The 109,633-nt window shown below is 71.0% G+C and carries 111 protein-coding genes, 1 tRNA gene, 1 pseudogene and 1 riboswitch (2 of these 114 running past the window's edge); of the genes and pseudogenes, 65 read left to right on the forward strand and 48 right to left on the reverse strand.

Translation table 11 applies throughout. The annotated features are described in order from the left end of the window. The 4 genes from ACZ67T_RS11090 to ygfZ form a co-directional block, all read left to right on the forward strand. Positions 1-7, forward strand: partial view of a hypothetical protein gene (locus ACZ67T_RS11090; protein ID WP_469983181.1) — the 3' end only. 935 nt of this gene lie to the left of the window's left edge; the window shows 7 of its 942 coding nt (coding positions 936-942); the start codon falls outside the window, past its left edge; the stop codon is at positions 5-7. Between the two features lie 233 nt (positions 8-240). Beyond that, complete coding sequence (locus ACZ67T_RS11095; RefSeq protein ID WP_227295665.1) at positions 241-813, forward strand: heme-binding beta-barrel domain-containing protein; 573 nt, start codon at positions 241-243, stop codon at positions 811-813. A 122-nt stretch (positions 814-935) separates the two neighbouring features. Further along, positions 936-1,403 (forward strand): Fur family transcriptional regulator, encoded by a 468-nt coding sequence (locus tag ACZ67T_RS11100; protein ID WP_469983183.1) that lies wholly within the window; start codon positions 936-938, stop codon positions 1,401-1,403. A 34-nt stretch (positions 1,404-1,437) separates the two neighbouring features. Continuing rightward, complete coding sequence (gene ygfZ, locus ACZ67T_RS11105) at positions 1,438-2,403, forward strand: CAF17-like 4Fe-4S cluster assembly/insertion protein YgfZ (RefSeq protein ID WP_469983184.1); 966 nt, start codon at positions 1,438-1,440, stop codon at positions 2,401-2,403. Positions 2,404-2,421: 18 nt separating this feature from the next. Here the strand turns inward: ygfZ and dtd are convergent, their stop codons facing one another. Beyond that, positions 2,422-2,847 (reverse strand): D-aminoacyl-tRNA deacylase, encoded by a 426-nt coding sequence (dtd, locus tag ACZ67T_RS11110; RefSeq protein ID WP_326775119.1) that lies wholly within the window; start codon positions 2,845-2,847, stop codon positions 2,422-2,424. Positions 2,848-2,987: 140 nt separating this feature from the next. Between dtd and ACZ67T_RS11115 the strand changes: the two genes are divergently transcribed. The 3 genes from ACZ67T_RS11115 to ACZ67T_RS11125 all read left to right on the forward strand — a co-directional run bounded on the left by ACZ67T_RS11115 (position 2,988) and on the right by ACZ67T_RS11125 (position 5,986). Then, entirely contained in the window at positions 2,988-3,608 is a 621-nt protein-coding gene (locus tag ACZ67T_RS11115) for an RsiG family protein (RefSeq protein ID WP_329572573.1), read from the forward strand. Positions 3,609-3,692: 84 nt separating this feature from the next. Then, positions 3,693-4,691, forward strand: coding sequence for an asparaginase (locus tag ACZ67T_RS11120; protein WP_469983185.1), 999 nt, complete (start codon positions 3,693-3,695; stop codon positions 4,689-4,691). 41 nt (positions 4,692-4,732) lie between these two features. Continuing rightward, the gene (locus ACZ67T_RS11125) at positions 4,733-5,986 is read left to right on the forward strand and encodes a GNAT family N-acetyltransferase (protein WP_469983186.1); all 1,254 of its coding nucleotides are present in this window, start codon (positions 4,733-4,735) and stop codon (positions 5,984-5,986) included. Between the two features lie 120 nt (positions 5,987-6,106). Here ACZ67T_RS11125 and ACZ67T_RS11130 read toward each other — a convergent pair whose 3' ends face one another. After that, the gene (locus tag ACZ67T_RS11130) at positions 6,107-6,292 is read right to left on the reverse strand and encodes a hypothetical protein (RefSeq protein ID WP_100595631.1); all 186 of its coding nucleotides are present in this window, start codon (positions 6,290-6,292) and stop codon (positions 6,107-6,109) included. A gap of 175 nt (positions 6,293-6,467) precedes the next feature. Here ACZ67T_RS11130 and ACZ67T_RS11135 point away from each other — a divergent pair, with 175 nt between their 5' ends. Next, a complete protein-coding gene (locus tag ACZ67T_RS11135; RefSeq protein ID WP_469983187.1) occupies positions 6,468-7,364 on the forward strand; it encodes a winged helix-turn-helix domain-containing protein in 897 nt (298 codons plus the stop codon). Between the two features lie 27 nt (positions 7,365-7,391). On the opposite strand, the gene ACZ67T_RS11140 is transcribed toward ACZ67T_RS11135, so the two are convergent. After that, on the reverse strand, positions 7,392-7,580 hold the full coding sequence (locus tag ACZ67T_RS11140; protein WP_406105647.1) for a hypothetical protein: 189 nt from the start codon (positions 7,578-7,580) through the stop codon (positions 7,392-7,394). A gap of 126 nt (positions 7,581-7,706) precedes the next feature. Here ACZ67T_RS11140 and ACZ67T_RS11145 point away from each other — a divergent pair, with 126 nt between their 5' ends. Together ACZ67T_RS11145 and ACZ67T_RS11150 are read left to right on the forward strand one after the other, a co-directional pair. After that, on the forward strand, positions 7,707-8,591 hold the full coding sequence (locus ACZ67T_RS11145; RefSeq protein ID WP_469983189.1) for a GntR family transcriptional regulator: 885 nt from the start codon (positions 7,707-7,709) through the stop codon (positions 8,589-8,591). Beyond that, positions 8,591-9,331 (forward strand): HAD family hydrolase, encoded by a 741-nt coding sequence (locus tag ACZ67T_RS11150; protein WP_469983191.1) that lies wholly within the window; start codon positions 8,591-8,593, stop codon positions 9,329-9,331. The genes ACZ67T_RS11145 and ACZ67T_RS11150 overlap by 1 nt, the downstream gene beginning before the upstream one ends. A 15-nt stretch (positions 9,332-9,346) precedes the next feature. On the opposite strand, the gene ACZ67T_RS11155 is transcribed toward ACZ67T_RS11150, so the two are convergent. Then, entirely contained in the window at positions 9,347-9,529 is a 183-nt protein-coding gene (locus ACZ67T_RS11155; protein ID WP_469983193.1) for a hypothetical protein, read from the reverse strand. Positions 9,530-9,701: 172 nt separating this feature from the next. Here ACZ67T_RS11155 and ACZ67T_RS11160 point away from each other — a divergent pair, with 172 nt between their 5' ends. The 5 genes from ACZ67T_RS11160 (at position 9,702) to ACZ67T_RS11180 (ending at position 16,784) form a co-directional block, all read left to right on the forward strand. Then, the gene (locus ACZ67T_RS11160) at positions 9,702-10,577 is read left to right on the forward strand and encodes a GntR family transcriptional regulator (protein ID WP_469983195.1); all 876 of its coding nucleotides are present in this window, start codon (positions 9,702-9,704) and stop codon (positions 10,575-10,577) included. 140 nt (positions 10,578-10,717) lie between these two features. Next, complete coding sequence (locus tag ACZ67T_RS11165; RefSeq protein ID WP_469983197.1) at positions 10,718-12,946, forward strand: aminoglycoside phosphotransferase family protein; 2,229 nt, start codon at positions 10,718-10,720, stop codon at positions 12,944-12,946. A gap of 123 nt (positions 12,947-13,069) precedes the next feature. Then, entirely contained in the window at positions 13,070-13,873 is an 804-nt protein-coding gene (locus tag ACZ67T_RS11170) for a hypothetical protein (RefSeq protein WP_469983198.1), read from the forward strand. Between the two features lie 26 nt (positions 13,874-13,899). Then, positions 13,900-14,547, forward strand: a complete 648-nt coding sequence (locus tag ACZ67T_RS11175; protein WP_469983200.1) for a TetR/AcrR family transcriptional regulator — start codon at positions 13,900-13,902, stop codon at positions 14,545-14,547. 131 nt (positions 14,548-14,678) lie between these two features. After that, entirely contained in the window at positions 14,679-16,784 is a 2,106-nt protein-coding gene (locus ACZ67T_RS11180) for a HelD family protein (RefSeq protein WP_469983201.1), read from the forward strand. Between the two features lie 9 nt (positions 16,785-16,793). Here the strand turns inward: ACZ67T_RS11180 and ACZ67T_RS11185 are convergent, their stop codons facing one another. The 3 genes from ACZ67T_RS11185 to ACZ67T_RS11195 all read right to left on the reverse strand — a co-directional run bounded on the left by ACZ67T_RS11185 (position 16,794) and on the right by ACZ67T_RS11195 (position 19,381). Then, positions 16,794-17,258 carry a TIGR03618 family F420-dependent PPOX class oxidoreductase gene (locus ACZ67T_RS11185; RefSeq protein ID WP_469983203.1) on the reverse strand — a complete coding sequence of 155 codons (465 nt, stop codon included), beginning with the start codon at positions 17,256-17,258 and terminating at the stop codon, positions 16,794-16,796. Positions 17,259-17,304: 46 nt separating this feature from the next. Next, a complete protein-coding gene (locus ACZ67T_RS11190) occupies positions 17,305-18,750 on the reverse strand; it encodes an MFS transporter (RefSeq protein ID WP_469983204.1) in 1,446 nt (481 codons plus the stop codon). 145 nt (positions 18,751-18,895) lie between these two features. Then, positions 18,896-19,381, reverse strand: coding sequence for a MarR family winged helix-turn-helix transcriptional regulator (locus ACZ67T_RS11195; RefSeq protein ID WP_469983206.1), 486 nt, complete (start codon positions 19,379-19,381; stop codon positions 18,896-18,898). Between the two features lie 123 nt (positions 19,382-19,504). Here ACZ67T_RS11195 and ACZ67T_RS11200 point away from each other — a divergent pair, with 123 nt between their 5' ends. The 4 genes from ACZ67T_RS11200 (at position 19,505) to ACZ67T_RS11215 (ending at position 21,609) form a co-directional block, all read left to right on the forward strand. Further along, positions 19,505-19,954, forward strand: a complete 450-nt coding sequence (locus tag ACZ67T_RS11200) for a helix-turn-helix transcriptional regulator (RefSeq protein ID WP_469983207.1) — start codon at positions 19,505-19,507, stop codon at positions 19,952-19,954. A gap of 131 nt (positions 19,955-20,085) precedes the next feature. Beyond that, a complete protein-coding gene (locus tag ACZ67T_RS11205) occupies positions 20,086-20,514 on the forward strand; it encodes a helix-turn-helix domain-containing protein (protein WP_469983209.1) in 429 nt (142 codons plus the stop codon). Positions 20,515-20,542: 28 nt separating this feature from the next. Beyond that, positions 20,543-21,139 (forward strand): hypothetical protein, encoded by a 597-nt coding sequence (locus tag ACZ67T_RS11210; protein WP_469983211.1) that lies wholly within the window; start codon positions 20,543-20,545, stop codon positions 21,137-21,139. 128 nt (positions 21,140-21,267) lie between these two features. Beyond that, entirely contained in the window at positions 21,268-21,609 is a 342-nt protein-coding gene (locus ACZ67T_RS11215) for a DUF2516 family protein (protein WP_100595782.1), read from the forward strand. Between the two features lie 44 nt (positions 21,610-21,653). Here the strand turns inward: ACZ67T_RS11215 and ACZ67T_RS11220 are convergent, their stop codons facing one another. The 3 genes from ACZ67T_RS11220 to ACZ67T_RS11230 form a co-directional block, all read right to left on the reverse strand. After that, a complete protein-coding gene (locus ACZ67T_RS11220) occupies positions 21,654-22,991 on the reverse strand; it encodes a PP2C family protein-serine/threonine phosphatase (protein ID WP_469983213.1) in 1,338 nt (445 codons plus the stop codon). 274 nt (positions 22,992-23,265) lie between these two features. After that, positions 23,266-24,327 carry a C40 family peptidase gene (locus tag ACZ67T_RS11225; protein ID WP_469983215.1) on the reverse strand — a complete coding sequence of 354 codons (1,062 nt, stop codon included), beginning with the start codon at positions 24,325-24,327 and terminating at the stop codon, positions 23,266-23,268. A 222-nt stretch (positions 24,328-24,549) separates the two neighbouring features. Further along, positions 24,550-25,344 (reverse strand): class I SAM-dependent methyltransferase, encoded by a 795-nt coding sequence (locus ACZ67T_RS11230; protein ID WP_469983216.1) that lies wholly within the window; start codon positions 25,342-25,344, stop codon positions 24,550-24,552. A gap of 185 nt (positions 25,345-25,529) precedes the next feature. On the opposite strand from ACZ67T_RS11230, the gene mshA reads away from it, so the two are divergent. Both mshA and ACZ67T_RS11240 read left to right on the forward strand, forming a co-directional pair. Further along, positions 25,530-26,879, forward strand: a complete 1,350-nt coding sequence (gene mshA, locus ACZ67T_RS11235; RefSeq protein WP_469983218.1) for a D-inositol-3-phosphate glycosyltransferase — start codon at positions 25,530-25,532, stop codon at positions 26,877-26,879. 7 nt (positions 26,880-26,886) lie between these two features. Next, positions 26,887-27,381: a type III secretion system chaperone family protein gene (locus tag ACZ67T_RS11240; protein ID WP_469983764.1), complete on the forward strand. Its 495-nt coding sequence runs from the start codon at positions 26,887-26,889 to the stop codon at positions 27,379-27,381. Positions 27,382-27,399: 18 nt separating this feature from the next. Here ACZ67T_RS11240 and ACZ67T_RS11245 read toward each other — a convergent pair whose 3' ends face one another. After that, entirely contained in the window at positions 27,400-27,570 is a 171-nt protein-coding gene (locus ACZ67T_RS11245) for a hypothetical protein (protein WP_469983219.1), read from the reverse strand. On the opposite strand from ACZ67T_RS11245, the gene ACZ67T_RS11250 reads away from it, so the two are divergent. Further along, complete coding sequence (locus ACZ67T_RS11250; protein ID WP_469983220.1) at positions 27,569-29,188, forward strand: glycosyl hydrolase family 28-related protein; 1,620 nt, start codon at positions 27,569-27,571, stop codon at positions 29,186-29,188. The two genes, ACZ67T_RS11245 and ACZ67T_RS11250, sit on opposite strands and share 2 nt — an antisense overlap. 17 nt (positions 29,189-29,205) lie before the next feature. Here ACZ67T_RS11250 and ACZ67T_RS11255 read toward each other — a convergent pair whose 3' ends face one another. Next, the gene (locus tag ACZ67T_RS11255; RefSeq protein ID WP_469983222.1) at positions 29,206-30,480 is read right to left on the reverse strand and encodes an MDR family MFS transporter; all 1,275 of its coding nucleotides are present in this window, start codon (positions 30,478-30,480) and stop codon (positions 29,206-29,208) included. Between the two features lie 198 nt (positions 30,481-30,678). Here ACZ67T_RS11255 and ACZ67T_RS11260 point away from each other — a divergent pair, with 198 nt between their 5' ends. Further along, on the forward strand, positions 30,679-31,440 hold the full coding sequence (locus ACZ67T_RS11260; protein ID WP_469983224.1) for a phosphoglyceromutase: 762 nt from the start codon (positions 30,679-30,681) through the stop codon (positions 31,438-31,440). Positions 31,441-31,660: 220 nt separating this feature from the next. On the opposite strand, the gene ACZ67T_RS11265 is transcribed toward ACZ67T_RS11260, so the two are convergent. The 4 genes from ACZ67T_RS11265 to ACZ67T_RS11280 form a co-directional block, all read right to left on the reverse strand. Further along, entirely contained in the window at positions 31,661-31,861 is a 201-nt protein-coding gene (locus ACZ67T_RS11265) for a hypothetical protein (protein ID WP_469983226.1), read from the reverse strand. Between the two features lie 245 nt (positions 31,862-32,106). Next, complete coding sequence (locus tag ACZ67T_RS11270) at positions 32,107-33,390, reverse strand: serine hydrolase domain-containing protein (protein ID WP_469983228.1); 1,284 nt, start codon at positions 33,388-33,390, stop codon at positions 32,107-32,109. Positions 33,391-33,579: 189 nt separating this feature from the next. Next, on the reverse strand, positions 33,580-33,957 hold the full coding sequence (locus ACZ67T_RS11275) for a hypothetical protein (protein WP_469983229.1): 378 nt from the start codon (positions 33,955-33,957) through the stop codon (positions 33,580-33,582). A 90-nt stretch (positions 33,958-34,047) separates the two neighbouring features. Next, the gene (locus tag ACZ67T_RS11280; RefSeq protein ID WP_469983230.1) at positions 34,048-35,529 is read right to left on the reverse strand and encodes a purine-cytosine permease family protein; all 1,482 of its coding nucleotides are present in this window, start codon (positions 35,527-35,529) and stop codon (positions 34,048-34,050) included. 162 nt (positions 35,530-35,691) lie between these two features. Here ACZ67T_RS11280 and ACZ67T_RS11285 point away from each other — a divergent pair, with 162 nt between their 5' ends. The 6 genes from ACZ67T_RS11285 to ACZ67T_RS11310 all read left to right on the forward strand — a co-directional run bounded on the left by ACZ67T_RS11285 (position 35,692) and on the right by ACZ67T_RS11310 (position 40,979). Beyond that, positions 35,692-36,600, forward strand: coding sequence for a LysR family transcriptional regulator (locus tag ACZ67T_RS11285; RefSeq protein ID WP_469983231.1), 909 nt, complete (start codon positions 35,692-35,694; stop codon positions 36,598-36,600). Positions 36,601-36,801: 201 nt separating this feature from the next. Beyond that, positions 36,802-37,263, forward strand: coding sequence for a flavin reductase family protein (locus tag ACZ67T_RS11290; RefSeq protein ID WP_469983232.1), 462 nt, complete (start codon positions 36,802-36,804; stop codon positions 37,261-37,263). Next, a complete protein-coding gene (locus ACZ67T_RS11295; protein WP_469983233.1) occupies positions 37,260-38,732 on the forward strand; it encodes a 4-hydroxyphenylacetate 3-hydroxylase family protein in 1,473 nt (490 codons plus the stop codon). The genes ACZ67T_RS11290 and ACZ67T_RS11295 overlap by 4 nt, the downstream gene beginning before the upstream one ends. Further along, positions 38,729-39,151: a RidA family protein gene (locus tag ACZ67T_RS11300; protein WP_469983235.1), complete on the forward strand. Its 423-nt coding sequence runs from the start codon at positions 38,729-38,731 to the stop codon at positions 39,149-39,151. The genes ACZ67T_RS11295 and ACZ67T_RS11300 overlap by 4 nt, the downstream gene beginning before the upstream one ends. Continuing rightward, the gene (locus ACZ67T_RS11305) at positions 39,148-39,825 is read left to right on the forward strand and encodes a DUF1028 domain-containing protein (protein WP_469983236.1); all 678 of its coding nucleotides are present in this window, start codon (positions 39,148-39,150) and stop codon (positions 39,823-39,825) included. Before ACZ67T_RS11300 ends, ACZ67T_RS11305 begins: the two co-directional genes overlap by 4 nt. Continuing rightward, positions 39,822-40,979, forward strand: coding sequence for a M20 family metallopeptidase (locus ACZ67T_RS11310; RefSeq protein WP_469983237.1), 1,158 nt, complete (start codon positions 39,822-39,824; stop codon positions 40,977-40,979). Before ACZ67T_RS11305 ends, ACZ67T_RS11310 begins: the two co-directional genes overlap by 4 nt. On the opposite strand, the gene ACZ67T_RS11315 is transcribed toward ACZ67T_RS11310, so the two are convergent. Further along, entirely contained in the window at positions 40,957-41,571 is a 615-nt protein-coding gene (locus ACZ67T_RS11315) for a TetR/AcrR family transcriptional regulator (protein ID WP_469983239.1), read from the reverse strand. The genes ACZ67T_RS11310 and ACZ67T_RS11315 overlap by 23 nt on opposite strands. A 116-nt stretch (positions 41,572-41,687) precedes the next feature. Here ACZ67T_RS11315 and ACZ67T_RS11320 point away from each other — a divergent pair, with 116 nt between their 5' ends. From ACZ67T_RS11320 to ACZ67T_RS11335, 4 genes are all read left to right on the forward strand, one after another. After that, complete coding sequence (locus ACZ67T_RS11320; RefSeq protein WP_469983240.1) at positions 41,688-43,151, forward strand: aldehyde dehydrogenase; 1,464 nt, start codon at positions 41,688-41,690, stop codon at positions 43,149-43,151. Between the two features lie 59 nt (positions 43,152-43,210). After that, positions 43,211-44,563 carry an aminotransferase family protein gene (locus tag ACZ67T_RS11325; protein ID WP_469983241.1) on the forward strand — a complete coding sequence of 451 codons (1,353 nt, stop codon included), beginning with the start codon at positions 43,211-43,213 and terminating at the stop codon, positions 44,561-44,563. 85 nt (positions 44,564-44,648) lie between these two features. Then, the gene (locus tag ACZ67T_RS11330) at positions 44,649-46,208 is read left to right on the forward strand and encodes an APC family permease (protein WP_469983242.1); all 1,560 of its coding nucleotides are present in this window, start codon (positions 44,649-44,651) and stop codon (positions 46,206-46,208) included. Positions 46,209-46,269: 61 nt separating this feature from the next. Then, on the forward strand, positions 46,270-46,419 hold the full coding sequence (locus tag ACZ67T_RS11335) for a hypothetical protein (RefSeq protein ID WP_199841884.1): 150 nt from the start codon (positions 46,270-46,272) through the stop codon (positions 46,417-46,419). 83 nt (positions 46,420-46,502) lie between these two features. On the opposite strand, the gene phoU is transcribed toward ACZ67T_RS11335, so the two are convergent. Further along, complete coding sequence (phoU, locus tag ACZ67T_RS11340) at positions 46,503-47,186, reverse strand: phosphate signaling complex protein PhoU (protein WP_469983244.1); 684 nt, start codon at positions 47,184-47,186, stop codon at positions 46,503-46,505. 189 nt (positions 47,187-47,375) lie between these two features. On the opposite strand from phoU, the gene phoR reads away from it, so the two are divergent. Together phoR and phoP are read left to right on the forward strand one after the other, a co-directional pair. Further along, positions 47,376-48,653 carry a two-component system sensor histidine kinase PhoR gene (phoR, locus tag ACZ67T_RS11345; protein WP_469983246.1) on the forward strand — a complete coding sequence of 426 codons (1,278 nt, stop codon included), beginning with the start codon at positions 47,376-47,378 and terminating at the stop codon, positions 48,651-48,653. Positions 48,654-48,658: 5 nt separating this feature from the next. Then, on the forward strand, positions 48,659-49,330 hold the full coding sequence (phoP, locus tag ACZ67T_RS11350; protein WP_468975769.1) for a two-component system response regulator PhoP: 672 nt from the start codon (positions 48,659-48,661) through the stop codon (positions 49,328-49,330). Positions 49,331-49,421: 91 nt separating this feature from the next. Here the strand turns inward: phoP and ACZ67T_RS11355 are convergent, their stop codons facing one another. Further along, entirely contained in the window at positions 49,422-50,075 is a 654-nt protein-coding gene (locus tag ACZ67T_RS11355) for a DUF461 domain-containing protein (protein WP_469983247.1), read from the reverse strand. Positions 50,076-50,785: 710 nt separating this feature from the next. Here ACZ67T_RS11355 and ACZ67T_RS11360 point away from each other — a divergent pair. The 7 genes from ACZ67T_RS11360 (at position 50,786) to ACZ67T_RS11390 (ending at position 57,536) form a co-directional block, all read left to right on the forward strand. After that, the gene (locus tag ACZ67T_RS11360) at positions 50,786-51,268 is read left to right on the forward strand and encodes a CarD family transcriptional regulator (protein ID WP_003953493.1); all 483 of its coding nucleotides are present in this window, start codon (positions 50,786-50,788) and stop codon (positions 51,266-51,268) included. A 291-nt stretch (positions 51,269-51,559) separates the two neighbouring features. Further along, positions 51,560-52,303, forward strand: a complete 744-nt coding sequence (gene ispD, locus ACZ67T_RS11365) for a 2-C-methyl-D-erythritol 4-phosphate cytidylyltransferase (RefSeq protein WP_469983249.1) — start codon at positions 51,560-51,562, stop codon at positions 52,301-52,303. Beyond that, positions 52,293-52,787: a 2-C-methyl-D-erythritol 2,4-cyclodiphosphate synthase gene (ispF, locus tag ACZ67T_RS11370; protein ID WP_469983250.1), complete on the forward strand. Its 495-nt coding sequence runs from the start codon at positions 52,293-52,295 to the stop codon at positions 52,785-52,787. The genes ispD and ispF overlap by 11 nt, the downstream gene beginning before the upstream one ends. 74 nt (positions 52,788-52,861) lie before the next feature. Further along, positions 52,862-53,266, forward strand: coding sequence for a PPOX class F420-dependent oxidoreductase (locus ACZ67T_RS11375; protein ID WP_469983252.1), 405 nt, complete (start codon positions 52,862-52,864; stop codon positions 53,264-53,266). 93 nt (positions 53,267-53,359) lie between these two features. Next, positions 53,360-54,760, forward strand: a complete 1,401-nt coding sequence (cysS, locus tag ACZ67T_RS11380; RefSeq protein WP_469983253.1) for a cysteine--tRNA ligase — start codon at positions 53,360-53,362, stop codon at positions 54,758-54,760. A gap of 84 nt (positions 54,761-54,844) precedes the next feature. Further along, positions 54,845-55,789: a 23S rRNA (guanosine(2251)-2'-O)-methyltransferase RlmB gene (gene rlmB, locus ACZ67T_RS11385; protein ID WP_227295563.1), complete on the forward strand. Its 945-nt coding sequence runs from the start codon at positions 54,845-54,847 to the stop codon at positions 55,787-55,789. 91 nt (positions 55,790-55,880) lie between these two features. After that, positions 55,881-57,536 carry a DoxX family membrane protein gene (locus tag ACZ67T_RS11390; RefSeq protein WP_469983766.1) on the forward strand — a complete coding sequence of 552 codons (1,656 nt, stop codon included), beginning with the start codon at positions 55,881-55,883 and terminating at the stop codon, positions 57,534-57,536. Between the two features lie 83 nt (positions 57,537-57,619). Here the strand turns inward: ACZ67T_RS11390 and ACZ67T_RS11395 are convergent, their stop codons facing one another. From ACZ67T_RS11395 to ACZ67T_RS11405, 3 genes are all read right to left on the reverse strand, one after another. Further along, on the reverse strand, positions 57,620-58,366 hold the full coding sequence (locus ACZ67T_RS11395; protein WP_469983254.1) for a nucleotidyltransferase family protein: 747 nt from the start codon (positions 58,364-58,366) through the stop codon (positions 57,620-57,622). Positions 58,367-58,410: 44 nt separating this feature from the next. Then, positions 58,411-58,866, reverse strand: a complete 456-nt coding sequence (locus tag ACZ67T_RS11400) for a hypothetical protein (protein WP_469983256.1) — start codon at positions 58,864-58,866, stop codon at positions 58,411-58,413. A 223-nt stretch (positions 58,867-59,089) separates the two neighbouring features. After that, positions 59,090-60,229: an ABC transporter ATP-binding protein gene (locus tag ACZ67T_RS11405; protein ID WP_454401804.1), complete on the reverse strand. Its 1,140-nt coding sequence runs from the start codon at positions 60,227-60,229 to the stop codon at positions 59,090-59,092. Positions 60,230-60,448: 219 nt separating this feature from the next. On the opposite strand from ACZ67T_RS11405, the gene ACZ67T_RS11410 reads away from it, so the two are divergent. Continuing rightward, positions 60,449-60,526: transfer RNA gene (locus tag ACZ67T_RS11410), tRNA-Thr, on the forward strand. A gap of 45 nt (positions 60,527-60,571) precedes the next feature. On the opposite strand, the pseudogene ACZ67T_RS11415 reads toward ACZ67T_RS11410, so the two are convergent. Next, positions 60,572-61,201: pseudogene (locus ACZ67T_RS11415) on the reverse strand (tyrosine-type recombinase/integrase); the annotation flags it as partial. A 120-nt stretch (positions 61,202-61,321) separates the two neighbouring features. Between ACZ67T_RS11415 and ACZ67T_RS11420 the strand changes: the two are divergent. The 3 genes from ACZ67T_RS11420 (at position 61,322) to ACZ67T_RS11430 (ending at position 63,420) form a co-directional block, all read left to right on the forward strand. Then, a complete protein-coding gene (locus ACZ67T_RS11420) occupies positions 61,322-61,855 on the forward strand; it encodes a GNAT family N-acetyltransferase (protein ID WP_469983258.1) in 534 nt (177 codons plus the stop codon). 435 nt (positions 61,856-62,290) lie between these two features. Next, positions 62,291-62,929, forward strand: a complete 639-nt coding sequence (locus ACZ67T_RS11425) for a hypothetical protein (protein WP_469983259.1) — start codon at positions 62,291-62,293, stop codon at positions 62,927-62,929. Then, complete coding sequence (locus tag ACZ67T_RS11430) at positions 62,926-63,420, forward strand: hypothetical protein (RefSeq protein ID WP_469983261.1); 495 nt, start codon at positions 62,926-62,928, stop codon at positions 63,418-63,420. Before ACZ67T_RS11425 ends, ACZ67T_RS11430 begins: the two co-directional genes overlap by 4 nt. 267 nt (positions 63,421-63,687) lie before the next feature. Here the strand turns inward: ACZ67T_RS11430 and ACZ67T_RS11435 are convergent, their stop codons facing one another. Together ACZ67T_RS11435 and ACZ67T_RS11440 are read right to left on the reverse strand one after the other, a co-directional pair. Beyond that, positions 63,688-65,109 carry an NAD(P)/FAD-dependent oxidoreductase gene (locus tag ACZ67T_RS11435; protein ID WP_469983262.1) on the reverse strand — a complete coding sequence of 474 codons (1,422 nt, stop codon included), beginning with the start codon at positions 65,107-65,109 and terminating at the stop codon, positions 63,688-63,690. Between the two features lie 11 nt (positions 65,110-65,120). After that, positions 65,121-65,849 (reverse strand): rhomboid-like protein, encoded by a 729-nt coding sequence (locus ACZ67T_RS11440; protein ID WP_469983264.1) that lies wholly within the window; start codon positions 65,847-65,849, stop codon positions 65,121-65,123. Positions 65,850-65,875: 26 nt separating this feature from the next. On the opposite strand from ACZ67T_RS11440, the gene ACZ67T_RS11445 reads away from it, so the two are divergent. Then, complete coding sequence (locus ACZ67T_RS11445) at positions 65,876-66,757, forward strand: aminoglycoside phosphotransferase family protein (protein ID WP_469983265.1); 882 nt, start codon at positions 65,876-65,878, stop codon at positions 66,755-66,757. A 50-nt stretch (positions 66,758-66,807) separates the two neighbouring features. Next, a complete protein-coding gene (locus tag ACZ67T_RS11450) occupies positions 66,808-67,281 on the forward strand; it encodes a GNAT family N-acetyltransferase (RefSeq protein WP_469983267.1) in 474 nt (157 codons plus the stop codon). A gap of 42 nt (positions 67,282-67,323) precedes the next feature. Here ACZ67T_RS11450 and ACZ67T_RS11455 read toward each other — a convergent pair whose 3' ends face one another. Both ACZ67T_RS11455 and ACZ67T_RS11460 read right to left on the reverse strand, forming a co-directional pair. After that, a complete protein-coding gene (locus ACZ67T_RS11455) occupies positions 67,324-68,328 on the reverse strand; it encodes a zinc-binding dehydrogenase (RefSeq protein ID WP_469983268.1) in 1,005 nt (334 codons plus the stop codon). Positions 68,329-68,415: 87 nt separating this feature from the next. Next, positions 68,416-69,591 carry an FAD-dependent oxidoreductase gene (locus ACZ67T_RS11460; protein WP_469983269.1) on the reverse strand — a complete coding sequence of 392 codons (1,176 nt, stop codon included), beginning with the start codon at positions 69,589-69,591 and terminating at the stop codon, positions 68,416-68,418. A gap of 118 nt (positions 69,592-69,709) precedes the next feature. On the opposite strand from ACZ67T_RS11460, the gene ACZ67T_RS11465 reads away from it, so the two are divergent. Then, positions 69,710-70,411: a pentapeptide repeat-containing protein gene (locus ACZ67T_RS11465; RefSeq protein ID WP_469983271.1), complete on the forward strand. Its 702-nt coding sequence runs from the start codon at positions 69,710-69,712 to the stop codon at positions 70,409-70,411. Between the two features lie 24 nt (positions 70,412-70,435). Here ACZ67T_RS11465 and ACZ67T_RS11470 read toward each other — a convergent pair whose 3' ends face one another. The 3 genes from ACZ67T_RS11470 to ACZ67T_RS11480 form a co-directional block, all read right to left on the reverse strand. Beyond that, on the reverse strand, positions 70,436-70,945 hold the full coding sequence (locus ACZ67T_RS11470) for a hypothetical protein (RefSeq protein ID WP_469983272.1): 510 nt from the start codon (positions 70,943-70,945) through the stop codon (positions 70,436-70,438). A 136-nt stretch (positions 70,946-71,081) separates the two neighbouring features. After that, on the reverse strand, positions 71,082-71,723 hold the full coding sequence (locus ACZ67T_RS11475; protein ID WP_328542519.1) for a response regulator transcription factor: 642 nt from the start codon (positions 71,721-71,723) through the stop codon (positions 71,082-71,084). Then, a complete protein-coding gene (locus tag ACZ67T_RS11480; protein ID WP_469983767.1) occupies positions 71,720-72,853 on the reverse strand; it encodes a sensor histidine kinase in 1,134 nt (377 codons plus the stop codon). Before ACZ67T_RS11480 ends, ACZ67T_RS11475 begins: the two co-directional genes overlap by 4 nt. Positions 72,854-73,183: 330 nt before the next feature. Here ACZ67T_RS11480 and ACZ67T_RS11485 point away from each other — a divergent pair, with 330 nt between their 5' ends. Together ACZ67T_RS11485 and ACZ67T_RS11490 are read left to right on the forward strand one after the other, a co-directional pair. After that, positions 73,184-73,738 (forward strand): GlcG/HbpS family heme-binding protein, encoded by a 555-nt coding sequence (locus tag ACZ67T_RS11485; protein WP_469983274.1) that lies wholly within the window; start codon positions 73,184-73,186, stop codon positions 73,736-73,738. Between the two features lie 75 nt (positions 73,739-73,813). After that, on the forward strand, positions 73,814-75,199 hold the full coding sequence (locus ACZ67T_RS11490) for a M1 family metallopeptidase (RefSeq protein WP_469983276.1): 1,386 nt from the start codon (positions 73,814-73,816) through the stop codon (positions 75,197-75,199). Between the two features lie 85 nt (positions 75,200-75,284). Here the strand turns inward: ACZ67T_RS11490 and ACZ67T_RS11495 are convergent, their stop codons facing one another. Beyond that, on the reverse strand, positions 75,285-75,860 hold the full coding sequence (locus tag ACZ67T_RS11495; protein ID WP_469983278.1) for a TerD family protein: 576 nt from the start codon (positions 75,858-75,860) through the stop codon (positions 75,285-75,287). A 180-nt stretch (positions 75,861-76,040) separates the two neighbouring features. Between ACZ67T_RS11495 and arfB the strand changes: the two genes are divergently transcribed. Continuing rightward, positions 76,041-76,478 carry an alternative ribosome rescue aminoacyl-tRNA hydrolase ArfB gene (gene arfB / locus ACZ67T_RS11500; protein ID WP_469983280.1) on the forward strand — a complete coding sequence of 146 codons (438 nt, stop codon included), beginning with the start codon at positions 76,041-76,043 and terminating at the stop codon, positions 76,476-76,478. A gap of 62 nt (positions 76,479-76,540) precedes the next feature. On the opposite strand, the gene ACZ67T_RS11505 is transcribed toward arfB, so the two are convergent. Continuing rightward, entirely contained in the window at positions 76,541-77,158 is a 618-nt protein-coding gene (locus ACZ67T_RS11505) for a flavin reductase family protein (RefSeq protein WP_469983768.1), read from the reverse strand. A 354-nt stretch (positions 77,159-77,512) separates the two neighbouring features. Between ACZ67T_RS11505 and cdgB the strand changes: the two genes are divergently transcribed. Together cdgB and ACZ67T_RS11515 are read left to right on the forward strand one after the other, a co-directional pair. After that, the gene (cdgB, locus tag ACZ67T_RS11510; RefSeq protein ID WP_469983282.1) at positions 77,513-79,213 is read left to right on the forward strand and encodes a diguanylate cyclase CdgB; all 1,701 of its coding nucleotides are present in this window, start codon (positions 77,513-77,515) and stop codon (positions 79,211-79,213) included. A gap of 98 nt (positions 79,214-79,311) precedes the next feature. Then, entirely contained in the window at positions 79,312-80,274 is a 963-nt protein-coding gene (locus ACZ67T_RS11515) for a carbohydrate-binding protein (RefSeq protein WP_469983284.1), read from the forward strand. Between the two features lie 37 nt (positions 80,275-80,311). Here ACZ67T_RS11515 and ACZ67T_RS11520 read toward each other — a convergent pair whose 3' ends face one another. The 3 genes from ACZ67T_RS11520 to ACZ67T_RS11530 all read right to left on the reverse strand — a co-directional run bounded on the left by ACZ67T_RS11520 (position 80,312) and on the right by ACZ67T_RS11530 (position 83,421). Next, a complete protein-coding gene (locus tag ACZ67T_RS11520; protein ID WP_469983286.1) occupies positions 80,312-81,244 on the reverse strand; it encodes a 1-phosphofructokinase family hexose kinase in 933 nt (310 codons plus the stop codon). 84 nt (positions 81,245-81,328) lie between these two features. Beyond that, the gene (nagA, locus tag ACZ67T_RS11525) at positions 81,329-82,474 is read right to left on the reverse strand and encodes an N-acetylglucosamine-6-phosphate deacetylase (RefSeq protein ID WP_469983288.1); all 1,146 of its coding nucleotides are present in this window, start codon (positions 82,472-82,474) and stop codon (positions 81,329-81,331) included. Beyond that, entirely contained in the window at positions 82,474-83,421 is a 948-nt protein-coding gene (locus ACZ67T_RS11530; RefSeq protein ID WP_469983290.1) for an ROK family protein, read from the reverse strand. Before ACZ67T_RS11530 ends, nagA begins: the two co-directional genes overlap by 1 nt. 208 nt (positions 83,422-83,629) lie before the next feature. Between ACZ67T_RS11530 and ACZ67T_RS11535 the strand changes: the two genes are divergently transcribed. From ACZ67T_RS11535 to otsB, 3 genes are all read left to right on the forward strand, one after another. Next, complete coding sequence (locus tag ACZ67T_RS11535) at positions 83,630-84,892, forward strand: ABC transporter substrate-binding protein (RefSeq protein WP_469983292.1); 1,263 nt, start codon at positions 83,630-83,632, stop codon at positions 84,890-84,892. Between the two features lie 115 nt (positions 84,893-85,007). After that, on the forward strand, positions 85,008-85,226 hold the full coding sequence (locus ACZ67T_RS11540; protein WP_469983769.1) for a DUF3263 domain-containing protein: 219 nt from the start codon (positions 85,008-85,010) through the stop codon (positions 85,224-85,226). A gap of 52 nt (positions 85,227-85,278) precedes the next feature. Beyond that, positions 85,279-86,133: a trehalose-phosphatase gene (otsB, locus tag ACZ67T_RS11545; RefSeq protein ID WP_469983294.1), complete on the forward strand. Its 855-nt coding sequence runs from the start codon at positions 85,279-85,281 to the stop codon at positions 86,131-86,133. Positions 86,134-86,184: 51 nt separating this feature from the next. Here otsB and ACZ67T_RS11550 read toward each other — a convergent pair whose 3' ends face one another. The 3 genes from ACZ67T_RS11550 to ACZ67T_RS11560 all read right to left on the reverse strand — a co-directional run bounded on the left by ACZ67T_RS11550 (position 86,185) and on the right by ACZ67T_RS11560 (position 90,804). Further along, on the reverse strand, positions 86,185-87,600 hold the full coding sequence (locus ACZ67T_RS11550; RefSeq protein WP_469983296.1) for an alpha,alpha-trehalose-phosphate synthase (UDP-forming): 1,416 nt from the start codon (positions 87,598-87,600) through the stop codon (positions 86,185-86,187). Between the two features lie 110 nt (positions 87,601-87,710). Then, positions 87,711-89,819 carry a DUF7927 domain-containing protein gene (locus ACZ67T_RS11555; RefSeq protein ID WP_469983298.1) on the reverse strand — a complete coding sequence of 703 codons (2,109 nt, stop codon included), beginning with the start codon at positions 89,817-89,819 and terminating at the stop codon, positions 87,711-87,713. 37 nt (positions 89,820-89,856) lie between these two features. Continuing rightward, complete coding sequence (locus ACZ67T_RS11560; protein WP_469983300.1) at positions 89,857-90,804, reverse strand: glucosyl-3-phosphoglycerate synthase; 948 nt, start codon at positions 90,802-90,804, stop codon at positions 89,857-89,859. 180 nt (positions 90,805-90,984) lie between these two features. After that, positions 90,985-91,116: riboswitch (SAM riboswitch) on the forward strand. Between ACZ67T_RS11560 and thrC the strand changes: the two genes are divergently transcribed. The 4 genes from thrC (at position 91,110) to groL (ending at position 95,355) form a co-directional block, all read left to right on the forward strand. Then, the gene (gene thrC, locus ACZ67T_RS11565; protein ID WP_469983302.1) at positions 91,110-92,420 is read left to right on the forward strand and encodes a threonine synthase; all 1,311 of its coding nucleotides are present in this window, start codon (positions 91,110-91,112) and stop codon (positions 92,418-92,420) included. Its footprint overlaps the riboswitch before it by 7 nt. A 59-nt stretch (positions 92,421-92,479) precedes the next feature. Then, complete coding sequence (locus tag ACZ67T_RS11570) at positions 92,480-92,755, forward strand: MoaD/ThiS family protein (RefSeq protein WP_469983304.1); 276 nt, start codon at positions 92,480-92,482, stop codon at positions 92,753-92,755. Positions 92,756-93,206: 451 nt separating this feature from the next. Then, entirely contained in the window at positions 93,207-93,410 is a 204-nt protein-coding gene (locus tag ACZ67T_RS11575) for a cold-shock protein (protein ID WP_005315736.1), read from the forward strand. A gap of 319 nt (positions 93,411-93,729) precedes the next feature. Then, positions 93,730-95,355, forward strand: coding sequence for a chaperonin GroEL (groL, locus tag ACZ67T_RS11580; RefSeq protein WP_469983306.1), 1,626 nt, complete (start codon positions 93,730-93,732; stop codon positions 95,353-95,355). Positions 95,356-95,426: 71 nt separating this feature from the next. On the opposite strand, the gene ACZ67T_RS11585 is transcribed toward groL, so the two are convergent. The 4 genes from ACZ67T_RS11585 to ACZ67T_RS11600 all read right to left on the reverse strand — a co-directional run bounded on the left by ACZ67T_RS11585 (position 95,427) and on the right by ACZ67T_RS11600 (position 99,677). Then, positions 95,427-95,702, reverse strand: a complete 276-nt coding sequence (locus tag ACZ67T_RS11585; RefSeq protein ID WP_469983308.1) for a hypothetical protein — start codon at positions 95,700-95,702, stop codon at positions 95,427-95,429. Between the two features lie 450 nt (positions 95,703-96,152). Continuing rightward, on the reverse strand, positions 96,153-97,673 hold the full coding sequence (locus ACZ67T_RS11590) for a PTS transporter subunit EIIC (protein WP_469983310.1): 1,521 nt from the start codon (positions 97,671-97,673) through the stop codon (positions 96,153-96,155). A 51-nt stretch (positions 97,674-97,724) separates the two neighbouring features. Next, positions 97,725-98,678 (reverse strand): N-acetylmuramic acid 6-phosphate etherase, encoded by a 954-nt coding sequence (gene murQ / locus ACZ67T_RS11595; RefSeq protein WP_469983312.1) that lies wholly within the window; start codon positions 98,676-98,678, stop codon positions 97,725-97,727. Positions 98,679-98,756: 78 nt separating this feature from the next. Beyond that, on the reverse strand, positions 98,757-99,677 hold the full coding sequence (locus ACZ67T_RS11600; protein ID WP_469983313.1) for a MurR/RpiR family transcriptional regulator: 921 nt from the start codon (positions 99,675-99,677) through the stop codon (positions 98,757-98,759). Between the two features lie 131 nt (positions 99,678-99,808). Between ACZ67T_RS11600 and ACZ67T_RS11605 the strand changes: the two genes are divergently transcribed. Both ACZ67T_RS11605 and ACZ67T_RS11610 read left to right on the forward strand, forming a co-directional pair. Beyond that, a complete protein-coding gene (locus ACZ67T_RS11605; RefSeq protein WP_469983315.1) occupies positions 99,809-100,174 on the forward strand; it encodes a hypothetical protein in 366 nt (121 codons plus the stop codon). Next, a complete protein-coding gene (locus tag ACZ67T_RS11610) occupies positions 100,171-100,446 on the forward strand; it encodes a DUF4031 domain-containing protein (protein ID WP_469983317.1) in 276 nt (91 codons plus the stop codon). Before ACZ67T_RS11605 ends, ACZ67T_RS11610 begins: the two co-directional genes overlap by 4 nt. Here the strand turns inward: ACZ67T_RS11610 and ACZ67T_RS11615 are convergent. From ACZ67T_RS11615 to ACZ67T_RS11630, 4 genes are all read right to left on the reverse strand, one after another. Further along, positions 100,394-101,626: a Cmx/CmrA family chloramphenicol efflux MFS transporter gene (locus ACZ67T_RS11615; protein ID WP_469983770.1), complete on the reverse strand. Its 1,233-nt coding sequence runs from the start codon at positions 101,624-101,626 to the stop codon at positions 100,394-100,396. The genes ACZ67T_RS11610 and ACZ67T_RS11615 overlap by 53 nt on opposite strands. 115 nt (positions 101,627-101,741) lie before the next feature. Beyond that, positions 101,742-102,242, reverse strand: coding sequence for a GNAT family N-acetyltransferase (locus ACZ67T_RS11620; protein ID WP_469983319.1), 501 nt, complete (start codon positions 102,240-102,242; stop codon positions 101,742-101,744). 31 nt (positions 102,243-102,273) lie between these two features. Beyond that, positions 102,274-102,924 carry an HD domain-containing protein gene (locus ACZ67T_RS11625; protein WP_469983321.1) on the reverse strand — a complete coding sequence of 217 codons (651 nt, stop codon included), beginning with the start codon at positions 102,922-102,924 and terminating at the stop codon, positions 102,274-102,276. A gap of 9 nt (positions 102,925-102,933) precedes the next feature. Next, the gene (locus ACZ67T_RS11630) at positions 102,934-103,158 is read right to left on the reverse strand and encodes a hypothetical protein (RefSeq protein WP_469983322.1); all 225 of its coding nucleotides are present in this window, start codon (positions 103,156-103,158) and stop codon (positions 102,934-102,936) included. A gap of 265 nt (positions 103,159-103,423) precedes the next feature. Between ACZ67T_RS11630 and ACZ67T_RS11635 the strand changes: the two genes are divergently transcribed. Continuing rightward, entirely contained in the window at positions 103,424-105,463 is a 2,040-nt protein-coding gene (locus tag ACZ67T_RS11635) for a HelD family protein (protein ID WP_469983324.1), read from the forward strand. A gap of 4 nt (positions 105,464-105,467) precedes the next feature. On the opposite strand, the gene ACZ67T_RS11640 is transcribed toward ACZ67T_RS11635, so the two are convergent. Both ACZ67T_RS11640 and ACZ67T_RS11645 read right to left on the reverse strand, forming a co-directional pair. After that, complete coding sequence (locus tag ACZ67T_RS11640; RefSeq protein WP_469983326.1) at positions 105,468-106,163, reverse strand: copper homeostasis protein CutC; 696 nt, start codon at positions 106,161-106,163, stop codon at positions 105,468-105,470. A 135-nt stretch (positions 106,164-106,298) separates the two neighbouring features. After that, complete coding sequence (locus ACZ67T_RS11645) at positions 106,299-107,240, reverse strand: hypothetical protein (RefSeq protein WP_469983327.1); 942 nt, start codon at positions 107,238-107,240, stop codon at positions 106,299-106,301. A gap of 191 nt (positions 107,241-107,431) precedes the next feature. Here ACZ67T_RS11645 and ACZ67T_RS11650 point away from each other — a divergent pair, with 191 nt between their 5' ends. Further along, positions 107,432-109,633, forward strand: partial view of a heavy metal translocating P-type ATPase gene (locus ACZ67T_RS11650; RefSeq protein ID WP_469983328.1) — the 5' portion only. 84 nt of this gene lie beyond the right edge of the window; 2,202 of the gene's 2,286 nt are visible here — the first part of the coding sequence; the start codon lies at positions 107,432-107,434; its stop codon lies beyond the right edge, outside the window.

Genomic DNA, 109,633 nt, shown 5'->3' on the forward strand with positions numbered 1-109,633 from the left:
GAGCTGACCGTCCGCACCCCGCTTGGGTGACCTCATCGAGAGAGCCGGGCCCCACCCGACTAAAGTGGGGCCCGGCTCTGTACCGACCACCGCTCACCGAGGAGCACCCCGTGCTTGAGGCCTTCTTCTCCGCTCTCCTTGTCCTGGTCTGCGTCGGCGTTCTCGCGTTCGCCGGGCTGACCGTGAAGAAGCTGTACCAGGGCCAGCGCTGACCCCCACCAGAGAGACGCTTCGCAGACCATGATCGAGATCCCGTCCGACCTGCACCCCGACCTCGTCCCCCTGGTGTTCCTCCTCGGTAACTGGGCGGGCGCGGGCGTCACCGACTTCCCTGGCGCCGAGAAGGCGAACTTCGGGCAGGAGGCGTCCTTCACCCACGACGGGCGGGACTTCCTCGAGTACCACTCGCACACCTGGATCCTCGACTCCGAGGGAAACAAGGTGAAGCCCCTGGAGTCCGAGTCCGGGTACTGGCGGATCGACAAGGACCGCAAGGTCGAGGTCGTCATGGTCCGTGACGACGGCGTCGTCGAGGTCTGGTACGGCGAGCTCGCCGACAAGAAGCCGCAGATCGACCTGGTCACGGACGCCGTCGCGCGCACCGCGGCCTCGGGCCCGTACACGGGCGGCAAGCGGCTCTACGGCTATGTGAAGAGCGACCTGATGTGGGTCGGCGAGAAGCAGACCCCCGAGGTCGAGCTGCGCCCCTACATGTCGGCTCAGCTGAAGAAGGTCGTCTCCCCGGACGACGTGGCCGAGATGGCCCGCAACCTGCCGGACCTGCCCGACGACGGCATCGCCTTCTTCAAGTAGTCCAGCCGGCCCCGCGGTCCCGTGGTCCAGCGGTCCAGCAGTCGCGTGGTCCAACGGTCCCGTGGTCCAGAAGTCCCGCGGTCCAGAAGTCGTTCGCGGCAAGTGGACCTACACTCGGCGGTGTGGTGAGCACCGACTGGAAGAGCGACCTGCGGCAGCGCGGCTACCGGCTGACGCCTCAGCGTCAGCTGGTCCTCGAGGCCGTCGACACCCTCGAGCACGCGACCCCCGACGACATCCTCTGCGAAGTGCGCAAGACGGCGTCGGGGATCAACATCTCGACCGTCTACCGCACCCTCGAGCTGCTCGAGGAGCTGGACCTCGTCAGCCATGCCCACCTCGGGCACGGCGCGCCGACGTACCACCTCGCCGACCGGCACCACCACATCCACCTGGTGTGCCGGGACTGCACGAACGTGATCGAGGCCGACATCGAGGTCGCCGCCGAGTTCACGGCGAAGCTGCGCGACACCTTCGGGTTCGACACCGATCTCAAGCACTTCGCGATCTTCGGCCGCTGCGCCGACTGCTCCGAGCGGGACGGCAAGGAGATCAAGCGCGACGACGGATCGGACGCCCCTCAGGAATAAGCGCGTCCGTGTGCTCGTCGTAGTGTCTGTGAACATGAAGAGCCCCCTCCTGTCCCTGCCCGGCGCCGTTCCCGCCGAGGGCGTGGACGAAGGCGTCGCCGCGCACTACGGCGACCTGTTCCGCGAGCAGCGCACCCTCGCCGACGGCAACGGCCTCGTCGACCTCTCCCACCGCGGCGTCATCACCGTCACCGGCGACGACCGGCTCGCGTGGCTGCATCTGCTTCTCACGCAGCACGTCAGCGACCTCCCGGCCGGCCAGGCCACCGAGGCGCTCGTCCTCTCCGCGCACGGCCACATCGAGCACGCCCTGTACATCGTCGACGACGGCACCACCACCTGGGCGCACGTCGAGCCCGGCTCCCAGGAGGCGCTGATCGCCTACCTGGAGTCGATGAAGTTCTTCTACCGGGTCGAAGTCGCCGACCGCACCGAGGAGTTCGCCCTCGTCCAGCTGCCGGCCGGTTCGATCGTGCCGGTCCCGGACGGCGTCGCGGTGCGCGAGACGGCGTACGGCCGCGACGTGTTCCTGCCGCGCGCCGACCTGGAGGCGTACGCGGAGCAGAACGGGCCCGCGATCGGGCTCCTCGCCCACGAGGCGCTGCGCGTGGAGAACCACCGGCCGCGCCTCGGCTTCGAGACCGACCACCGCACCATCCCGCACGAGCTCGGCTGGATCGGCACCGCCGTCCACCTCCAGAAGGGCTGCTACCGCGGCCAGGAGACCGTCGCCCGCGTGCAGAACCTCGGCAAGCCCCCGCGCCGCCTCGTCTTCCTGCACCTGGACGGCAGCGATGTGCACCTGCCCCCGCACGGCGCCCCGGTCCGTCTCGCGTCCGACGGCCCCGAGAGCCGCCAGCTGGGGTTCGTGACGACGTCCGTACGCCACCACGAACTCGGCCCGATCGCGCTCGCCCTGGTGAAGCGGAACGTGCCGGTGGACGCGGACCTCATCGTGGACACGACCGCGGCCGCGCAGGAAGTCGTCGTCGAGCCCTGACACCCCTCAGGGGTCGGGCTACATCTCCAGAAGCACCGTGAACGGGCCGTCGTTCGTCAGGGACACCCGCATCTGCGCCCCGAACCGGCCCGTCGCCACGGTCGCCCCAAGGGCCCGCAGCTGCGCCACGACCTCGTCGACCAGCGGCTCGGCCACCGGTCCGGGCGCCGCCGCGTTCCAGGTGGGGCGGCGGCCCTTACGGGCATCCCCGTAGAGCGTGAACTGGCTGATCACCAGGAGCGGGGCGTCGATGTCGCTGCACGACTTCTCGTCGGCGAGCATCCGTACGGACCAGAGTTTGCGGGCCAGTTGGGCCGCCTTCTCCTTGGTGTCCTCGTGGGTGACCCCCACGAGGACGCACAGCCCCTCGCCCTTGATCTCGCCCACGACTTCGTCTTCCACGACGACGCTCGCGCCGTCCACTCTCTGCACCACTGCACGCATACGAACCATCATGCCGTGCGCCCGAACCGCCCATCCGGGGCGGATTAGGGGCACTCATGCACAGAGCGGCCACTCGGAGTGGCACGATGCTTCCACGCGGTGCACCGCGTCGGTCCGGTCGAGGGGACGGTAGGGACGCAATGAGCCACACATCGAGCATCGGGCAGCCTCCAGGGGCCCCCGTTTCGTTGACGCACGCCAGTCGCATCACCGGTACGAACCGCCTCAGCACGGCGCGCCCACCGAAGCAGCGGGTCGCCGGCCCCGACCTTCCGGAGCCACCCGGGCACGACCTGTCCGCGCTCCGGCTTCCCGAGCTGCGCACACTGCGCCGCGACGCCCAGCAGGACGAGGCCGACCTGAGCTACGTGCGACGGCTGCTCCAGGGCCGTATCGACATCCTGCGGGCCGAGGTCGCCCGCCGCAGGGACCCCGAGGCGCCGGTCGTGGACCGGCTCTCCGAGATCCTCACCGACAAGGCCGCCGGGCACCGCTCCTCCGCCCGCCACGTCACCCTCGGCACGCCCCGCAGCGAGGAGTACCGGGGCCTGGCCGCCGAGATGCTCGCCGAGGTCGAGCTGTCGGACCTGGACGCCCGAACGGACGATGAGCTGCACACGGCGATGGGCCGTCTCGTGCGCTACGAGCAGCAGGTCTCGCGCCGCCGTCAGCTGCTCCAGTCGACGGCCGACGATTGCAGCGCCGAGATCGCCCGCAGGTACCGTGAAGGCGAAGCACAAGTAGACGACCTGCTCGCGTGACGCGGCCGTACCGGTGACCCCGGTGGCCCGCTGCGGGGCGGGTCTGTCCATGGCCCGCCATGGACCCGCCCCGGAAGGCCACCGATGTCCCCCTCCTCCGCCGCCGCCATACCCCCGGTCCTCGCCGAGGTCGTCCGTTCCGGCTTCGTCGAGGGCCATCACCGAGGCAGCCTGGTCGTGCTCGCCGCGGACGGGACCGTGGAGCTCGCCCTGGGGGACGTGACCGCTCCCGTATTCCCCCGCTCGTCGAACAAGCCGATGCAGGCGGCGGGCGTGCTGCGCGCGGGCCTCGACCTGTCCGGCGAGCGGCTCGCGCTCGCCGCCGCGAGCCACTCCGGTGAGACCTTCCACCGCGATCTCGTCCAGAAGATGCTCTCCGAGCGCGAGCTGACCCCGGCCGACCTCCAGTGCCCGCCCGACCTGCCGCTCGACCCGGTCGAGACCGAGACGTACCTGGCGGCGGGCGCGGTACGGGACCGGGTCACGATGAACTGCTCCGGCAAGCACGCGGCGATGCTGGCCGCCTGCGACCTGAACGGCTGGCCCAAGGACTCCTACCTGGACCCCGGCCACCCGCTCCAGAAGCTCATCCACGAGGTCGTGGAGGAGGCCGCGGGCGAGCCCGTCGCCGCGGTCGGTACGGACGGCTGCGGGGCGCCCCTGATGGCGATCAGCCTCACCGGCCTCGCCCGCGCCTTCCGTCACTTCGTGCTCGCCCCCGAGGGCTCGGCGGAGCGCCGGGTCGCCGACGCGATGCGCGCGCACCCCGAGTACGTCGCCGGTACGCGCCGCCCCGACACGTGGCTGATGCGCGAGGTGCCGGGCACCCTGTCGAAGATGGGCGCCGAGGCGGTCCAGGCCGTGGCGCTCCCGGACGGGCGGGCCCTCGCCTTCAAGATCGACGACGGCTCGACGCGTGCCCTCGGCCCGGTCCTGGCCCGCGCGCTGCGGATGCTGGGCGTGGACGGCGAGGTCGTGGCCCGTATCGGCGCGGCGCCGCTGCACGGCGGCGGGGCCGTCGTGGGGGAGATCCGGGCGGTCTTCCCGGCCGCGCTGCCGGACGGGACGGGGTCCGCGCGGTAAACGGGTGGCCTCACCCCGCGGACGCCGCTTAGCGTGACGGGATGACCCGCGACGACATCGGCGTACGGCCGATCACCGATGACGAGTTTGCCGACTGGTCCCGGGCGCTGAACACCGGCTTCCTGCGAAGTACCCCCGACTCGCGGGAAACCCTCGACAAACGCAGGGAACAGGCGCGCGGCTCCCGGATCCTGGGCGCGTTCGACGGCGGGCGCTGCGTCGCCACCTTCCGCTCGTTCCCGCAGGAGCTCACCGTGCCGGGCGGCGCGGCCGTCCCCGCCGACGCGATCTCGAACGTCACGGTCAGCGCGACCCACCGCCGGCGCGGCCTGCTGAGCCGGATGATGGCGGCCGACCTGGCCGACGCCAGGACCCGCGGCGACGTCGTCGCGACGCTCATCGCCGCCGAGTACCCGATCTACGGCCGGTTCGGCTTCGGGCCCGCCACGTCGCTCACCGAGTGGGCGGTGGACGTGCCGCGCGCCGGTCTCGACCCGCGCCGGCCGGTGCCGGACGACGGGGGCCGTATCGATCTCGTCGACGGCGAGGACGTCCGCAAGACGGGTCCGGAGCTGCACGAGCGGCTGCGCGCGAGCCGGCCCGGCGTCATCGACCGCGACGGATTCTGGTGGCGCCGCACCACGGGACTCCTCGAAACCCCGGAAGAGCCCTGGAAGCAGCCCTTCTACGCAATCTACCGCGCGCCGAACGGCGAGGCCGAGGGCCTGATCGTCTACACCGTCGACGACAACTGGGGCGACGCCAAGCAGCCGCACAACACGGCGACCGTGCGCGACCTGATCGCCGTCACCCCGGCCGCCGAGCGTGCCCTGTGGCACTACGTCTGCTCCGTCGACTGGATCGCGACCGTCCGCACGGGCTACCGGCCCCCGGACGACCTGCTGCCGCATCTGCTGCCCGACCCGCGCGCGGCCCGCGTCGTCACGCACGCGGACTGGCTGTGGGTGCGGATCCTGGATGTCGTCAGGGCGCTTGAGGCGCGTACGTACGCGGGGACGGGATCGCTGGTCCTCGAGGTCGGCGACGCGGCCGGCCTCTCCGGGGGCCGCTACCGGCTGGACGCGGAGCCCGGGGGTGCGGTGTGCGCACCGACCTCGGAGGAACCCGAACTCACGCTGGACGTGAGCGAGTTGGGGACGCTGTGGCTGGGCGACGAGTCCGCGGTGCGGCTCGCCGCGCTCGGCCGCGTCAGGGAGGAGGGGGCGGGCGCCGCCGCCGTTGCCGACGCCCTGCTGCGTACGTCCAGGCGCCCGTGGTGCCCGGACGTCTTCTGAGGCGCATGTGCTGAGGCACGTCTTCTGAGGCGCATGTGCAGAGGCGTGCTGTGGTGCTCCGGCGCGCTGCGACGCCGTGGCGTGACCGGGCTCCCGGCTCCCCTCCGGGAGGGAGCCCGGTCAGCCGCTCTGGGCCAGCAGCATCACGAGGATCACGGCCCCGATGCCGCTGATGAGGTTGTTCTTGGCCTTGAGGCCGATGGAGAGCGCGACGAACGCGATGATGCCCATCGGCCCGTACTTCCACTGGATCAGCTGCTCGAACCCGATGGCGAGGGCTGCTACGGCGATGGCGATGAACGGCATGTCTGGTCCCCCTTCAGTTCGGGAGTGATGACCAACCGGGCCAACCCTTGAGGATGTCCGACCATATGGTTCAAGTTGGCAACCAACTCCACTGAACTTATCTCCGCCCAACGCCGACTCATAACCACCTTTCCCTCAACTCCCCAAAGATGGCGGGAAGTTGTAGGGTTCGTCTGTGGGCTCGGAACCTGCCGCGGTCAATGGCCACCAGGAGCCGCCGGCGACGTATCGCCAGGTGGCCGACGAGCTGCGCGCCCGGATCAGGGCGGGCCGGCTGCGGCCGGGTGAACGTCTGCCGACCCAGGCCCGTCTCGCCGACGAGTTCGGCGTGGAGCGCGCCGCCGTGCGCCAGGCCCTGCGCGTCCTGCGCTCGGAACACCTGCTCGCCGATGTGTCCAAGGGGGCCCCCGCCACCGTCGCGCACCACACGGGCCCCGCCTTCACCGGCCCGGGAGCGCCACCCCAGCCCACGATGGTGGGGCTCGGCCCGCGGGTCACCGCCGCGTTCGGCGCCCGGCACGTCCAGATCGACGCCCTCTGCCTGACCGCGGTCTCGCTGACGCTCGCGATCGGTGAGCCGCTCCGTCAGATCCACGCCGGCCGTTCGAATCCGGCCAAGGTCGACGTCCGCGTCCTGCTGCCGAGCCGCGACATCGACCTCGCGTTCCCGACGCGGGTGGGCACGGCGGACGCCCGGCTCCAGAGGAACTGGCTGGCGCAACGCAACGCGCAGGGGCAGGTCCTGCGCCACAACCTCCTCGCCCTGCGCTCCACGCACGGGATCGACGTCCATGTCACGTTCAGGGCACTGCCGTTCACGCCACCGATCAAGCTCTATCTGCTCAACGGCGGCGAGGCGCTGTTCGCGTACTACACACTGACGAGGCGGGACGAGCAGATCGACCAGGAGTACCTGGAGACGTACGGGGTGCAGGGCACGCGGTCGATGCTCTTCAGGTTCGAACAGGCCCAGGGGCAGGGGCTGCGGGAGACGACGTTCGTCGAGCAGTCCCATCTGTGGTTCGACAGCCTCTGGAACACGATCAGTTCGGACCTGACGCTCACGCCGTGAGGGTGCGGGGACCCGGACCCGCCTGTGTCAGAGCGCGGGTCCGGCGATCATCAGAGCCAGAAGTACGGCGCCGACGGAGCTGCAGGTGGGGCTCTTCGCCTTGACGCCGATCGTGAGGAGCAGCAGGCCGGTGATCCCGACGGGACCGTAGCGCCACTGGACCAGCTGCTCGAAGGTGATCACGAATACGGCGGAGAAGAAGGTGAGGACGGGCATGGTGGTTCCTCCTTCGGCCATCTTGCTCCAAGTTGGTAACCAACTACGATGAAGTTGTCCCCACTTGGTCACGATGAATAAACAACTTTTCAACAACTCCCGCCAAGTGGTGGTTAGTTGTAGCGTTTGGTTGTGACTCAGGAGAGCGTTGCAGTGAACGGCAGCAGAAGGTCCTCACCACAGGAGATCGCCGACGTCCTGCGGGAGCGCATCAAGGCGGGTGAGCTGCGCGCCGGCGAGCGGCTGCCGACGCAGGCGGAGCTGGCCGAGGAGTTCGGCGTGGAGCGCGGCGCCGTGCGGCAGGCCCTGCGCTCCCTCCAGGAGGACGGCCTGCTCAGCAACGTGAGCAAGGGCAGCCCGCCGAGGATCGCCGAGCAGGCCCCGGCCCGCGACGAACCGCAGCGCACGATGGTCGGCCTGGCGCCGCGCCTGTCCGAGGCGTTCGCGTCGCCGCAGGTGCGGATCGACGCCGTCTGCCTCACCGCGGAGACCCTGATGCTGGCGCTCGGCGAGCCGCTGCGCTTCATCCACGAGGGCCGTATACGCCCCGACTCGGTCGACGTGCGCATCCTGCTGCCGGGCAGGGACATCAATCTCGCCTTCCCCGTATCGGTCGAGGACGCGGGAGCCGGGGAGCGTGATGTCGTGCACCAGCGCTGGCTGGACCAGCGCAATGCGCAGGGCCAGGTCCTGCGCCACAATCTGCGCTCGCTGCGGTCCTCGCACGGCATCGACGTACGGGTCACGTTCCGCGCGCTTCCCTTCACTCCGCCGGTCAAGCTCTACCTGCTCAACGGGAATGAGGCGCTCCTCTCCTACTACCTGGTCACGCGGCGCGAGGAGGAGATCGAGAGCGGCACGCTCGACATGTACGACACGCTCGGCACGGAGTCGCTGCTGTTCTCGTTCGAGAAGCGGGCCGGGCAGCGGGACACGGCGTTCGTGGAGGAATCGCAGAAGTGGTTCGACGCCCTCTGGGAAACCATCACCACGGACCTGACACTCTCCTAGTGACTTCTGATGCAACGAAGCAGACTGTTCCGGTGGCTGAAGCGACGGAATCACTGCGGGAACTGATCAAAAGGGCGCGCTTCGTGCTCTTCGACTTCGACGGGCCGATCTGCCGGCTCTTCGCGGGGCACTCGGCGGAGCGGGTGGCCGTCGAACAGGTGCGGTGGCTCGAGGAGCGCGGGCTGCGCGGTCTGCTCAGCGAGGAGGAGCGCGACGAACCGGACCCGCACGCCGTCCTGCGCGCCGTCGACCGCCGGCGCCCCGGCAGCGACCTGGTCGTCGAGCTGGAGGAGCGCCTCACCCAGCAGGAGCTCACGGCGGTGGCCTCGGCGTGGCCCACGCAGTACGCCGACCCGCTGATCAGGACGTGGTTCGCGAGGGGTGCCCATCTGGCCGTCACGACGAACAACTCCCCGGCGGTGGCGTCCCGCTACCTGGCCACGCGCGGCCTCGCCGGCTGCTTCACCCCGCACATATACGGCCGGACCCAGGACCTCCACCTCCTGAAGCCCCACCCGCACTGCGTGCAACGCGCCCTCGGCGCCCTGGGCGCGACCCCCGAAGCGTCCCTGATGATCGGCGACACCCCCTCGGACTTCGAAGCGGCAACCGCGGCGGGCATCGCCTTCCTCGGCTACGCCCGCAACGAACGCAAGGCGAAGGTGCTGAGGGAGGCGGGGGCGGAGGCGGTGGTGACGTCCTTGGCACCGCTCCTGGGAGTGCTGCGGGAGCGGTGCTGACGGCTTCAGGCGCCTTCAGGCCTGCATGGTCAGCAGCACAAGAAGGATGGCGCCGACGGCGAGCCACTTCTCGCTGCGCATCCGGATGCTCGCGGTGAGCAGGACCAGGGCGAAGAGTCCGAAAGCCCCGTAGCGCCACTGGACGAGCTGCTCGAAGCCGAGGGCCACCAGGGTCGACAGCAACTGAATGATGACCATGTTCCCACCCCTTGGTACGTACTTCTAAGTGATCAACTACCCGTCCAATTGGACTGGTTGACTTGAATTGGATTTTCCCTGGCTGAATGATCGGCTAACCAACGGCCCGCAATGGAAGGAAAGTTGACTGGTTTCGGTGTGGTCGCGGACCTGAAAGAGGTACGGTCCTCCTATGGCCGGTGTGCTGGGACGGGACGGCGGCGGCAGGGAGACCTGGCGCGTTGCCGAGACGCTGCGCGCCCGAATGGCCGATGGACGCTACCCCTTGAAGAGCCTCCTGCCGCCACAGCGGGAGCTCGCCACGGAATTCGGGGTCTCCAGAGACACTGTGCAGCGAGCCCTGAGGGAGCTGGCGAGCGAGGGCTGGATCGAGTCCCGCCAGGGCAGTGGATCCCGAGTGGTCAAGACGCAGCGGATCCAGTCCTACACGGCGAAGGCGTCGCGGGAGGGCCGAGTGTCCCTCGGCCCGCTGATCAGCGAGGCGTTCGAGCGCGCCGAGGTCACGCTGGATGTCTATACGCTGACGTCCGAGTCGCTCGACACGCACATCCGGCTCCAGACCGAGCGGATCCGGGCCGGCGAGATCTCCCCGCAGCGGATCACCCTGCGCATGCTGCTGCCCTCCGAGTCCCTTGAGCTGCCCTACCCGCGCGCACTGGACCCCTCCGAGGATCCGAGACTGCGGGACCGCCTGCACGGCATCACGCGCCGCCACACGTCCTCACTGCGCCGGGAGCTACGCCAGCTGCGGGCGGAGGGGTTGGTCCCGGCCGCCGACATCGAGATGCGCTACGCGGCACTCACGCCGACCTTCAAGCTCTACCTGCTCAACGGGACCGACGCACTGCACGGTCCGTACGAGGTCGTCGAGCGGCCGGTCGTGCTGGACAGCGGTGAGGAGATCGCGGCGCTCGACGTCCTGGGCCTCGGGGCGACACTCACGCACTACGTGACGGACGGCGATCCCAACTCCCGCGGATCCGTTTTCGTGGAGAGCATGGGGGCCTGGTTCGATTCCGTCTGGAACCTGATCGCCGAACGCGTCTGAGGCGCGCGTCAGTCGAATGCCAAGACGGTCGTGTCCCCCATTGGCCTATGGATTGGCGGACTCGAGTCGTCGGGATCTCGCGCGGCCATTAGGGTGTGCACAATTTCCACCGGCTTCGCATGACTATCCAGGAGTGGCCCGTGGGTGGTTCGCCTGCGCCCTGTCCCCCCGTCTTCGCGGCTGCGACGGACTCTGCGTACATCAGCTTCATCAACCGTGCCAAGAAGCAGGGGGAACCCGTAGGGGGGCATCACAACCAGAACTGGGTGGTGATGCCCGGCGAGGGCGAGCGCCGGATTCTGGGCTGCGCGCAAGGCGAGTACGTGATCGTGCGGGAGCCGATCGGGGATGCGCTGCCCGTGGTCATCAGGACCTGGCAGGACGAGGCGGCCGTACTCGGCGCGGTGCGCGGGGCGCTGCCCCATGTGCCCGAGTGCCTGTTCAGGCGTCAGGGCACTACCGTGCTCAGCTTTGTGGACGGCATTCCGCTGTCCAGCGTCTGCCCCAGCGGCACCAAGGTCGACGGGACCGTGATCAGCGCCCTGGCGGAGCTGCTCGCAGACATGACGCAGGTGAAGCGGAGCGCGCTGCCCCCGCTGCCGCCGCACTGGCCGCGGAAGAACCAGGGCAGGACGTCGTACCTGAGAGCGCTCGTGCTCGCTGCGGAGGAGCAGGTCAGGCGGCCCAATTGGGCCGCTTTTGGTGGCCTGTTCGCTCAGCTGGGGGTGAGCGAGCGCGCCCTGACGTACTACGCGGAGCGGCTTCCGACGCTGATCAGCCGCCCGTTCAGCCTGCTCCACACCGACCTGCACCGCGACAACGTGATCCTCCCTTACAGCGACGCCCCGCCCCTGATCGGCGTCGACTGGGAGCTCGCCTCCTACGGCGACCCGTTGCACGACCTCGCCACCCACCTGGTGCGGATGCAGTACCCGGACGCCCAGTGGCGGGCGGTGCAGGAGGCGTGGTGCAAGGCGATGCTGAAGCGGCGCCCCGCCGCCGTGAACGGCTTCGAGCAGGATCTCGATCATTACGTGGACTTCGAGCGGGCCCAGTCCGTCTACCCGGACGTGATGCGGGCTGCGAACTCACTTCTCGGCCACTACGCCCAGGCGGACCTGGACGCCGCGGCCCGCGAGGTGCACCGGGCCCTGGAGACCGCGCGGGAGCCGCTGAAGCTCACGAGCGTGCCGGACGAGACCACGATCACGAAGATCCTCTACCGCTGGCAGAAGTCGAGGGGCGGGCGGCATGCCGTCGACCGGGACACGGCCCAGTACTTCTGGGTGCGCGACGACAGGGACCTGCCGCACCCCGACTTCCCCGACCAGGCGGTGACGAGAGCCCTGTACGCGGAGGGGGCCGCGCCCGCGGACCAGGTGTTCAAGGGGACGGCCCACCTGAGCACGGTCGTGAAGGTGAATGGTTTCCCCCACCGCGTCATGGTGCGGCGCAAGGCGAGTTCGGCCACCCCGCTGGAGCGGCGTTTTCTCGATGAGTACGACGTCCTGCGGGCGATCGAGGAGGCCGGCCGGGACGTGCGTGCCCCGCGAGCGCTGGCCCGGGGCATCAGCGAGCTCGGTGACGAGTTCACCATCCACACCTACGAAGGGCCGGTGGGCCGGCGCGCGAGACCGGCCCACCCCGTGGACGGCCTGACCCCGCGGGAGGCCGACGACCTGGTGGATCAGCTCTGCGAGCTGACGCAGATCGACCATTCCTCGTTGAGCGGCGAAGGGCCCGCCGAGGACTTCAGCCATCTCCTGAGGGTGGAGATGGGCCGGCTCGTGCAGGAACTGCCGCGCGGCACAAAGGAATTCGGGAGGCAGCTCGGCCTGCCCGACCACGCTTTCCTGGACGACCTGCTCACCGTGGGGCCGCCGGCCCTGCGGACCTCCGTCCTCCTGCACGGCGACCTCAACCCATGGAACCTCGTGCGCCGCGAGGACGGCTGCGGCCTTGTCCTCATCGACTGGGAGATGGCGATGGTCGGGGACCCCCTGTACGACCTGATCCGCCACATGCACCTGACGCCGACGGCTCCGGAGATCCAGGACCGCATGTTCGCGCGCTGGAGCCGTCAGCTGCCCGACGAGTACACCAAGGGCTGGGAGGACGACAGGCGCTTCTACCGCAACCTGGAGACCGTCCGGTCCGCCTATGTGGACCTGGACCGGCTCGTCTCCAACGCCAACCTCGATGCCCCCAACGTCCGCCGGGCGGTCGACTCGTACGCGATGACGCTCAATGCGGCCACAGCGAATCTGGGGCTGCGGAGGCGCCACGTGACGAATCCCTATCTTGTCCGTGTGCTGCCAAGAGGGGATCATGGCGGCTCAAGGACAGCAGGGCCTCTGACAGGCGCGTGACGTCCGTCCGCCAGTCGCGCGCCTCGCGGAGGGGGACTGTGCATGTCCAGTGGAGCCGGGCGGCCCAGAGGAGGCGTGGGCCGGCGCCTCAGGCGGTTCCAGGCCCGATTCGAGCCGTGGGTCATGCGTGTCGTGCTCCTGGGAATCTTCGCCATCGGTCTGCTCGCCCAGTTCGTCAAGCCGGTGGGGGACGCTCTGGAGGGCAAGGCGTATCTCAACGGGGCTCTGCTCAGCCTGGTGGCGTATGTCCTCTACGACGCGTTGAAGGAGCTCACCTCGTCGGTCAGGCTGCCGGCGCGCGGCATGGTGAACTCGCGGGACCTCGGTGGCTACGTGAGCGAGGCGTTCCGTGCCAGGAAGGTCGAGATCAGCTTTCTCGGCTACACGGGGGAGACGCTCTACAACGAGCTCTACCACCGGCTTGAGGGGCTGATGGAGGACTCCGGCCTGACCAGGCGTGTCACCGTCAGGGTGCTGGTCCCGGATTTCGGGCAGCCGATGACGGTGCCTTCACGGGTAGGGCAGGGCGGGGTGCCTGTGGACGATCCGGAGTTCCGCAGGCGTCTGGAACGCAAGATTCGGGAGTACGACCAGATACTGGCGGGACTCGCGACACGCCTTACTGACGCGGGCAGGATGACGGTCGAGTGTGAGTACCGGCTCTATCCCGGGATCCCGCGGGACAAGATCTGCATCTTCAACAGGGAACAGGTGCTCCACGGCCTCTACGACGTGGTGGCTCGCACGGTGCTGCACAGCTCCGACCCCGAGTTCTACGACCCCAAGGGCTACAACACGGACCTGAACGTCTGGACGCGTGAAGGCGCGACGGCGGATGACGCCGCGATCGCCAGCTGGATCAAGCACTTCGACGATCTGTGGATTCTGGCCGCGGCGCCCTCCTGGCGAAGGGCTCCGGCCGGGTAACGCCCGCCATGCGTACGCTTCCGTCCATGAGTGGCGAGACCGGCGAAATGGGCCTCCGCGAGCGCAAGAAGCGGCGGATGTATCAGGCGATCTCCGAGGCGGCCATCGGGCTGTTCCTGGAGAAGGGGTTCGACAAGGTGTCCGTCGCCGAGGTGGCGGCCGCCGTCGAGATCTCCAAGCCGACCCTGTTCCGGTACTTCCCCACCAAGGAGGACCTGGTCCTGCACCGGTTCGCGGATCACGAGGACGAGGCCGCGCGCGTCGTCGCCGGGCGGGGCGAGGGCGTGACCCCGCTCGCCGCGCTGCGGGCGCACTTTCTCGACGGGCTCGAGCGGCGCGACCCGGTGACCGGGCTGAACGACCACCCCGCGGTGCTCGCCTTTCACCGGCTGCTCTACGGCACCCCGTCTCTGGTCGCGCGGGCGTACGGGTACCAGGAGCGGTCGGAGAAGATCCTGGCGGGCGCGCTCGGCGAGGGGGTCGGGGCGGCGCTCGGGGCCGGACAGATCTTTGCCGTGCAGCGGGTTCTCGCCATGGAGAACTGGCGTCGGATCGCCGCGGGGGAGAGCGCCGACGCGGTGTGGCCGGATGCGGTGGAGGCCGCCGAGCTGGGGTTCCGGCAGTTGGATCGGGGGCTTGGCGCAGGGGCCGGGTGCGGGGAGCGGCGCAGGTAGTAGCGCGGGGGCTGATGCGGGGAGGTCGCGGGCGGCTCACGGTCCGAGGGCGCGGGCGGCTCGCAACCTGAGGACGGTTCGCAACCTGAGGGTGAGTAAAAAATGTTACTCGGTTACGTTATTCTCGTTCGGTGACCGATTCCGCCGATCTCCGTGCCCTCGTCCAGGAACGCCACCACCACGACCTCTGCCGCGCCGCCCTCGCCGCGATGATCGAAGGCGCCGACGAACAGGTGATCGTCGGCGAGAACGCCTCCGCCTCCGGGGCCGACGCCGAAGTGCTCGGGTACCAGCTGCGCAGCAAGGCCAAGGAACTGCACGAACTGCCCGAGGTCCCGCTCTTCTTCGGGCGCCTCGACTTCGCGGACGGTGACGGCGACCACGCCGGGCAGAGCTACCACGTGGGACGGCGCCGCGTCAGTGAGCACCCGGCCGCCCCGCCCCTCGTGGTCGACTGGCGTGCCCCCGTCTCGCGCGCCTTCTACCAGGCCGGACCTCAGGAACCGCAAGGCGTCGCGGTCCGGCGCCGCTTCGGATGGGCCCCCGCCAGCAAAGGCGACTCCGCCGATCTGACCGGCCTGGAGGACGAGTGGCTCACGGTGGAGGGCGGGGCCGGGGAGGAGCCCGGTGCCGCTCCCGTTTCCGGCTCGGGTGAGGGCAGCCGAATCGTCGCCCGCGAGATCGAGCGCCCCCGCGTCGGCCCCATGCGCGACATCGCCGCCACCATCCAGCCCGACCAGGACGACCTCGTCCGCGCCGATCTCGGCACCTCCGTCTGTGTGCAGGGCGCCCCCGGCACCGGAAAGACCGCGGTCGGCCTGCACCGGGCCGCGTACCTCCTCTACACCCACCCCCAGCGCGTCCAGCGCGGCGGACTCCTCATCCTCGGCCCCAACCGCACCTTCCTCACCTACATCTCCGAGGTGCTGCCCGCGCTCGGCGAGAGCGGCGTGCGGCAGTCCACCGTCGAGGAGATCCTCGTCGAGGAGAGCAGCACGGCGGTGGCCAGGGCGCGGACGTACGAGGACGCCGAAGCCGCGGCCGCCGTGAAACACGACGCCCGCATGGCCGACGTCCTGCACCGCGCCCTCTACTCCCGCGTACGGCCCGAGGCCGCCGACTCCGTCGCCATCGCGGACGGTTCCTACCGCTGGCGGGTGCCGGCCGGCGTGCTCGGGCGGATCGTGGCGGGCGTACGCGAGGAGGAGCCGCCGTACGCGATCGGGCGGGAGCGCGTACGCAGCCGGGCCGTGCGGCACCTTCAGGAGCAGGCCGAACGCAGGTCGGGACCGGTGAACAACCTCTGGCTGCAGAAGGTCGGCAGGGCGCGGCCGATGAGCGCGTACGTCGACGCGGTGTGGCCCAGGGTGCGGCCGGAGGAGGTCGTCGCCGGGCTCCTCGGTGACGCGGACGCTCTCGCCGCCGCGGCGGACGGGATCCTGGACGCCGACGAGCAGCGGTCGATCCTGTGGGCGAAACCCCCGCGCTCGTTCCGTTCGGCCTCCTGGTCGGCGGCCGATCTCGTACTCCTCGACGAGGTCGCCGGGCTCCTCGAACACCCCGCCGGCTACGGGCACATCGTCATCGACGAGGCGCAGGACCTCTCCCCGATGCAGGCCCGGTCGATCGCGCGCCGTGCCGCGTACGGCTCGCTCACCGTCCTCGGTGACCTCGCGCAGGGCACCACCCCGTGGGCAGCCCGTACCTGGGCCGAGCTGCTCGGCCACCTGGGCAAGCCCGACGCCCTGGTCGCGCCCCTGACGACGGGGTTCCGTGTCCCCGGCGAGGTCGTCGCCCTCACCAACCGCCTTCTCGGACTCCTCGACGTGGACGTGCCGCCCGCCCGTTCCCTGCGCCAGGACGGCGAGTTGAGGATGCGACGGACTGACGACGTGATCGCGGAGAGTGTCGAAGCCGTGCACGAGGCGCTGGCGTACGAGGGGTCGGTGGGCGTCGTCGCGGCCGACGAGGAGACGGTTCAGCTGTTGCGAACCGCCCTGATCAGCAAGGGCATCGAGGTGGGTGGGCCGGATGATCCGCGGGCTCGCGTGACCGTCCTCGCGGCCTATGTCGCCAAGGGCCTCGAGTACGACCATGTCGTCGCCGTCGAGCCGGCCGCCGTCGCCGAGGCCGAGCGCCGCGGCCTGCACCGGCTGTACGTCGTCCTGACCCGAGCCGTCTCCCGCCTCGACGTCGTGCACAGCCGGCCGCTGCCGTTCGGCCCGGACGCGGCCTGAGGCGCCCGCTCACTTCGGGATGTCGAGGGCCGTCCCGTAGAGGCGGGAGACGCGGAGCCTGATCACCGCGCGGCGCTCCTCGACCAGCTGCGCGAGGAACTCCGTCTCCTGCTCGGGGTCGCCGAACCCCGGTGTCATGGCAAGCAGTTCGCGTCCGACGGGGTCACCGGGCGAGGCCGTCACCTCCGACACCTCGGCCTCGCCCTCGGCGACCGCGAAGGACCACACGTCGGGGCCGCTGACGTGCAGCGCGGCATGCGGGTCGCTCCGCAGCAGGCGGGCCTTGATCCGGTCGGCCGTGGTGGAGACGCGCACGACGCGCTCCTCGGGGCTCCAGTGGTACAGCACGGTGGACAGGTGCGGGTGCCCGGTGCGCCGGACACTCGCCAGTGTTCCGAACCGGCTGCGGGAGAGCAGCATGTGGAGCTCTTCGTCGGTGAGGATCCGGGGTGCGGGGCCGCTCTTCGCTGTCATGACGCCTCCGTCGGTGGATGTCGCGGTCGTGGGCGGGCGGGGCTGGTCAGGTCGTCGTACGGGGCCTGCGCAGCACCACGAGAGCGAGCAGGAACGCGGCGACGAGCAGACCCGTGCCGACCGTGAAGGCCAGGTGGTAGCCGCTGGTGAGGGCCTCGGCGCGGGTGGCGCCGTGCGCGGTGAGCGAGCGGGTGCGGGACGCGGCGAGCGTGGAGAGCACGGCGACGCCGACGGCCATGCCGATCTGCTGGGTGGTGTTGAAGAGGCCGGAGGCGAGCCCGGCGTCGGCCTCGCTCGCCCCGGACATGCCGAGCGAGGTCAGCGCGGGCAGGGCGAGGCCGAAACCCGCCGCGAGGAACATCACCGGGAGGATGTCGGTGGCGTAGTGCGCGTGCACGGGGACACGGGCGAGGAGTCCGAGTACGCCGATGAGGAGCACGATCCCGGCGAGCAGCACGTTCCGTTCGCCGAAGCGGGCGCACAGGCGGGCCGAGACGCCGAGGGAGACCGCGCCGATGGCGGCGGCCGCCGGGAGCATGGCGAGGCCGGTCTCCGCGGCGCCGTAGCCGAGGACGTTCTGGAGGTGGAGGGCGACGAGGATCTGGAAGGAGAAGAGCGCGGCGACCATCAGCATCTGGACGAGGTTGGCCCCGGCGACGCTGCGTGAGCGCAGGATCCGCAGTGGCATGAGCGGCGTACGGGCCCTGGCCTGCCGGACGAAGAACCCGGCGAGCAGCAGCGCGGCGACGGCCCCGGTCCCGAGCGTGCGCGCCGAAGTCCAGCCGTACTCCTCGACCTTGACTACGGAGTAGATCCCGAGCATCAGGCCGCCGGTGACGAGCAGCGCGCCGGCCGAGTCGGCGCCGGCCCTGAGTCCGAGGCCGCGGTCGCGGGGCAGGGCGGGCACGGCGACCGCGAGGGCCGCGAGCCCGATGGGCAGGTTGATGAAGAAGATCCAGTGCCAGCCGCGCGCGTCGGTGAGCACGCCTCCCAGGACCTGCCCTATCGAGGCCCCGGCGGCGCCGGTGAAGCTGAACACGGCGATGGCCCTGGCTCGTTCGCGCGGTTCGGTGAACAGCGTGACGAGGATGCCGAGACCGACGGCGGACGCCAGCGCGCTGCCGACGCCCTGGAGGAACCTCGCGGCGATCAGGACCTCGGGGCTCGTGGCCGTGCCGACCAGGAGCGAGGCCGCGGTGAAGACCATCGTGCCCGCGAGGAACAGCCGCTTGCGCCCGACGAGGTCGCCCAGCCGCCCGGCGAGCAGCAGCAGGCTGCCGAACGCGATCAGGTAGGCGTTGACGACCCAGCTCAGTCCGGCCGGGGTGAACCCGAGATCGCTCTGGATGGCAGGCATCGCCACGGTCACGATGCTGCCGTCGAGGACCGTCATCAGCATCCCCGTGGCCAGGACACCGAGGGCCGGCCACCGGGAGCGCTGGGGGGCGAGGAGCGCCGGAAGGGCGTGAAGTGGTGCGGAAACGGCAGCCATTTACGGTCATCTCCTGTCAAAGGGTCACTGCGGGAGCCGCGGCGAGCCAACAGGAATGACCGTAGCAGATAGTTCTGTTGCGGACTATCTTTTACGGGTGCATGTGGGGGTGGGTCGGGGAGTGGGGTGGCGAGAGGGGTCGGGGCTAGTGCTGGCGCGCCCTCCGGGGGGCCGGGTGCGGGCTCTCGGGCGGGGTGGCCAGGTGGCCGTCGACCAGGGCGTTGAGCGCTCGCAGCAGAGCCTCGCGCTCCGTCTCGGGGAGCGAGCCGAGCGCCTCCTCGTGGACGTGGTCGACGATCGCCTGGCTCTCCACGGCGGCCTGCGCGCCCTTCTCCGTGACCGCGATGATCCGCGCCCGCCGGTCCCGCGCGGACGGGCGCCGCTCGGCGAGGCCCGCCTTCTCCAGCGCGTCGACCGTCACCACCATCGTGGTCTTGTCCATGTCGCCGATCTCCGCGAGCTGCGCCTGTGTGCGCTCCTCCTCGAGGGCGTGCACCAGTACGCAGTGCATGCGGGCCGTGAGGCCGATCCCGGAGAGGGCCGCCGCCATCTGCGTACGCAGCACATGGCTGGTGCGGTCGAGCAGGAAGGAGAGGTCCGGTTCGGTGCGGGTGGGTGCCATGGAGGTCATGAGTGCCAGGGTAACGAATTCGATCCGTTGCGGATTATCTGTCGCGGTTGCGGAGTCGCGGCTTTGCGGGGCGGTACGGCGAGTGGCCGTACGGGGACCCGGGCCCCGCCGTACGCTGGCAGCGTGACGCTCGATGACCTCGTACGGCTGCGCCGGGCCCGGGACATGATGGACCGGGACTACGCACAGCCTCTCGATGTCGCGGCCCTGGCGCGCGCCGCGCACATGTCGCCCGGCCACTTCTCCCGCAGCTTCCGTGCCGCCTTCGGCGAAACCCCGTACAGCTATCTGATGACCCGCCGCGTCGAGCGGGCCAAGGCGCTGCTGCGGCGGGGCGATCTGAGCGTGACGGAGGTCTGCTTCGAGGTCGGCTGTACGTCGCTGGGGTCGTTCAGCTCGCGCTTCACCGAGCTGGTCGGCGAGACCCCGAGCGCGTACCGGGCCCGCAGTCACGAGCCCGGCGCGGTCATACCCGCGTGCGTCGCCAAGATCCTCACCCGGCCGGTCAGGAACGGACCCGTGGGCAGCGCCCAAGTCCTCGACGGGGAACCGGAGGCGGGCCCTCGCGCCTAGGGCCTGTCGCGGGGCCTTCGGAGGGCCTTTCGCCCGGGTCGGACCGGGCTCGCGCCGCCTTCCGGGTGGCGTGGCACACTATTGCAAGCAGTCGCTTGCAATAGTTAGCACCGGCGAGGCACTATCGGAACATGGCATCGCTCAACGTCGGCAACCTCGGTGAGTACCTGCGCGAGCAGCGCCGCAGTGCGCAGCTCTCGCTCAGGCAGCTCGCCGACGCCGCCGGGGTGTCCAATCCGTATCTGAGCCAGATCGAGCGCGGTCTTCGCAAGCCGAGCGCGGAGGTTCTCCAGCAGGTAGCCAAGGCCCTGCGGATCTCCGCGGAGACGCTGTACGTGCGGGCCGGGATCCTCGATGCGGAGCGGGACCGGGAAGAGGTGGAGACGCGCGCCGTCATCCTCGCCGACTCCTCGCTCAACGAACGCCAGAAACAAGTGCTGTTGCAGATCTACGAGTCCTTCAGGAAAGAGAACGGGACCGAGGCGCAGCACAACCGTCAGGAACACCCCGCCGACGGCCCCCGCACGGCCGGGGACAGCGGTGCCGAACCCTCAAGCTGAAGCCGATGTGATCCGGGAGGACCACGCCATGGCCATCACCGACGACCTGCGCAAGACCCTCAGCAACCCGACCCCCCTCTACTTCGCCGCCGGCACGGCCGAGCTCGCCTACCAGCAGGCGAAGAAGGTGCCCGGCATCGTGGAGCAGCTGCGTGCCGAGGCCCCGGCCCGGTTCGAGGCCGTGCGCAACACCGATCCGAAGGACGTTCAGGAGAAGGCGGCCGGCCGCGCCAAGGAGGCCCAGGCGGCCATCCAGGCCAAGGTCAACGAGGTGCTCGGCACCCTCGACACCGACCTGAAGAAGATCGGCGAGACCGCTCAGGACCTCGCGCTGCGCGGTGTCGGCGTCGCCGCCGAGTACGCCGTCAAGGCCCGCGAGACGTACGAGAAGGTCGCCGAGCACGGCGAGGAGACCGTGCGGGCCTGGCGCGGTGAGGCGGCCGACGAGATCCTCGAGGTCGCCGAGGCCGTCGAGCCGGAAGCGGAGCCCGTCGCCGTGGCCGACGAGCCGGGCGCCGCGAAGCCCCAGCAGGCCGACGCGTCCGCCAGGAAGCCGATGGCGCCGAAGAAGGCCCCGGCCAAGAAGACGACGACCGTGAAGAAGACCACGCCTTCCACGAAGTAGCGGCACGGCGGGGTGAGGAAAGCGGTACGGAGCGTACCGGGGGGCGGGCCGGGCACTTACCGAGTGTCCGGCCCGTTCACCGGGTACGGTGACCGCGTAGGACTGATCTGACTCGGGTGGTGGGCGTTGTGCTGATGTCGGCTTTCGGCGGCTTGATGTGGCTGCTCTACACCGCCATGCTCGTGCTCGCGGTGGTTGCTCTGGTGATGGCCGCGTTCTCGCGCGAGGACGCGTTCCGCGCGGCGGACAAGCAGAACAAGATGTTCTGGCTGATCATCCTCGGTATCGCGGTCGCGGTGAATCTCCTGATCCCGATGCTGTTCCTCCAGCTCGCGGGGCTCGTCGCGACGATCGTCTTCTTCGTGGACGTGCGGCCCGCGCTCCAGCAGGTGTCGGGTGGCGGCCGGGGCCGACGCGGCGGCGGCTCCAGCAGCGACGGTCCGTACGGGCCGTACAACGGCGGGCGCTGAGCCCCCCGGCCCCCCGGGGCGCGGTCGGCGCCCCGGTTCAGTGGCTAGTTCCCCCGGTCCAGGAGGACGACGGCCACGTCGTCCGTGAGGTCGCCGCCGTTGAGGTCGCGGGCCTCGTTCACCGTCGCGTCGATGAGTTCCTCGCCGCGCAGTCCCTCCGCCAGCCTGCGGCGCACCATGTCCACCATGCCTTCCTGGCCGAGGCGCTGCCTGCCGTCGCCGACCCGCCCCTCGATCAGGCCGTCCGTGTAGAGCATCAGGCTCCACGCCGGGCCGAGCTCCACGTGGCGGCGCGGCCAGCGGGCGCGCGGCAGCAGACCGAGCGCCGGGCCGTTGTCCTCGTACGGGAGCAGCTCGGCGGTCGGGGTCCCGGGGACGCGGGCGGAGCCGGGGACCCGGGTGTACGTCGGACGGGAGATCAGCGGCGACGGGTGCCCGGCCAGGCACAGGCCCGCGCGGCGGCCGTCGGGGGAGATGTCGACCGTGCACAGCGTCGCGAAGATCTCGTCGTCCGCCCGCTCGTGTTCGAGGACCTGCTGGAGCGTCGAGAGCAGCTCGTCGCCGCACAGGCCGGCGAACGTCAACGCCCGCCAGGCGATGCGCAGTTCGACGCCGAGCGCCGCCTCGTCGGGGCCGTGCCCGCAGACGTCGCCGATCATGGCGTGCACCGTGCCGTCGGGCGTACGGACGGCGTCGTAGAAGTCGCCGCCGAGCAGCGCGCGGGAGCGGCCGGGGCGGTAGCGGGCCGCGAAGCGCAGCGGGGAGCCGTCCAGGAGCGGCGTCGGGAGCAGGCCGCGCTCCAGGCGGGCGTTCTCCTGGGCGCGCAGCCGGGACTCGGCGAGCTTGCGCTGGGCGACGTCGGCGCGCCTGCGCTCGACGGCGTAGCGGACGGCGCGGCCGAGGAGGCGGCCGTCCAGCTCGTCGCGGAACAGATAGTCCTGGGCGCCGACGCGCACGGCCTCGGCGCCGCGCTCCGCGTCGCCGGACGCGGTGAGGGCGAGGACGGCGTGCCGCGGCGCGAGGCGCAGGACGTGCCGGAGTGTCTCCAGCTCGTCGGCGTCCGTGGCCGCGCCGGGCGCGGGCAGGGCGAGGTCGAGCAGGATGCAGTGGACGTCGTCGGTGAGGAGCCGCTCGGCCTCGGTGAGGTTGCGGGCGGTACGGACGCGGATCGGCTTGCCCGCCGAGTCGGTCAGTTCGGGCACGCCGAGGGAGGCGGTGGGGTCGTCCTCGATGACGAGGAGCGTCAGAGGGCCACCTCCGCCGCTCTGGGCACCGGAGGCCGTGGGCTGCCGGGGCAGCGTGACGGGCGGTGTCGGCACAGTCGGAGCCTGACCACCTTCCACGGCCGGGATCGCTCTCTGCCGCGGTACGGGTACGGGCATCGCTCGGTTCCTTCCCTCCCCCCGAGGGCGTGGTGGAGCGAAGGATCGTCGCACCACCGACGGTGGACCTTAGCGGTAGGCGGCCCGGCAACGGAATGGTGAGAGGCAAACCGCCACTGTCATATGCCGCGTCAGCTAACGGAATTGGGCACGCCAAAGGGCCGATCGACCCTTTCGGGGATGACGAAGGTCACGTCGTTTCCCTGCAACCGGGGGCCTCGGAGTGCGGTGGGTCACGTGGCCCAGGTCACGGCAGCCGGCCCCGCGCGGGCCCTTACGCGTCGGGGCGGACGACCCCGAGAATCGTCATCGAGCCGGCGCCCGCGACCGTGACGTTCCGCCCGGGCCGGGGGGCGTGCACGATCGCGCCGTCCCCTATGTACATCCCGACGTGACTGGCGTCGTCGTGGTAAATGATCAGGTCGCCGGGACGCATGTCCTTGATGTCGATGTGCTTGAGCTGCTTCCACTGCTCCTGCGAGGTCCGCGGGATCGGCCGCCCGGCCGCCGACCAGGCCTGCGAGGTCAGCCCCGAGCAGTCGTACGAGCCGGGCCCCTCGGCGCCCCACACGTACGGTTTGCCGAGCTGGCCGGTGGCGAACGCGACCGCCCTCTTGCCCCGCGCCGACGCGCTGCCCTTGATGTCCTTGAGGACCCCCGAGCTGAGCCAGGCCGTCTGCTGCTTGTACTCGGCCTGCTGCTCCAGCTGCTTCAGGCGCTCCCGCTCCTTCTTCTCGAGCTGTGACTCGAGCTTCTCGGCCTCCGCGATCCTGCTCTTGATCCTCTTCTTCGCCCGGGCCTTGTCCACGCGGTTGGCCTCGAGCTTCTTCCAGTTCCGCGTGGCGTCCTGGGCGTACGTCTGCAGGTCCTCCTGCGTCCGGGTCAGCTCGCCCATGAGTCCCTTGGTGGCGTGCTGCCCCTGCCGCATCCGGTCCGCGCCGTCCAGGAACCGCGAGGGGTCGTCCGTGAGCATCAGCTGCGCCTCCGGCGGCATCCCGCCGTCGCGGTACTGCTGGCGGGCCGCGGCGCCCGCGCGGGACTTCAGGCGGTCCAGCTTCTTCTGGCCGGCGACGATGTCCTTGGCCAGCTGGACGATCTGTCCCGACTGCTTGTGGGCCTTCTCCTCGGCCGCGTTGTACGCCTCCGTGGCGACGGCCGCGTCGTGGTAGAGCCCGTCGAGCTTGGCGCGGACCGCCTCGAGGTCCGGGCCTCTGTCCGCCGTCGACGGCGGCGCGGGCCGCGCGGGACTCGCGTACGCGGCGCCCGGCGCCGTCAGTACGGTCAACGCGCTGACCAGTGCAACGGCCGCCATGACTGTCGTGGTCCGCTTGCTCATCGCGCTCCGCCCCCAAGCAGTGAAGACTCACCAGAACTGATTTACCGTCAGTAACTTACGGATGCCCTGGGGATGGTGCCATGGCGGCGCCGAATGTGACAGACCCGGGCAACAACTCCCCATCCGCTCCCGGACCGCCCCCTCAACCCCGTACGCCCCTTCCCGCATCGTCTGACGTACGGACCTGCGAGATCGTTCCCTCCGGCTCCGGGCGGTCCGTCGTCAGCCCCGTGGCGCCAACGCACCCCAGGCGACGGTCACTTCCCCCTGCCGCCACCGCGCGGGCCGGTCGAGCACCGGCCAGTCCGTGCTCAGCGCCCGTGCCGTCCGGATCCAGCGCTGCCGCGCCCCGTACGAGGCGTAGGGGGCGGCCGCCGCCCAGGCGCGGTCGAAGTCGCGCAGGAACGCGTGGACCGGCTCGCCCGGCACATTGCGGTGGATCAGCGCTTTGGGGAGCCGCTCGGCGAGGTCGGAGGGGCGGTCGAGGGAGCCGAGGCGCGTCGCGAAGGTGACCGTGCGCGGGCCCTCCGGCCCGAGCGCCACCCACACGTGGCGGCGGCCGATCTCGTCGCAGGTCCCCTCGACCAGGAGCCCGCCGGGCGCGAGCCGCGCGGTCAGCCGCCGCCAGACCTCGGCGACCTGGTCCTCGTCGTACTGGCGCAGCACGTTCGCGGCCCTGATCAGGAGCGGGTCGTGGGGGAGGGGCACCTCGAAGCCGCCGTGCCGGAAGGTGAGGCCGTCCCGTTCGTAGGGGAGGGCGGCGGCGACCCGCGCGGGCTCGATCTCGATGCCCACCACGCACGCGCGTGGCGCCACGGTGCGCAGCCGCTGGAGCAGTTCGACCGCGGTCCAGGGCGCGGCGCCGTAGCCGAGGTCGACGGCGACGGGGTGGTCGGCGCGGCGCAGGGCGGCGCCGTGCGTGGCCGCGATCCAGCGGTCCATGCGGCGCAGGCGATTGGGGTTGGTGGTCCCGCGTGTGACCGCTCCCACGGGGCGGGACGGGGGGCGCGGGCTCATGGCTACGAGGGTATGCGCCCGGGTCCGCGGTCCCCGGGTTGAGTCCCCGACGGTAATGATTCGGCAAAACGGAAATGGAGCGGAGGGATCCGGTGTTGCAGCCGCTGAAGGAGGGTTCGCGCCCGGGCTCGGTGCCCGCGGTCACGGGCCCCCGAAGCCGTGCCCGCAGCAAGGAGGACCGCCACGTGAGCCAGTACGTGTCCAGGCTCCGCCGTTCCGGGGCCTCGTCCCAGCGGCTCAGGTTCCCCGGCGCGCACCGCAGACCGCGTCGGGTCGCCATGCTGAGCGTGCACACGTCGCCGCTCCACCAGCCCGGCACGGGCGACGCGGGCGGCATGAACGTCTACATCGTCGAGCTCGCCAAGCGCCTCGCCGCGATCAACATCGAGGTCGAGATCTTCACGCGCGCCACGACCGGCGCGCTGCCCCCCGCCGTCGAGCTGTCGCCCGGCGTCCTGGTCCGGCACGTGGACGCGGGCCCGTACGAGGGCCTCGCCAAGGAGGAGCTGCCGGCCCAGCTGTGCGCCTTCACGCACGGCGTGATGCAGGCGTGGGCGGGCCACCGGCCGGGCTACTACGACCTCGTCCACTCGCACTACTGGCTCTCCGGTCACGTCGGCTGGCTGGCTGCCGAGCGCTGGGGCGTCCCCCTCGTGCACGCCATGCACACCATGGCCAAGGTCAAGAACGCCGCGCTCGCCGAGGGCGACACCCCCGAGCCCGCCGCGCGCGTCATCGGCGAGACCCAGATCGTCCGCGCCGCCGACCGCCTCATCGCGAACACCGCGGAGGAGGCCGACGAGCTCGTACGCCACTACGAGGCCGACGCCGGCAAGGTCGCGGTCGTCCACCCCGGCGTGAACCTGGAGCGCTTCTGTCCCGCCGACGGCCGCGCCGCCGCCCGGCACCGCCTCGGCCTGCCCCAGGACGCCCTCATCCCGCTGTTCGCGGGCCGTATCCAGCCCCTGAAGGCCCCGGACATCCTGCTCAAGGCCGTCGCCGTCCTCCTCGACGAGCGGCCCGAGCTGCGCTCGCGGATGGTCGTGCCCGTCGTGGGTGGCCCCAGCGGCAGCGGTCTGGCCAAGCCGGAGGGGCTGCAGAAGCTCGCCGCCAAGCTCGGCATCGCCGACGTCGTCCGCTTCCGCCCGCCGGTCGGGCAGGACCAGCTCGCGGACTGGTTCCGCGCGGCGTCCGTCCTCGTCATGCCGTCGTACAACGAGTCCTTCGGGCTCGTCGCCATAGAGGCGCAGGCGGCCGGTACGCCGGTGATCGCGGCCGCGGTCGGCGGTCTGCCCGTCGCCGTGCGCGACGAGTCGACCGGCTTCCTGGTCCCGGGCCACGACCCGGCGGCGTACGCGCGCCGGCTCGGCGAGTTCGCCGACCGTCCACAGCTTGTGGACAGCATGGGTGCCGCGGCGGCGGCGCACGCGCAGGGCTTCGGCTGGGACACCGCGGCCTCCGCGACGGCCGATGTGTACACGGCGGCCACCTACGAGCACCGCCACCCCCGTCACGTACCCTCGCTGCATGGCTGACAGCACCATGGCCGGCGCGGCGGCGGTCATCGAGCAGGTCCTCACCGAGGCCGAGCTCGAGTGGGAGAGCCCCGAGCCCGGCTCTTCGTACGTCGTGAAGCTGCCCGGGACGCGCAAGCTGTCGACGACGCTCTCGCTGCTCGTCGGCAAGCACTCGCTCTCGCTGAACGCGTTCGTGATCCGGCACCCGGACGAGAACGAGCGGGGCGTCCACCGCTGGCTCCTGGAGCGCAACCTCCGTCTGTACGGCGTGAGTTACGCGGTCGATCAGCTCGGCGACGTCTACCTCACCGGCAAGCTGCCCCTCGCGGCCGTCACCCCGGACGAGGTCGACCGCCTCCTCGGCTCGGTCCTGGAGGCCGCGGACGGCGCGTTCAACACGCTTCTGGAGCTCGGTTTCGCGAGCGCGATCCGCCGCGAGTACGCCTGGCGGGTGTCGCGCGGGGAGTCCACGCGCAACCTCGACGCGTTCACGAATCTGACCCAGCGCCCCACCAAGTAGCCCTTCCCTCCCGCCCGTTCACTGCTGCACGCCCCCTTCCGTCACGGGGGTCGCCGTGGCATGCTCACGGCCGACGCAGACATGAACGACGTTCACATAGTTGAACGTATGGAATGTGTGGAGGGTGGCGGCGGTGGAGAACCTCGGCAGACGCGGGTTGTTGGGCAGCGCGATCGCGGTGGCGGCCATGACGGCGACGGGGACCGGCGCGCGGGCCGCCACGGCCCGGTCCGGTGAAGTGCCGTCCGTCTGGGGCGAGTTCACCCGCACCCCCTATACGCACCCGCAGATCCCCTACGTCGGACGGGCCGGATACCGCGGGGGCCGGCAAGGCTTCGCCCGCCCCCGCGTCGTCGCCGACGTCGTACGCGACTACGGCGCCCTGCCCGACGGCTCGGCCGACGCCGCCCCCGCGATCAACCGTGCCCTCGCCGACGCCGGACGGGCCGGCGGGGGCACGGTCCACCTGCCCCCGGGCACGTACCGCATCGACGACCTCATCCGCATCGGCCACAGCGGCGTCGTCCTGCGCGGCGCGGGCAGCACCCGCACCAAGCTGTACGCGACCCGCAGCCTCACCGAGCTCATCGGCGTCTACGGCTCCCGCTACGGCGGCGACAAGTCCAGCTGGTCCTGGGCGGGCGGCCTGGTCTGGCTCTGCCCGGAGGACCGCTTCCGCACCCTGACCGACGCGATCAGGGCGAAGGCCTGGCCCTTCGAGGGCTGGACGGGCAACAAGCGCGACGAGTGGGACACACTGACGGCGGTCGAACCGGCCACCCGAGGCTCCTGGTCGGTGACGGTCGCCGACGCGTCCCGCCTCTCCCGCGGCGACCTGGTCCTCCTGCGCCTCGCCGACGACTCCGGGCACACCCTCCTCGAACACATGGCGGGCGGCGGCCCTGGCCCCGAGGCGTACTTCTGGGACGACAAGACCAAGCTGACCTCGTACGTCCCCTACGAATGGCCCGTACGGATCGAGTCCGTGCACGGCCGCCGCGTCACCTTCGAACGCCCGCTCCCCCTTGACGTGCGCCCGGAGTGGGACCCGCGGCTGACCACGCACGTCGGCGCCCTGACCGGCTCGGGCGTCGAGGCGCTGACCCTCGAAGCGGTCGAGACCCCGCAGTCCCAGCACCTCCTGGACAAGGGCTACAACGGCGTCGCGTTCCAGTGCGCGTACGACTGCTGGGCCGACGACGTCACCGTCCGCCACGTCGACAACGGCTTCGGCCTGGTCGCCGCGTCCGCCTGCACCCTGCGCCGCACCCGCGTCGCGGGCCGCGGCTCGCACCACCCGTACTTCTGCCGCGAGGGCTCCCACGACAACCTCGTCGAGTCGTTCACGATCGAGCAGCGCACCGTCCCCGCCCCCGCGGGCACACAGCTGCACGGCATCAACGTCGAGGGCCTGTCGTCGTACAACGTGTGGTCGCGCGGCGAGATGGAGATGGGCACGTTCGACTCGCACCGCGGCATGCCGTTCGCGAACGTGCGCACGGACATCACGGTGAACAACAACGGCCGCCACGGAGGGGACGCCTCGGCGGGACCGCTCTTCGGCGCGCGCTTCACGCACTGGAACATCCGCGTCACGAACCAGCGCGCCGGTCTGATGCGCCTCGACGGACTCGCGCCGTACAGCGCGACCGTCGCCGTCAACACCGTCCGCGAGTTCGACCAGATCGATGTCCCGGACTTCACCGGCGACCTGCACGCGCGGCTGGAGCTGTACGGCGACGGGGTGTCGGACACGGTCCGGCCGCGGAACCTGTACGACGCACAGCGGTCGTCGGTCGGGCGGTGAGCGTCGGGCGGTGAGTGTCAGGCGGTGAGCTCGGGCTCGGTCCGGGTCTTCTCGGGGCTGGGGACGGGTGCGACGGGGTGTTCCTCCGGGGGCAGCCCTCGCATCAGGATCCAGTACCCGGCCGCCGCGACCGTCCCGATCACCGCGCAGCCCGCCCACAGCCACCCCGCGCCGAACCGGTCGATCGTCACGCCCGACGCGAGCGGCGCGACCAGGGCCGCCACCGACCACGACATGGAGTACATGCCCTGGTAGCGGCCGCGTCCGTGGGTCGGGGCGAGCCGCGCCACGAGACCGGACTGGGTGGGGGCGTTGACCATCTCGCCGAGGGTCCACACGACCACGATCAGGGCGTACGCGGCCATCGACCCGGCGAACGCGGTGAGCGCGAAGCCGTAGCCGATGAGGAGCGAGGAGACCGTCAGGAGCCGGCCCGCGTCGCGCTTCTCGATGAAGCGGGTGAGTGGGATCTGCAGCGCCACGATCACGATGCCGTTGACGGCGGCGACGAGCCCGACGTCCGAACTGCTCAGCCCCGCCTGCCCCATGACGATGGGCAGGCCGGACGAGGACTGCGTGAAGACGACGGAGATGAGGAACGAGAGGCCGACCATGAGCATGTACCGGCCGTCGCGCAGGACGGTCAGCATCGTCACGTCGGCGACGGGCGTCGCGTCGGCCTTCGGCGCGGCGCGCTCGGGCCGCGACTCGGGCACCTTCACGAACACCAGGACCGCGCAGGCCAGCGTCATCGCGGCCTCGAGGAGGAAGCCGGCGGTGTAGCTGGCGGCGACGAGGAAACCGGCGTAGACGGAGGAGACGGCGAAGCCGAGGTTGATGGCCCAGTAGTTGAGGGAGAACGCCCGCACGCGGTCCTTCGGCGCGACGAGGTCGGCCATCATCGCCTGCACGGCTGGCCGCGACGCGTTCGAGGCGACACCGAGCAGGAAGCCGGTCACCGCGATCCCGGCGGGGTCGCGCACGAAGGCGAGGACGGCGACGGTCGCGGCGGTCGCGAGCTGTGCCGTCAGGAGGGTGGGCCGCCGCCCGATCCGGTCCGCGAGCACCCCGCCGACCACCGACGCGATCATTCCGCCGAGCCCGATGAGCGCGGCGACGAGGCCCGCGAACGACGCGGAGAAGTGGCGCTCGGTGGTCAGGTACAGCGCCATGAACGTGAGGACGAAGCCGCCCAGGCGGTTGATCAGGGTGCTGGTCCACAGCCACCAGAACTGGCGCGGCAGACCGGACACACTCTCGTGTGCGGCCCGTCTGAGAGCGGTGACGGACATCGGAACGGGTCCCCCTGGGAGTGCTGGTAAGCGGCGCGGCTGGTGTACGAAACTTACGGGGCAGGGGGCCGGGGGAGCCACTCAATTGACGCCGGGCGTCAATCGGCGGCGGGCCCCGTATCCGTGCCGCCGGACCCGTACCGTCCGGCCCGTGGCCGGGGGCGCGGGGCGCCGGAGGCTTGGATTAGGCTCGGAGCCATGGCCGACGCACCGTACAAGCTGATCCTCCTCCGCCACGGCGAGAGCGAATGGAACGCGAAGAACCTGTTCACCGGTTGGGTGGACGTCAATCTCAACGAGAAGGGCGAGAAGGAGGCAGTCCGCGGCGGTGAGCTGCTCAAGGACGCAGGCCTGCTCCCCGATGTCGTACACACCTCGCTCCAGAAGCGCGCGATCCGCACGGCGCAGCTGTCGCTGGAGGCCGCGGACCGCCACTGGATCCCCGTCCACCGCTCGTGGCGCCTGAACGAGCGGCACTACGGTGCGCTCCAGGGCAAGGACAAGGCGCAGACGCTGGCCGAGTTCGGCGAGGAGCAGTTCATGCTCTGGCGCCGCTCGTACGACACCCCGCCGCCGCCGCTGGCCCGCGACGCGGAGTACTCCCAGTTCAACGACGCCCGCTACGCGGCCCTCCCGCCGGAGCTGCGCCCGCAGACGGAGTGCCTCAAGGACGTCGTCGTCCGCATGCTCCCCTACTGGTTCGACGACATCGTCCCGGACCTCCTGGACGGCAAGACGGTCCTGGTCGCGGCCCACGGCAACAGCCTGCGCGCCCTCGTCAAGCACCTCGACGGCATCTCCGACGCCGACATCGCGGGCCTGAACATCCCGACGGGCATCCCGCTGTCCTACGAACTCGACGCGGACTTCAAGCCCCTGAAGGCGGGCGGCACGTACCTGGACCCGGACGCGGCCGCGGCGGCGATCGAGGCGGTCAAGAACCAGGGTAAGAAGAAGTAGCTTTCACGATCATGCCTCCCGCCTGCGCATATGGCGCGGGTGGGAGGCATTTTCATGGGCTGGGACCTCTTTGGAACCCCAGCGCGGCGGGTTGCGGGTCCTGCGGCCTGAGCGCCTCCCCCTTGGCAGCTCGCTGCGCTCGCGCGCGACGGAGTTCGGGAGCGCCCCGCGGCGCGTGGCTGCGGGGCACCTTGTGGGGTTCAGGGGCGCCTTGCGGGGTTCAGTCGACCGTCTCCCCGTCGTGCATACCGCCCTTGCAGAGGTTGTCCGTCAGATCGGCCGTTCCGCCGCCCTGCTTGCACTCAGAAGGGGTGACGGCGGATGGGGCGCCCTGTGCGATGGCGCTGGCTGCGCCTGTGAGGCCGAGTCCGGCGAGGGCTGCCGTGGCGATGACGGCGGCGAGGATTCGTCGAATGCGCATTTGTTTCCCCTTTCACGGATTTCCTCGGGGGGCACTGTCAGCTTGCACCCATGTGGGTGGCACGTCATGTTGGGCCATTCGGGTGGCGGTGCTGTCGGGTGCGGGTCGGTGACGCGACCCCTCGGACAGGCCCTGGAACGAAGAGGCCGACCAGTGTTGACCTGCAAAAACGCGCCCTTGGTGACGGAGAGTGGCCGGACGTCGGCGGACGCTGCACATTCTGTTTGCGTCCGCAGGACAGTCCGTCACTGCGCCGCCGGCTGTGCCGGGAGGTTGAAGATGTTGGACGGCGAGATGATCTCGGTGATCGCCTGGCCGACGAGGGTGCTCGGCTCCGAGTTGTCGTGGTCGATGTCCGTGTTCAGGACCACCACGAGGGTCGCCTTGGCCGACGGCAGGTAGACCGTCAGGGACTCGTAGCCCGGCAGGGAGCCGTTGTGGCCTATCCAGCCCTGGACGTTGAAGATGCCGAGGCCGTAGCCCGCGCCCGGGATCGTGGTCTTCGGGGTGATGAGGCGCTGCTTCTGCGCGGCGGGGCTGATCATCGCGTCACCATTGGGGAACGTGCCCGTGGCGACCGTCGGTGCCCAGATCCGCAGGTCGTCGAGGGTGGAGATCATCGCGCCTGCCGCCCAGCCCCAGGACGGGTTCCAGTCGACCGTGTCCTCGACCTTCCCGCTCGCGGTCTGGTTCGTGTAGCCCTGCGAGCGCGGCTCCGGGAACTCGTTGCCGGTCGGGAACAGCGTCTGCTTCATGCCGGCCGGGGTGAGGATGTTGTCCTGGATGTAGTCATGGAGCGGCCGGCCGCTCTCCTTCTCGACCACGAGGCCGAGCAGGATGAGGTTGGTGTTGCTGTAGTAGAACTGCTTGCCCGGCTCGAACAGCACGGGGTGCTTGAACGCGTAGTCGAGGAGTTGCTGCGGGGTGAACGGCCGCTCCGGATTCGACGTCAGCGCCTTGTAGAAGCCGTCGTCCTCCGAGTAGTTGAAGAGTCCGCTGCGCATCTCGGCGAGCTGACGGATCGTGATCTTGTCGCCGTTGGGGACGCCGTCGATGTACTTGCCGATCGGATCGTCGAGGCCGACCTTCTTCTCGTCGACCAGTTGCAGTATCGACGTGACGGTGAACGTCTTGGTCTCGCTGCCGATACGCATGTGCAGGTCGGGCGACATCTTCTGGCCGGTGCTCTTGTCCGCGACACCCAAGGACTTCACGTACTCGCCCTTGTCCGGCGTCCACACGCCGAAGGTCACACCCGGCACGTTCGCCTCACGCATGACCTTCCGCACGGCGGTGTCGAGCTCCCTCTCCACGGCGGGAGTGAGGTTCTGGACCTGCCCCGGAGCGGTCGACGCGGAATCGGACGGGGAGGGCGGGTCGGCGGCGCGGATGACGGAGGCGGAGCTGGAGCCGGCGGAAACGGAGGCCGGCGTGGCGAACGCGGACCCACCCGCTATCGGCACCGCGAGCGTCACCACCGCTACGACGGTCACAGCCCCCCTGCGCAACCCCCGGGTCGAATGCGTCATGAGCCGACTCCAACCCACGTGAGGAAGAACCCGCAGGACGAACCCAGACCCATCGTAGGGCGGGGCCCCATGCACCGCCTCTCCAGTCACCACAGCCCCTGTAGTCACTGGGATCAGCGCCTCGTCAGCGGCCCCCGTTCAACGCCACCACCGTGCGGCGCGAAATGCCGCTCGGCGGACCCGGCCCCGTCAGTCGACCCCACGCAGATAGACCTGGCTGGTCTGCGCATCGAGGGAATGCACGGTCACCTCAAGGGAGTTCAGCTCGCCGGCGCAGGGCGCGCACACGGGTCCGTTGCGGACGTCGGCAAGCGTCTCCGGCTCCTTGAGCCCGAGGTGCGCGAACGGCGTCATGGGCTTCGCCGACTGCTGCAAGGGCTCGGCGCGGTGGGTGAGTTCCTGCTCGGGGGCGAGCCGCTTCACAAACGCGTCCACACGCGCTGTCAGCACAGTAAAGGCCAGAAGAAGACCATCGTCCTGGAACCCGTTCTGGTACGCGGCGCGGCGGTCCTCGGCCTCGGCGGGGATCCGCACGTGCATCAGCTCACCGATCGCTGCGGGGGTCACTCCCGCCTTCCAAGCCGGCACCTGTCCGCGCGTATCCGCGTCCGCGTCACGTCCGGTGCCGTTCGTGGTGCGCCGCCGGGCAAGCCGCCGTCACGCCGTCGCCGAAGCCGACTCCGATGCCACCCCCGTCTGCGAGGCCGACCCCGTCTCCGCCTCCGTCACATCGCTCCCGCCCCGCAGCGCCACCCTCCGCGCCCACACGTAGTACACCGGCGCCGTCACGACCAGTCCCACGAGCCACGACAGGTCCGCGCCGCCGAGGGGTGCCACCAGCGGGCCCGTGTACAGCGACGTGGCGACGAAGGGGAGTTGGACCGCGATGCCGATCGCGTACGACGTCAGGGCCACCGGGTTGAAGCGGCCGTAGCGTCCGCCGTCGGGAGCGAAGAGGTCGCCGAGTGCGTAGCGCCCGCGGTGGACGAGGTAGAAGTCGATCAGGTTGATCGCCGTCCAGGGGACGAGGACGACGAGCAGGACCAGTACGAGGTTCACGAAGCTGGAGACGAAGTCGCTGGACAGGGCCGTCGCGATGATCAGCGCGGCCGCGAGGACCACCGCGGAGACGGTGCCGCGTGCCCTGTGGCGCGGGGTCCACGCGGGGCGGAACGTCTGGCAGATGGTGATCAGCGACAGCACCGCGCCGTAGAGGTTGAGCGCGTTGTGGTTGACGACCGAGAAGAGGAACAGGAGCAGCACGACCGGGCCGAAGGCGCCCGCCGCGCTGTCGAAGCCCGCCACCGTGTCGTCCGTGCCGGGCGACGCGAGGCCGATCACCGTGCCGGCGAGGAACGGCAGCGTCGAGCCGAGACACGAACCCCAGTACGTGGCCCAGAAGGTCGACGCCGTACGGACGGTGCGCGGCAGGTAGCGGGAGTAGTCGGAGACGTACGGGGCGAAGGCCAGCTGCCACAGGGCGCTCAGGGACACCGTCGCGAGCCAGCCCGCGAACGTGAAGGAGCCCGCCGAGAAGAAGCCGTCGGGCAGGCCGCGCCCGACCACCACGGCGAGGCCGACCAGGATGCCCGCACCGAGCACCCACGTCGCGATCTTGTTGAGGGTGTGGATGAGGCGGTAGCCGACCCAGCAGATCAGGGCCGAGCCGAGAGCCCCGAGCGCGATGCCCGCGTCGACCGGCACCGCGGGCGCGAGGCCGTGCAGGGACTTGCCCGCCAGGATGATGTTCGAGGCGAAGAAGCCGATGTACATCGCCGCCGCCACGACCACGATCAGCAGGGCGCCCACGCTGCCGAACTGCGCCCGGCTCTGGATCATCTGCGGGACGCCGAGCTGCGGGCCCTGTGCCGAGTGCAGCGCCATGAAGACGGCGCCGACGAGCTGGCCGACCAGGATCGCGAGGACGCCGGACCAGAACGACTGGTGGAACACCTGGACGCCCATGGCGCCGGTGACCAGCGGCAACGGCGCGATGTTCGTGCCGAACCACATCGTGAACAGGTCACGGACGCGGCCGTGGCGCTCGTTCTCGGGGACGTGGTCGATGGTGTGCTGCTCCACCGAGGGAGATGCGGACGCGGAAGCGGAAGCTGCAGGGGACGGGGACGGGTCTGGCATGTGGGACTCCCTGTCTGAGCGGGGCGGGGGGAGTACGGGGGGCGGTGTCGGTCGGGGGAGTCTCGCGACGGTTTCAGTCAACGGTCAAACATCGATTTCCCGGGAGTTACATCTGATTTCGAGATGCAGACAGCTCGCGGGCGCCCGGGGCACAATCCCGCCATGGCCAAGGACGCGAACTTCACCCTCGTGCAGCTGCGGTACTTCCTCGCCGCGGCCGAGCTCGGCAGCATGACCGCCGCCGCGCACCGCATCAACGTCTCGCAGTCCGCGGTCTCCACCGCCGTGCACCACCTGGAGCGCGAGCTCGGCGTGCAGCTCCTGATCCGCCGGCACGCGAAGGGCCTGGAGCTGACGGCGGCGGGGGAGCGGTTCCTGCACGAGCTGCGCGGCTTCCTCACGCACGCCGACGAGCTGGCCGAGTCGGCCAGGAGCCTGGGCGCCGACCTCGTGGGCGAGCTGGCCGTGGGCTGCTTCCAGACCCTCGCCCCGTTCTATCTGCCCCGCCTGCTGCGGGAGTTCGGCGAGCGCCAGCCCGCCGTACGCGTCGAGGTCGTCGAGGGCGACATCCCGGCCGTGCAGGAGAGCCTGCGCACGGGCGCCTGCGAACTGGCGCTGCTCTACGACATGGATCTCGACGCCGACATCGAGTGCGAGGTCCTCGCGATGGCCCCGCCCTACGCCCTCGTCCCCGAGGGGCACCGGCTCGCGGGCGGTGGCCGGGCCCGGCTCGCCGACCTCGCGGACGAGCCGATGATCCTGCTCGACCTGCCCGCGAGCCGCGACTACTTCCGCTCCGTCGCGGCCAAGGCCGGCGTCGAACCGCGCATCAGCCACCGCACCCGTAGCTACGAGACCGTGCGCGCCCTGGTCGCGGCCGGATACGGCTGGTCGCTGCTCAATCAGAGGCCCGCGCACGACCGCACATACGACGGGTCGAGCGTCGTCGCGCTGCCGCTCGCCGACTCCCTGCCCGCGCTCCCCGTCGTCCTGGCGAAGCTGCGCGGGGTCCGGCTGACAGGCCGCGCGCAGGCGTTCGCGACGGCCTGCAGGGAGGCTCTGCGCGCCTGAACGAGCAGCTCAGGCCCGAGCATCTCCAAAACAAATGCAATAGCGCTAAAAGATCTGTTGTACGGATGCAGGTCCCGGCTCCCATAGTGGTCCCACCACAGCCCACTCGCTCCGAGGGAGGCCGCTCGTGACCATTGCTCCGGACCAACTCCTCACATCCCGCCAGGACTTCGTGGCCGCGATGGGAACGCCGCGACGGGCGTGACCGTTGTCTCCACCGAAGGACCGGCCGGTCGCTTCGCCCAGACCGTCTCCGCCATGTGCTCCGTCTCCGCCGACCCGCCCTCGCTGCTGGTGTGTGTGAACGAGCGGAGCCCCCTCGCCGCGGCCGCCGTGCGCAACGGCGTCATCGCCGTGAGCGTCCTCGCCGCCGGCCAGGCCCACGTCTCGGACGTGTTCGCGGGCCGCCCCGCCCACGGCAGCGGCCCGTACGACTTCGACAGCGCCGAGTGGGACGTGCTCGCCACCGGCGCCCCCGTCCTGCGCGGCGCCGCCGCCGCCTTCGACTGCCGGCTGGCCGACTCCGTGACGCAGGGCACACACCAGGTCCTGTTCGGCGCGGTCGTCGCCTCCGCGGTGTCCGGCGCGCACCCCCTCGTCCACCACGCCCGTACGTATGCCACCCCGAGCCCCCTCAACTCCCTCAAGGAGCACGGCGCATGATCCGCACCGGAGACCAGTACCGCGAGTCGATCCGCGACGGCCGCGACGTATGGATGAACGGCGAGAAGGTCACCGACGTGACCACGCACCCCGCGTTCAAGCCGCTGGTCGACATACGCGCCCGGATCTACGACATGGCGCACGACCCGGCGACCCGGGACTCCATGACGTACCGGGACGAGTCGACCGGCGAGGTCAACGCGATCCAGCAGAAGCCGCCGCGCACCCGCGAGGACTGGGACGCGAAGCGGGCGGCGACGGACGCCGTGCTGAGCGACGTCGGCGGCGTCGTGACCCGTGTCGGTGACGAGACGATCGGTGAGGTCTGGTCGCTCATCGACGGCCAGGACGTCCTCAACGCGATCAACCCCGCGTACGCGGAGAACGTCAAGCGGCACATCGACCACGCGCTGTACGCCGACCCCTTCCACGTCTCGGCGAACACCGACCCGAAGGGCGACCGCTCCAAGCGCCCCCAGGACCAGGACCCGGACATGCTCCTGCACGTCGTGCGGGAGACGGACAGCGGCATCGTCGTGCGCGGCGCCAAGTACGAGACGGCCGCCGCCTACTCGAACCAGGCGTTCACGAAGCCGACGATCGCGAACTGGGGCGACTCCGAACTCTCCGACTACGCCCTCGGGTTCATCGCCGACATGGGATCGCCCGGCCTGAAGTACATCTGCCGTACGGGCTTCGCCGGTACGAAGCCGCCCGCCGACTACCCGGTCTCCAGCCGCTTCGACGAGGTCGACACCCTGGTCGTCTTCGACGACGTCGAGATCCCCTGGGAGAACGTCCTCTTCTACCGGGACACCAAGGCCGCGACCTTCATCCGCGCCACGCTCCACCGCTACAGCGCGTTCGCGTTCACGCAGCGCAACCTGCGGCTCGCGGACCTGATGATCGGCGCCGCCCTGTGGAACGTGAAGCAGACCGGCCTGGAGAAGCAGCAGGCCGTGCAGGAGAAGCTCGCGACGCTGGCCTGCTACCGCGAGGGCATCAACGCGCACCTGACCGCGTCCATCGCGATGGCGGAGCCCAGCCCCGGCGGGCTCCTCATGCCGAACCAGTCGCTGCTGTACACCGGCCGCGTCCTGGCCTGCTCGCAGCTGCACGAGATGATGCACATCGCGCGCGAGCTGTGCGGCGGCCAGATCTGCATCACGCCCGACAAGGCGTCCTTCGACCACCCGGACACCAAGCCGTGGCTCGACAAGTTCTACTCGATCAACGAGCACTGGGTCGCCGAGGACCGCCGCAAGCTCCTCGCGTACGCCCGTGACCTGCTCAACTCGGACTACGCGGGCCACCGTCTGACGTTCCAGCTGTTCGCGCAGTCCCCGCCGTTCGCGCACCTTGGCGCGGTGTACCGCAACTTCGACTGGGAGGGCCCGCTCGACCTGGTGAAGGACGCGGCCGGGCTCAGCGACAACGTCCTCGGCACGCTCGGGAGGAAGACCAAGTGACGACCCACCGGCGCGTCCGCCCCTTCAACACGGCGGACACCTATCCCGAGCAGGACCTGTCCAACGACCTCGCGCAGGCGGTCGTCGCCGACGGCACCGTCTATCTGCGCGGTCAGATCGGCCAGGATCTCGACACGCGCGAGAACGTGGGCGTCGGGGACGTCGCCGCCCAGGCCGAGAAGGCCATGGCGAACATCGCGATGCTCCTGGAGGAGTCCGGCAGCCGCCTGGGCGACATCGTCAAGATCACCGTCTATCTGACGGACATCCGCTTCCGCGAGCCCGTCTACCGCGTCATGGGCCGCTGGCTCAAGGGCGTCCACTACGTCTCCACGGGCCTGGTCGTGTCGGCGCTGGCCCGTCCGGAGTGGCTCGTCGAGATCGACGCGACGGCCGTCATCCCGAAGGAGCGCCGATGACGTTCTCGATCGCCGCGCGGTGTCCGCGCACGGGCCGGTTCGGGGTGGCCGTCACCTCGTCCTCGCCGGCCGTCGCCGCGCGCTGCGCGCACGTACGGCCCGGGGTGGGCGCGGTCTGCTCCCAGAACGTCACCGACCCGCGCCTGGGCACCCGCCTGCTCGACCTCCTGGAATCCGGGGTGCCCGCGAAGACGGCCGTACGCGAGGCGGCCGCCCAACCCCACGCCGAATGGCGGCAGTTGACGGTCGTCGGCGCCTTCGGTCCCGGCGCGGTCTTCTCGGGCGCGCGGACCCTCGGCACGTACGCGGAGGCGGTCGGCCCCGACGCCGTGGCCGCGGGGAACCTCCTGTCGGGCCCCGGGGTCCCCCGGGCGGTACTCGACGCGTTCACGGCCGCGGACCCCGAGGCTCCGCTGGCCCGCCGTCTCGTCGACGCGCTGACCGCGGGCGCGGCGGCGGGCGGCGAGGCGGGCCCCGTCCACTCGGCCGGGCTCCTCGTCGTCGACGCACAGCAGTGGCCGGTGACGGACCTGCGCGTCGACTGGACCGAGGGCGATCCGATCGCGGAGCTCGCGGACCTGTGGAAACGGTGGGAGCCCCAGGAGGAGGCGTATGTCCAACGGGCGCTCGCCCCGGACGCGGCGCCGAACTACGGCGTGCCGGGGGACGAGTGAGGCCCGTGCGCGAGGCGGTCGCGAAGGCGGCGCCCGAACTCCTCGCCCTGAGCCGTCGCATCCACGCGAACCCCGAGGTGGCGTGGGAGGAGGAGAAGGCGGCACGCTGGACCGCGTACGCGCTCAACGATCTCGGCTACGACGTCGTGACCGGCACCGCGGGCCTGCCCACCGCCTTCACCGCCACTGTCGGCAGCGGCCCGCTCCACCTCGCGATCTGCGCCGAGTACGACGCGCTGCCCGGCCTCGGCCACGCCTGCGGGCACAACGTCATCGCGGCGGCCGCGGTGGGCGCCGCGGCCGGACTGGCGCCGGTGGCGGACGAGCTGGGCCTCAAGGTCACCGTCTTCGGCACCCCGGCCGAGGAGGGCGGCGGAGGCAAGATCCTCATGCTGGAGCGCGGCGCCTTCGACGGGGTGCACGCGGCGATGATGGTGCACCCCGGGCCCGCGGACGTCGCCGAGGCCGACCCGTACGCGGTCGCGCACCTCAAGGTCCGCTACCACGGCAAGGCGGCACATGCGGCGGCCTACCCGGAGCGGGGCCGCAACGCGGCGGACGCGTTCACGGTCGCCCAGGTCGCCATCGGACTCCTGCGCCAGCAGCTCCCCTCCACGACGCGCGTGCACGGCATGGTGACGCGCGGCGGGGAGGCCCCGAACGCGATCCCGGAGCTGACCGAGGGCCGCTGGTACGTGCGCGCGGGCAGCCTCGAGGAACTGTCCGCGCTCCAGCCACGCGTCGAGAGGTGCTTCGAGGCCGGCGCCCTGGCCTCGGCCTGCGACCTCGAAATAGAGCCGGAGTCCCGCCCGTACTCGGAGTTCCGCAACGACGCCGCGATGCTGGCTCTCTACCGCCGGGCGGCCACCTCCCTCGGCCGTACGTTCGACAGCTCCGGATCCCCGGCGGCCCGGATGAACCGCGCCTCCACGGACATGGGCAACGTCTCCCGCGTCCTGCCCGCCATCCACCCCTACCTGGGCATCGGCTCGCTGCCCGCGGTCAACCACCAGAAGGAGTTCGCGGCGGCGTGCGTCACCCCGGAAGCGGACCGGGCGGTCCTCGACGGCGCGCTCGGCATGGCGCTCACCGCGGTGGCCCTCGCGGGCGACGACGGCGAGAGGGCCCGGCTCACAGCTCCGGGCAGCCGGTGACCGTCCGCGCGTAGCCGAGGAGCAGGCGCCGGGCGACATCCGGCGTCAGCTCGGCGTTGCGGCTGACGATGTGCAGCCCGTAGCCGTCCTCCAGCGCGACGAGGTTGCGCGCGAGGTCGGCGACGGGCTCCGCGAGTGTGAACTCCCCGACTGCCGCGCCGACTTCGAGCACCGTCGCGTACAGGGCGACCTCGCGCGCGAAGAGCGACGCCATCAAAGTCGCGTGCCCGGAGCTGCGGTCGGCGCGCCGGTGCAGCTCGAAGAGCAGTCCGTGCACGGCGTCCCCCGAGCCGCCCGGCAGCCCGCTCCCCACGAGGGCCCGCAGCCGTGCGGCGGCCCCGGCCGCCCCGTCCACGGCCCCCTGCCGGGCGGCGAGATAGCGCTCCACGGCGCCCCGGTGCACCTCCAGGACCAGCTCGCCCATCTCCGGGTAGTAGTACAGAACGGACCCCGCCGACATCCCCGCCTCGGCGGCGATGTCCTTGATGCGCAGACCCTCCAGGCCCCGCTCGGCGATGGCGCGCCCCGCCGCGTCGACGAGGGCCTCGCGGCGCGCCGTCTGGTTCTTCGGTCTCCCAGGCTTGTTCCCCATGGGTTAATTCTCTGTTACCCGGTTCAAATAAATCAAGTTCCTTGCGCCCAGGGCATTGACGACCCGGTGCCCCATTGTTTGAATCCGATCTCAAAGAAATAGAGGGGAGCCGCCGCATGAACACCTACGCAGACTGGCAGCGCCGAGCAGCCGAACTGACGCCACGCACAAGGGCGTTCATCAACGGCACATGGGCCGAGTCGCAAACCCGAGCCACCTTCCCCACCACCGACCCGGCCACCGGCAAGGTCACCGCACACGTCACGCGCGGCGAAGCGCCCGAGATCGACGCGGCGGTCCGCGCGGCCCGTGCCTCCTTCGAGGACGGCCGCTGGTCCCGCACCGACCCGGCGGCCCGCAAGCGCGTCCTGCTCGCACTCGCCGGCCTGATCACCGCCAACGCCGAGGAGCTGGCCCTCCTCGACACCCTCGACATGGGCAAGCCGATCGCCGAGTCCCACGGCACGGACGTGCCCGGCGCGGCCGGCGTCTTCGCCTGGTACGCGGAGGCCGCGGACAAGCTGTACGACGAGATCGCGCCGACGCCCCCGGGCAGCCTGGCGACGGTCCGCCGCACCCCGCTGGGCGTGGTGGGTGCCGTGGTCCCGTGGAACTTCCCGCTGGACCTCGCGAGCTGGAAGCTGGCGCCGGCCCTCGCGGCGGGCAACAGCGTCGTACTCAAGCCGGCGGAGCAGTCCCCGCTGTCGGCGCTGCGCCTGGCCGAACTGGCGGCGGAGGCGGGCCTGCCCGACGGCGTACTGAACGTCGTCCCCGGCATGGGCGACACCGCGGGCAGGGCGCTCGGCCTGCACAAGGACGTCGACACCCTGGTCTTCACGGGCTCGACGGAGGTCGCCCGCCGCTTCCTCTCCTACTCCGCCGAGTCGAACATGAAGCAGGTCTGGCCGGAGGCGGGCGGCAAGAGCCCGAACGTGGTCTTCGCGGACGCGGACCTGGACGCGGCGGCAGAGCGCGCGGCCTGGGGATTCGCGTACAACGCGGGCCAGGTCTGCTCGGCCAACACCCGCCTTCTGGTGGAGAGTTCGATCGCCGACGACTTCACGGCCCGCGTCGCGGAGCACGCGGCACGCTTCGTACCGGGCGACCCCCTGGACCCCGGCACGAACCTCGGCCCGCTGGTCGACGAGGCCCAGGCGGCACGGGTCCTCGCGGCGGTGGAGGCCTCCGGCGGCAAGGTGATCACGGGCGGGACGCGCGAGGGCGCCTACGTCACCCCCACCATCGTCACCGGCCTGCGCCCCGATGCGCCCCTGGCCCGCGAGGAACTCTTCGGCCCGGTCCTGACGGTCCACGCCTTCACCACGGAGGAGGAGGCGATACGCACCGCCAACGACTCCCCGTACGGCCTGGCGGCCTCGCTGTGGACGAGGGACCTGGCGCGCGCCCACCGCGTCTCGGACGCCCTGCACGCAGGGACGGTCTCGGTGAACGCGGTCGACGCGCTGAGCCCGCTGACGCCGTTCGGCGGCTTCAAGCAGTCGGGCCACGGCAGGGACCTGTCGCTCCACTCGCTCGACAAGTACACGGGCCTGAAGACGACGTGGATCACGTACGCGTAGCCGGCCTTGACCGCGACCGCCCGGACAACTCCCCACCCTCTCCCGAAGGGACGAACACCATGACCCTCACCCCCGCACAGCAGCTCGCCGCCACGGACCGGGCGCACATCATCCACCCCTACCTCCCCGGCACCGCCGAGGAACGCGTGGTGATGACGGAGGGCAAGGGCTGCCGCCTCACCGACGCGGAGGGCCGCAGCTACCTCGACGCGACGGGCGGGCTCTGGCTCGCCCAGGTCGGCCACGGCCGCAAGGAGATCGCGGACGTGGCACACGCGCAGATGCAGCAGCTCGAATACTTCACGAGCTTCTGGGAGTTCTCGAACGACAAGGCGATCCAGCTGGCCGAACGCCTCACCACGCTGGCCCCCGACAACCTCAACCACGTCTACTTCACGTCGGGCGGCTCGGAGGGCAACGAGGCGGCCATCAAGATGGCCCGCTACTACCACCACCGCAGGGGCGAGGGCTCCCGCACCTGGATCCTGGCCCGCGACAAGGCGTACCACGGCATCGGCTACGGAGGCGGCTCGGCCACCGGATTCCCCGTCTACCACGAGGGCTTCGCCCCGATGATGCCGCACGTCAGCCACCTGACGCCGCCGTGGCCGTACCGCACGGAGCTCTACGGCGACGCCGACCCCACGGACTTCCTGATCGCCGAACTGGAGGGCCGCATCGCGGAGATCGGTGCCTCCAACATCGCGGCCATGATCGGCGAACCGATCATGGGCGTGGGCGGCATGCTGGTCCCGCCGGCGGACTACTGGCCGCGCGTGCGCGAGGTCCTCGACCGCCACGGCATCCTCCTCGTCTTCGACGAGGTGGTGACGGCGTACGGCCGCGTGGGCGAATGGTTCGCGGCCCAGCACTTCGACGTGAAGCCGGACATCATCACCACGGCGAAGGGCATCACGTCGGGCTACACCCCGCTCGGCGCCCTGCTCGTCTCCGACGAGGTGACGGAGGCGCTGCTCCAGGACCACGGCTTCCCGATGGGCTACACGTACAACGGCCACCCGGTGGCGGCGGCGGTGGCCCTCGCGAACCTGGACATCATCGAACGGGAGAACCTCCTGCCCCGAGCGATCACGATGGGCGAACACCTCCACGCCCGACTCACCGAGGAACTGGGCGACTTGCCGATCGTGGGAGAGATCCGCTCGGTGGGCATGATGCTGGCGGTGGAGCTGGTGGCCGACCGCGAGACCCGCACCCCCCTCCCCCTGAACCCGGCCCGCATGCCGCACGACGTGATCCGCAAGGAGACGGGCGTCATCGTCCGCGACTCGGCCCACAGCCTGGTCCTGTCCCCGCCGCTGATCATGACGGAGCAGGAGGCGAAGGAGGCGGCCACGGCGATGCGCTCGGTCCTGGAACGCACGACACCGACGGGCGAGATCGCGAAGTAGCCCCCGGGCCCCGCCCCGCGCACCTCGGTCGCGCCCCACAGCCACCCGCACGGTCCCACCCGTCCCCAGCCCCGAGGACACAGACGTGCCCGACTACAAAGAACAAGCAGCACCACCACCAAGCACCGCCGCCGTGGGCTCAGCCGCCGCGGAGTCCACCGGCGAAGAAACCACCCCCACCCCCCACCTCCACAGAAGCCTCCGCCGCTTCGACATCACGGCGATGGCGGTGGCGGCGGTGATCTCCTTCGACACGGTGGGCCAGATCGCGACGGGCGGCGGAGAGGCGGTGACGTGGACGGCGGTCATCGCGGTCGCGTTCCTCGTCCCGTACGCGCTGCTCTTCGCGGAGACGGGCGCGGCCTTCCCCCAGGAGGGCGGCCCCTACGTCTGGGTGAAGCTGGCGTTCGGCCGGCTCACGGCGGCGCTCACGACCCTCTTCTACTGGGTGACGAACCCGATCTGGCTGGGCGGCTCGCTCGTCTTCATCGCGGCCCGGACGTGGGACGGCTTCGTGTTCCGCCTGGGCCAGGGCACGTTCGCGGACTACGCGTTCAAGACGGTGTTCATCTGGACGGCGATCCTCACGGCAGTGGTCTCGCTGCGCAAAGGCAAGTGGATCACCACGGCGGGCGCGGCGGCCAAGGTCCTCGCGCTCACCGTGTTCACGGCGACGGCAGTGGCCTACGGCATGGCACACGGCTTCCAGGGCCTGACAGGAACGGCGGACAACACCCCAGCCACCACCTTCAGCCCCACCACGGCGGGCTTCCTGGCCCTGGTACCGGTGCTCCTCTTCGCGTACGTGGGCTTCGAGGCCCCGAACGCCGCGGGCGAGGAGATGCACAACCCGCAGCGCGACGTCCCCGCGGCCCTGGGCCGCTCCGCGGGGATCGCGGCGGCCTGCTACCTGCTCCCCGTACTGGCGATCCTCTGCGTGGTCCCGCCCGGCAAGGTGACCGGCATCGGCGGCTTCATGGAGGGCGCGCAGACCATCTTCACGATCTACGGAGGCGCAAGCGGCGCACTCCTGAAGGTGACCGCGCTCCTCTTCGTCTTCGCGCTCCTCACCCAGGGCAGCGCCTGGATGATCGTCAGCGACCGGATGCAGGCGATGGCGGCGGCGGACGGCGGGTTCTTCAGCCGCAAGCTGGGCGCGTTCCACCCCGGGCTGGGCACACCGGTGCGCACGAACCTGCTGTCAGGGGCGATCGCGACGGTGTTCATGGTGGCGGCGATGCGGCTCGCCGACGGCGACGCGGCGGCGGTGTTCTCGGTCGTCCTGACCGTCGCGGTGACGACGCTGCTGCTCTCGTACCTGACGGTGATCCCGGCCCTGGCGGTCCTCCGCCTGCGCCACAGGGACGTACCGCGCCCGTACCGGGTCCCGTTCGGGACGAAGGGGTTCATGATCTGCGCGGCGCTGGTCTACGCGTGGATCCTGACCGGATCGTGGACGGCCCTGTTCCCGGGCACGCTGGAGGCGCTGCTCGGCATCACGTACGACTTCCACGACACGTGGGGGGTGTCGCGGACGGCGTTCGAGGCATTCACGCTGGGCACGGTCGTCGCCCTGCTGCTCATCGGCACCATCGGTCACGCAGTGGCCGGCGCGGCGAACGCCCGCGCGCGCGTGCGCCGTTGACGCGCCCGCCGGGCTGGGCATGAACTGAGGGACAGGCAGTTCGCCCCGAGGAGGGAACACCATGGCCGAGTCCCCCACCCCCGAAGCCATCGCAGAGCAGCCCACGGAAGTCCCGCAGCCGCACCGGCTGGTCCTGCTAGGCGCCTGCGGCTGCGGCTCGGGCTGCGGCTGCGGCTGCCAGTCGGGCGCGCCGTGCCAGTGCGGCGGCTGATCGGGCCGACATGACGGGACACGCCGGGGGCCCCGCACCACACAGGTGCGGGGCCCCCGGCAGACAGGTCACCCCGACAGGGGTCAGCTGCCGTCGACCGGCTGCGGCTGAGACGCCTGGATCTCGTCGGCGTGCTCACCGGTCACGAGATACACCACGCGCTTGGCCACGGAGACCGCGTGGTCGGCGAAGCGCTCGTAGTAACGGCCCAGCAGGGTCACGTCCACGGCCGTCTCGATGCCGTGCTTCCACCGGTCGTCCATCAGGTGCTGGAAGAGCGTCCGGTGCAGGAGGTCCATCTCGTCGTCGTCCTGCTCCAGCTGGAGCGCGAGATCGACGTCCTTGGTGATGATGACCTCGGCGGACTTCGCCATGAGCCGCTGCGCGAGCTGCCCCATCTCCAGGACGGTCGCGTGCAGATCGTGCGGAACGGCCTGGTCCGGGAACCGCAGCCGGGCGAGCTTGGCGACGTGCTGCGCCAGGTCACCGCTGCGCTCCAGGTCCGCGCTCATCCGCAGCGAGGTCACGACGATCCGCAGATCCGTGGCGACGGGCTGCTGGCGCGCGAGCAGGGCTATCGCACGGGCCTCCAGGTCATGCTGCAGATCGTCGACCTTCTGGTCCGCCGCGATGACACTCTCGGCCAGCTTCAGGTCGGCGTCGAGCATGGCCGTGGTGGCGCGCCCGATCGCCGACCCGACAAGGCGGGCCATCTCGACCAGGCCCTCGCCGATCGAGTCAAGTTCCTCGTGGTACGCGTCACGCATACAACTGTCCCTCTCACTCACTGCGCGGGGCTGCTGTGCCCCACGCTCCCACGTTCGGCCCTGTACGCGTCCGTTTCCGTCACCCCAAATGAATCACCCCTGTATCCAAGGTGAACTCTGGGCGACGAGTGTTCGAGCTACCACTCGGACGGCTGTGGGCAGTGCTGACAGGGCGCATAACCTGGAGGCATGGACGTGAACGCGGCGGTCGCCGCAGTGGCAGCGATCGCCGGGGTGTGCACCGGCGTGATCGCCATGCTGGCGTTTCGCTGGAGCGAACGCGACCAGAAGCGCCCCACCCGTACCTCCCTGCACACGGACCCGGTCCTTCCGCCCGGCGTCGACACCGTCCTCTCCGTGCTGCGCTCCTCCGCCGTCGTCCTCGACGAGGCGGACAGCGTGGTCAAGGCCAGCTCGGCGGCGTACGCCCTCGGCCTGGTCCGGGGCGGCAAGCTGGCCGTGGAGCCGATGCTCCTCATGGCCAGGGACACCCGCCGTGACGGAGAGATACGGCAGGTCGAGCTCGACCTGCCCCGGCGCGGCACCGGCCGCGGGGACGCCCTCGCGGTCTCCGCGCGGGTGGCCCCCCTCGGCTCCCGCCTGGTCCTGCTCCTCGTGGAGGACCTGACGGAGGCACGCAGGATCGAAGCGGTCCGCCGCGACTTCGTGGCGAACGTCAGCCACGAGCTGAAGACCCCGGTCGGCGCGCTCAGCCTCCTCTCCGAGGCGGTCATGGACGCGTCCGACGACCCGGAGGCGGTGGAACGCTTCGCGGGCAGGATGCAGATCGAGGCGACCCGCCTGACCAACCTGGTCCAGGAGCTCATCGACCTGTCCCGGGTGCAGAACGACGACCCGCTGGAGGACGCCGAGCCGGTCCGCGTCGACGAACTCGTCGCCGAGGCGATCGACCGCTGCCGCCACCAGGCCGGCACGAAGCAGATCACCATGGCCGCGGGAGGAACCGCGGACCTCCAGATCTGGGGCAACCGCGGCCAGCTCGCCGCGGCTCTCGGCAACCTCGTCGAGAACGCCGTCAACTACAGTCCGGCCCGAACCCGCGTGGGCATAGCCGCCCGCCGGGTCAGCGCACCCGGCGGGGACCTCATCGAGGTGGCGGTCACCGACCAGGGCCTCGGCATCTCCGACAAGGACAAGGAGCGCATCTTCGAGCGCTTCTACCGAGTCGACCCGGCCCGGTCCAGGGCCACCGGCGGTACCGGCCTCGGCCTCGCCATCGTCAAGCACGTGGCTGCCTCGCACGGCGGGGAAGTCACCGTATGGAGCTCCGAAGGTCAGGGCTCCACGTTCACCCTGCGGCTGCCGGAGGCAGGCGCGACCCGCGACCGCGGCCCAGGACACGTAGGCGGCGACGCATACGGACACCACGTCGGCAACGACGCCGACGGGCCCGACGAGACAACCGCATACGATCCCATTCCTGCCGCCCCGGAGGTCCTTCCGTGACCCGAGTGCTCGTCGTCGAGGACGAGGAATCCTTCTCCGACGCCCTGTCGTACATGCTCCGCAAGGAGGGTTTCGAGGTCGCCATCGCGGCCACCGGCCCCGACGGTCTCGACGAGTTCGAGCGCAACGGCGCCGACCTCGTCCTGCTCGACCTGATGCTGCCGGGCCTGCCCGGCACCGAGGTCTGCCGCCAGCTGCGCGGCCGGTCCAACGTCCCGGTCATCATGGTGACCGCCAAGGACAGCGAGATCGACAAGGTCGTGGGCCTCGAGATAGGAGCCGACGACTACGTCACCAAGCCCTTCTCGTCCCGCGAGCTGGTCGCCCGTATCCGCGCGGTCCTGCGCCGCAGGGGCGAGCCCGAGGAGGTCACCCCGCAGGCCCTGGAGGCCGGCCCGGTCCGCATGGACGTGGACCGCCACGTCGTCACGGTCTCCGGCTCCAAGGTCGACCTGCCCCTCAAGGAGTTCGACCTCCTGGAGATGCTCCTGCGCAACGCGGGCCGCGTCCTGACCCGCATGCAGCTGATCGACCGAGTGTGGGGCGCGGACTACGTGGGCGACACCAAGACCCTCGACGTCCACGTCAAGCGCCTGCGCGCCAAGATCGAGCCGGACCCGGGGGCCCCGCGCTACCTGGTGACGGTTCGCGGCCTGGGCTACAAGTTCGAGCCGTAAAGAGCCGGGTCACGGCGGTGACCCAGCCATGGAACGCCGAAGGGCGGGACCCCCACGGGGGTCCCGCCCTTCGCCATTGCGTACGACGTGATCAGTGCCCGGACGAGCCTGCGGCCGGGCTGCCCGAGGCCGACTCGGACGGCGAGGCGGAGCCGGACGGGGTGGCCGACCCGGAGGGCGTCGCGGAGCCGGACGCGGACTCCGACGGCTCCGTGCTCGGCACGGCCGGGATCTCGCTCGGGCCCCACTCCTTGAAGTAGCTCTCGGCCGGCACGACGAACGACTGGATCTTGACGGCGCCCGTGGTGCTGAACATGAAGGTCAGCGTCCGCACGTCACCGGCGAGGTCGGAGGTGCGGCTGTTGGGCAGCTGCGCGGACGCGTTGCCCTTCCCACCGAGGATGAGGGAGCCGCCGGCCGGGATCGACAAGGTCTTCTTGCCGTCGGCGGCGGACAGCTCGGCCGTCTTGTCGACGCCGTCGAGCTTGATCGAGTCGAGGGTCTGGGCCTTGGAGCCATTGTTGAAGAGCGTCGCGGTCACGACGGCCGGACCGGTGGACTTCAGGTCGGGCTGCGTGATCACGGTGGCGTTCTGGATCCGGATGTCCCCGACGGAGGTCTCCGCGTTGTCGGGCTTGACCTCCAGCGTCTGGGCGTTGTTTCCGGCGCCGCACGCGGCGAGCGAGGCGATCGAGAACGCGAGGGCGGCGGCGGCGAGGGCGCCGCGTCGAAGGCTGCTGCTCACGGCGGCGGCAACTCCTTGAACGTGGGCGGTAAGGGTCTGGACGCCCTGGACGGGTGTAAAGCCGCCCTAAGGGTCTGTCAGCGGGCTTAGGTTACCGAGCCGTTCGCGCGCCGCTGCACCCGACCCGCCCCTACGGAGTTTTGGATGGATCCCGGCCCCGGCCGATCCCCCGCTCGGACCGGCCCGCGCACCACCCCCCGCACCCGCGATCACCCTCGCGATCACGCCCTCACCGAACTCACCGCAGACCCGCTCGCTCCGCCTCGGCCCCTCTCACCTCAGCAAACATGACAGGCCGCATTGGCCTCCCGTTCACCATTCACATAAGGGCCCCGCGAGAGCGCCTGCGGATTTCCGGTAAGGAATGCATGGCGGTACGGAAAATTGATCACCCCTCACGGTGATCAATTCCGGATTCGGGTCGCACGCTCCTCCGAGTCACCGAACGGAGTAGCGGAAGTGCAGCGCTTCGAACCGCGCAAAACGGGACGTTCAACCCCCTGCGGACCCTTCCAGGTAGGTGTACGGTGCGCGTTTCGTCTCCGTCGAAGAGCCGCTCCGACCTGCGAATACCCCCTTCCGCAGGCCCTCCGCAGCACGTTCCGGTTGTTGTTGTCAAGCCCCGAGATATGCCCTGACCTGCGAAAACGCCATTCAGAAGACGCCGTTTCCGTGTTACCCTGGATAGCCACGGAAGGGGTACCTGTCACATGACGTTCAAGGTTGGCGACACCGTGGTCTATCCCCATCACGGGGCCGCGCTGATCGAGGCTATCGAAACTCGCCAGATCAAAGGCGTGGACAAGACCTACTTGGTGCTGAAGGTCGCGCAGGGTGACCTGACGGTGCGTGTGCCAGCGGACAATGCGGAGTTCGTCGGCGTACGTGATGTGGTCGGTCAGGACGGTCTCGACCGGGTCTTCGAGGTGCTTCGCGCGCCGTACGCCGAGGAGCCCACGAACTGGTCGCGCCGCTACAAGGCAAATCTCGAGAAGCTCGCCTCCGGCGATGTCATCAAGGTCGCGGAAGTCGTCCGTGACCTGTGGCGTCGGGAGCGTGAGCGCGGACTGTCCGCAGGTGAGAAGCGCATGCTCGCCAAGGCACGGCAGATCCTGGTGAGCGAGCTCGCGCTCGCCGAGAACACGAACGAGGACAAGGCCGAGGCCCTGCTCGACGAGGTTCTCGCGTCCTGACGCGTGCCCTGACCGGCACGCGGCTGCGACAAGAAGTCCCGGGCGAGAGCCCAGGCGCATGAATAATGCCGCGGTGCCCGCTGACCCTGATGGTGTCGCCGGGCGCTGCGGCATATTCGTACCCGCACTCTGTGCCTGCTCGCGGTACCTGTCCGCTTGACTCACTGGCGTGCCGGGCCCGGGCAGCTGGCTCGACCGGATGTCACGGAAGGGGTCCGGTCAAGGCGTCGCGCCCGGCACTGGTGTTGGCCATACCCACCTCGGTCGAGCACACAAACCTGAACGGAAGCGATGTCTGACGAAACGCGGCCCTCGCGCACCGCGGCCGTGATTCCGGCCGCCGGCCGGGGCGTACGCCTCGGCCCTGGCGCCCCCAAAGCACTCCGCGCGCTCAACGGCACCCCGATCCTCATCCACGCCGTCCGGGCGATGGCCGCCTCGCGGTCCGTCTCCCTCGTCGTCGTGGTCGCCCCGCCCGACGAGGCTTCCGCCGCCGAGGTGAAGACCCTCCTCGCCGACCACGCGCTCCCCGAGCGGACCGACTTCGTCGTCGTACCGGGCGGCGAGACACGCCAGGAGTCCGTGAAGCTCGGCCTCGACGCCCTGCCGCCCGGCATCGACGTCGTCCTCGTCCACGACGCGGCCCGCCCCCTGGTGCCCGTCGACACGGTCGACAGCGTCATCGAAGCCGTACGCGAAGGCGCCCCCGCCGTCGTCCCCGCGCTGCCCCTCGCCGACACCGTCAAGCAGGTCGAGGCCCGCACCGACGGCGGACCCGAGCTCGTCGTCGCGACGCCCGAGCGGGCCCGGCTGCGCGCCGTGCAGACCCCGCAGGGCTTCGACCGCGACACGCTCGTGCGCGCCCACGAGACCGTCACGGACAACGTCACGGACGACGCCAGCATGGTCGAGCAGCTCGGCGAACCGGTCGTCCTCGTGCCCGGGCACGAGGAGGCCTTCAAGGTCACCCGCCCCCTCGACCTCGTGCTCGCCGAGGCCGTGCTCGCCCGCAGGAGGGCCAACGATGGCTTCTGAGCTCCCGGTCATCCCCCTCGTCGGCATCGGCACCGACATCCACGCCTTCGAAGAGGGCCGCGAACTGTGGTGCGCGGGACTGAAGTGGGAGGGCGAGGGCCCCGGTCTCGCCGGGCACTCCGATGCCGACGTCGTCGCGCACGCCGCGTGCAACGCGCTGTTCTCCGCCGCCGGGCTCGGTGACCTGGGCGCCCACTTCGGCACGGGCCGCCCCGAGTGGTCCGGTGCCTCCGGGCTCACCCTGCTCACCGAGGCCGCCCGCATCGTGCGCGAGGCGGGTTTCGCCATCGGCAACGTCGCCGTCCAGGTCATCGGCCCCCGACCCAAGATCGGGAAGCGGCGCGAGGAGGCGCAGAAGGTGCTCTCCGACGCGGCCGGCGCCCCCGTCTCCGTCTCCGGCGCCACCACCGACGGCCTGGGCTTCCCCGGCCGCGGCGACGGCCTCGCGGCGATCGCCACGGCACTGGTCGTCAGGACGGGCTGAAATACCGCTGCGGGGACGGATGCTGGCGCAGTATCGGGTACTCGTACAGGCATCCCCCCAAGGAGTGAGGCTCCATGTCCGCCCAGCTGTCCGACGAGCTCAAGGCGTTGCTCGACACCCCCGTCTTCATCACGGTCGCCACCATCCAGCCCGACGGGAGCCCGCAGGTGTCGCCTGTCTGGGTGAAGCGGGACGGGGACGACGTGCTGTTCTCCACGACCGTCGACCGGCGCAAGGAGAAGAACCTGCGCCGTGACCCCCGCGTCACCGTCGTCGTGCAGCCCACCGACAACCCCTACACGTACGCCGAGATCCGCGGCAGCGCCGACCTCACCACCGAGGGCGGCCAGGAGCTCATCGACGAGCTGTCCCTCAAGTACACGGGCAAGAAGTACGCGGAGTTCAACCCCCGCTCCGCGGACGACGCCGAGCGCGTCGTCGTGCGGATCACCCCCCGCAAGGTCGTCGGCCAGGTCTGAACGGCGGCCTGACACACGTCACAACGTCACGGTTGTGCCCCGTGTCCCCAAACGGGTCGCGGGGCACTGCCTTGGGCCCACTACCCTGGAGGGGTGACTATTCGCCTGCACGACACCAGCGCCCGGAAGATCCGTGACTTCGTCCCGCTGACACCGGGTTGTGTCTCGATCTACCTCTGTGGCGCGACCGTGCAGGCCGCTCCGCACATCGGGCACATTCGGTCCGGCCTCAACTTCGACATCATGCGCCGCTGGTTCACGTACCGCGGCTACGAGGTGACGTTCGTGCGGAACGTCACCGACATCGACGACAAGATCATCAAGAAGGCCGCCGAGCAGGGCCGGCCCTGGTGGTCGATCGGGTACGAGAACGAGCGCGCGTTCAACGACGGCTACACCGCCCTAGGCTGCCTGCCGCCCACCTACGAGCCGCGCGCCACCGGTCATGTCACCGAGATGGTCGAGATGATGCGCGGCCTCATCGAGCGCGGCCACGCCTACGAGGCGGACGGGAACGTCTACTTCGACGTGCGCTCCTTCCCCGGCTACCTGGAGCTGTCGAACCAGGACCTCGACGAGCTGCGCCAGCCCTCCGGCGAAGGCGAGACCGGCAAGCGCGACCCGCGCGACTTCGCCATGTGGAAGGCCGTCAAGCCCGGCGAGCCCAGCTGGGAGACCCCGTGGGGCCGCGGCCGGCCCGGCTGGCACCTGGAGTGCTCGGCGATGGCGCACAAGTACCTGGGCTCCGCCTTCGACATCCACGGCGGCGGCATCGACCTGATCTTCCCGCACCACGAGAACGAGATCGCCCAGGCCAAGGCCTTCGGCGACGAGTTCGCCAAGTACTGGGTGCACAACTCGTGGGTCACCATGAGCGGCGAGAAGATGTCGAAGTCCCTGGGCAACTCGGTCCTCGTGTCCGAGATGGTCAAGGAGTGGCGCCCGATCGTGCTGCGCTACTACCTCGGCACCCCGCACTACCGCTCGACCATCGAGTACAGCGAGGACGCCCTGCGCGACGCCGAGTCCGCGTTCGCGCGGATCGAGGGCTTCGTGCAGCGCGTCACCGAGCTGGCCGGGGGCGTCGTCGCCCCCGCCGACGAGGTGCCGCCCGCCTTCGCCGAGGCGATGGACGACGACCTGGGCGTGCCGCAGGCGCTCGCGATCATCCACACCACCGTCCGCCAGGGCAACAGCGCCCTCGCCGCCGACGACAAGGACGCCGCCGTCGCCCGCCTCGCCGAGGTCCGCGCGATGCTCGGCGTCCTCGGCCTGGACCCGCTCGACCCGCACTGGGCCGGCGAGACCGAGCGCGGCGAGGACCTGCACGGCGCCGTCGACACCCTCGTACGGCTCGTCCTGGAGCAGCGCGAGTCCGCCCGCGCCCGCAAGGACTGGGCCACCGCCGACGCCATCCGCGACCAGCTCGGCCAGTCCGGGCTCGTCATCGAGGACAGCCCGACCGGGCCGCGCTGGACGCTCGGCCCGCGCTGACGACCTGCGCGAATGTGCGCCCGGGCCTCCGGGCGGCACACTTCATATACGTACGCACATACGCATCACACAGACAGGTAGATCATGGCCGCGAACAACCGCCGCATGTCCGGCAAGAAGGGCGCGCAGGTCGGCAGTGGCGGCCAGCGACGCCGGGGGCTCGAAGGCAAGGGTCCGACGCCGCCCGCCGAGATGCGCAAGAAGCACAAGAAGAACCGCATCGCGAACGCCAAGGCCAAGCAGGCCGCCCGCCGCCCCGCGACGCTGAAGAGCCGCGGCGGCAAGGGCACGTCCGAGATGGTCGTCGGGCGCAACTCCGTCGTCGAGGCGCTGCGCGAGGGCGTGCCCGCCTCGATGCTCTACGTCCAGCAGTACATCGACAACGACGAGCGGGTGCGCGAGGCGCTCCAGCTCGCCGGTGAGCGCGGCGGCATCCACCTGATGGAGGCCCCCCGCCCCGAGCTGGACCGCATGACGAACGGCCTCAACCACCAGGGCCTCGTCCTCCAGGTGCCGCCGTACGAGTACGCGCACCCGGAGGACCTCGCCGCCGCCGCGTACGACCAGGGCCAGGACCCGCTGATCGTCGCTCTGGACGGCGTGACCGACCCGCGCAACCTGGGCGCCGTCGTGCGTTCCGTCTCCGCGTTCGGCGGCCACGGCGTCGTCGTGCCCGAGCGGCGCGCGGCCGGCATGACCGCCGGTGCCTGGAAGACGTCCGCGGGTGCCGCGGCCCGTACGCCCGTCGCCCGCGCCACGAACCTGACGCGCGCTCTCGAGGGCTACAAGAAGGCCGGCATCGCCATCGTCGGTCTCGCGGCCGACGGCGAGCACACCGTCGGTGACCTCGAGGCCCTCGGCGGGCCCGTCGTCATCGTGGTCGGCAGCGAGGGCAAGGGCCTGTCCCGCCTCGTCGGCGAGACCTGCGACTACCGCGTGCGGATCCCGATGCCGGGCGGCACCGAATCCCTCAACGCCGGTGTCGCGGCAGGCGTCGTCCTGTACGAGGCGGCCCGCCGCCGTTCCTGACCGGGTGTCCGGGCCGCGATCTTGACGCGGTCCGGACATTTGCACGTGGTCAAGGCAGTGTCCTAAACACACATCACTCGGTTAGATGAGTGTGGACACCAGAACACCCCGCACACCCACGGGGGACCGCTCGCCCGGATTCGGCCCCGGATTCGATTCCGGATTCGACGACGGTCCCGCGCTGAGCATGGTGAAGGTGCCGTGCGATCCCGCGCAGGTCGTCGTCAATCACGCGAGTTTCCGCGTGCAGCTCCCCCGGGCGCAGCAGACGCAGTCCCCTCGCATCGCCCGGCAGCCGGGCTCGCTGGACCAGACCGCTCGCATCCCCGTCGTCGGCGCAGCCGCCGCGCGCCGCCGCGCCCCCGTCGTCTGGAGCGGCCGGTCCGCGCCCGGCGACCCCGGGGCCACCGGTCTTCTCCAGGCGGCCCGCAGAGCGGGCGAAGGCACGCTGCCCCGGCACGGCTTCGAGGGCGGGGACGGCGGCGCCACCCAGGTCATCCCGCGCATCGACCTCGACAGCGACCTCAGGGACGACGCCACGGGCGAACTGCCCACGGTCACCGCACAGGGCACCCGCCTCCTCCCGCAGATGCGCCAGTCCGGCAGCGCCTTCGAAGAGCCGTCGTACGTGGAACCCCCGTACGACGACGGCGAGTTCAGCGACGACGAGTTCGACGACGGGGCCGGGAGCAACGCCTCCCGGCGGCACGGTGCCGACCCGGTGCGGCACGCGTACTACCCCGGCCGCCGGATGAACCTCGGCGTCGTCCTGCTCCCGCTGCGCGTCTTCCTCGGCTTCATCTCCATGTACGCCGGCATGGGCAAGCTCTGCGACCCCGTCTACTTCGACGGCGGCGACCGCGGCTCCATGGTCAAGTGGCTCAACTCGCTGCACCCGTGGGCCCTCGCCGAACCCCTGCGCGACTTCGCACTCCAGCATCCCGTCGGCGCCGGGCTGTGCATCGCCTTCCTCCAGGTCGTCGTCGGCGTACTCACCGTGCTCGGCCTCTGGCAGCGCGTCGCGGCCGTCTTCGGCGTACTGCTCTCGGCCGCACTCATCGTCACCGTCAGCTGGAAGACGGTGCCCGCCTACGACGCCCCCGACATCATCTACCTGGCCGCCTGGTCCCCGCTGATCATCGCGGGAGCGCCCGTCTACTCCATCGACGGACGCCTCGCGGGCGGCGCCTGGCGCCGGCTCGGCCCGCGCGCCGAACTGTGGGAGCTGCGGCGGTACGTGCTGCGCCGCGGCACGGTCGTGACGACCGTCGTCGTCGGCCTGACCCTGCTCATCGGCTCGCTGCTCGGCGGCGCCGTGCGCGACGCGGGCCGCGTCACCGCCCCGGGTCCCGGAGAGGCCCCGCGCAACGAACTGCCCGGCTCCCCGCTCCCGTCGGAGCCCGGCCGCAAGCAGCACCGCTCGCAGAGCCCGTCGGCGTCCAACACGCCCACGCAGGGCGCCACTTCGGCGGAGCCGTCCCGTGCCGCGAGCGCACCGGGATCCGCCCCGGCCACGGGTACCGCCGGCGGCGCCGGCCAGCCCAGCCAGACGCAGGGCACCGGCCAGGCGCCCCCGCAGTCGGCCCCGCCGGCCCAGCAGCCGCCCCCGGCGTCCAGCAGCGGGCCCGCCTCCAGCGGCGGCACGGGCACGGGCGGCGGCACCGGTACGGGCGGCGGCACCGGCGGGTCGGGCGGTGGCAGCGGGGACGATGAGGGGGGTCTCCTCGGCGGAGTACTCGGCGGCTGACCACACCCCGTAGAAACCGAAGGGGCCCGCACACGTCTGGTGTGCGGGCCCCTTCCCGTATCGGGAGATCGGGGACGGCGGGCTCAACGTCCCGGCGCGGCCAGCTCCTTGGCGGCCTCGGTGAGGTCCTTCGCCGTGTCGATGGCCCTCCAGTACGCGCCCTGCGGGATGGGGAAGCCGGCCAGGCGCTTCGCTCGGGCCAGGCGCGGGAACGTGGTGCGCTCGTGGTCACCGCGGTCCGGGAGCAGGCCCGTGAAGCCGGGGGAGAAGACGTAGACGCCCGCGTTGATCAGATACGGGGACGGCGGGGCCTCGACGAAGTCCGTGATGTGACCGAACGCGTCGGTCTCCACGGCGCCCCACGGGATGCGGGGGCGGGCCAGGGCGAGGGTGGCGGTGGCGTCGCGCTCGGCGTGGAAGTCCGCCATCTCACGCAGCGAGAACCGGGTCCAGATGTCGCCGTTCGTCGCGTACCAGGGCCGGTCGGGGTGCGGCAGATGCGCGGCGGCGTACTTGAGGCCGCCACCACGGCCGAGGGGTTCCTTCTCGACCACCGTGGTGACACGCAGCGGGAGTTCGGCGCCGTCGAGCCACTCCTGGAGCACCTCGGCGAGATGCCCGCAGGAGACGACCGCGTCCGTCACGCCCTCTTCGGCGAGCCAGGCAAGCTGATGGCCGATGATCGGGGTCCCGGTGCCGGGGATCTCGACCATCGGCTTGGGCCGGTCGTCGGTGTAGGGCCGCAGGCGCGAGCCCTGGCCGCCGGCCAGGACGACGGCCTGTGTGGGGTGGTGCTGGCTGTGCGGGTCGGGGGCCTGGGCGCTCGTCATGCCCGCACTGTACGTCGGCCCCTTCCCGGCCGGCTGTGAGGGCGTCAGCCGCGCGCTGCCGTGGCGACGCCCGTCGCGAACGCGGTGTCGCAGACGGGGCGGGCGAAGGACTGGGCGCGGGAGGGACCGTAGGCCTGCACGGCGGCGCGGCCCAGGGCGCGGGCGATGGAGACGCAGTGCTTGGCGAGGGACGGCCGCTCGTGCATCTCCTGCTGGAGGTGGGTGAGGGCGATACCGGGGTCCTTGTCCTGGAGTTCCAGCAGCAGCTTGTCGCGCAGGACGTCCTGGGGTGCGCGGGACTTGGCGCGCGCGGAGACGTTCTGCGAGGAAGCGGTGAGGATCGAGTCCGGTGAACTGCCGGACCAGTTCACTCGGGTGACCGCGAGTGTGCCGGAGAGCACCAGCATCACCGGCAGGACGAGAGCGAGGGTGCGGCCGACGCGGCGGGCGGGGCCCTGGCCTCGGCGCGGCTTCTGGGTGTAGTTGGCGGAGTGCGTCACGCGAGTGAGCGTAGCGGTCGGTGATGATTTGGCGACATTTAGTCACTCGGTCGAGGGATGGGTAATCCCGTTTTGATTCACGCGTGTTGACGTGCGGGGGTCGAAGTGGCGGGCGTGCCGGGGTATTTGTCGACAACGTGGGCTGCGTTTCGGGTGGGGGAGCGGCCGGGAACGCGAGGAGCCCCGCACCGAAGTGCGGGGCTCCACAGTGCGACAGGGGGTGTCAGTCGGTGAGGCGCTCACCGGTCGACGAGGAGAAGACGTGGGTCTCGCCCGGGCGGGGCACGACGTGGAGCTGGGTGCCCTTCTCGGGGACCTGGCGGCCGTTGACCCGGACGACGAGGTCCTTGGCCTCGCCACCGACCTGCGCGGTGCCGTAGACGTAGCCGTCGGCGCCGAGTTCCTCGACGACGTTCACCGAGACGGCGAGGCCGGCCGGGGCGTCCGCGGTGTCCTTGGAGAGGGACTTCGCGGCCTCGCCGCCGCCCGCCTCGACGATGTCGAAGTGCTCCGGGCGGACGCCGACCGTGACGGTGCGGTCGCCGGCGTCGGAGGCGGCCTTCAGCGCGTCGCGGTTCACCGGCACGACCGAGTTGCCGAACTTCACGCCGCCGTCGGTGATCGGGACCTCGACCAGGTTCATGGCGGGGGAGCCGATGAAGCCGGCGACGAAGAGGTTGGCCGGGCGGTCGTACATGTTGCGCGGGGTGTCCACCTGCTGGAGCAGACCGTCCTTGAGGACCGCGACGCGGTCGCCCATGGTCATGGCCTCGACCTGGTCGTGGGTGACGTAGACGGTGGTGATGCCGAGACGGCGCTGCAGCGAGGCGATCTGCGTACGCGTGGACACACGCAGCTTGGCGTCGAGGTTCGACAGCGGCTCGTCCATGAGGAAGACCTGCGGCTCACGCACGATGGCGCGGCCCATCGCGACTCGCTGGCGCTGACCGCCGGAGAGGGCCTTCGGCTTGCGGTCCAGGTACTCGGTGAGGTCGAGGATCTTCGCGGCCTCTTCGACCTTCTGCCGGATCTCCGCCTTGTTCACGCCGGCGATCTTGAGCGCGAAGCCCATGTTGTCGGCGACGGACATGTGCGGGTAGAGCGCGTAGTTCTGGAACACCATGGCGATGTCCCGGTCCTTGGGCGGCAGGTGGGTCACGTCGCGGTCGCCGATGCGGATCGCTCCGCCGTTCACGTCCTCGAGACCCGCGAGCATGCGCAGGGAGGTCGACTTGCCGCAGCCGGACGGGCCGACGAGGACGAGGAACTCGCCGTCCTCGATCTCGATCTCCAGGCCGTCGACGGCCGGCTTGGTGGAGCCCGGGTAGATCCGGGTCGCCTTGTCGAACGAAACAGTTGCCATGGCTGTTAAGCCCCCTTCACCGGCAGGAACGTGCCGGACGATCCGAGTAAAGGTGGTGATCCACCGCAGCTGTTGCCGCAGTGGTGTAGTCCACACGGGTGAACTGTTTCTGGACGGTACCTGTCGGGTGTCGGGTCTGTCAGTAGCCGGAGCGATGTGACCTTCGACGAAATATTCGACGGGGTGCCGCCCGTCGTTGGTTACACTGCTCGGGCTGCTGCCTCCTTAGCTCAGTCCGGCCAGAGCAACGCACTTGTAATGCGTAGGTCGTCGGTTCGAATCCGACAGGGGGCTCCATCGGAAACCCCAGCTCAGACATCGTCTGAGCTGGGTTTTCTGCTTTTACTGGATGCGGCGGCGACGTCGTGCACGGGCCGCGCGGCGGTCCCCAGTCTCAGTTCCAGTCTCAGTCGCGGGCCTAGACGCCTGTTCCGGGGCGGGCAGGAAGGCGTCTCCCATGCGGCGCATGGCGTCCTTCGAGAGGTGTGACCTGCCTTTCACGTAGCGCCGTGTCTGGCTGATCTGGGTGTGCCGGAGGATTTCCATGATGGTCGGCATGTCCACGCCCAGCTCGTTCAGGATCGTTCCGGCGGTATGGCGGCTCCCGTCGTAGAGGCGGCGGTCACCGATGCCCGCCTCGGCCAGGAGCTCCTTGAACTCTCCCCAGTCGTCGCGCGGATCGATGGGGCGTCCGTCGGGGTGGGTGAACACGGCCTGGTGCTCCTGCCAGAGTTCGCCGGCCGCCTCCCGTAGTTCGTCCTGCTGCGCCTTGTGGGCGAGCAGGTAGGGGATGAACGCCGGCGGGATAGGCACCGTGTTCGTGCTCTTCTTGGTCTTGGGGCGAGTGAACGCCAGACCTCCGCCCTTGCGCTCGGGGCAGATGCTCGCGTGCTTGACGCATGTCTTGGTACACGGCTTCGGGCAGCCCCGCTTGTATCCCTTGTGCTTGGCGCAGTCCGACGGGCAGGGGTCGACGGCGGACGGGATGGGGGCTGGGGCAGGTGGTGGGTTGAGATTGAGCAACTCGGTCACTAGCCAGCCTTAGCGAGAAAATCCGTGGAACTCCTCCCTCGCTGGAAGCAGCATGTGGGCATGCTGAGGGTGGAACAGGTGACCGGCGACGGTTGGACCGTACTCAAGTCGCTCCGTCTGCGTGCCTTGGAAGTCGACGCCGACGCATTCGGCGCCACCTTGACGGATGAGAGGACGCACTCTGAGGCATTCTGGCGAGAGCGGGTCGCGTCCAACGCCTGGTTCCTCGCCTGGGTCGCCAAGCGCCCGGTGGGCATCGCCGCAGTGGTGGCGCCTCCCTCTCAGCCTTCCGGAGAGCGCCAGCTCGACGCGATGTGGGTATCCCCGTCGTGGCGCGGACAAGGGGTAGGGGAAGCGCTGATCGGTGCTGCCCTCGATCACGCGGCTCTGCACGGTGTCACGTCAGTGTCATTGACGGTGCTGGATAGCAATGGGCCTGCGCGAAGCCTCTACCAGCGCATGGGCTTTCATCCCACAGGAGAGCACTCGCCTCGTCTGCGCGATCCCAGTCAGATACACGAACGGTTCCGCCTCACCTTGCTCTCTGAAGATGACGGCCATGACCGGACTGGCGCTCCAGGCACGAGAGAGTAGCCGCGCTTGTCAGGACCACGTCCCCGTGCCACAACCGTGCCAGAACGAGCGGGGAGCCACGGGGAACGGCAGGCATCGACAGGGCGTGGACCCCACGTCCGCCAAAGTGCTCCTTCCGCAGGTCAGCCGTCAGGTCGCCCAACCTCGATGCATTTCCTGAAGACAGCTCGTGCCGCTCTCCGCCCTGACGAACCGCGATGACCGGATCTGGCCGGTAACGGTATAGCTCGTTGTTGCGCGCTAAAGCACACGCAGACGAAGCCCAGGTGCGCTTCGCGTGACTCCGTGAATCAGCCGGAGTTCTTCCAGAGGTGCAGCGTTCTGAACCCTCAAGTTCTCCTCAGGAGATAGGGCATTCTTCTGTCGCGTACATGCTCTGCGCGTACTGTCCGAGTGCTCGATCGCCACGGGGACGGTCCACCGGAAAGGTGTCACATGGGCATCGGTTCACGGCGCGCATTGACCAGCGCTGCCACTGCCGCACTGCTTCTCTGCTTCGGGACTGTGGGCCCGGCTGTCGCAGACGAAGTGCCGACTGACGATACAGCTGGTTCTGTCGACCAGACGACGGACATCAACGACAGGCAGGGCTGGGAGGACGAGACCGACCAGCCGATCAACGAGAGGGAACCGCGTAGATGCGAGGGCCCGCAGACGTGGTACGAATTCTCGTCGAAGAGGGCGTACCACGTGCCTTCTTGGTGGAACGGCACCAAGTACAAGGATGGGCCGGGCGGCACCATGTCGGTGTCCGTGACCAAGAGCGGCACCATTTCTCTCGAAGTAGCGGGTAGTGGCGAGTATTCGGCTGGAGCGATCCTCACGAAAGCCAAGGCCACCATCTCGGTCAAGGTCACTGGCACCGTGTCTGTCACAACGGGGCACACCTATACCCACGAGGTCAAGAGGGGCAAGTACGGGCACCTGCAGTACGGTTCCTGGGGCTACAAGGTGAACTGGAAGAGATACCGCTCCGTCGGCAACGGCTGCGGCGCGCCCCATGAGATCGGCCACGGTTCGGCGACGCTGCCCACCAAGGAAACCGGCTGGAAGTACTGGGAAACCAACTCATGACCTGTTCGAGCCTGCGGACGGCCCGGCTCGCCGGATGCGCTGTTGTGGTGTCAGCGTTCCTACTCACCTCATGCACGACGTCCGACAGCGGTGGGGACAACGCCGGGAATTCTTCACGGTCTCCTGCACCGAGCTCGACTCGAACGGCAACTGAGCCGTCGGAGAAGAAGCTCACCGAGCAGGTCCAGGCGGCGCTTGCCGCCGTCCGCAAGGGGACGCTGGTCGAGGCCGGAGCGGAACGCGTGAACGACGGTATCCACACCGAACCCGGACTGAGCGAGGGGAAGACTTACCGGCTCAGCCTGGCATGCGCCGGCACCGGCAGCGCGCAGTTGGTCTTCGTGCCTACGAATGCCGGTACGAAGGCGACGGTCCCCTGCGACGGGTCAGTGGTTCAGCAGCGGATCACTGCGGACAAGCTGGTCCACATCGACGTCGACGGCTCCAAAGGGGCGACCGGAGTGGTCGCCTGGCAGATCGACGCACCGTGAGCAGGGTGCGGCTGTACGGCTGGGGCAGTCTCAGTTCTAGTCTCGATTGCCGCCTAATCCGACGTGGTCTGCACCCGTCCACGAACGTCCGACACGGCACCTGACCTGCGAGGCGAGCCCTCTCTTGGACAACCCCGGACCGCCGTGGAACAAGCCCGGACAGCTTGTAATGCGTAGGTCGTCGGTTCGAATCCGACAGGGGGCTCCTTTGGGACGAAGGCCCAGGTCACGGGTGTGACCTGGGCCTTCGTCGTGTGTGCGGTGGGGTCAGCCGCGGCCGGCCACCTTGTCCGCGGCGCGGGCCAGGCGGGAGGAGCCTGTCGTGTGGGTGGTGAGTTCGCGGTGGTCGGCCGCGTTGTAGGTGGCGTACATGCCGTGCACGCCCAGCCAGCGGAAGGGTTCCGGCTCCCACTTGCGGACCTTGTGGTTGACCCAGGGGAGGGCCGTGAGGTCGGTGGGGCCGGACTGGCCGGAGTCCTGCTGGACCAGGTCGCGCAGGGTGCGGGCGGCGAGGTTGGTGGTGGCGACGCCCGAGCCGACGTAGCCGCCCGCCCAGCCGAGGCCCGTCGCGCGGTCGAGGGTGACCGTGGCGCACCAGTCGCGGGGGACCCCGAGGACGCCGGACCAGGCGTGGGTCACGGCGACGCCCGCGAGCTGGGGGAAGAAGCGGGTCAGGAGCGCGGTGAGGGACTCGATGGTGGCGGGCTGGGTGCGGCCGTCGTTGTCGGTCCTGGAGCCGTAGCGGTACGGCACGCCCCGGCCGCCGAGGGCGATGCGGCCGTCGGCGGTGCGCTGGGCGTACATGTAGGCGTGCGCCATGTCGCCGAGGGTCTCGCGGCCCTCCCAGCCGATGGACTCCCATTGGGCCTCGGTCAGCGGCTCCGTGGCGATCATGGAGGAGTTCATGGGGAGCCAGGTGCGGCGCTGGCCCTTGAGGGACGCGGTGAAGCCCTCGGTGCAGCGCAGGACGTAGGGCGCGCGGACGGTGCCGTACGGGGTGACGGCGTGCTTCGGCCTGATCTCCGTGACGGGCGTCGACTCGTGGATCGTGACGCCGAGGTCCTCGACGGCCGCGGCCAGGCCCTTGAGGAGCTTGACGGGGTGCAGGCGGGCGCCGTGCGGGGTCCAGGTCGAGCCGACGGCCCCGAAGACGCGGACGCGCTCGGCGGTCTCGCGGGCGCCGTGCAGGGTGCGGTCCTTCTCGCCGTAGGCGAGCTCCGCCGCGTGGAACGCCTTGAGGCGGGCCAACTGGGCCGGCGTGTAGGCGATTTCGAGTACGCCGCCCTGGTGGATGTCGGCGTCGATGTCCTCTTCGGCGGCCGCGCGGATCACCTCGGAGACCGTGTCGTTCATGGCCTCCTGGAGACGGACGGCCGCGTCGTGGCCGTGCAGCTTCGCGTAGCGGTCGCGGCCTGCGATGCCGTTGTAGAGCCAGCCGCCGTTGCGCCCGGACGCGCCGTAGCCGCAGAACTTCTGCTCCAGGACGGTGATGCGGAGGAAGGGCGCGGCCTTCTTCAGGTAGTAGGCGGTCCACAGGCCCGTGTAGCCGCCGCCGACGATGACGACGTCGGCGGACGCGTCACCCGGCAGGGGTTCGCGGGCGGTGGGGATGCCGTCGTCCGCGTACCAGAACGATATGCCGCCATTGACGGTGGCCTGGGTGCCGTGAGTGCCGTTCTTGCTGCTCATGGCCCCGGACGTTAGCGCTCCGCAGGGGGGTTCGGGCAGGGGGGACGGCCGTCTTCCTGGGTTTGGGGGCGGCCGTTCTGCCGCGCTGTCCGGTCCGGCCGCAGGAGCGTCAGGGGGTTCAGGGGCTCGCCCCGGTCGCGTACCAGGGGGTGGCAGGCCAGGCCGATGAGGACCGAGACGAAGTGCCCCAGGTCGGTGAAGGTGCGGCCGGTGAGCAGCGGGCCGCCGTAGACGATCAGGACCACGGCCAGATAGACGTAGCGAGAGGGCGCGGCGAGCCGGTACGTGAGGACGCCGACGACGCCCGCGAGCGCGTAACTCACCCCTACATCAAGGGTGTCGACCGATGAGGCGGGCGCGTGGCCCTCGCGGATGGCCCAGAGCAGCGCGCCCTCGCTGATCAGCGTCGCGAGGACGTGCGCCGCCCCCGCGACGGCCAGCCAGCGCCAGGTGCCGAGCCAGCGCTCGGCCTGCGCGTGGAACACCGTGTAGAGGACGGCGTACGGCCACCAGCTGCTGTTGTCGATCCAGAACAGGGAGGCGACGAACACGCGGACCGGGTTCGTCGACAGCTCGTGCAGGTTCGTGGAGCGCTGGCGCAGGAACTCGTGCTCGAAGTGCGGGTCCATGTGGTGCATGGCGACCGTGGTGAAGAACAGGGCGGCCAGCCAGAGGTAGGTGCCGGGGGCGTGCCGCACGTAGGACCACGCGGCTTGGGGGAAACGACGCATGGACTGCATTCAGGCACGCACGTAGGGTCGTTCGGGTGATCGACATTCCGGACGGCCTGGTCGAGTCCCAGTACACCCACGCGGGTGAACCCGGTCGCGCGTTCATCGCCGGGCTCCCCGCGCGCGTGGACGAGTTCGTCGAACGCTGGGATCTGCGCGTCGACGGACCCGCGATGCACGGCATGGCCGCCCTGGTCCTGCCCGTGGTGCGGGGTGACGGGACGCCCGCCGCGGTCAAGTTCCAGATCCTCGACGAGGAGACCGAGGGCGAGCCGGTCGCGCTGCGCGTCTGGGACGGCGACGGCGCCGTCCGGCTGCTCGACCACGACGACGCCACCGGCACGATGCTCCTCGAACGGCTCGACTCCGGTCGGATGCTGGACTCGGTGGAGGACTCCCGCAAGGCCGTCCTCGTCATCGCCGAACTGCTCGCCCGGCTCACGTCCGGGCCCGCGCCGGAAGGGATGCGGCGGCTGGCCGACATCGCGGCGGACATGCTCGCCCGGGTGCCTTCGGCGCTCGCGGCCGTGGCGGACCCGGCCGACCGCGCGCTGCTCGCCGACTGCGCGGCGGCCGTGCGCGAGGTCGCCGGCGAGGCGGGCGACCGGCTGCTGCACTGGGATCTGCACTTCGAGAATGTGCTCGCCGGTACGCGCGAGCCGTGGCTCGCCATCGACCCGAAGCCGCTCGCGGGCGATCCGGGCTTCGATCTGAAGCCCGCCATCGACAACCGCTTCGACGCGGACGAGGTGGTGTGGCGGTTCGACGCGATGAGCGGGGTGCTCGGGCTCGACCGGGAGCGGGCGCGCGCCTGGACGCTCGGGCGGGTGCTTCAGGACTGCCTGTGGGAGACAGAGGGCGGGCGGCCCCTGGCGCCGGATCACATGGAGACGGCTCGGAGGCTGCTCGGGCGGTGAGCGGGGCCGCCGGTCCGGGCCGTCCCGCGCTGACTGGTTAGCCTGCCGTCATGATTCGTACCGCCACGTCCGCCGATGTCCCCGTCATCCACGCCCTGGTCCGTGAACTCGCCGACTACGAGGAGGCGCTGCACGAGGCGCGGGCGACCGAGGAGCAGCTGCACGAGGCGCTGTTCGGGGAGCGGCCCGCCGCGTTCGCCCACATCGCCGAGGACGACACGACGGGCGAGCCCGTCGGCTTCTGCCTCTGGTTCCTGAACTTCTCCACGTGGCGCGGCGTGCACGGGATCTACCTGGAGGACCTGTACGTACGGCCCGAGGCGCGCGGCGGCGGCCACGGCAAGGCGCTGCTGACCGAGCTCGCGCGGATCTGCGTCGAGCGCGGGTACGCGCGCCTGGAGTGGTCGGTCCTCAACTGGAACGAGCCGTCGATCGCCTTCTACAAGGCGCTCGGCGCGGCGCCGCAGGACGAGTGGACGGTGTACCGGCTGACGGACGGGGCGCTGGCGAGGCTCGGGTCGTAGCGCGCCCGGCCGGCCCGGCGCGCCCTTGGACCCGGGCTGCGGTCACGGGATCAGGACCACCTTGCCGATCGTGCCGCGGTTCTCCAGGGCGCGGTGGGCCGCGGCCGCCTCGGCGAGCGGGAAGCGGGTCACCGCGGGACGCAGACGGCCGGCCTCGGCCTCCTTCAGGGCGGCCAGTTCCAGCGTGCGGACGGGGTTGTCGCCGCCCGCACGCCGCATCATCGGCGGGCCGAGCACCTGTTCCTGGGTGATGCCGCGCCGGGTGAGTTCGTCCGCGGAGAAGGTGAGGGGCTCGCCGTCGTGCAGGCCCTTGCCGGACCAGCCGAAGACGACGTGGACGCCGCCGGGGCCGAGCAGGTCGACGGCGGCCAGACCCGCGTCGCCGCCCACTCCGTCGAAGACGACGGTCGAGGTGCGGCCGCCGAGGAACCGGCGGACCTGTTCGGGCCAGCCGGGGGCGGTGTAGTCGACGGCCAGATCGGCGCCGTTCGCGCGGACGCGGGCCACCTTCTCGGGGCCGCCCGCGAGGCCGACGACGGTGGCGCCCGCGTGCTTCGCGTACTGGACGAGCAGGGTGCCGATGCCGCCGGCCGCGGCCGGGATCACGGCCACCGACGCGGGGCCGAGCGGCGCGAACTGCAGGATCCCCATCGTCGTACGGCCCGTGCCGATCAGGGCGACGGCCTCGGCGAAGTCCAGGCTCGGCGGGAGTTCGTGCAGGCGGGCCGCGTCGATGACGGCGAGTTCGGCGTAGCCTCCCGGGGCGAATCCGAGGTGGCCCACGACGTGCTTGCCGAGCCAGGACGCGTCGGTGCCCTCGCCGAGCGACTCGACGGTGCCGGCGACCTCGCGGCCGGGGACGGTGGGCAGCGCGGGCGGCTCGGGCGCGGGGCCCTTCATGCCCTCGCGCAGGGCGGTGTCCAGGAGGTGCACGCCGGCCGCGGCCACGGTGATCCGGACCTGGCCGGGGCCGGGCAGGGGGTCGTCGGTCCTTTCGTAGGTGAGGTTCTCGGCGGGGCCGAAGGCGTGCAGTCGTACGGCGTGCATGGTGGGCTCCCTCGGGCGTACGGCCTCCTGCTGGGCCGGCTGTCACCACCTTTCAACCTGAAGCTCACTTGAGGTCAAGTGCCGGGGTCAGGCCGCGCGGAGACCCGGGCGGGACGCGGTCAGCGCGAGCGTGGTCGCCTCGATGGCACTGTTGAACGACACCTCGGAGAGCACGCCGGGCGCCGCGACCTGGTCACCCGCCAGATAGACGCCGTCCCCGCGGTCGATCGCGGGCCGGTCCCGCCAGGTCGTGCCGGGCAGGTCGACCGCCCCCGTACGCCCGTTCGCGAGCGCGTCCCTGCGCCACATCACACGGTCGCGCCAGCCGGGGAATCCCAGGTCGAGCAGGCGTTCGGCGCGTGCCGTGCCGTCGGCCTTCGACTCGTGCGGCGCTACGGGGACGTGGCCCTGGACGAGCTGCTGCCCGTGCGGCGCCAGGCTCCGGTCCTGGGCCGTGAACCGCTCGAGCCAGGCCGGGAAGTCGAGCCCGGACACGGCGAAGGCGTCGCCGCGGCGGGCGCGCACGGCCAGGTCGATCAGCGTCGTACGGCCGCTGTCCCACGTCAGCGACGAGTCCCCGAGGAGGCGGCGCGCCGAGTCGAGGGACGTCGCCACGATCACCGGGCCACCGTCCGTGGGGAGGGTGTCGACGCGGGACAGCGTCTCCACGCGCACGCCCAGATTCCAGGCGCGGGCCGCCATCCGGTCGATCACGGAGGCCCAGCCGCCGCGCGGATAATGCGCCTCGGGCGGCAGCTTCGCGGCGCGGCGCAGGCGCTCCTGGACGAAGGCGGCGGACAGGGAGCCCGGGTTGTGGTGGAAGAGCGCGACGGACGTGTAGTGGGCGGCCGCGCGGGCCCCCTCCTCGCCGACGTGACGCGTCGCCCACGTCATGAAGTCCAGCTCCACGGGCGCGTGTTCGGACCGGTGGCGAAGCAGGCGCAGGAGGGTCAGGGGCGGGGTGCGGCGCAGGGCTCCGCGGTGGTGGAAGCGCAGGCGGGAGCCCTCGACGGGCGGGATCGGGGCGAGCGGGCCGAGCAGGTCGCGCTGCTTGAGCCAGGTCCAGTGCGGGCCGCCGTTGTAGAGGGCGTGCGGTCCATCGTTCGTGCGGTACGGGCCTTCGGCGGTGCGGGCGCGGCCGCCGAGGGTGTGGTGCGACTCGTGGACGGTGACGCGCGCTCCGGCCTCGGCTGCGGTGACGGCCGCGGTGAGGCCGGCGAATCCGCCGCCGATGACGGTGAGGTCGGGCTTGGTCGTTGCCATACCGCTCTTCCCTTCGGGCTGCCTTTGTCCGTACGACGGCTGCGAGCGGCGGAATGTGACACGGGCGGGGGGAGAGACGGCGTCACCGATTGTCAGTGGGGGCGGGCAGCATGGGGGCATGGCGGAGAAACGAGTGGCGAGGCCGGCGAAGTCGGCGTCGGCGAAACCGGCGGCGGTGAAGAAGGCGCGGCGGCCCGAGGTGCGGCTGCCCCCGCTGGCGCCCTGGACCGGCGGCGAGCTCGAGCCGGACGGGGACTACGACGGGGTGGAGTTCACGGCGGCCGACTTCACGGGGCAGGACGGCGGGGGCGCCCGCTTCATGGACTGCGCGCTCGAAGGGTGCGGGCTCGACGAGACGCGGCTGACCCGCGCCCGGATCCTCGATTCCACGCTGACGGGGATACGGGGCGTGGGCACGGACCTCGCGGAGGCGACGCTGCGGGACGTCGAGGTGGTGGACGCGCGCCTCGGCGGGGTCCAGCTGCACGGGAGCGTGCTGGAGCGGGTCGTGGTGCGCGGCGGGAAGATCGAGTACCTGAATCTGCGCAAGGCGCGCCTGAAGGATGTCGTCTTCGACGGGTGTGTCCTGGTGGAGCCGGACTTCGGGGGCGCGCGCCTGGAGCGGGTGGAGTTCCAGGGCTGCGTCGTACGGGGTGCGGACTTCACCGGGGCCGTGATGGCGGACGTGGATCTGCGGGGCGTGGCCGAGCTGGGGATCGCGCGCGGGGTGGACCGGCTGGCGGGCGCGGTCATCAGCCCGGCCCAGCTCTTCGACCTGGCACCGGCGTTCGCGGCGCAGATCGGGGTGCGGGTGGAGTAGCCGGGGGCCTGTGCGCTGTTGGGGCTAGCGCTCGTCCGGGATGCGGGGGAAGCGGGCCTGCAGGTCCCAGATCGCCGGGTTGTCCGCCAGGTCCTCGTGCATGTCGGTGAGGTCGGCGATCAGATCGTGCAGGAAGTCGCGGGCCTCGCGGCGCAGCGCGGTGTGGGAGAACGTCAGGGGCGGCTCGTCGGCGTCCATCCAGTCGGCCTCGATGTCGACCCACCCGAAGCGGCGCTCGAAGAGCATCCGGTCCGTCGACTCGGTGAAGTCGAGCTCGGCGTACTGCGGCCGCGAAGCGCGGCTGCCGCGCGGGTCGCGGTCCAGCTGCTCGACGATGTCGCACAGCGCCCACGCGAAGTCCAGCACCGGCACCCATCCCCAGGCTGTGGACAGCTCCCGGTCGGCCTTGGTGTCGGCGAGGTAGACGTCGCCGGCGAACAGGTCGTGCCGCAGCGCGTGGACGTCCGCGCGACGGAAGTCCGTCTGCGGAGGGTCGGGGAAGCGACGGGAGAGGGCGTAGCCGATGTCGAGCACGTAAGTGATGGTGTCACGGGCGGGAGGGCATGCCGGTCACGGGCGGCGGGGGGGATGCCCGGCGCTCGCCCGGCACGGTCACCGCTGCCGTCACGTCCGTGCGTCCGTCACGGCCGCCCCGGTGGCCGGCACGCGCTCAGCCCAGCAGCCGCTGTTCCTTCGCCACCGCCACCGCGCCCGCCCTCGTGTCCACGCCGAGCTTGTCGTAGATCCGGCCGAGGTGGGTCTTCACCGTCGCCTCGCTGATGAACAGGGCGCGGGCGATGTCCCGGTTGCCCAGGCCCTGGGCGAGCTGGCCGAGGATGTCGCGCTCGCGGTCCGTGAGGGACGGGCGCGGGCTGCGCATGCGGGCCATGACGCGGCTGGCGACCGGCGGGGACAGCGTCGTACGGCCCTCGGCGGCGGCCTGGATCGCGGCGAACAGCTCCTCGGGACGCTCCGCCTTGAGGAGGTAGCCCGTGGCGCCCGCCTCGATGGCCCGGGTGATGTCGGCGTCCGTGTCGTACGTGGTCAGGACCAGGACGTGCGGGTGCGGGCCGGCCTCGGGCGGCGCGGTCGTGATGCGCCGCGTCGCCTCCACGCCGTCGATGCCCTCGCCCAGCTGGAGGTCCATCAGGACGACGTCCGGCGTCAGTTTCGCGGCGAGCGCCACCGCCTCGTCGCCCGTGCCCGCCTCGCCGACGACCTCGATGCCGGGCGCGCTGCCGAGCAGGGCGAGCAGACCGGCGCGCACCACCACGTGGTCGTCGCACACGAGCAGTCGTACGGGGTCACTCACGAGGCCTCCAGCGGAATCGCCACCGACAGCACCGTGCCCTCGCCCGGCGCCGACTCGATCGTCAGGGTGCCACCCAGCTGCCGCGTGCGCGCCCGGATCGCCGGGAGGCCGTGCCCGCGCACGCCGCCCTCCCGCGGGGGTTCGGGCGTGAAGCCGCGGCCGTTGTCCGCGATGTCGAGGCAGACCTGGTCGCCGAGGTGCGTCAGCGTGATCGCGGCGGCCGTCGCGTCCGCGTGCTCCCGTACGTTCGCGAGGGCGCCCTGCGCGATTCTCAGCAGCGCGGACTCGACCCGGTCGGGCAGCGGCGCCGGGGCGCCCTCCGCGTGGAAGCGGACCGCGAGTCCCGCCTCCGACTCCCGCGCCGCCAGCGTCCGCAGCGCCTCGTCCAGGCCGCCGCCCGCGAGGTCCGCCGGCGCCAGGTCGTGCACGAAGCGGCGCGCCTCCACGAGGCCCCGCTCGGTCACCGTTTCCGCGGTCCGCACATGGGCGCGGGCCCGCTCGGGGTCGGCCTCCCACAGCCGGTCCGCCGCCTGCAGCAGCATCTGCTGGCTGGAAAGGGACTGGGCGAGCGTGTCGTGGATCTCCATCGACAGGCGCTGCCGCTCGGCGAGCGTGCCCTCGCGGCGCTCCGTCGCGGCGAGTTCCCTGCGGGTGCGCACCAGGTCGTCGATCAGGGCGCGCTGGCGTTCCGCCTGGCGCTCCATGTGGACGAAGACGGCGGTGGCCAGGGCCGCGACGGCCGGCGGCGCGAGCAGCAGGTTCGGGTCGAAGTTCCCCGCGAGGCGCAGCTGAGCCGCGACGACGAACACCGTGAGGACGCCGATCAGGACGAGCGCGGCGCGGACGGGCAGGGTGCGCAGGCCCGTGTAGAACAGCGGGACCGCGCACCAGGCGAAGCTCGGCGCGAGGACGACGAGGACCACCCACACGGCGACGACCAGGGCCAGCCAGGTGAAGCGGCGCGGGGTGGGGCTCGTGCCCCGGCCCGGGCCGAGCGCGGGGCCGAGCACGTACAGCGCGGCCAGGACCACGGACAGCGCGATGATCCACGGGGTGCGGGCCTCCCCGGGGTGGCGCAGCAGGAACCGGGCGAGGGCTCCGCCGAGCAGCAGGAAGAACGCGGTGTGCATGACCGCGGCGAGCCAGCGGGCGTCCGGATCCCGCGTCCCGTGTGCCACGCCCGTACCCCTCTCCGCTTTCGCCGCTGCGCCGCCTCGGTACCGCACCAGGTTCGGCGGCCGCACCGCTGTCGCGCTGCTGAACTGGTCAAACACCCCCATTGTGGCCTGCTCGGGCGGTACGCGGGTCAACCGATCGGCTGACCCGGACGTCAGCCGAGCCGCGCTCCGGTCGCAGCCGGTACGTCGACGGTGCGGCCCGGTTTCCGGCCCGAGGATCGATACCAGAGCGACTCACCGACCGCCTCTGACCGACCCGACCGCCTCCAAGGAGCACCCGTCATGAAGAAGATCTCGAAGCGCGCCCGTGTCCTGACCGGTGGCGCCGTCCTCGCCGGCGTCGTCGCCGGTACCTTCGGGGCGGTCTCGGCCAGCGCGTCCGCCCCGGCCGCGGCCCCCGCCGCCGTGACCGCGGACGCCCCGGCCAAGAACCTCACCGAGTCCACGCACCTGACGACGGCCGCCGCCACGAAGGCCGCGCAGGCCGCCCTCGACGCCGCGAAGAAGGAGAACCAGCGCGTCTCCGTCGCCGTCGTCGACCGCAACGGCAACACGATCGTCACCCTCCGCGGCGACGGCGCCGGCCCGCAGTCGTACGAGTCCGCGGTGAAGAAGGCGTACACCGCGGTGTCCTGGAACGCGCCGACGTCCGAGCTCGCCAAGCGCCTCGAGCAGGCCCCGAACCTGAAGGACATCCCGGGCACCCTGTTCCTCGCGGGCGGTGCGCCGGTCGCGGCGAAGGGCGCCCCGGTCGCGGGCATCGGCGTCGCGGGTGCTCCGTCGGGCGACCTGGACGAGAAGTTCGCGCAGGCCGGTGTCGCCGCGCTGAACCGCTAGGACCTCCCTGACCGACCGTGGAGGCGCCCGCCCGTCGGCAGGCGCCTCCACGGCGTTCGCCCCTACGATCGCTCTGTGCCCCGTAGCCCGCGAAGCACCCCCGCCCCCGCGCTCGCCCTCGTCCTGGCCCTCGGCGCCTGTTCCGCCGCCGGGGTGCACGGCACGCCCGGTGCCGCGGGCGTGCGGGACCCGTACTTCCCGAGGCTGGGCAACGGCGGCTACGACGCCCGGCACTACGACCTGACCCTCGACACCGACCGGCACCGGCTGACGGGCACGGCCGGCATCACCGCGAAGGCCACCCAGGACCTCAGCGCGTTCAATCTCGACCTCAAGGGCCTCACGGTCGACGGCGTCACCGTCGACGGTCAGAAGGCCCGGTTCGAGCGGGCCGGGCACGAGCTGACGATCCGTCCGGCGAACGCGCTGCGCAAGGGCTCCGCGTTCCGCACGGTCGTGCGGTACTCCGGGAAACCCGTGACCATCACCGATCCGGACGGCTCCGAGGAGGGCTGGCTCCCCACGCAGGACGGGGTCCTCGCGCTCGGCGAGCCCACCGGGTCCATGGCCTGGTTCCCCGGGAACAACCACCCTTCCGACAAGGCGACGTACGACCTCCACGTCACCGTCCCCGAGGGACTGAAGGCTGTGTCCAACGGGGAGTTGACGAAGGAGCGGACGGCCGGCGGGCGGACGACGTTCGACTGGCATGTCCCGCAGCCCATGGCCAGCTACCTGGCGATGCTGGCGATCGGGAAGTTCGAGACCAAGGCCTACAAGACGCCCGACGGGCTGCCCGTGTTCACCGCCGTGGACCCGGTCGAGGCGGCCGCGAGCGCCAAGGTCCTGGCCAAGATCCCTGCCGTCATGGCGTGGGAGTCCAAGACCTTCGGCCCCTACCCCTTCTCCTCCACCGGCGCCGTCATCGACCGGGAGAGCGACGCCGGGTACGCGCTGGAGACACAGAACAGGCCCGTCTTCCCCGGCACCCCCGCCCTTTCCACGCTCGTCCACGAGATGGCCCACGAGTGGTACGGGGACTCCGTCACGCCGGAGTCCTGGCGCGACATGTGGCTCAACGAGGGCTTCGCGACGTATGCCGAGTGGCTCTGGGAGGAGCAGCACGGCGGCGACAGCGCGCAGAAGAAGTTCGACTCCTACTACGCGAAGGGCGGCGGCAACCCGATCTGGGCCTTCCCGCCCGCCAGGCCGTCGGGCGCCGCGCACATCTCGGATCCGCCCGTCTACGAGCGCGGCGCGATGGTGCTGCACAAGATCCGCGAGGCGGTCGGGGACGCCGGCTTCTTCGAGCTGCTCAAGAGCTGGCCCGCCGAGCACCGTTACGGCAACGCGGACACCGCCGACTTCACCGGGTATGTGGAGAAGCAGAACCCGGGCAAGGACCTGCAGCCGGTCTGGGACGACTGGCTGTACGGAAAGGGAAAGCCGGACCACCCGTAGTCCCGGACGGCCCGGCCGAACCCGCCGGCGGTGTGCGCACGGAGCGACACCGGGCCCGCGGGCCCCTTCAACTGCCTTGCGAACGTCAGACGTTCACGCCGAAGTCCTGCGCGATGCCGACGAGGCCCGACGCGTAACCCTGGCCCACCGCGCGGAACTTCCACTCCGCGCCGTTGCGGTACAGCTCGCCGAAGACCATGGCGGTCTCGGTGGCGGCGTCCTCGGAGAGGTCGTAGCGGGCGATCTCGGTGCCGCCGGCCTGGTTGACGATGCGGATGAACGCGTTGCGCACCTGGCCGAAGTTCTGCGAGCGGGTCTCGGCGTCGTAGATCGAGACCGGGAAGACGATCTTGTCGATGTCGGCCGGGAGGCCCGCCAGGTTGACGTTGATCTGCTCGTCGTCGCCCTCGCCCTGGCCCGTGACGTTGTCACCGGTGTGGACGATGGTCTGGTCCGGCGTCGCCTTGTTGTTGAAGAAGACGAAGTGGCCGTCCGAGTAGACCTTGCCCTGCGGGTTCACCGCGATCGCGGAGGCGTCGAGGTCGAAGTCGGTGCCGGTGGTGGTGCGGACGTCCCAGCCGAGGCCCACGGTGACGGCGGTCAGGCCCGGAGCCTCCTTGGTGAGCGAGACGTTGCCACCCTTGGACAGGCTTACTGCCATTGTTGGGAGTCCTTCCCTCGTTAGCGATGCGTGCGCTTCGTAGACGAAGCTACTCGTACCCCTATGAACGCCAAGGGGGGATCCAGGGTTCCAGGTGTCTTTACTTTCTTTACCCGCGTTCCCCGGGATGGGTGCGGCGCCGGGAAAAGGGGGTGACGCGATGCGTGTGCAGGCGCGACCATGGAACCCATGTCCGGTCCTTATGTCATCCGCGGCTCGGTGGTCCTTCCGGAGGCCGAGCTCCTCTGGCGATTCTCGCGGTCGTCCGGGCCGGGCGGCCAGCATGTGAACACGAGCGACTCCCAGGTCGAGCTCCGCTTCGACCTCGCCGGGACCGAGGCGCTGCCCGAGGTGTGGAAGGCGCGGGCCCAGGAGCGGCTCGCCTCCCGGCTCGTCGACGGCGTCATCTCCGTACGGTCCTCGGAGCACCGCTCCCAGTGGCGCAACCGCGAGACCGCCGCCGTACGCCTCGCGTCCCTCCTCGCGGAGGCCACCGCCCCGCCGCCCAAGCCGCGCCGCGCGACCCGCATCCCCCGGGGGATCAACGAGCGCCGCCTGCGCAACAAGAAGGCACGGTCGGACACGAAACGGGGCCGGTCGGGGCGCGGCTGGGACTGAACGGCCCCAGGGGTCCGGGCGTCGGGCATCAACCCGACTGCCGGTGCTTCCCCTTGAGGGCGTCAGCCCAACTGCCGGTACTTCCCCTTGAAGTAGGCCAGCGGTCCGTCCTCGCCGCCGGGCAGTGACGCCGTGAGCACCCGGCCGATCACCAGCGTGTGGTCCCCGGCCGTGACCCGCTGTTCCGTGCGGCACTCGAGCGTCGCCAGCGCGCCGCCCATCAGGGGCGCGCCGGACACCTCGCCGCGTACGCACGGGATGTCCTCGAAGAGCAGACGGTCGCTGATGCGGCCCTTCATCGCGAAGCGGCCCGCGATGTGGCGCTGGCTCTCGGAGAGCACGGACACCGCCCACAGGGGCTGTTCGTCGAGCAGGTCGTCCATGCGGGAGCCGTTGCGCAGGCTGACGAGGACGAGCGGCGGGTCGAGGGAGACCGACAGGAACGCCGTCGCCGTCATGCCGACGTCCTCGCCCAGGGGAGCCGACGGGTCGTCCGGGTCGAGCGGCATCTCGCGCGCGGTCACCAGGACCACGCCCGCGGCCAGTCGGGACAGGGCGGCGCGGAACTCGTCGTTGCTCACCCCCTCAGCATGCCCGGCCGAGGCGGGCGCGGGGAGGGAAGCGCCAGTGGGGGATGTGGCGGTCGTGCGGGCGGTGGGGGAGAGCGGGGGATTCTTCAGCGGCAGGGGAGTGTTCAGCACGTCACGACGCTAGCTTCGGTGCCGTGCCCGCCACATCGGGCCTTGGGCCGAGGCCGGTCCTAGGACCTGTGGTGGATCTCGTCCGGATATGGAGGTGTTCGGGGGTGTTTTTCGTTCAGGAAGTGCAGGGGGCGCGCGCCGGAGCGCCCCTCAACCCTTCATCTCCTCCTGTGACTTGAGTCACAGGAGCCATATTTTGTTGACCCTGTGTACCGAGTGGACAGCTCGCTGTGATTCAGTGGCGGAGACACTGCAACAAGAGCGTGCATACGCACGTGCGGAATCGGCGATCAGAATTCTGGAGTGCTGTCGAGGTCTCGGGGAGAGCTGAGCATGGAGACCGAGTCGGAGCCGTACGTCCGTCTTGCGACCCTGCGGCAGCTTCACCAGGTGATGGCGGACATGAACACCGCCCGCAGCCTGGCCGACACCCTGCAGACGGTCTCCGACGGAGTGGTGAACGGCCTCGGATTCGAGCTGGCCTGCGTCAATCTCGTACGCCCCGACGGTGACCTCGTCGTCGCCGCCTTCTCCGGCGACTCCTCCGCCGAAGCCCTCATCACCGGCCGGGTCGGCTCCCGCGCCTCCTGGGACCGCCGCCTGTCCATGGGTGAGGCCTGGGGCGACCTGCGGTTCATCCCGCACACCGAGGGCTGGGTCCTCGACGAGGACGACGTACCGCAGTGGTTCACCGACGGGCCGCCGCCCCGCTTCGAGGACGAGTGGCACCCCGCGGACCGCCTCTTCGCCCCGATGTACGCCACCGGCAGCTCCGGCGGCGAACTCCTCGGCGTGATCTCCGCCGACCGCCCGCGCAACGGCAGGCGCCCCGGCGCCTGGGGCCGCGAGGCCCTGCAGATGTACGCCTTCCAGGCCGCCATCGCCATCAGCAACGCACGGTTGCGCGCCAACATGCAGCGCGCCCTCGTCCGGCTCGAACGCGAACAGCAGGCCCTGCGCGCCAGCGAGGAGTCCTTCCGCCAGGCCTTCGAGTACGCCCCCAGCGGCATGGCCATCGCCGAGATGGGCGGCGACCAGCACGGGCGGCTCCTGCGCACGAACGACGCCCTGTGCCGGCTGCTCAGCCGCCCGGCGTCCGCCATGCGCCGCTACTCCTTCTCCGACCTCGTCCACCCCGAGGACATCGGCACGCTGCTGCGCACCTCCGCCGAGGGCGGCCGCGCCGAGCTGCGCCTCGGACGGCGTGACGGCACCTATGTGTGGGTGTCCCTGAGGAACTCGGTGGTGGCCGACGCCGCCGACGGGCCGCGCTTCCTGCTCACCCACGTAGAGGACATCGAGGAGCGCAAGCGCCGCGAGCTGCACCTAGCGCATCGCGCGTCCCACGACTCCCTCACCGGCCTGCCGAACTCGGCGGAGCTGCGCTCCCGCCTCTCGGCCCGCCTGTGCCGCCGCCCGCAGCTGCCCGAGCAGAGCGCCGTGGACTCCCTGGACGCGGCGTACGGGGACCGCGCCCGCGGCCCGTACGACACGAACGGGCACGGATTCGACTTCGCGGGGGCCGCTGCCGGACAGCAGAACGACGGGTCCGGGCCCTCCGGCGGGATCTACGACGACTACGGCTTCGATCACCACGTCCACATCGACGCGCCCGAGGGGGACACCGACGACGGCACGAAGGGTCTGGCGGTCCTCTTCTGCGACCTGGACGGTTTCAAGTCGATCAACGACCGGTTCGGGCACCACACCGGAGACGCCGTCCTGATCGAGGTCGCACGGCGTCTGACCAGTGGTGTCCGTGACGGGGACACCGTCGCGAGGCTCGGCGGCGACGAGTTCGTCGTGCTCGCCGACGGGCTCGGCCGGGCCGACGCGGAGGACCTCGCCGTCCGTCTGCGGAACGCGATCATTCCACCCATCCGGGTCGACGGTAGAGCGGTTCGTGTGGGCGCGAGTTTCGGTATCGGCTGGGCCCACTGCGGGATGACGGCCGACGAGGTGTTGAAATCCGCTGACCAGCGGATGTACATCGAGAAACGGTCGCGTGCCAAGCAGCACCGACGGGCCGGATGATCTCTTTCCGCAGGTATCGGTGAGGTCAACGCCACCCCTTCGGACCACTCCCACCGGGTACGCTCGCCCGGTAAGCGATACGTAGGGAGTGATCAGGGATGGCGCCCGCTGACAACGGCGAGGGCACGCCCGGGGACGACGATCCGTTCGGCTATCTGTACGCCGACGGGCAGGCGGCCGGGGCGACACCGCCCAGCGGGGGCGGCGGCTACGGCTACCCGGGTCCCCGGTCCTACCACCAGGTCCGGCCGGTCGGTGAGCGCCAGTACGGGCAGCAGCCGCAGCAGGCGCCGACCGCCGCGTACGGGCAGGCGCCCCCGCAGCAGCAGCCCCAGGCCTACGGCCAGCCGAACGCGCACTACTCGGCTCCCGAGACGCTGCCCGGTGGCGCGCCGACCACGGTGACGCCCACGCAGCACGGCGGCGGCCGTGGACGCGGGCCCAACACCAAGGGCCTCCTCATCGGCGCGCTCGCCGTCGTGGCGGCCGTGGTCGTCGGCATCGGCGTCGCGGTCCTCGGCGGCGACTCGAACGACGACGCGAAGGGCGGCGACGCGGGCGGGCAGCCGTCCGGCGGCTCCCAGTCGGTCCAGCCGAGCGAGACGGCCTCCAAGAAGGCCGACAAGCCGGTCGAACTCCCGAAGACGGACGCCAAGGCGCTGAAGCTCGAGGGCGGCACGGTCACCGCGTCGGACGTCTCGGGCGCCAAGGCCGACGGCGGCACCTATGTGGCCGGCTTCAACCAGGTGGGTGCCAAGCTCACCTGGACGGTCAACGGCATCCCGAAGGACGGCGCGTACAGCCTGCGCGTCAACTACGGCGTGCCCGGCAAGGACGCCAACGCGACCATCACGGTCAACGGCAAGGCGCAGACCCGTCCGCTGAACATGAAGAACTTCTCCAGTGCCAAGGAAGGCGACTGGGAGAAGGGGTGGACCAACACCTGGTCCGTCGTCCAGCTCAGCAAGGGCACGAACGCGATCACGATCTCGTGCGAGCAGGGCAACCAGTGCGACGCCAACTTCGACCAGATGTGGCTGGTCAAGGGCACCAACGGCTGACCGACAGAGGCTTGCCGACAGCGGCCTGGGGCGTGCCCTAGGCCGCTGTCGTCGTCTGTTGCGTCACCGCGACCCGGCCGAGCAGTTCCTCGTAGGCCGCGCGGTCGAACTCCCCGGCCACCGGGGCCAGTACCGTCGCCGCGGACAGGGCGACCGCGCGGGCCAGACGGTCCGGCCACGGCAGGTCTTCCACGTAACCCGAGAGCAGGCCCGCGACCGCCGAGTCGCCGGCGCCCGTCGGGTTGCCCTTCACCCGGTCCGGGGCCGGAGCGCGCCAGCTGCCGTCCGGGGTGACCGCGAGGAGGCCCTCCGGGCCGAGTGAGGCGACCACGGAGTGCGCGCCGCGGCGGCGGGCGTCGCGGGTGGCGCGCAGCGGCTCGTGGGAGCCGGTGAGTTCGGCGAGCTCGTCGGAGTTCGGCTTGATGACGTCGGGGCGGGCCGCAAGCCCCCGGCGCAGGGGTTCCCCGGACGAGTCGAGCAGCACGGGCACGGACGCGGCGCGGGCCGCGCGGACCAGCTGGGCGTACGCGCCGACGGGGACGCCCGGCGGGAGGCTGCCGCACAGGGCCACCGCGGACGCGGACCCGAGGAGCTCCTCGTAGGCCTTGGTGAACGCGGACCACTCGGCGGGGGCGACGAGCGGGCCCGGCTCGTTGAGCTGGGTCGTGTCGCCTGACGCGCCGTCGACGACCGCGATGGTGCGGCGGGTGGCGCCCGAGACCGGGACGAGCGCGTCCCGGATGCCGGGGGAGTCCTGGAGCTGTTCCCTGAGGGCGCGGCCGGTGCCGCCGCCCGCGAAGCCGGTGACGGTCACGTCGTGGCCGAGCGCGGCGAGCACGCGCGCGACATTGAGGCCCTTGCCGCCGGGGCGTTCGGTGACCTCGGTGACGCGGTGCGACGCGTGCGGGCGCAGCGCCGCCACGTCGTACGTGATGTCGAGCGCGGCGTTCAGTGTGACCGTGAGGATCACGAGACCTCAGCCCACCCCTCAGTTCGGGACTACCTTCAGTAACGCGGCCTGATCATGCCAAAGACCGGGCGGTAGGCCCAGACCTCACGCGAGCTGGGGTTCCACGATCCACCGGCCCTTGCGCATGACGCCCTTGAGGTCGAAGTCCTCGTCCAGGACGACGAGGTCGGCGTCCATGCCGGGCTCCAGCGAGCCCACCCTGTCGTCCACGCCGAGCAGGCGGGCCGGGTTGGCGGAGATCGCGCGGACGATGTCCTCGACGGGCAGCTTGTCGATGGTGGCGGCGCGCTTGAACGCGCGGTCCAGGGTGAGCGTCGAACCGGCGATGGAGTTGCCCTCGACGAGCCGCGCGACGCTGTCCTTCACCTCGACCTCCAGGGTGCCGAGCATGTAGCGGCCGTCGCCGAAGCCCGCCGCGTCCATGGCGTCGGTGATGAACGCGACGCGCCCGCCGCCCACATGATGGAACGCCAGCTCCAGGGCGGCCGGGTGCAGATGCGTGCCGTCGTTGATGAGCTCGACGGTGATCCGCTCGTCCTCCAGGAGCGCCGAGACGGGGCCCGGGGCGCGGTGGCCTATGGCCGGCATCGCGTTGTAGAGGTGCGTGGCGACGGTGGCGCCCGCGCCTATGGCCTCGACGGTCTGCTCGTACGTGGCGTCGGTGTGGCCGATCGCGGCGATCACGCCGTGCTCGGCGAGGAGGCGTACGGAGTCGATGCCGCCGGGGAGTTCGGGGGCGAGGGTGAGCATCTTGGCCTGGCCGCGCGCCGCGTCGAGCAGCTTGCGGACCTCGGCCGGGTCGGGGTCGCGCAGGAGCGTCTCGTCATGGGCGCCCTTGCGGCACGGGGAGATGAACGGGCCCTCGAAGTGGATGCCCGCGATCTCGCCCTGCTCGGCCAGCTCGGACAGCAGGCCCGCGCGCTGGGTGAGGAAGTCCGCGGCACCGGTGACGAAGGACGCGACGACCGTCGTGGTGCCGTGCAGGCGGTGCGTGCGGACGCCCTTGAGGATGTCGTCGATCGATCCCGAGGTGAAGGAGGCTCCGCCTCCGCCGTGGTTGTGCATGTCGACGAAGCCGGGCACGACCCAGTGGCCGGTCAGATCGGTGGCGGGGGCGTCGGCCGGCGCGCTGCCGGCGATCCTCGCGCCGTCCACGATCACGCGTCCGTTCTCGACGACGCCGGCCGGCAGGACGACGCGGGCGCCGGAGAGAACATTCAGAGCGGCCATCAGGCGACTACCTCCGTGGAATCGGTGGACTGGGCGAGCAGGTCCCAGGCGAGCAGGCCCGCGCCCAGGCAGCCGGCGGTGTCCCCGAGGGCCGCCGGGACGATCGTGGGCGGCTTCTGGAACGTCACGCGTTCCTCGACGGCGGCCCGCAGTGGTGTGAACAAGGTTTCCCCCGCCTCGGCCAGGCCGCCACCGATGATCAGGGTGCGCGGGTCCAGCAGAGTGAGCGCAGTGACGAGCCCGTCGGCGAGCGCGTTCACGGCCTCCAGCCAGACCTGCCGCGCCCTCGGGTCCCCGGACTCGACGGCCTTGGCGCAGTCCGCGGCGTCCGCCTCCGGGTCGCCGGTGGCCTCGGCCCAGGCGAGCGAGACCGCCGACGCGGAGGCGTAGCGCTCCAGGCAGCCGCGCTGCCCGCAGCTGCAGTCCGTGCCGCCGGGGCGTACGACGATGTGGCCGATCTCCCCGGCCGAGCCGTGCGCGCCGGGTTCGATGCGGCCACCGATGCCGATGGCGCCCGCGATGCCCGTGCCCAGCGGCACGAACAGGAAGCGGTCCGCGCCCTTGCCCGCGCCGAGCCGCCCCTCACCGAGGCCGCCGGTGCGCACGTCGTGGCCGAGGGCGACGGGGATGCCGTCGAGCCGCTCGCTCAGCAGCCTGCGCATCGGCACGTCGCGCCAGCCGAGGTTCGACGCGTACAGGGCGATGCCGTGCTCGTCGTCGACGATGCCGGGCACCGCGACGCCGGCCGCGGCGGCCGGCTCCCCGAGGTGCTCCTCGCCGTACGCGCGCAGGTCGGCGGCGAAGCCGAGTATCGTCTCGACGACCGCGTCGGGCCCGCGCTCGCGGCCGGTGGCGCGCCGCGCCTGGTGGAGCAGGGTGCCGTCGGCCCCGACCAGGGCGGCCTTCATTCCGGTGCCGCCCACATCGAGGGCGATGACGTGTCTCACGGAGACAGTCTCGCGCCTTGACCCGCGAGAGGTCTAGTCCACTTGCACGGATCTTGCGTCGAGGTGTGCGGATGGCGCGTTTCCGCTTTCCCGGCGAAGGCCCGTTGCGGGGGTGGAACCCGTGTGGTGTAGACCTTATGGCCGGGCCTCGTGAACAATCCGGGTCCGAAATCTGGACGAGAGACTTCAAGAGGGTGGGAAACCGGCTGTGCAGCGGCGCATGACAGGTCTGACGGCGGCAGCGGCCGCGCTCGGCATGGCGGCGACGCTGGCCGCCTGTGGGGGTCCTGGCTCCGACGACGTGACCCTGAAGCTGGTGGCCGCCGACTACGGCGACTCCGCGGCGAACAGCTCCCAGAAGTACTGGGACAAGCTGGCCGCCGCCTTCGAGAAGAAGAACCCCGGCATCAAGGTCGACGTCAGCGTCTACTCCTGGAACGACGTCGACGCCAAGGTCAAGAAGATGGTCGCGGACGGACACGCGCCCGACATGGCGCAGATCGGCGCGTACTCCGACTACGCCGCGAGCGGCAAGCTCTACAGCGCGAACGACCTGCTCTCCATCCCCGTGCAGTCCGACTTCCTGCCGCAGCTCGCCGCCGCCGGCGAGGTCTCCCGCGTCCAGTACGGCATGCCCTTCGCGTCCTCCACGCGGCTGCTGTTCTACAACAAGACCCTCTTCGACAAGGCCGGTCTGACCCCGCCGCAGACCTGGGCCCAGCTCCAGGCCGATGCCAAGGCCCTCAAGGCGCGCGGCGTGAAGATCCCCTACGCGCTGCCGCTGGGTCCCGAAGAGGCGCAGGCCGAGACCATGATGTGGATGCTGAGCGGCGGCTCCGGGTACACCGACGACGTCGGCACCTACAGCCTCGACTCCCCGCAGAACGTCAAGACCTTCGAGTGGCTGAAGAACGACCTGGTCGGCCAGGGGCTCACCGGTCCGACGCCGCCCGCCAAGCTCGACCGCGCGCAGGCCTTCGCGGCCTTCACGCGCGGTGACGTCGGCATGCTCAACGGGCATCCGACGCTGATGCAGATGGCCACCAGGAAGGGCGTGAAGTTCGGCACGGTGCCGATGCCCGGCATCAACGGCACGGCCCGGTCGACCATGGGCGTCGCCGACTGGATGATGGCGTTCCGGCAGAACGGCCACAAGGACCAGGTCGGCAAGTTCCTCGACTACGTCTACAGCGAGAAGAACGTCCTCGACTTCTCCCGCGAGTACGACCTCCTGCCGGTCACCAACTCCGCGTCGGACACGATGGCCGACGACAAGCGCGACCAGAAGCTCTGGAAGTTCCTCGGCGCACTGCAGAACTCGGAGCTCTACCCCGTCGGCAAGACGTCCTGGGCCCAGGTCAGCGCCGGCGTCAAGCGCGAGATCGGCTCGACCGTCGGCCCCAACGGCAACCCGGGTGCCACCCTCGGCCGGCTGGAGCGGGCGGCCGACGCGGCGGAGAACGCGGAGTAGCGTCGCTGCCGTGAGCGAACCGCCGTACGCAGAGCCTGATCCGTCCGCCGAGGAAGCCGAGAACACCGAGAACGCCGAGAACACCGAGAACGTCGAGGACGCGCCGCCCGTCGGCCTGTCCCCCCGTGAGCAGGGCGTTCTCGCCCTGGAGCGGCGCGGGTGGGCGTCGGCCGGGGCCAAGGAGCGCGCCGTGCGCGAGGAGCTGGCTCTCGCACCGGTGCGCTACTACCAGCTCCTCAACGCGCTCCTCGACGACCCGAGGGCCCTCGCCCACGACCCGGTCACGGTCAACCGGCTGCGCCGCATACGGGAGGCCCGCCGAGAGGAGCGCTGACCCGGCCCGCGCATCGGGAGTACGGTCCGTCTCCCGCGGATAGGCTCGGCGCATGGGCAGCCCACAGCAGCACGACCTGCCGTCGCCTGTGACCTCCGCCGGGCGTGACGGCCTCGACGCACTCCTCTCGGACCCCGCGCGGGCCGTGATCGCGCTCGACTTCGACGGCACGCTCGCGCCGATCGTGCCCGACCCCGAACAGGCCCGGGCGCACCCGGACGCTGTCCGCGCGCTCGCCGCGCTGGCCCCCCGGGTCGCCTCCGTCGCCGTGATCACCGGCCGCCCCGCGGGCGTCGCCGTGCGCCACGGCGGTTTCGCGGGCGTCCCCGGCCTCGAACACCTCGTGGTGCTCGGCCACTACGGCGCCGAGCGCTGGGACGCCGTCACCGGCACCGTCCACGCCCCCGCCCCGCACCCCGGCGTCGCGGCCGTCCGCGCCGAACTGCCCGGAGTCCTGGAGTCCGTGGGGGCCTGGCGCGGCACCTGGGTGGAGGAGAAGGGCCGTGCCGTCGCCGTCCACACACGCCGCGCGGGCGACCCGCAGGCGGCGTTCGAGGCGCTGCGCGCGCCCCTGTCCGACCTCGCGGCCCGCCACGGCCTGATCGTCGAGCCCGGCCGCCTCGTCCTGGAACTGCGCCCGCCCGGCATGGACAAGGGCGCGGCGCTCACGACGTACGTACGCGAGGTGGGCGCGACGTCGGTGCTCTACGGGGGCGACGACCTCGGCGACCTGCCCGCGTTCGCCGCCGTCGACAAGCTCCGCATGGACGGGGTACCCGGCCTTCTGGTGTGCAGCGGCAGCTCGGAGGTCACGGAACTGGCCGAACGGGCGGACGTCGTGGTGGACGGGCCGCAGGGAGTGGTGGGACTCATGTCGGACCTGGCCCGCGCGATCAGCAGGCCCTAGGGTCCTTCGTCCGGATCGAGCGCGAGACCGGCCCGATCCGGACGAGAGGCCCTAGCTCCCCAGCGCCCGCAGCGCGTTCAGCTGGTCGAGGAACCACTGGGCGGGCGGCAGTGCGGTCGCGGCGGCGGCGAGCCGCTTCGCGCGCTCGCCGCGCTCCCCGCCGCCCATGACCAGCGCCGCGTGCAGCGCCTCGGCCGTCGCCGACACGTCGTACGGGTTCACCACGAGCGCGTCCTCGCCCAGTTCCTCGTACGCCCCCGCCTCCCGCGACAGGACCAGCGCGCACCCCTCGTCGGAGACGACCGGGACCTCCTTGGCGACGAGGTTCATGCCGTCCCTGATCGGGTTGACCAGCGCCACGTCGGCCAGCCGGTACGCGGCCAGGGAGCGCGCGAAGTCGTCCTTCACATGGAGGACGACCGGGGTCCAGCTCTCCGTACCGAAGCGGGAGTTGATCTCCTCGGCGACCCGGGACACCTCGTCGGTGTACTCCCGGTAGACCGCCAGGTCCTGCCGTGACGGGTAGGCGAAGGCGACGTGCACGACCCGCTCGCGCCACTCGGGGCGCTCGTCGAGGAGGAGCTCGTACGCGCGCAGGCCGCGCACGATGTTCTTCGACAGCTCCGTGCGGTCCACGCGGACGATCACCTTGCGGTCCGGGCCGCCGATCTGCTCCCGCAGCGCGGCCAGCCGCTCCTCGACGTCGGGGCGGCGTGAGCGCTCCCGCAGGAAGTCCGCGTCCGCGCCGAGGCCGTGCACCCCGATCTCCGTACCGGACGTGCCGCCCACCACGGCCTCGCAGCACGCCGTGAACGTGTCCGCCCAGCGCCGCGTCAGGAATCCCAGCCGGTCCGCGCCCAGCATCCCCCGCAGCAGCTGCCCCGCGATGTCGTCCGGCAGCATCCGGAAGTAGTCGACCGGCGCCCACGGGGTGTGCGAGAAGTGCCCGATGCGCAGGTCGTCGCGCAGTTCGCGCAGCATCCCCGGCACGAGCGCCAGGTGGTAGTCCTGCACGAGGACCGCCGCGCCAGGCCCGGCCTCCGCGGCCAGCGCCTCGGCGAACGCCCGGTTGTAGGCCTCGTACGACGCCCACCGCGCACGGAACTCGGGCCCGAAGACCGGCTCGAGAGGCGTCTGGTACAGCAGGTGGTGGACGAACCAGAGGACCGAGTTCGCGATGCCGTTGTACGCGTCGGCGTACACCGCGGGGTCGATGTCGAGCATCCGCACGCCCGGCTCTCCGACGCCACGCCGGACCGCCTCGCGGTCGCCTTCGCCGAGGGCCGCGCACACCCACACCGCGCTCGCGCCGTCCGGGTCCTGCCCGATCGCGGAGAGCCCGGAGACGAGCCCGCCCCCGCCGCGCCGCGCGTCGAGTGTCCCGTCGGCCCCGAGCTCGTACGAGACCGGACCGCGGTTGGAAGCGACGAGGATCTGTGCACTCTGCCTAGAAGACGCTGAAGCCATACGGGCAAACGTAGCCCGGCCCGTAAACGCTCAAACGTACGGCCGGACTCCGTGGGAGCCCGGCCGTATACGATCCGCCGTTCGCCTGTCCTGACACCTGCCCCTGCGCGTCAGTAACGCCGGCTGCGCGCCGCCGCCACCGCGAGGACGCCGAGCCCCCACAGGGCCGCCGCGAGACCGCCGTACAGGAGCGTGTGCGAGCCGCCGGTCGTGGCCAGCTCCGAGCCGTCCGCAGGCCGGTGCGACCCGTGCGAATCCGGCGGCGGGCCCGGGCGGCCCTGCTGCCGCCTGGCCGTGATGACCGACGTGCACGGATCGCCCTCGGTGCCCCGGGCCGTCGGGCAGTTGGTGCGCGGCACGTCCGCCCTCACGGTGATCACGGTGGTCTCGCCCGTCGTGCAGGACGCCTTCACACGTTGCGTGATGACGACCTTGCCGTGGGTGGCGACGTCACCCTTCCAGACGTAGACGGACCCCCGCCTCGTGACGGTCCCGGTGGAGGCGACCGGGGCCGAGCCGGCCGTCACGGGCCACTCGACGACGGCGCCGGTGCGGTTCCTGGCCGAGAAGTCGGCGATCGTGATGGTGTTCCCGGTCTCCTCGCAGGGCGGCACGGCGGCCCGCTCCGGCACGTTCGTGATGCGCAGGGCGGGCGGCGCCGGGGACTGCGGCTTCTCGATGCCGGGGGCGGGCCCGCAGCGCGGGTCGGTGCTCCCGGCCCCGCAGTTGGAGCGCGGAGACTGCACCTCGACGGCGCCGGTCAGCATCCCGTCGCCAGGGACCGGGGCGTGGACCTTCACCGAGTACGTGATGGTGGCGGTCTTCCCGGCCGGGATGTCGCCGGTGTAGCCGATCCTCGGCGCGGTGTACGACACGTTCCCGAGGTCCGTGCGCACGTCGCCGTTGTACGTCGCGTCGTCGAGGCTGCCGGTCAGGTCGTCGCTGAACCTGGCGTCCGGGTAGTCGAGCGAGCTGATGTTCTTCGCCTTCACCGTGTAGGTGACGGTGTCGCCGGGGCCGGCCGCCTTCGGGCTCGCCGTCTTGGTGACCTCCAGGTCGGGGACCGGGACGGACAGGGCGAGCGCCGAGGGGACGTAGGTGTCGCCCCTGGTGGTGAACGTCAGCGCGGTGGAGGTGGCGCCCGGCGGGACGGTCCCGTCGGGGAGGTCGAACTTCTTCGCGTCGATGCTCAGGTTGTTGACCGTCTTCGGAGCGACGGCGCCGTCGTCCTTGCTGACGAAGAAGCTGTCGGTGTTGCCGGTGCGGGCCTCAATGACGTTCCTGCCGTCGACCAGGAACCGGTCGCCCGGCGTGTTCCAGTCGCCCTCGTAGGCGGTGACGCCCGCCCGCACCTTGCCGGTGCCCGCGCGGTGGAAGCCGTTCACGCGGATCGTGGTCGCGGGCGAGGCGGGGCGCTGGAGGACGTGCCCGCCGTAGACGTACACCTTGCGCCGGCCCGGGGCGTACGTGGAGTCCGGGGCGTCGTACTTGTAGACGACGGTGATCGACCAGCCGGCCACGCAGCCCTTGCCGTTGGGCGCCCAGATGCCGCCGACCGCGACGGGGACGGGTGCGCCGGTGCCGGTGACGCCGGCGAACATGCGCGTGACGTCGGCCTCGCCCGTGTAGTAGTGCGGACCGCCCGTGGCCGCCGGGTCCCGGACCAGGTCCTCGGTGGAGACCTTCGCCGCGGCCCTGCCGTTCACGGCGAGCACGGGCATGGCGGCGAGAGGGGCGCTCGGCGAGGGCTCCACATCGGCGCCGGAGATGTCGCACCGCGCGAGCTGCGCGCCGCTCGGGCTCTTGTACGTGCCGTCGCTGCCGCCGAAGAACAGGCGGGCGTACGCCACTTTCGCGCCCGGTGGGATCGTCACCCGGCCGGTGCTAGAGCCGTAACCGGCCGTCGTACCGGCCGTGTTGACGCGCTGCATCACGAACGTGTCGTTGTTGTCGCCGCCCCGGCCGCCGACGGCGGCCGCGCAGCGCGCCGCCGGTCCGGCCGGCGCGGCCGGACAGCCCATGACGGTGTTGCCGATGGTCACGAAGTCGCCGTACAGCGCTGCGTCGTAGCGCTTGGTGAACGGGGTGACCACGTCGGCCGAGGCGGGGGTCGCGGCGCCGAGCGCCGTCAGCGCGGTGGCCGTGGCGACGAGCGCCCCGGCGGTGCGGGTCGCGGCTGCGCGCAGCCGTCGCCCACCCGAAACTTGTCTGAGCCACATAAAGGGCAATGTAGGCAAAACATACGATCACCCTCGGCTACGCCACGCGGCGCTCCGCGTACTCGGTGATTTCGGTCATCGGGGGGCGTTCCTCGGTGTCCACGTCGTGCGTGCGCGGCTCGAATCCCTGTTCCCCGCGCTCGAACTGGGTGAGCACGGGACGTACGAGGTGCCCGCGCGCGAGCCGCAGCTGCGCGGTGCGGTAGATCGCCGCGGCCATCCGCCCGAGCGCCTGCCCGTCCTGGTGCCGGTGCTTGCGCACGCCGACGTCGACCTGCCCGAGCGCGTCCAGGCCCACCGTGTGCAGCGCGTCGACGAGAAGGCCCAGCTCAACCCCGTAACCGACCGGGAACGGCAGGCGCTCCAGGAGCGACCGGCGGGCCGCGTACTCGCCGCCGAGCGGCTGCACGAACCCCGCAAGGAGCGGCCAGTGCAGATTCAGGACCGGGCGCGCCACCAGCTCCGTGACCCGGCCGCCCTGGCCCGCGGCGGACCCGAGCGGGCGATCGTACATCGCCTTCACGAAGTCCACGCCGGGATCCGTGAGCAGCGGGCCCACGATCCCCGAGACGAAGTCCGCGGAGAACTCCTTCAGATCCGCGTCGACGAAACAGACGATGTCGCCGCCCGTCACGAGCAGCGAGCGCCACAGCACCTCGCCCTTGCCGGGCACGGCCGGGATCCTCGGCAGGATCGCGTCCCGGTGCACGACCCGCGCCCCGGCGGCCCGCGCGACCTCGGCCGTGCGGTCCGTCGAGCCCGAGTCGATCACCACCAGCTCGTCGACCAGCGGCACCCGCTCCGTCATCAGTGCGCGCCGGATCTCGGCGACGATCTCGCCGACCGTCTCCTCCTCGTTCAGCGCGGGCAGCACCACGCTCACCGAGGTGCCCGAGGCACGCTTCGCGGCGATCAGCTGAGGGAGCGGGCGGTCGGTCACCGACCAGGAGCGTCTGCTCAGCCAGCGCTCTACTTCTTCCAGCACGGTGCGCGGCTCCTCACTGTCTGAACTGTCTGATCACGAACTGTGATCCATCTCGCGGTTCGGACGACTATCTCAAGCGTCCAGGCCTTCGGTTACAGTCTTGAACAACGCCGGTGACCATCGCATGTCGGGGTCGCCGCCGCGCTTGAGTGATCAAGTGCCAGATCAACAACCGAATAGCGCTCATCCAGAGGGACAGAGGGATACGGCCCGTTGAAGTCCCGGCAACCCTCCCGCCGACCTTGCCGAGGTCCAGGTGGGGAAGGTGCCAATTCCGTCTCGTGGCGAGATGCGCCGCGAGGAAGATGAGGAGAAAGGGCCTCGCCATCATGGCTGCGCAGACTGTCGCCACCACCACTTCCGTTGATCTGGGACCCGCCTCGGCGCTTTCCTGCCGCGAGTGCGGCACCAGCTTCCCGCTCGGACCGATCTTCGCCTGTGCCGAGTGTTTCGGGCCGCTCGAAGTCTCCTACGACCTGCCGACGGGCGACCCCGAGTCGCTGCGCAAGGAGATCGAGGCCGGACCGGCCAACATCTGGCGCTACGCCCCTCTCCTGCCCGTCCCGGCCGACGTCGCCGAGAAGCCGAACCTGAACCCCGGCTGGACCAAGCTCGTCAAGGCCGACAACCTCGCCCGTGAACTCGGCGTCGAGCAGGGCAAGTTGTTCGTCAAGGACGACTCCGGCAACCCCACGCACTCCTTCAAGGACCGCGTCGTCGCCCAGGCCATCGAGGCCGCCCGCGCCTTCGGCTTCACCACGCTGTCCTGCTCCTCCACCGGCAACCTCGCCGGCGCCGTCGGCGCCGCCGCGGCCCGCGCCGGCTTCCGCTCCTGCGTGTTCATCCCGCACGACCTGGAGCAGGGCAAGGTCGTCATGGCCGCGGTCTACGGCGGCGAACTCGTCGGCATCGAGGGCAACTACGACGACGTCAACCGCTTCTGCTCCGAGCTCATCGGCGACCCGCTCGGCGAGGGCTGGGGCTTCGTCAACGTCAACCTGCGCCCGTACTACGGCGAGGGCTCCAAGACCCTGGCGTTCGAGATCTGCGAGCAGCTCGGCTGGCGGCTCCCGGACCAGCTGGTCATCCCGATCGCGTCCGGCTCCCAGTTCACGAAGATCGACAAGGGCCTCCAGGAGCTGATCAAGCTCGGCCTCGTCGAGGACAAGCCGTACAAGCTCTTCGGCGCCCAGGCCGAGGGCTGCTCGCCGGTGTCCGTCGCCTACAAGGGCGGCCACGACGTCGTGCGGCCCCAGAAGCCGAACACGATCGCCAAGTCGCTCGCCATCGGCAACCCCGCCGACGGCCCGTACGTGCTCGACATCGCCCGCCGCACCGGTGGCGCCGTGGAGGACGTCAACGACGAGCAGGTCGTCGAGGCGATCAAGCTCCTGGCGCAGACCGAGGGCATCTTCGCGGAGACCGCGGGCGGTGTGACGGTCGGCGTGACGAAGAAGCTGATCGAGGCCGGCCTGATCGACCCGGCGCTCACCACCGTCGTCCTCAACACCGGCGACGGCCTCAAGACCCTCGACGCGGTCGCCGAGACGTCCCAGGCGACCGCCACCATCCGCCCGAGCCTGGACGCGTTCCGCGACGCGGGCCTCGCCCACTGAAGACCCCGCGAAGACCCGCGAATCCCCGCGACACCCGCACGGAAAGGCTGCAGCCCGACATGAGCGTCAACGTCCGCATCCCCACCATCCTGCGCACCTACACCGGCGGTCAGGCCGAGGTCGCCGCCGAGGGCGCCACCCTCTCCGAGGTCATCGCCGACCTGGAGAAGAACCACACGGGCATCGCGGCCCGCGTCCTGGACGACCAGGGCAAGCTGCGCCGCTTCGTCAACGTGTACGTCAACGACGACGACGTGCGCTTCGAGCAGGGCCTCGAGACGGCGACGCCGGCAGGCGCGGGCGTCTCGATCATCCCGGCCGTCGCCGGAGGCTGACCGTCGAGCACAGGGCCGGCGGCTGATCGCCCGGCCTGACGAGGCCACACAGAGTTACCTGAATTGCCCCCTCCGCGAGAGAAGCGGAGGGGGCAATTCTGCAGGGTTGAGCGCGGTAGAGTTGGGAACCGCGCTTCGCGCTTGTGCCGAGCGCATATATGAAGTCGGCCCCGGTCCGACAAGAAGCAGCCAAAGTGCCCAGCCCTTATCGGGTGTTCGTGGCATTTGTCGGGCCCGAGTTGCCCCGGAATCCAATGGGTCCGCCGCTTTTTACCGCTCTGCCGTGCCCAGATTTCTCGTCCGATTGACCTGTTGCAGACGGCAGTTGGGCAGATACATTCAGCCGCGGTCGACGCGTTCCGGCGCACACCTCCAATCAATGGGGGGTGAGGTCTGACCCGGGTCCGCGAAGTGCGGGCCTGTGCAAGGGCCAGTAATAGGGGAGTTAGTCATGGCTCAGGGCACCGTCAAGTGGTTCAACGCGGAGAAGGGGTACGGCTTCATCGCGGTCGACGGTGGTGCGGATGTATTCGTCCACTACAGCGCCATCCAGATGGACGGATACCGCACCCTTGAAGAGGGTCAGCGAGTCGAATTCGAGATCTCGCAGGGCCAGAAGGGTCCGCAGGCGGACATGGTCAAGCTCGCCGTCTGATCTCGGCGCGATCGGCCACCGACACACTCACGCCGAGAGGCCCGTACCCCGCGAGGGGTGCGGGCCTCTCGTGCGTGCGCGCACACCCCGCGCACGCCGCCCGCGGGGACCGCGCGTCTGCCGGAGGCGCTTGCACTCTCCTAGGCCGAGTGCTAATCATTGCGTTAGCACTCTGAAGGTGAGAGTGACAGAACTTGGATCGGGTCGGTGAGGCTCGCAGGCCGGGTGGGGCAAGGAACCACACGGCACGCAGGCCGTCCGTCGCGGGCACCAGCACGGTCCGTTTGCGTTTCCACCCCGTCCGGGAGGACCACTTCACATGGCCAAGATCATCGCGTTCGACGAGGAGGCACGGCGCGGCCTCGAGCGCGGCATGAACCAGCTCGCCGACGCCGTCAAGGTGACCCTGGGCCCCAAGGGTCGCAACGTCGTCCTCGAGAAGAAGTGGGGCGCCCCCACGATCACCAACGATGGTGTGTCCATCGCCAAGGAGATCGAGCTCGAGGACCCGTACGAGAAGATCGGCGCCGAGCTGGTCAAGGAGGTCGCGAAGAAGACGGACGACGTCGCCGGTGACGGCACGACGACCGCGACCGTCCTCGCCCAGGCGCTCGTCAAGGAAGGCCTGCGCAACGTCGCGGCCGGCGCCAACCCGATGGCCCTCAAGCGCGGCATCGAGAAGGCCGTCGAGGCCGTCTCCGCCGCCCTGCTCGAGCAGGCCAAGGATGTCGAGACCAAGGAGCAGATCGCTTCCACGGCCTCCATCTCCGCCGCCGACACCCAGATCGGCGAGCTCATCGCCGAGGCCATGGACAAGGTCGGCAAGGAAGGCGTCATCACCGTCGAGGAGTCCCAGACCTTCGGGCTGGAGCTTGAGCTCACCGAGGGTATGCGCTTCGACAAGGGCTACATCTCGGCGTACTTCGCCACCGACATGGAGCGTATGGAGGCGTCGCTCGACGACCCGTACATCCTCATCGTCAACTCCAAGATCGGCAACGTGAAGGACCTCCTTCCGCTGCTCGAGAAGGTCATGCAGTCCGGCAAGCCGCTGCTGATCATCGCCGAGGACGTCGAGGGCGAGGCCCTGTCGACCCTGGTCGTCAACAAGATCCGTGGCACCTTCAAGTCCGTCGCCGTCAAGGCCCCGGGCTTCGGTGACCGCCGCAAGGCCATGCTCGGCGACATCGCCATCCTCACCGGTGGCACCGTCATCTCCGAGGAGGTCGGCCTCAAGCTGGAGAACGCCGGTCTCGACCTGCTCGGCCGCGCCCGCAAGGTCGTCATCACCAAGGACGAGACGACGATCGTCGACGGCGCCGGTGACAGCGACCAGGTCCAGGGTCGCGTCAACCAGATCCGTGCCGAGATCGAGAACTCGGACAGCGACTACGACCGCGAGAAGCTGCAGGAGCGGCTCGCGAAGCTGGCTGGTGGCGTCGCAGTCATCAAGGCCGGTGCCGCGACCGAGGTCGAGCTCAAGGAGCGCAAGCACCGCATCGAGGACGCCGTTCGCAACGCGAAGGCGGCCGTCGAGGAGGGCATCGTCGCCGGTGGCGGCGTGGCCCTGCTCCAGGCCTCCGCGGTCTTCGACAAGCTCGAGCTCGACGGTGACGAGGCGACCGGCGCCAACGCCGTGAAGCTCGCGCTGGAGGCCCCGCTCAAGCAGATCGCCGTCAACGGTGGTCTCGAGGGTGGCGTCGTCGTGGAGAAGGTGCGCAACCTGGCCGTCGGCCACGGTCTGAACGCCGCCACGGGTGAGTACGTCGACATGATCGCCGAGGGCATCCTCGACCCGGCGAAGGTCACGCGTTCCGCGCTGCAGAACGCCGCGTCCATCGCCGCGCTGTTCCTCACCACCGAGGCCGTCATCGCCGACAAGCCGGAGAAGGCCGCCGCGGGCGGCGCTCCGGGCGGCATGCCGGGCGGTGACATGGACTTCTGATCCTGACGGATCGGTAGTACATCTCCGTCGGCCCCCGGGACCATCTGGTCCCGGGGGCCGACGTCGTGTTGTCAGACGGCCTGCTCCTCGTAGGTGCGCCACGCGTCGCGCCCGGCCAGGGCGGCGGTCTGCGCCTGGTGGAGGGTCCGGGCGGCGAGCTCGCCGGGTGGCACCTCCCAGCTGCTGGTCCAGGTGCGGCCCGCGCGGACCAGCTCGAAGACGAGCAGGCCGGCACCGGCCGCGGCGACCAGCATCCCGGCGCCGGTCAGTACGGCACCGGTGGTCAGCCGCCGCTGGTCGGGACGGAACTCGGTCCAGGAAATCTTCGAGAACGTGCTCTCAGCCATAGATTCAGAATGCGCGAGTGTGCGCGCGGGCGCATGTGGAGCGCCGGGCGACGTCAGGGCGCCCCAGTGGTCTCGCCAGGGCAGGTCCCGTCGTCGACGGTGAAGTCCACGGCGTCGTACCCCGTCGCCTTCGGCCGCTGCACCGCATGCACGTGCAGGCAGAAGGCGGTGTCGGTGCCGCGGGCCCTGACCGAGAAGTCGGCGTCCTCGGTGCCGCCGTACCAGATCGTGGATTCGGGCGGGTCGGAGGCGAGCGTGACGGTGAGGGCGTCTTCCGGACCCTGTCCGTGCTGCGCGATGTGCCGCGTCAGGATGTCCTCGTAGATCCGCCTGACCCGGCCCTCGGCAGGGAGATGGGCAGCTCCCGGCCGATCGGTGTCGGCACGGCGGGCTTACGCGGCTGAGCCGGCGGTGCGCCGCCGGCTCAGCCACACGTTGCGGTCCTGGCGGTCACGCCTTCGCCGGCTCCTGGACCTGGGACTTCTGGGCCGCGGACGGCTCCGTGACCGGGGCGGGGGAGCCCGCCGCCACCAGGGAGTCCGCGGGCGCCTCCGTGTTCAGCTCCACCAGCATCTGCTTGCTGAAGCCGAAGAAGTACGTGGCCACGAAGCCCACGATGTAGCCGACCAGGAGGCCCGCGCCGTAGATCGCGGCCGTCGTGCCGAGGCCCTTGTTGCCGTCGAGGAGGGGGAACAGGGCCCAGCCCGAGGGACCGATCGCCGTCGAGCCGACCTTGTCGCCGATCATCGAGAAGAAGCCGACGAACGCGCCGCCCGCCGCGCCGCCCACGCACGCCGTGATGAACGGGCGGCCGAGCGGGAGCGAGACGCCGTAGATCAGGGGCTCGCCGACGCCGAGGAAGCCTGCGGGGAGCGCGGACTTGATCGTCGTACGGATCGACTTGTTGTGCTTGAGGCGCTTGAAGACCGCGATCGCGCAGCCGACCTGGCCCGCGCCCGCCATCGCCAGGACGGGGAGGAGGACGGTGTAGCCCTGCTGCTCGATGAGCGTGGTGTGGATGGGGATGAGGGCCTGGTGCAGACCCAGCATGACCAGGGGGAGGAAGAGCCCGCCGAGGACGAGGCCCGCGAACGCGCCCGTGTTGTCGAGGAGCCAGTTCGCCGCGGTGCCGATGCCCGTGGAGACCTCACCCGCCACGTACATCAGGCCGAAGATCGTGACCAGGCCGGAGACCAGGACCGTGAGGGTGGGCGTGACCAGCACGTCCACGGCCTCCGGGACCCACTTCCTGCACCACTTCTCGATGTACGTCGCGAGAACCGCGGCGCCCAGCGCGCCCAGCACGCCGCCCTGCCCGGGCGAGAGCTTCTGGCCGAACGCCTCGATGTTCGCGACGCCCGCGTACACGATGATCGCCGCGACCGCGCCGCCCAGGATCGGCGTACCGCCGAACTCCTTCGCCGTGTTGTAGCCGACGAACACCGCGATCAGCGCCATGAAGCCGGAGGCGATGGCGGCCAGGGCGGGGGTGACGCCCGGCAGCCAGTGCAGGTTGATCAGCAGGCCGTTGATGCCGGCGATGATGCCGCAGCCGATCAGCGCGGGGATCAGCGGCACGAAGATGTTCGCGATCCGGCGCAGGAACAGCTTGAACGGGGTGGCGTTCTTCGCCTTACGGGCCGCCTTCAACTCGGCGCCCTGGGCGGCGAGTTCGTCAGCGGTCACCGCGTGCGGCTCCGGTGCGGCCGGCGTGCCGTCCTGCACCAGCTCCTCGAACTCCGGGGTGACCCGGGCGACCTTTCCCGGTCCGAGGACGATCTGGTACGTCTCGTCGTCGACCACGCCCATGACGTCGGGCAGCGCCTTCAGCGCGTTCTCGTCGACGAGGGCACGGTCGGCGAGGCCGAGGCGGAGCCGGGTCATGCAGTGGGCTACGGACGTGACGTTCGATGCGCCGCCGACGAGAGGAAGGATCGCGGCGGCGATGGCGCGGTTCTTGGAGTCAGCCATGGTCGTGGTGCCTTGCTGTGCGTGGGGGGTGGAGCAAACGGGACTGGGGGATTACGGGGTCGTGGCCGAGGCCTGGAGCGCGGCGCGCAGATGCCCCTTGCTGTCGGTCAGGAGGCGGGCGGCCGTCGGGCCGTCGACCGAGCCGAGGATCACGAGGATGGCGTTCTTCACCTCCCCGTCCGTCGCGGCGAGCGCGGCCTCGATGGCGGCGTCGTCCGCGCCGGTGGCCAGGGCGACGATCCGGCGGGAGCGGGCGCGCAGCTTCTCGTTCGAGGCGCGTACGTCGACCATCAGGTTCCCGTACGTCTTGCCGAGCCGGATCATGGTGATCGTCGACAGCATGTTGAGGACGAGCTTCTGGGCCGTGCCCGCCTTCAGCCGGGTGGAACCGGTGAGCAGCTCGGGGCCGACGACCACCTCGATGCCGTGGTCCGCGGCCGCCGCGAGCGCGCTGTCCGCGTTGCAGGACAGGCCGATCGTGAGGGCTCCCCGGCCGCGCGCGTGCTCGACCGCGCCGATCGCGTACGGGGTGCGGCCCGAGGCCGAGATGCCGACCACGATGTCGTTCGCCGTCAGTCCCAGCGCGTCCAGGTCCTCCGCCGCGAGCTCCTTGGAGTCCTCGGCGCCCTCGACTGCCTTGATCATGGCGCTCGGGCCGCCCGCGATCAGGCCGACGACCTCGCTCGGGTCGGTGTTGAAGGTGGGCGGGCACTCGGACGCGTCCAGAACGCCGAGCCGGCCCGCCGTGCCGGCGCCCGCGTAGATGAGGCGGCCACCACGGGCCATCCGCTCGGCCGTGCCGTCGATCGCGGCGGCGATCTGCGGGAGCTGCTCGGCGACGGCGGTGGGGACGCTCGCGTCCTCGCCGTTCATGATCTGCGCGATCTCCACCGTCGACAGCTGGTCGATCTCGGAGAGTTCCGGGCGGAACGCCTCGGTGGTGAGCGTGGCGAGCTGGGCGCGCAGTTCGCTGTAGTTGTCGGCGGCGTCGGTCGTGGAGGTCATGACGTGTGCGGCTCTTTCCGGTGCGGCGGTGGGGTCCGGTGCGGCAGTGGCTTCAGGGGCAGTGCGGGCGTGCGTCGCCTAGCGGGAGCCGCGTGGCGTGTGACGGTGTGCGAGCGCCTCGTACGAAGCGGACAGGGCGGGGGCCGCCGTCTCGTACGTACGCTGCGCGACGCCCACGAACAGGCAGTCCACGACGAGCAGCTGGCTCGTGCGGGACGACATCGCGGCCGGCCGCAGCTCGCTCTCGCGGGCCGTGGACGTGGTCAGTATGTGGTCGGCGTACTGCGAGACCGGGCCGTCGGGGCGGCCGGTGATCGCGATCGTGGCGGCCCCGTGCTCGAAGGCGACGCGGAGCGGCTCGATCACGTCGCCGGTCGATCCCGAGTGCGTGATCGCGATGGCGACGTCCTTGGCGCGCAGCTGCACGGCGTTGGTGATCGCCAGGTGCGTGTCGCCGTGGGCGTGGGCGATCAGCCCGATGCGCAGGAGCTTCTGGGCGAGGTCCTGGCCGACGAGGCTGGACGCGCCGATGCCGTAGATGTCGATGCGGCGGGCGCCCGCCAGCGCGTTCACGGCCGCGCCGAGCTGTACGGTGTCGAGTCCGGCCGCGGTGTCGGCGAGGGTCTGCTGCTCGTCGTACGCGAGCTTCGCGACGACGTCGGCGATGGGGTCGTCGACCGCTATGTCCGCGGTGACGGCGGGGGCACGGCCCGACTGCTGCTGGGCGGCGAGCCCGGCGAGGGCGAGGCGCAGGTCCCGGTATCCGGGGTAGCCGAGGAGGCGGGCGGTACGGACCACCGTCGCCTCGCTGGTGCCGGTGAGCTCGGCCAGGCCGGTGACCGTGAGGGCCGCGCAGCCGGCCGGGTCACCGGCGACGGCCTCGGCGACCCGCTGCATGGAGCGGGTCATCGACGGCGCGAGGGTCCGCACCTTGGCCGCGAGGGCGGCCGGTGCGGGCGGCGCGTCGCCTGCGAAAATTTCCTTCACGTTGGTGGTCACATTTGAAAGATATTTTCAGGGGGGTGCGGCGTCAAGAGTCCCTCGACTGTGCCGTACGGCACGTCTTCCCAGGACCTTCGGCCGTGCTGAGGGCCGGGTGGGCGCGTACGCCGAGGGAGCACAATGGCTACATGGAGATCAGCCCCCTCGAACAGGCTCTGCACACGGCCCGCGCCCTCGTGCTCGCCGACCTCGGCTCCGGCGAGGTCGCCCACGCCGACGTGGTGTCCCTCGTCGAGGACTCGATAGTGCACCGCCGCTGGTGGGTCGAGCAGTGGCCGGAAGGAGTCGACTACGTCGCCGGGCTCGTCGCGCAGGACGTCCAGGACGGACTCCTCGAACGCTCCGGCCGCTGGCCCCTGTGCCCGGTGTGCGGCTCCGGCGAACCCCATGCCCTCGATGTGGAGCCGGAGTTGGGCCCCGATCCGCACTGGGTGTGCAGCGAGGCGGGCGTGGTCGTGGCGCCCGTGGGGTCACTCGGCACCGTCGCGCGATGACCGTCTACATCGATCCGCCGACCTGGCCCGGGCACGGGCGCATGTGGTCCCATCTGGTCAGCGACGTCTCCTTCGGCGAGCTCCATCTCTTCGCCGAAGGGCTCGGCGTCCCGCCCCGCGCCTTCGAGCGCGACCACTACGACCTGCCGTCGCACCGCTATGAGGACGCGGTGCGGGCCGGGGCCGTGCAGATCGGCTCGAAGGAGCTGGTGCGCAGGCTCACCGAGGCGGGGTTGCGGAGGCCGAAGGGGCGTCCTGCGGTGGGGAGTTGAGGACTGCCCCCAAGGACGTGGCGATCACCTTCGTGGTCGACCGGTGCATGCGCAGTGACACCGCCGTCGCGCCGATCGCCGTCACCGTCATCGCGGCGCCCGCCCACGCCGTCGCCGGGTAGCCGAGCCCCGCGTCGATCACCGTGCCGCCGAGCCACGGCCCGCCCGTGTTGCCCAGGTTGAACGCCGCCGTCGTCGTCGCCCCCGCGAGCGTGGGGGCGGCGCCCGCCACGTTGAACATGCGGGCGTTCAGGGCCGGCGCCGTGTAGAACGCCGAGAAGCCCAGCAGGAACGACAGCGCCACCGCCGCCACCGCGAACCCGCCGAGCAGCGCCAGCGCCACCAGGAACACCGTGGACGCCGCGATCCCGCTCAGCAGCACTCCGAAGAGGTGTGCGTCCGCGACCCGGCCACCGACCGTCGTGCCCACCAGCGCGCCGACGCCGAAGAGTGCGAGGACCGTCGGCACCCAGCCCTCGCCGAGGCCCGCCACATCCGTGAGCAGCGGCGACAGATAGCTGAACGCGCAGAAGACGCCGCCCGCCGCCAGCGCCGTCACCGTGATCGAAAGCCAGACCTGGCTGTCCCGGTAGATCGCCAGCTCGCGCCGCGGCTGCGGCTTCTGCGCCGGGAGCGGGATCCGCGGGATCAGCGTCACCACGCCCACCAGAGCGATCGCCGAGGCCACGCCCACCGCCCAGAACGCCGCCCGCCAGCCCAGACCGTCCCCGAGGAACGCGCCCGCCGGGACGCCCAGCACGTTCGCGATCGACAGGCCGCCGATCATCACCGCCATGGCCCTCGCCCGCTGCGTCACCGGCACCAGGCCGATGGCCACCGCCGCGCCCACGGCCCAGAACCCCGCGCAGGCCAGCGCGCTCACGATCCGCGACGCGAACAGGACCGCGTACGTCGGCGCCAGCGCGCCCGCGACCTGGCCAAGGCCGAACACCGAGATCAGCGCGATGAGCGCGGTGCGGCGCGGCAGGCGCAGCGTCGCCACGGCGAGCAGCGGCGCGCCCACCACCATGCCGAGCGCGAAGGCCGATATCAGCAGGCCCGCCTGCGGGATCGTGACGTCCATGTCGTCGGCGATCGCGGGCAGGATGCCGGACAGCATGAACTCGGACGTGCCCAGCGCGAACACCGCCAGGCCCAGGATGTAGACGGCCAGTGGCATGCGGGTGCGGGCGTCCACAGGGGCGTCCACCGGGGCAGCCGCGGCGTCCGCCGGGTCTTCGGGAGCTTTTCGAGCAGAGTCAGGCATGACGTGACACAACGCGACGCGGCGTTGCTTAAATTCCCGACAGTTCGTACGCGCAGAGGTCCTTTGTCGTCGGAATCCGTACGAACCCGGCCCGCTCCAGTACCCGTTGGGACGGGCCGTTGTCCAGGTCCGTGTTCGCCGTCACCGCGGTGACGCCCGGCTGCGACAGCGCCCATGCCGCTATCGCCCGCACCGCCTCCGTCGCGTAGCCCCGGCCGCGCGCCCCCTCCGTCACGTCGTAGCCGATCTCGACGCGGCCCTCCTCGTCCGGCGCGCTGTGGAAGCCGATCCCGCCGACCGCGCGTCCGTCCTCGTCCCGCACGATCGCGTACGTTCCCCAGCCCTCGCGGTACGTGCCCGCCGCGTGCGCCTTCACCGTGATCCCCGAGCCGGTCCGGGTGCCGTCCGGCGCGTCGCCGTCCAGCCAGGCGAAGCCGCCCGACCCGCTGTCCGCGTTCAGGTCCCTGGCCGACTCCAGGGACAGCTCGTGCAGGCGTACGCGGGCGCCCGCGATGGTGAGCAGTGTCATGGAGTGAGGATGCGGCAGCCGCTCGCGCCGATCAACCGGTTTGGGGAGTCAGCAGGTCCAGCTCCGCCGTGAGGTTCTCGCGGGCCCGTTCCTCCCAGTGCGCGGCGCCGTACGGGGTGCGGAACAGGCGGGGCAGGGCGAGGAGTTGGCGCAGAACACCGGCACGGCCCTCACGGAACGGTTCGTCCGGTACGAAGCCGTACTCCTCCCGGACCGCCGCCGCGTAGGCCGCGTAGGCGTCCGGGGCCGCCGCCAGGATCGCCAGGTCCGCGTCGCACAGGACCTCGCCGTTGTGGTCGTCCTCGTCCGGGTCGTGCGTCACCGTGAGCAGGACCAGACGGCTCACCTCGTCGATCTGCCGGTCCGTCAGGCCCACTTCCGACAGGGCCCGTTCGGCCAGCCGCGCGGAGCGCTCCTCGTTCGTCGAGCGCTCGGGGAGGTACACCGCGTCGTGGAACCAGGCCGCGAGGCGGACCAGCGCCGGGTCGTCGGCGTGGTCCTCCAGTACGTCGATGTGGTCCAGGACCGCCTTGAGGTGCGTCGTCGTGTGGTAGCGGCGCTGTGGCTCCGCCCAGCGGGCCAGGAGGTCGTCCGCGTAGGCGTCCGGGGTGGTGGGTGTGGCTGTCATGGGCCGGGCCGTGGCGAGCGTCTCGGCCCAGGCCTTTCTCAGGTCGTCCCGCATGCGGCGACCCTAGACCCTGCCGGTGAACCCCGTCGGAGCCCCTTGGTCCGGGGGTGGCCTGTACGGGCCTGATCGTTTCTGTACGCCGGCCTCCTCGTCGTACTCGCCCAGAAGGATCACGCCCAGCGCCGAGGCCGCGATGACCTTGGCGGCTCGCAGGACGTTTCCGAGGCGGTGGGGGTGGTGGGTCTCCGTGGCTGCGGTGGCACCGTGAGTGAAGGTCATGGTCGTCATGGCTCCATGGTGGAATGCGGGCATTCCGTGCACATCGGTCCGGAGGTGTAGGTTGCGGCGGCGGGCGTGCGTCCTGGGGGTGACTCCGTCCCTTGGGGCCCTCAGGGTCCCCGGGGAAACGGGAAACAAATGTGTTGGTCGCGTGCCGGGGCGGGAGTAAGGTGGTCCGCCTTGCCCGCCTCCCTCCGTGGAGCGCCGCCGCCCGGACGGAAACCGGCCGGCTGCCGTGTGTAACCGACCCCCCCGGAGCCCGGAGGCATCGCCCGTGTCCCTCGACGACCCGCTCTCCCGCGAGCGCGCCCACCTCACGTCGTCCCGTTCCGCCCTGCGCGCCATGCGCGAGGACGTGGAATCCCTCGACATCGCCGACGTCACCGCGAACTGGGTGAACGCCGCCGTTCTGCAGCGCCAGATCGACGACCGGATCAAGGCCCTGGCCGATCTGTCGCACACCCCCTTGTTCTTCGGGCGGCTCGACTACCTGCACGCCCCCGGCGCCGACCGGGCGGAAGGGGCCGGCGGGGAGCGGTTCTACATCGGGCGGCGGCATGTTCATGACGCGGCCGGCGATCCGATGGTCATCGACTGGCGCGCCCCCGTCTCGCAGCCCTTCTACCGCGCCTCGAAGAAGGACCCGATGGACGTCGGGCTGCGCCGGCGGTTCGGGTACACGGGCGGGGACCTCACCGCGTACGAGGACGAGCGGCTGTCCGACCCCGCCGAGGCCGAGGTCGTGAGCGCGCTGCTCCAGGCCGAGATCGAGCGCCCCCGCGTCGGGCCCATGCGCGACATCGTCGCCACCATCCAGCCCGAGCAGGACGAGATCGTGCGCAGCGGCCTCTCGGGGTCCGTGTGCGTCCAGGGAGGGCCCGGTACCGGGAAGACGGCCGTCGGCCTCCACCGTGTCGCCTATCTGCTGTACGCCCACCGCGAGCGGCTCGCCCGTACCGGGACCCTGGTCATCGGGCCGAACCGGTCCTTCCTCCACTACATCGAGCAGGTGCTGCCCGCGCTGGGTGAGCTGGAGGTCAAGCAGGCCACCGTCGACGACCTCGTCGCCCATGTGGAGGTGCGGGGTGCCGACGGCGCGGACACCGCCGTGGTCAAGGGCGACGCGCGGATGGCCGAGGTCCTGCGGCGGGCCGTGCGGTCGCACATCACGCTGCCCGTGGAGCCCGTCGTGATCGTGCGCGGGTCCCGGCGGTGGCGGGTGCCCGCGTACGAACTGGAGGAGATCGTCCGGGAGTTGATGGCGCGCGACATGCGCTACGGCGCCGCCCGTGACGCCCTTCCGCAGCGCATCGCCCACGCCGTCCTCGTACAGATGGAGCGGTCGGGAGAGGCACCCGACGACCGCGTGCAGGACGCCGTGGCCAGGAACGCGGCCGTCAAGGCCGCCGTGAAGGTCCTGTGGCCCGCCGTCGATCCCGCGAAGCTCGTGCTGCGGCTGCTGTCCGACGCGGAGTTCCTCGCCGAGCACGCCGAGGGTCTGCTCAGCGAGGACGAGCAGAAGTGTGTGCTGTGGGAGCGGCCGGCGCGCAGTGTGCGGGCCGCCAAGTGGTCCTCCGCCGACGCCGTGCTGATCGACGAGGTCACCGATCTCGTGGCCCGTACGCACTCCCTCGGGCACGTGGTGCTCGACGAGGCGCAGGACCTCTCGCCCATGCAGTACCGGGCCGTCGGGCGGCGCTGCACCACCGGGTCCGCCACCGTCCTCGGCGACCTCGCGCAGGGCACGACGCCCTGGGCCACGCGCAGCTGGGCCGAGGCGCTGCGGCATCTGGGCAAGGAGGAGGCCGTGGTCGAGGAGCTGACCGTCGGATTCCGTGTGCCGCGCGACGTCATCGCGTACGCGTCCCGGCTGCTGCCCCACATCGCGCCCGGGCTCGCGCCCGTCTCGTCCGTCCGTGAGAACCCCGGCGCCTTCGAGGTCCGGGAGGCCGCGCGCGGGACCGACGACGTGGTCGCCGCGTGCGCCGAGGCGCTGGAGCGGGAGGGGTCCGTCGGCCTCATCGCCGCCGACGCCCGCGTCCCGGACCTGGCCGCGGCCCTCGCGGACGCCGGGCTCACCTACCTGGGCCCGGGCGAGGAGACCACCGCTCGGACCCGCCTCACCCTCGTACCGGCCTCGCTCGCGAAGGGCCTCGAATACGACTACGTGGTCCTCGACGAGCCCGCCGCCGTCGTCGACGGCGAACCCGACGAGCGGACCGGACTGCGGCGTCTGTACGTGGCGCTGACCCGAGCCGTCTCCGGTCTTGTCGTGGTCCACGCCGCCCAGCTGCCGGAGCAGCTCGCGGTGTGAGGCTCTAGGCCCCGGCGTCGACCGCCTCGCGCCACGTGCGGACCGCCTCCGCCGACACCGGGGCCGCCCAGCCCCGGGGGCGGGCCGCGCCGCCGATGTGGAAGCCGTCGATGCCGGCCGCCTTCAGCCGCGGCAGGTGGTCGAGGCGGAGGCCGCCGCCCACCAGGATCTGCTGCTCGTAACCCGGTTCGCCCGAGCGGGCCGCCTCCGCCGTCAGGACGTCGAGCCCGGCGTCCACGCCGTCCGGTGAGCCGGCCGTCAGGTATGTGTCGAGGCCCGGCGCGTGCGCGAGCTGCTTGCGCAGGGCGTCGCGGTCCGCGGTCCGGTCGATCGCGCGGTGGAACGTCCAGTGGCAGCCGTCCAGCTCGGCCGTGATCCGTTCGACCGCCGCGAGGTCCGGGCCGCCCGCCGGGTCGAGGAAGCCGAGGACGAACTCGTCGGCCCCCTCCGCGCGCAGCCCGCGCGCGGTCTCGGCCAGCGCGTCCAGGTCGCCCGCGGCGAAACCGTCCGCGAGCCGGATCATGACCCGCAGCGAGATGCCGACGGCCGCGCGGATCCGGCCGAAGGTCTCGCGCGACGGGGTGAGCCCGTCCGCCGCCATGTCGGTGACCAGTTCAAGGCGGTCGGCGCCGCCCGCCTGGGCCGCGACGGCGTCCTCGGCGCCGAGCGCGATCACCTCCAGGACTGCACGCTTGCTCATGGGACCCCTTTGTCGGTTACGAAGGCGGGTGCGGATGCGGTGGCGGCCGGGCCTCAGGGCCTGTCGTCACAACAGGCCCTAGAGGTCTAGTCCAATAGGCCAGCCTACGCGCAGACAACCCGCCCCGACAGACGATCAGTGGCCGTGCCCCTTGGAATGATTACCCGCGCTCTTCCCGGCGTGCACCGTGAATTCCGCCGTCCGCACGGTGCCGTTGTGCTTGAAGTCCAGGAAGAGGCGGTACGTCCCGCTAGTGGGCGCCGTCGCCGTGAACGAGACCTCCGGCCCCGGCCCGCCCTTGTTCGGATGCACGTGGAGATACGCGAGGTCGCCGGAGCGCAGGGCGACCAGATGCCCGTACGAGCCGAGGTAGGGCTGGAGGTCGGTGACCGGCTTGCCGTTCTTCGTGACGCTCAGGGTCAGCTCGCTCGCTGATCCCGTGCCGAGGCCGTCGTCCAGCCGTACCTCGTAGCCGTCGCCGGCGTCGGCGGTCCGGGAGGCCGCCGGAAGGTCCCGGGGCGCGTACTTTCCGGCGACCGCCAGGTCGGCCCCGAGGGTGAGGCCCTCCTTCTCCGCCTGCGGGGTGAAGTCGGCGAAGAGGCGATAACCGCCCGCCTTCGGCAGCTCGACCGGCGTCTTCCAGGTGCCGTCGGCCGCGCGGGACGGGTGCAGATGGCGGTAGACCGTGAGGTCCCGCGAGGCCACGATCAGGTGCAGCTGCTTGCCGTGCTCCGTCCGGTACGCGGTGACCTTGCGGCCCGTGTCCTCCTTCGTGATCGCGAAACTCAGCTCGGTGCGCTCGCCGGCGGCGGCGATGCGCCGGGTCCGCAGGTCGAGAAAGTAGCCGCGCTCGGAAACCTGCAGCCCGCCGGGGGCGGCGGCCGCGGCGTCCGATGCGCCGTGGCCCGCGTGCCCGTCCTGCGCCTGCCCTCCCTGTGCGTGCCCTTCCTCCGCATGCCCTGCCGACTTCTGCTCGCCCGAGGTGATGGGGTCCACGCCCTTGCCCACCCCGTACGCGGTGCCGAAGGTCGCTGCGACGGCGGCTGCGAAGGCGGTGATCTTCAGTCCGGTCTTCATGACGGCTCCTGGTGTGCGGACGGCGCGGACGGTGTCGGTGTCCGGCGGCTGATAGCCCGACCATACCCCTGGGGGGTATGAAGTCAAGCGGCGGGAACGCTTGCATCTGATACCCCCCATGGGTATAGATTGGATCTCGTCAGCGATACCCACCCCGGGTACCGGAGTCAGACCGCAACCGAGGAGGCCTCATGTCGGCGCACCCAGCCGTCACCGCACCCTCTGCCGCCCGGGCGGCAGAGGTGGAACTCGCCATCGGCGGCATGACCTGTGCCTCGTGCGCCGCCCGGATCGAGAAGAAGCTGAACCGGATGGACGGCGTGGCGGCGACCGTCAACTACGCGACGGAGAAGGCGAAGGTCACCTTCGCCGACGGGGTGGCGGTGGCCGACCTGATCGCCACGGTCGAGGCCACCGGGTACACGGCTCAGGAACCGCCCCGGACCGTCGGGGAAGAGACGGAGAAGGCGGAGGGGGCGGAAGCGGACGCGGCGGCCGACGCGCTCGCGTCGCTCCGCCGGCGACTGGTCACCGCCGTCGCACTCGCCGTACCCGTCGTGGCGATGGCGATGATCCCCGCCCTCCAGTTCGAGTACTGGCAGTGGCTGTCCCTCACGCTGACGGCGCCCGTCGTGACGTACGCGGCCTGGCCCTTCCACAGGGCCGCCTTCACCAACGCCCGGCACGGCGCCGCGACCATGGACACGCTCATCTCCGTCGGCACGTCGGCCGCGTTCCTCTGGTCGGTGTGGGCGCTCTTCTTCGGGACCGCCGGCATGCCCGGCATGACGCACGCCTTCGAGCTGACCATCGCCCGCAGCGACGGCGCCGGGAACATCTACCTGGAGGCCGCCGCCGGAGTCACCGCCTTCATCCTCGCCGGGCGCTACTTCGAGGCCAGGTCCAAGCGGAAGGCCGGCGCGGCGCTCCAGGCGCTGCTCGAACTCGGGGCCAAGAACGTCACGCTCGTGCGCGAGGACGGGAGTGAAGAGACCGTCCCCGTCGCCGAGTTGAAGGCCGGCGACCGGTTCCTCGTGCGGCCCGGCGAGAAGATCGCCACCGACGGCACCGTGGTCGAGGGCGCGTCCGCCGTCGACGCCTCGATGCTGACCGGCGAGTCCGTGCCCGTGGAGGTCACCGCCGGGGACGCCGTCACCGGCGCGACGCTGAACGTCGGCGGACGCCTCGTCGTCGTAGCCACCCGCGTCGGCGCCGACACCCAGCTCGCCCGTATGGCACGTCTCGTGGAGGACGCGCAGAACGGCAAGGCCGCCGCGCAGCGCCTCGCCGACCGGATCTCCGCCGTCTTCGTGCCGGTCGTCATCGGGCTCGCGCTGGCCACGCTCGGATTCTGGCTCGGCAACGGCGCCGGGATCACCGCCGCCTTCACCGCGGCCGTCGCCGTCCTCATCATCGCCTGCCCCTGCGCCCTGGGCCTCGCCACACCGACGGCGCTGATGGTCGGCACGGGGCGCGGCGCGCAGCTCGGCATCCTCATCAAGGGCCCGGAGGTCCTGGAGACCACGCGCGCGGTCGACACGATCGTCCTGGACAAGACCGGAACCGTCACGACCGGCCGGATGACGCTGCTCGCCACCCACGTGGCGGACGGCACGGACACGGGTGAAGTCCTGCGTGTGGCGGGAGCGTTGGAGCACTCCTCGGAGCACCCGATCGCGCAGGCGATCGCCGACGGGGCCCGCGAGAAGGTGGGCGAGCTCGGCGTCGTCGAGGACTTCGCGAACCTCCCCGGGCTCGGCGTGCAGGGCGTCGTGGACGGCCACGCCGTACTCGTCGGCCGCGTAAGGCTGTTGGGCGAGTGGGAGATCCGGCTGCCGGCGGAGCTGGAGCGCGCGAGGTCGCAGGCCGAGGCAGCGGGACGTACGGCTGTCGCGGTGGCCTGGGACGGGGAGGCCAGGGCGGTCCTCGAAGTCGCGGACGCGGTGAAGGAGACCAGCGCGGAAGCCGTACGGCGACTGCGGGGCCTCGGCCTGACACCCATCCTCCTCACCGGCGACAACGAAGCCGTGGCGCGCTCGGTGGCCGCCGAGGTCGGCATCGACGAGGTGATCGCGGAGGTCATGCCGCAGGACAAGGTCGACGTCGTCAAGAGGCTTCAGGGCGAAGGGCGTTCCGTGGCCATGGTCGGCGACGGCGTCAACGACGCGGCGGCCCTGGCACAGGCCGACCTGGGGCTCGCGATGGGCACGGGCACGGACGCGGCGATGGAGGCCGGCGATCTGACGCTGGTCCGCGGCGACCTGAGGGCGGCGGCGGACGCGATCCGCCTGTCCCGGCGGACGCTGGGGACGATCCGCGCCAACCTGTTCTGGGCGTTCGCCTACAACGTCGGCGCGCTGCCGCTGGCCGCGGCGGGCCTGCTGAACCCGATG

It is taken from the genome of Streptomyces sp. NPDC107517 (assembly GCF_055582645.1).

Excerpts from the sequence above, each read along its gene's own strand:
- ACZ67T_RS11095 (WP_227295665.1), top strand. The coding sequence starts at position 241 with ATGATCGAGATCCCGTCCGACCTGCACCCCGACCTCGTCCCCCTGGTG.
- ygfZ (WP_469983184.1), top strand. The coding sequence starts at position 1,438 with ATGAAGAGCCCCCTCCTGTCCCTGCCCGGCGCCGTTCCCGCCGAGGGC.
- dtd (WP_326775119.1), bottom strand. The coding sequence starts at position 2,847 with ATGCGTGCAGTGGTGCAGAGAGTGGACGGCGCGAGCGTCGTCGTGGAA.
- ACZ67T_RS11115 (WP_329572573.1), top strand. The coding sequence starts at position 2,988 with ATGAGCCACACATCGAGCATCGGGCAGCCTCCAGGGGCCCCCGTTTCG.
- ACZ67T_RS11120 (WP_469983185.1), top strand. The coding sequence starts at position 3,693 with ATGTCCCCCTCCTCCGCCGCCGCCATACCCCCGGTCCTCGCCGAGGTC.
- ACZ67T_RS11125 (WP_469983186.1), top strand. The coding sequence starts at position 4,733 with ATGACCCGCGACGACATCGGCGTACGGCCGATCACCGATGACGAGTTT.
- ACZ67T_RS11130 (WP_100595631.1), bottom strand. The coding sequence starts at position 6,292 with ATGCCGTTCATCGCCATCGCCGTAGCAGCCCTCGCCATCGGGTTCGAG.
- ACZ67T_RS11140 (WP_406105647.1), bottom strand. The coding sequence starts at position 7,580 with ATGCCCGTCCTCACCTTCTTCTCCGCCGTATTCGTGATCACCTTCGAG.
- ACZ67T_RS11155 (WP_469983193.1), bottom strand. The coding sequence starts at position 9,529 with ATGGTCATCATTCAGTTGCTGTCGACCCTGGTGGCCCTCGGCTTCGAG.
- ACZ67T_RS11160 (WP_469983195.1), top strand. The coding sequence starts at position 9,702 with ATGGCCGGTGTGCTGGGACGGGACGGCGGCGGCAGGGAGACCTGGCGC.
- ACZ67T_RS11170 (WP_469983198.1), top strand. The coding sequence starts at position 13,070 with ATGCGTGTCGTGCTCCTGGGAATCTTCGCCATCGGTCTGCTCGCCCAG.
- ACZ67T_RS11175 (WP_469983200.1), top strand. The coding sequence starts at position 13,900 with ATGAGTGGCGAGACCGGCGAAATGGGCCTCCGCGAGCGCAAGAAGCGG.
- ACZ67T_RS11185 (WP_469983203.1), bottom strand. The coding sequence starts at position 17,258 with ATGACAGCGAAGAGCGGCCCCGCACCCCGGATCCTCACCGACGAAGAG.
- ACZ67T_RS11190 (WP_469983204.1), bottom strand. The coding sequence starts at position 18,750 with ATGGCTGCCGTTTCCGCACCACTTCACGCCCTTCCGGCGCTCCTCGCC.
- ACZ67T_RS11195 (WP_469983206.1), bottom strand. The coding sequence starts at position 19,381 with ATGACCTCCATGGCACCCACCCGCACCGAACCGGACCTCTCCTTCCTG.
- ACZ67T_RS11205 (WP_469983209.1), top strand. The coding sequence starts at position 20,086 with ATGGCATCGCTCAACGTCGGCAACCTCGGTGAGTACCTGCGCGAGCAG.
- ACZ67T_RS11210 (WP_469983211.1), top strand. The coding sequence starts at position 20,543 with ATGGCCATCACCGACGACCTGCGCAAGACCCTCAGCAACCCGACCCCC.
- ACZ67T_RS11220 (WP_469983213.1), bottom strand. The coding sequence starts at position 22,991 with ATGCCCGTACCCGTACCGCGGCAGAGAGCGATCCCGGCCGTGGAAGGT.
- ACZ67T_RS11225 (WP_469983215.1), bottom strand. The coding sequence starts at position 24,327 with ATGAGCAAGCGGACCACGACAGTCATGGCGGCCGTTGCACTGGTCAGC.
- ACZ67T_RS11230 (WP_469983216.1), bottom strand. The coding sequence starts at position 25,344 with ATGAGCCCGCGCCCCCCGTCCCGCCCCGTGGGAGCGGTCACACGCGGG.
- ACZ67T_RS11240 (WP_469983764.1), top strand. The coding sequence starts at position 26,887 with ATGGCCGGCGCGGCGGCGGTCATCGAGCAGGTCCTCACCGAGGCCGAG.
- ACZ67T_RS11250 (WP_469983220.1), top strand. The coding sequence starts at position 27,569 with ATGACGGCGACGGGGACCGGCGCGCGGGCCGCCACGGCCCGGTCCGGT.
- ACZ67T_RS11245 (WP_469983219.1), bottom strand. The coding sequence starts at position 27,570 with ATGGCCGCCACCGCGATCGCGCTGCCCAACAACCCGCGTCTGCCGAGG.
- ACZ67T_RS11255 (WP_469983222.1), bottom strand. The coding sequence starts at position 30,480 with ATGTCCGTCACCGCTCTCAGACGGGCCGCACACGAGAGTGTGTCCGGT.
- ACZ67T_RS11260 (WP_469983224.1), top strand. The coding sequence starts at position 30,679 with ATGGCCGACGCACCGTACAAGCTGATCCTCCTCCGCCACGGCGAGAGC.
- ACZ67T_RS11265 (WP_469983226.1), bottom strand. The coding sequence starts at position 31,861 with ATGCGCATTCGACGAATCCTCGCCGCCGTCATCGCCACGGCAGCCCTC.
- ACZ67T_RS11270 (WP_469983228.1), bottom strand. The coding sequence starts at position 33,390 with ATGACGCATTCGACCCGGGGGTTGCGCAGGGGGGCTGTGACCGTCGTA.
- ACZ67T_RS11280 (WP_469983230.1), bottom strand. The coding sequence starts at position 35,529 with ATGCCAGACCCGTCCCCGTCCCCTGCAGCTTCCGCTTCCGCGTCCGCA.
- ACZ67T_RS11285 (WP_469983231.1), top strand. The coding sequence starts at position 35,692 with ATGGCCAAGGACGCGAACTTCACCCTCGTGCAGCTGCGGTACTTCCTC.
- ACZ67T_RS11295 (WP_469983233.1), top strand. The coding sequence starts at position 37,260 with ATGATCCGCACCGGAGACCAGTACCGCGAGTCGATCCGCGACGGCCGC.
- ACZ67T_RS11305 (WP_469983236.1), top strand. The coding sequence starts at position 39,148 with ATGACGTTCTCGATCGCCGCGCGGTGTCCGCGCACGGGCCGGTTCGGG.
- ACZ67T_RS11315 (WP_469983239.1), bottom strand. The coding sequence starts at position 41,571 with ATGGGGAACAAGCCTGGGAGACCGAAGAACCAGACGGCGCGCCGCGAG.
- ACZ67T_RS11320 (WP_469983240.1), top strand. The coding sequence starts at position 41,688 with ATGAACACCTACGCAGACTGGCAGCGCCGAGCAGCCGAACTGACGCCA.
- ACZ67T_RS11325 (WP_469983241.1), top strand. The coding sequence starts at position 43,211 with ATGACCCTCACCCCCGCACAGCAGCTCGCCGCCACGGACCGGGCGCAC.
- ACZ67T_RS11335 (WP_199841884.1), top strand. The coding sequence starts at position 46,270 with ATGGCCGAGTCCCCCACCCCCGAAGCCATCGCAGAGCAGCCCACGGAA.
- phoU (WP_469983244.1), bottom strand. The coding sequence starts at position 47,186 with ATGCGTGACGCGTACCACGAGGAACTTGACTCGATCGGCGAGGGCCTG.
- phoR (WP_469983246.1), top strand. The coding sequence starts at position 47,376 with ATGGACGTGAACGCGGCGGTCGCCGCAGTGGCAGCGATCGCCGGGGTG.
- ACZ67T_RS11360 (WP_003953493.1), top strand. The coding sequence starts at position 50,786 with ATGACGTTCAAGGTTGGCGACACCGTGGTCTATCCCCATCACGGGGCC.
- ispD (WP_469983249.1), top strand. The coding sequence starts at position 51,560 with ATGTCTGACGAAACGCGGCCCTCGCGCACCGCGGCCGTGATTCCGGCC.
- ispF (WP_469983250.1), top strand. The coding sequence starts at position 52,293 with ATGGCTTCTGAGCTCCCGGTCATCCCCCTCGTCGGCATCGGCACCGAC.
- ACZ67T_RS11375 (WP_469983252.1), top strand. The coding sequence starts at position 52,862 with ATGTCCGCCCAGCTGTCCGACGAGCTCAAGGCGTTGCTCGACACCCCC.
- rlmB (WP_227295563.1), top strand. The coding sequence starts at position 54,845 with ATGGCCGCGAACAACCGCCGCATGTCCGGCAAGAAGGGCGCGCAGGTC.
- ACZ67T_RS11395 (WP_469983254.1), bottom strand. The coding sequence starts at position 58,366 with ATGACGAGCGCCCAGGCCCCCGACCCGCACAGCCAGCACCACCCCACA.
- ACZ67T_RS11405 (WP_454401804.1), bottom strand. The coding sequence starts at position 60,229 with ATGGCAACTGTTTCGTTCGACAAGGCGACCCGGATCTACCCGGGCTCC.
- ACZ67T_RS11420 (WP_469983258.1), top strand. The coding sequence starts at position 61,322 with ATGCTGAGGGTGGAACAGGTGACCGGCGACGGTTGGACCGTACTCAAG.
- ACZ67T_RS11425 (WP_469983259.1), top strand. The coding sequence starts at position 62,291 with ATGGGCATCGGTTCACGGCGCGCATTGACCAGCGCTGCCACTGCCGCA.
- ACZ67T_RS11430 (WP_469983261.1), top strand. The coding sequence starts at position 62,926 with ATGACCTGTTCGAGCCTGCGGACGGCCCGGCTCGCCGGATGCGCTGTT.
- ACZ67T_RS11435 (WP_469983262.1), bottom strand. The coding sequence starts at position 65,109 with ATGAGCAGCAAGAACGGCACTCACGGCACCCAGGCCACCGTCAATGGC.
- ACZ67T_RS11440 (WP_469983264.1), bottom strand. The coding sequence starts at position 65,849 with ATGCAGTCCATGCGTCGTTTCCCCCAAGCCGCGTGGTCCTACGTGCGG.
- ACZ67T_RS11450 (WP_469983267.1), top strand. The coding sequence starts at position 66,808 with ATGATTCGTACCGCCACGTCCGCCGATGTCCCCGTCATCCACGCCCTG.
- ACZ67T_RS11455 (WP_469983268.1), bottom strand. The coding sequence starts at position 68,328 with ATGCACGCCGTACGACTGCACGCCTTCGGCCCCGCCGAGAACCTCACC.
- ACZ67T_RS11460 (WP_469983269.1), bottom strand. The coding sequence starts at position 69,591 with ATGGCAACGACCAAGCCCGACCTCACCGTCATCGGCGGCGGATTCGCC.
- ACZ67T_RS11465 (WP_469983271.1), top strand. The coding sequence starts at position 69,710 with ATGGCGGAGAAACGAGTGGCGAGGCCGGCGAAGTCGGCGTCGGCGAAA.
- ACZ67T_RS11480 (WP_469983767.1), bottom strand. The coding sequence starts at position 72,853 with ATGCACACCGCGTTCTTCCTGCTGCTCGGCGGAGCCCTCGCCCGGTTC.
- ACZ67T_RS11485 (WP_469983274.1), top strand. The coding sequence starts at position 73,184 with ATGAAGAAGATCTCGAAGCGCGCCCGTGTCCTGACCGGTGGCGCCGTC.
- ACZ67T_RS11495 (WP_469983278.1), bottom strand. The coding sequence starts at position 75,860 with ATGGCAGTAAGCCTGTCCAAGGGTGGCAACGTCTCGCTCACCAAGGAG.
- arfB (WP_469983280.1), top strand. The coding sequence starts at position 76,041 with ATGGAACCCATGTCCGGTCCTTATGTCATCCGCGGCTCGGTGGTCCTT.
- cdgB (WP_469983282.1), top strand. The coding sequence starts at position 77,513 with ATGGAGACCGAGTCGGAGCCGTACGTCCGTCTTGCGACCCTGCGGCAG.
- ACZ67T_RS11515 (WP_469983284.1), top strand. The coding sequence starts at position 79,312 with ATGGCGCCCGCTGACAACGGCGAGGGCACGCCCGGGGACGACGATCCG.
- nagA (WP_469983288.1), bottom strand. The coding sequence starts at position 82,474 with ATGGCCGCTCTGAATGTTCTCTCCGGCGCCCGCGTCGTCCTGCCGGCC.
- otsB (WP_469983294.1), top strand. The coding sequence starts at position 85,279 with ATGGGCAGCCCACAGCAGCACGACCTGCCGTCGCCTGTGACCTCCGCC.
- ACZ67T_RS11550 (WP_469983296.1), bottom strand. The coding sequence starts at position 87,600 with ATGGCTTCAGCGTCTTCTAGGCAGAGTGCACAGATCCTCGTCGCTTCC.
- ACZ67T_RS11555 (WP_469983298.1), bottom strand. The coding sequence starts at position 89,819 with ATGTGGCTCAGACAAGTTTCGGGTGGGCGACGGCTGCGCGCAGCCGCG.
- thrC (WP_469983302.1), top strand. The coding sequence starts at position 91,110 with ATGAGGAGAAAGGGCCTCGCCATCATGGCTGCGCAGACTGTCGCCACC.
- ACZ67T_RS11570 (WP_469983304.1), top strand. The coding sequence starts at position 92,480 with ATGAGCGTCAACGTCCGCATCCCCACCATCCTGCGCACCTACACCGGC.
- ACZ67T_RS11575 (WP_005315736.1), top strand. The coding sequence starts at position 93,207 with ATGGCTCAGGGCACCGTCAAGTGGTTCAACGCGGAGAAGGGGTACGGC.
- groL (WP_469983306.1), top strand. The coding sequence starts at position 93,730 with ATGGCCAAGATCATCGCGTTCGACGAGGAGGCACGGCGCGGCCTCGAG.
- ACZ67T_RS11585 (WP_469983308.1), bottom strand. The coding sequence starts at position 95,702 with ATGGCTGAGAGCACGTTCTCGAAGATTTCCTGGACCGAGTTCCGTCCC.
- ACZ67T_RS11590 (WP_469983310.1), bottom strand. The coding sequence starts at position 97,673 with ATGGCTGACTCCAAGAACCGCGCCATCGCCGCCGCGATCCTTCCTCTC.
- murQ (WP_469983312.1), bottom strand. The coding sequence starts at position 98,678 with ATGACCTCCACGACCGACGCCGCCGACAACTACAGCGAACTGCGCGCC.
- ACZ67T_RS11605 (WP_469983315.1), top strand. The coding sequence starts at position 99,809 with ATGGAGATCAGCCCCCTCGAACAGGCTCTGCACACGGCCCGCGCCCTC.
- ACZ67T_RS11610 (WP_469983317.1), top strand. The coding sequence starts at position 100,171 with ATGACCGTCTACATCGATCCGCCGACCTGGCCCGGGCACGGGCGCATG.
- ACZ67T_RS11615 (WP_469983770.1), bottom strand. The coding sequence starts at position 101,626 with ATGCCACTGGCCGTCTACATCCTGGGCCTGGCGGTGTTCGCGCTGGGC.
- ACZ67T_RS11620 (WP_469983319.1), bottom strand. The coding sequence starts at position 102,242 with ATGACACTGCTCACCATCGCGGGCGCCCGCGTACGCCTGCACGAGCTG.
- ACZ67T_RS11625 (WP_469983321.1), bottom strand. The coding sequence starts at position 102,924 with ATGCGGGACGACCTGAGAAAGGCCTGGGCCGAGACGCTCGCCACGGCC.
- ACZ67T_RS11630 (WP_469983322.1), bottom strand. The coding sequence starts at position 103,158 with ATGACGACCATGACCTTCACTCACGGTGCCACCGCAGCCACGGAGACC.
- ACZ67T_RS11640 (WP_469983326.1), bottom strand. The coding sequence starts at position 106,163 with ATGAGCAAGCGTGCAGTCCTGGAGGTGATCGCGCTCGGCGCCGAGGAC.
- ACZ67T_RS11645 (WP_469983327.1), bottom strand. The coding sequence starts at position 107,240 with ATGAAGACCGGACTGAAGATCACCGCCTTCGCAGCCGCCGTCGCAGCG.